Source organism: Kitasatospora sp. NPDC096204 (assembly GCF_044763205.1).
GTDB lineage: Bacteria > Actinomycetota > Actinomycetes > Streptomycetales > Streptomycetaceae > Kitasatospora.
Genome location: NZ_JBIWFT010000021.1, coordinates 1 through 111,111, shown reverse-complemented (window position 1 = coordinate 111,111; position 111,111 = coordinate 1). Strand labels below are relative to the sequence as shown.

The 111,111-nt window shown below is 73.1% G+C and carries 100 protein-coding genes, 4 tRNA genes and 3 pseudogenes (1 of these 107 only partly in view); 56 read left to right on the top strand and 51 right to left on the bottom strand.

Annotated features, from left to right (window positions below):
• From ACIQ87_RS23445 to ACIQ87_RS23435, 3 genes are all read left to right on the top strand, one after another.
• Positions 1–373: the 3' portion of a TerB family tellurite resistance protein gene (locus ACIQ87_RS23445; protein WP_392869837.1), read on the top strand. 293 nt of this gene lie to the left of the window's left edge; only the last 373 of its 666 coding nucleotides appear in the window; its start codon lies beyond the left edge, outside the window; it ends in the stop codon at positions 371–373.
• A gap of 281 nt (positions 374–654) precedes the next feature.
• A complete protein-coding gene (gene recO, locus ACIQ87_RS23440; RefSeq protein ID WP_224279474.1) occupies positions 655–1,401 on the top strand; it encodes a DNA repair protein RecO in 747 nt (248 codons plus the stop codon).
• Between the two features lie 4 nt (positions 1,402–1,405).
• Positions 1,406–2,239 (top strand): isoprenyl transferase, encoded by an 834-nt coding sequence (locus ACIQ87_RS23435; protein ID WP_402409751.1) that lies wholly within the window; start codon positions 1,406–1,408, stop codon positions 2,237–2,239.
• A gap of 149 nt (positions 2,240–2,388) precedes the next feature.
• Here the strand turns inward: ACIQ87_RS23435 and ACIQ87_RS23430 are convergent, their stop codons facing one another.
• The 4 genes from ACIQ87_RS23430 to ACIQ87_RS23415 are packed head-to-tail and all read right to left on the bottom strand — an operon-like array spanning position 2,389 to position 5,624.
• A complete protein-coding gene (locus ACIQ87_RS23430; protein ID WP_188298282.1) occupies positions 2,389–2,799 on the bottom strand; it encodes a Fur family transcriptional regulator in 411 nt (136 codons plus the stop codon).
• 35 nt (positions 2,800–2,834) lie between these two features.
• Complete coding sequence (locus tag ACIQ87_RS23425; RefSeq protein WP_402409821.1) at positions 2,835–3,761, bottom strand: metal ABC transporter permease; 927 nt, start codon at positions 3,759–3,761, stop codon at positions 2,835–2,837.
• Positions 3,761–4,525, bottom strand: a complete 765-nt coding sequence (locus ACIQ87_RS23420; RefSeq protein WP_402409749.1) for a metal ABC transporter ATP-binding protein — start codon at positions 4,523–4,525, stop codon at positions 3,761–3,763. The genes ACIQ87_RS23425 and ACIQ87_RS23420 overlap by 1 nt, the downstream gene beginning before the upstream one ends.
• 13 nt (positions 4,526–4,538) lie before the next feature.
• Positions 4,539–5,624: a metal ABC transporter substrate-binding protein gene (locus ACIQ87_RS23415; protein ID WP_402409747.1), complete on the bottom strand. Its 1,086-nt coding sequence runs from the start codon at positions 5,622–5,624 to the stop codon at positions 4,539–4,541.
• Between the two features lie 191 nt (positions 5,625–5,815).
• Here ACIQ87_RS23415 and ACIQ87_RS23410 point away from each other — a divergent pair, with 191 nt between their 5' ends.
• A complete protein-coding gene (locus ACIQ87_RS23410; protein ID WP_402409745.1) occupies positions 5,816–7,198 on the top strand; it encodes a glycine--tRNA ligase in 1,383 nt (460 codons plus the stop codon).
• A gap of 105 nt (positions 7,199–7,303) precedes the next feature.
• On the opposite strand, the gene ACIQ87_RS23405 is transcribed toward ACIQ87_RS23410, so the two are convergent.
• The 4 genes from ACIQ87_RS23405 to ACIQ87_RS23390 form a co-directional block, all read right to left on the bottom strand.
• Positions 7,304–8,488 (bottom strand): hypothetical protein, encoded by a 1,185-nt coding sequence (locus tag ACIQ87_RS23405; protein ID WP_402409743.1) that lies wholly within the window; start codon positions 8,486–8,488, stop codon positions 7,304–7,306.
• Between the two features lie 363 nt (positions 8,489–8,851).
• Positions 8,852–9,430 (bottom strand): NADAR family protein, encoded by a 579-nt coding sequence (locus tag ACIQ87_RS23400; protein WP_402409741.1) that lies wholly within the window; start codon positions 9,428–9,430, stop codon positions 8,852–8,854.
• A gap of 178 nt (positions 9,431–9,608) precedes the next feature.
• On the bottom strand, positions 9,609–10,715 hold the full coding sequence (locus ACIQ87_RS23395; RefSeq protein WP_402409739.1) for a threonine aldolase family protein: 1,107 nt from the start codon (positions 10,713–10,715) through the stop codon (positions 9,609–9,611).
• Positions 10,716–10,781: 66 nt separating this feature from the next.
• Positions 10,782–11,369 carry a DUF6939 family protein gene (locus ACIQ87_RS23390; RefSeq protein ID WP_402409737.1) on the bottom strand — a complete coding sequence of 196 codons (588 nt, stop codon included), beginning with the start codon at positions 11,367–11,369 and terminating at the stop codon, positions 10,782–10,784.
• A 159-nt stretch (positions 11,370–11,528) separates the two neighbouring features.
• Between ACIQ87_RS23390 and ACIQ87_RS23385 the strand changes: the two genes are divergently transcribed.
• Positions 11,529–11,969: a hypothetical protein gene (locus ACIQ87_RS23385; RefSeq protein WP_402409735.1), complete on the top strand. Its 441-nt coding sequence runs from the start codon at positions 11,529–11,531 to the stop codon at positions 11,967–11,969.
• On the opposite strand, the gene ACIQ87_RS23380 is transcribed toward ACIQ87_RS23385, so the two are convergent.
• Together ACIQ87_RS23380 and ACIQ87_RS23375 are read right to left on the bottom strand one after the other, a co-directional pair.
• A complete protein-coding gene (locus ACIQ87_RS23380) occupies positions 11,966–12,424 on the bottom strand; it encodes a nucleoside deaminase (protein WP_402409733.1) in 459 nt (152 codons plus the stop codon). The two genes, ACIQ87_RS23385 and ACIQ87_RS23380, sit on opposite strands and share 4 nt — an antisense overlap.
• Complete coding sequence (locus tag ACIQ87_RS23375) at positions 12,421–13,230, bottom strand: LLM class flavin-dependent oxidoreductase (protein WP_402409731.1); 810 nt, start codon at positions 13,228–13,230, stop codon at positions 12,421–12,423. Before ACIQ87_RS23375 ends, ACIQ87_RS23380 begins: the two co-directional genes overlap by 4 nt.
• A gap of 93 nt (positions 13,231–13,323) precedes the next feature.
• Here ACIQ87_RS23375 and ACIQ87_RS23370 point away from each other — a divergent pair, with 93 nt between their 5' ends.
• From ACIQ87_RS23370 to ACIQ87_RS23355, 4 genes are all read left to right on the top strand, one after another.
• Entirely contained in the window at positions 13,324–13,770 is a 447-nt protein-coding gene (locus ACIQ87_RS23370; protein ID WP_402409729.1) for an Lrp/AsnC family transcriptional regulator, read from the top strand.
• A 116-nt stretch (positions 13,771–13,886) separates the two neighbouring features.
• Positions 13,887–15,017: a serine hydrolase domain-containing protein gene (locus ACIQ87_RS23365; RefSeq protein ID WP_402409727.1), complete on the top strand. Its 1,131-nt coding sequence runs from the start codon at positions 13,887–13,889 to the stop codon at positions 15,015–15,017.
• Between the two features lie 191 nt (positions 15,018–15,208).
• Positions 15,209–16,750: a sensor histidine kinase gene (locus ACIQ87_RS23360; RefSeq protein WP_402409725.1), complete on the top strand. Its 1,542-nt coding sequence runs from the start codon at positions 15,209–15,211 to the stop codon at positions 16,748–16,750.
• A gap of 61 nt (positions 16,751–16,811) precedes the next feature.
• A complete protein-coding gene (locus ACIQ87_RS23355) occupies positions 16,812–17,516 on the top strand; it encodes a response regulator (RefSeq protein WP_402409723.1) in 705 nt (234 codons plus the stop codon).
• Between the two features lie 186 nt (positions 17,517–17,702).
• On the opposite strand, the pseudogene ACIQ87_RS23350 reads toward ACIQ87_RS23355, so the two are convergent.
• A pseudogene (locus ACIQ87_RS23350) lies at positions 17,703–17,927 on the bottom strand (phosphatase PAP2 family protein); the annotation flags it as partial.
• 34 nt (positions 17,928–17,961) lie between these two features.
• On the opposite strand from ACIQ87_RS23350, the gene ACIQ87_RS23345 reads away from it, so the two are divergent.
• Entirely contained in the window at positions 17,962–18,141 is a 180-nt protein-coding gene (locus tag ACIQ87_RS23345) for a hypothetical protein (RefSeq protein ID WP_402409828.1), read from the top strand.
• A gap of 534 nt (positions 18,142–18,675) precedes the next feature.
• On the opposite strand, the gene ACIQ87_RS23340 is transcribed toward ACIQ87_RS23345, so the two are convergent.
• On the bottom strand, positions 18,676–18,930 hold the full coding sequence (locus tag ACIQ87_RS23340; RefSeq protein ID WP_402409721.1) for a hypothetical protein: 255 nt from the start codon (positions 18,928–18,930) through the stop codon (positions 18,676–18,678).
• Between the two features lie 100 nt (positions 18,931–19,030).
• A complete protein-coding gene (locus ACIQ87_RS23335) occupies positions 19,031–20,260 on the bottom strand; it encodes an MFS transporter (protein WP_402409719.1) in 1,230 nt (409 codons plus the stop codon).
• A gap of 78 nt (positions 20,261–20,338) precedes the next feature.
• Here ACIQ87_RS23335 and ACIQ87_RS23330 point away from each other — a divergent pair, with 78 nt between their 5' ends.
• Both ACIQ87_RS23330 and ACIQ87_RS23325 read left to right on the top strand, forming a co-directional pair.
• Positions 20,339–20,701, top strand: a complete 363-nt coding sequence (locus ACIQ87_RS23330) for a MerR family transcriptional regulator (protein WP_402409717.1) — start codon at positions 20,339–20,341, stop codon at positions 20,699–20,701.
• A gap of 70 nt (positions 20,702–20,771) precedes the next feature.
• Positions 20,772–21,665: an alpha/beta fold hydrolase gene (locus tag ACIQ87_RS23325; RefSeq protein ID WP_402409715.1), complete on the top strand. Its 894-nt coding sequence runs from the start codon at positions 20,772–20,774 to the stop codon at positions 21,663–21,665.
• A 195-nt stretch (positions 21,666–21,860) separates the two neighbouring features.
• Here ACIQ87_RS23325 and ACIQ87_RS23320 read toward each other — a convergent pair whose 3' ends face one another.
• Entirely contained in the window at positions 21,861–23,342 is a 1,482-nt protein-coding gene (locus ACIQ87_RS23320) for an MFS transporter (protein WP_402409713.1), read from the bottom strand.
• A gap of 102 nt (positions 23,343–23,444) precedes the next feature.
• On the opposite strand from ACIQ87_RS23320, the gene ACIQ87_RS23315 reads away from it, so the two are divergent.
• On the top strand, positions 23,445–24,428 hold the full coding sequence (locus ACIQ87_RS23315) for a helix-turn-helix transcriptional regulator (protein ID WP_402409712.1): 984 nt from the start codon (positions 23,445–23,447) through the stop codon (positions 24,426–24,428).
• Here ACIQ87_RS23315 and ACIQ87_RS23310 read toward each other — a convergent pair.
• Positions 24,425–24,811, bottom strand: coding sequence for a hypothetical protein (locus ACIQ87_RS23310; RefSeq protein WP_402409710.1), 387 nt, complete (start codon positions 24,809–24,811; stop codon positions 24,425–24,427). The two genes, ACIQ87_RS23315 and ACIQ87_RS23310, sit on opposite strands and share 4 nt — an antisense overlap.
• Positions 24,808–25,383 (bottom strand): hypothetical protein, encoded by a 576-nt coding sequence (locus ACIQ87_RS23305; RefSeq protein ID WP_402409708.1) that lies wholly within the window; start codon positions 25,381–25,383, stop codon positions 24,808–24,810. Before ACIQ87_RS23305 ends, ACIQ87_RS23310 begins: the two co-directional genes overlap by 4 nt.
• Positions 25,384–25,518: 135 nt before the next feature.
• Between ACIQ87_RS23305 and ACIQ87_RS23300 the strand changes: the two genes are divergently transcribed.
• The 6 genes from ACIQ87_RS23300 (at position 25,519) to ACIQ87_RS23275 (ending at position 33,584) form a co-directional block, all read left to right on the top strand.
• On the top strand, positions 25,519–26,733 hold the full coding sequence (locus ACIQ87_RS23300) for a histidine kinase (protein ID WP_402409706.1): 1,215 nt from the start codon (positions 25,519–25,521) through the stop codon (positions 26,731–26,733).
• Complete coding sequence (locus ACIQ87_RS23295) at positions 26,721–27,365, top strand: response regulator (protein WP_402409704.1); 645 nt, start codon at positions 26,721–26,723, stop codon at positions 27,363–27,365. Before ACIQ87_RS23300 ends, ACIQ87_RS23295 begins: the two co-directional genes overlap by 13 nt.
• A 2-nt stretch (positions 27,366–27,367) precedes the next feature.
• Positions 27,368–28,216: a DUF4097 family beta strand repeat-containing protein gene (locus tag ACIQ87_RS23290; RefSeq protein WP_402409702.1), complete on the top strand. Its 849-nt coding sequence runs from the start codon at positions 27,368–27,370 to the stop codon at positions 28,214–28,216.
• A gap of 88 nt (positions 28,217–28,304) precedes the next feature.
• Positions 28,305–29,474, top strand: a complete 1,170-nt coding sequence (dusB, locus tag ACIQ87_RS23285) for a tRNA dihydrouridine synthase DusB (protein WP_402409700.1) — start codon at positions 28,305–28,307, stop codon at positions 29,472–29,474.
• A 563-nt stretch (positions 29,475–30,037) separates the two neighbouring features.
• The gene (ppdK, locus tag ACIQ87_RS23280; RefSeq protein WP_402409699.1) at positions 30,038–32,746 is read left to right on the top strand and encodes a pyruvate, phosphate dikinase; all 2,709 of its coding nucleotides are present in this window, start codon (positions 30,038–30,040) and stop codon (positions 32,744–32,746) included.
• 301 nt (positions 32,747–33,047) lie between these two features.
• Positions 33,048–33,584, top strand: a complete 537-nt coding sequence (locus tag ACIQ87_RS23275; protein ID WP_402409697.1) for a ribonuclease — start codon at positions 33,048–33,050, stop codon at positions 33,582–33,584.
• A 63-nt stretch (positions 33,585–33,647) separates the two neighbouring features.
• On the opposite strand, the gene ACIQ87_RS23270 is transcribed toward ACIQ87_RS23275, so the two are convergent.
• Positions 33,648–34,643 (bottom strand): hypothetical protein, encoded by a 996-nt coding sequence (locus ACIQ87_RS23270; RefSeq protein WP_402409695.1) that lies wholly within the window; start codon positions 34,641–34,643, stop codon positions 33,648–33,650.
• A 112-nt stretch (positions 34,644–34,755) separates the two neighbouring features.
• On the opposite strand from ACIQ87_RS23270, the gene ACIQ87_RS23265 reads away from it, so the two are divergent.
• Positions 34,756–35,739 (top strand): ADP-ribosylglycohydrolase family protein, encoded by a 984-nt coding sequence (locus ACIQ87_RS23265; RefSeq protein WP_402409693.1) that lies wholly within the window; start codon positions 34,756–34,758, stop codon positions 35,737–35,739.
• Positions 35,740–35,844: 105 nt separating this feature from the next.
• Positions 35,845–36,024, top strand: coding sequence for a hypothetical protein (locus ACIQ87_RS23260; RefSeq protein WP_402409692.1), 180 nt, complete (start codon positions 35,845–35,847; stop codon positions 36,022–36,024).
• Here ACIQ87_RS23260 and ACIQ87_RS23255 read toward each other — a convergent pair.
• The gene (locus ACIQ87_RS23255; RefSeq protein ID WP_402409690.1) at positions 36,014–36,748 is read right to left on the bottom strand and encodes a GNAT family N-acetyltransferase; all 735 of its coding nucleotides are present in this window, start codon (positions 36,746–36,748) and stop codon (positions 36,014–36,016) included. The genes ACIQ87_RS23260 and ACIQ87_RS23255 overlap by 11 nt on opposite strands.
• A 771-nt stretch (positions 36,749–37,519) precedes the next feature.
• Between ACIQ87_RS23255 and ACIQ87_RS23250 the strand changes: the two genes are divergently transcribed.
• The 5 genes from ACIQ87_RS23250 to ACIQ87_RS23230 all read left to right on the top strand — a co-directional run bounded on the left by ACIQ87_RS23250 (position 37,520) and on the right by ACIQ87_RS23230 (position 44,607).
• Entirely contained in the window at positions 37,520–38,464 is a 945-nt protein-coding gene (locus tag ACIQ87_RS23250; protein WP_402409689.1) for a PAC2 family protein, read from the top strand.
• A 222-nt stretch (positions 38,465–38,686) separates the two neighbouring features.
• On the top strand, positions 38,687–39,694 hold the full coding sequence (locus ACIQ87_RS23245; RefSeq protein WP_402409687.1) for an SGNH/GDSL hydrolase family protein: 1,008 nt from the start codon (positions 38,687–38,689) through the stop codon (positions 39,692–39,694).
• A 171-nt stretch (positions 39,695–39,865) separates the two neighbouring features.
• Positions 39,866–41,176, top strand: coding sequence for a deoxyguanosinetriphosphate triphosphohydrolase (locus tag ACIQ87_RS23240; RefSeq protein WP_402409685.1), 1,311 nt, complete (start codon positions 39,866–39,868; stop codon positions 41,174–41,176).
• A 175-nt stretch (positions 41,177–41,351) separates the two neighbouring features.
• The gene (gene dnaG, locus ACIQ87_RS23235; RefSeq protein WP_402409683.1) at positions 41,352–43,259 is read left to right on the top strand and encodes a DNA primase; all 1,908 of its coding nucleotides are present in this window, start codon (positions 41,352–41,354) and stop codon (positions 43,257–43,259) included.
• 142 nt (positions 43,260–43,401) lie between these two features.
• Positions 43,402–44,607, top strand: a complete 1,206-nt coding sequence (locus ACIQ87_RS23230) for an RNA polymerase sigma factor (protein ID WP_402409681.1) — start codon at positions 43,402–43,404, stop codon at positions 44,605–44,607.
• Here the strand turns inward: ACIQ87_RS23230 and ACIQ87_RS23225 are convergent.
• The 4 genes from ACIQ87_RS23225 to ACIQ87_RS23210 all read right to left on the bottom strand — a co-directional run bounded on the left by ACIQ87_RS23225 (position 44,604) and on the right by ACIQ87_RS23210 (position 49,667).
• Complete coding sequence (locus ACIQ87_RS23225) at positions 44,604–45,794, bottom strand: DUF2690 domain-containing protein (protein WP_402409679.1); 1,191 nt, start codon at positions 45,792–45,794, stop codon at positions 44,604–44,606. The two genes, ACIQ87_RS23230 and ACIQ87_RS23225, sit on opposite strands and share 4 nt — an antisense overlap.
• Before the next feature lie 452 nt (positions 45,795–46,246).
• Positions 46,247–47,650 (bottom strand): glutamate decarboxylase, encoded by a 1,404-nt coding sequence (locus ACIQ87_RS23220; protein ID WP_402409677.1) that lies wholly within the window; start codon positions 47,648–47,650, stop codon positions 46,247–46,249.
• 117 nt (positions 47,651–47,767) lie between these two features.
• Positions 47,768–49,201, bottom strand: a complete 1,434-nt coding sequence (locus ACIQ87_RS23215; protein ID WP_402409675.1) for an FGGY family carbohydrate kinase — start codon at positions 49,199–49,201, stop codon at positions 47,768–47,770.
• 169 nt (positions 49,202–49,370) lie between these two features.
• Positions 49,371–49,667, bottom strand: a complete 297-nt coding sequence (locus ACIQ87_RS23210) for a hypothetical protein (protein WP_402409820.1) — start codon at positions 49,665–49,667, stop codon at positions 49,371–49,373.
• Between the two features lie 238 nt (positions 49,668–49,905).
• On the opposite strand from ACIQ87_RS23210, the gene ACIQ87_RS23205 reads away from it, so the two are divergent.
• A tRNA-Asn gene (locus ACIQ87_RS23205) sits at positions 49,906–49,978 on the top strand.
• A 63-nt stretch (positions 49,979–50,041) separates the two neighbouring features.
• Positions 50,042–50,114: transfer RNA gene (locus tag ACIQ87_RS23200), tRNA-Asn, on the top strand.
• Between the two features lie 126 nt (positions 50,115–50,240).
• On the opposite strand, the gene ACIQ87_RS23195 is transcribed toward ACIQ87_RS23200, so the two are convergent.
• On the bottom strand, positions 50,241–50,987 hold the full coding sequence (locus ACIQ87_RS23195) for a trypsin-like serine peptidase (RefSeq protein WP_402409673.1): 747 nt from the start codon (positions 50,985–50,987) through the stop codon (positions 50,241–50,243).
• 118 nt (positions 50,988–51,105) lie between these two features.
• Complete coding sequence (locus ACIQ87_RS23190) at positions 51,106–51,957, bottom strand: trypsin-like serine peptidase (RefSeq protein ID WP_402409672.1); 852 nt, start codon at positions 51,955–51,957, stop codon at positions 51,106–51,108.
• A 189-nt stretch (positions 51,958–52,146) separates the two neighbouring features.
• On the opposite strand from ACIQ87_RS23190, the gene ACIQ87_RS23185 reads away from it, so the two are divergent.
• The 5 genes from ACIQ87_RS23185 to ACIQ87_RS23165 all read left to right on the top strand — a co-directional run bounded on the left by ACIQ87_RS23185 (position 52,147) and on the right by ACIQ87_RS23165 (position 55,453).
• Positions 52,147–52,220 (top strand) — tRNA-Ile (locus ACIQ87_RS23185).
• A gap of 320 nt (positions 52,221–52,540) precedes the next feature.
• Positions 52,541–53,488 (top strand): SPFH domain-containing protein, encoded by a 948-nt coding sequence (locus tag ACIQ87_RS23180; RefSeq protein ID WP_402409670.1) that lies wholly within the window; start codon positions 52,541–52,543, stop codon positions 53,486–53,488.
• A gap of 9 nt (positions 53,489–53,497) precedes the next feature.
• The gene (locus ACIQ87_RS23175) at positions 53,498–53,725 is read left to right on the top strand and encodes a hypothetical protein (protein ID WP_392869752.1); all 228 of its coding nucleotides are present in this window, start codon (positions 53,498–53,500) and stop codon (positions 53,723–53,725) included.
• 37 nt (positions 53,726–53,762) lie between these two features.
• Positions 53,763–54,431, top strand: coding sequence for a GPP34 family phosphoprotein (locus tag ACIQ87_RS23170; RefSeq protein ID WP_402409667.1), 669 nt, complete (start codon positions 53,763–53,765; stop codon positions 54,429–54,431).
• Positions 54,432–54,541: 110 nt separating this feature from the next.
• A complete protein-coding gene (locus ACIQ87_RS23165) occupies positions 54,542–55,453 on the top strand; it encodes a 1-aminocyclopropane-1-carboxylate deaminase/D-cysteine desulfhydrase (protein ID WP_402409665.1) in 912 nt (303 codons plus the stop codon).
• 84 nt (positions 55,454–55,537) lie between these two features.
• Here ACIQ87_RS23165 and ACIQ87_RS23160 read toward each other — a convergent pair whose 3' ends face one another.
• The gene (locus tag ACIQ87_RS23160) at positions 55,538–57,130 is read right to left on the bottom strand and encodes an LCP family protein (RefSeq protein ID WP_402409663.1); all 1,593 of its coding nucleotides are present in this window, start codon (positions 57,128–57,130) and stop codon (positions 55,538–55,540) included.
• A gap of 119 nt (positions 57,131–57,249) precedes the next feature.
• A complete protein-coding gene (locus ACIQ87_RS23155) occupies positions 57,250–57,714 on the bottom strand; it encodes a MarR family winged helix-turn-helix transcriptional regulator (RefSeq protein WP_402409661.1) in 465 nt (154 codons plus the stop codon).
• Between the two features lie 137 nt (positions 57,715–57,851).
• On the opposite strand from ACIQ87_RS23155, the gene ACIQ87_RS23150 reads away from it, so the two are divergent.
• Both ACIQ87_RS23150 and ACIQ87_RS23145 read left to right on the top strand, forming a co-directional pair.
• The gene (locus ACIQ87_RS23150; protein ID WP_402409659.1) at positions 57,852–58,880 is read left to right on the top strand and encodes an NADP-dependent oxidoreductase; all 1,029 of its coding nucleotides are present in this window, start codon (positions 57,852–57,854) and stop codon (positions 58,878–58,880) included.
• A gap of 362 nt (positions 58,881–59,242) precedes the next feature.
• Complete coding sequence (locus ACIQ87_RS23145) at positions 59,243–59,737, top strand: DUF3145 domain-containing protein (RefSeq protein ID WP_402409657.1); 495 nt, start codon at positions 59,243–59,245, stop codon at positions 59,735–59,737.
• Positions 59,738–59,815: 78 nt separating this feature from the next.
• Here ACIQ87_RS23145 and fabF read toward each other — a convergent pair whose 3' ends face one another.
• From fabF to ACIQ87_RS23120, 5 genes are all read right to left on the bottom strand, one after another.
• Positions 59,816–61,081 carry a beta-ketoacyl-ACP synthase II gene (gene fabF, locus ACIQ87_RS23140; RefSeq protein WP_392869738.1) on the bottom strand — a complete coding sequence of 422 codons (1,266 nt, stop codon included), beginning with the start codon at positions 61,079–61,081 and terminating at the stop codon, positions 59,816–59,818.
• A 184-nt stretch (positions 61,082–61,265) separates the two neighbouring features.
• Complete coding sequence (locus ACIQ87_RS23135; RefSeq protein WP_355251392.1) at positions 61,266–61,505, bottom strand: acyl carrier protein; 240 nt, start codon at positions 61,503–61,505, stop codon at positions 61,266–61,268.
• Between the two features lie 75 nt (positions 61,506–61,580).
• Positions 61,581–62,612, bottom strand: a complete 1,032-nt coding sequence (locus ACIQ87_RS23130) for a beta-ketoacyl-ACP synthase III (RefSeq protein ID WP_402409654.1) — start codon at positions 62,610–62,612, stop codon at positions 61,581–61,583.
• Positions 62,609–63,559 (bottom strand): ACP S-malonyltransferase, encoded by a 951-nt coding sequence (locus ACIQ87_RS23125; protein WP_402409652.1) that lies wholly within the window; start codon positions 63,557–63,559, stop codon positions 62,609–62,611. The genes ACIQ87_RS23130 and ACIQ87_RS23125 overlap by 4 nt, the downstream gene beginning before the upstream one ends.
• Before the next feature lie 91 nt (positions 63,560–63,650).
• The gene (locus ACIQ87_RS23120) at positions 63,651–64,847 is read right to left on the bottom strand and encodes a PucR family transcriptional regulator (RefSeq protein WP_402409818.1); all 1,197 of its coding nucleotides are present in this window, start codon (positions 64,845–64,847) and stop codon (positions 63,651–63,653) included.
• A 224-nt stretch (positions 64,848–65,071) separates the two neighbouring features.
• On the opposite strand from ACIQ87_RS23120, the gene ACIQ87_RS23115 reads away from it, so the two are divergent.
• Positions 65,072–65,848, top strand: coding sequence for a pirin family protein (locus ACIQ87_RS23115; RefSeq protein WP_402409650.1), 777 nt, complete (start codon positions 65,072–65,074; stop codon positions 65,846–65,848).
• 14 nt (positions 65,849–65,862) lie between these two features.
• On the opposite strand, the gene ACIQ87_RS23110 is transcribed toward ACIQ87_RS23115, so the two are convergent.
• Positions 65,863–66,699 carry a serine hydrolase domain-containing protein gene (locus ACIQ87_RS23110; RefSeq protein WP_402409648.1) on the bottom strand — a complete coding sequence of 279 codons (837 nt, stop codon included), beginning with the start codon at positions 66,697–66,699 and terminating at the stop codon, positions 65,863–65,865.
• 130 nt (positions 66,700–66,829) lie between these two features.
• Here ACIQ87_RS23110 and ACIQ87_RS23105 point away from each other — a divergent pair, with 130 nt between their 5' ends.
• Positions 66,830–67,333, top strand: a complete 504-nt coding sequence (locus ACIQ87_RS23105; protein ID WP_402409646.1) for a MerR family transcriptional regulator — start codon at positions 66,830–66,832, stop codon at positions 67,331–67,333.
• A complete protein-coding gene (locus tag ACIQ87_RS23100) occupies positions 67,330–68,343 on the top strand; it encodes an aldo/keto reductase (protein WP_402409644.1) in 1,014 nt (337 codons plus the stop codon). Before ACIQ87_RS23105 ends, ACIQ87_RS23100 begins: the two co-directional genes overlap by 4 nt.
• 67 nt (positions 68,344–68,410) lie before the next feature.
• Here ACIQ87_RS23100 and ACIQ87_RS23095 read toward each other — a convergent pair whose 3' ends face one another.
• Positions 68,411–68,989: a TIGR03086 family metal-binding protein gene (locus ACIQ87_RS23095; protein WP_402409642.1), complete on the bottom strand. Its 579-nt coding sequence runs from the start codon at positions 68,987–68,989 to the stop codon at positions 68,411–68,413.
• 101 nt (positions 68,990–69,090) lie between these two features.
• On the opposite strand from ACIQ87_RS23095, the gene ACIQ87_RS23090 reads away from it, so the two are divergent.
• Positions 69,091–70,080, top strand: a complete 990-nt coding sequence (locus ACIQ87_RS23090; RefSeq protein ID WP_402409640.1) for a helix-turn-helix transcriptional regulator — start codon at positions 69,091–69,093, stop codon at positions 70,078–70,080.
• Positions 70,081–70,091: 11 nt separating this feature from the next.
• On the opposite strand, the gene ACIQ87_RS23085 is transcribed toward ACIQ87_RS23090, so the two are convergent.
• From ACIQ87_RS23085 to ACIQ87_RS23055, 7 genes are all read right to left on the bottom strand, one after another.
• Positions 70,092–71,306 carry an alpha/beta hydrolase gene (locus ACIQ87_RS23085; protein ID WP_402409638.1) on the bottom strand — a complete coding sequence of 405 codons (1,215 nt, stop codon included), beginning with the start codon at positions 71,304–71,306 and terminating at the stop codon, positions 70,092–70,094.
• A gap of 220 nt (positions 71,307–71,526) precedes the next feature.
• Positions 71,527–71,862 carry an MmcQ/YjbR family DNA-binding protein gene (locus ACIQ87_RS23080; RefSeq protein WP_402409636.1) on the bottom strand — a complete coding sequence of 112 codons (336 nt, stop codon included), beginning with the start codon at positions 71,860–71,862 and terminating at the stop codon, positions 71,527–71,529.
• Positions 71,863–71,944: 82 nt separating this feature from the next.
• A complete protein-coding gene (locus ACIQ87_RS23075; RefSeq protein WP_402409634.1) occupies positions 71,945–73,189 on the bottom strand; it encodes an acyltransferase in 1,245 nt (414 codons plus the stop codon).
• A gap of 28 nt (positions 73,190–73,217) precedes the next feature.
• Entirely contained in the window at positions 73,218–74,342 is a 1,125-nt protein-coding gene (locus ACIQ87_RS23070; RefSeq protein ID WP_402409632.1) for an alpha/beta hydrolase, read from the bottom strand.
• A gap of 157 nt (positions 74,343–74,499) precedes the next feature.
• Positions 74,500–75,174: a response regulator gene (locus tag ACIQ87_RS23065; protein ID WP_402409630.1), complete on the bottom strand. Its 675-nt coding sequence runs from the start codon at positions 75,172–75,174 to the stop codon at positions 74,500–74,502.
• Entirely contained in the window at positions 75,171–76,502 is a 1,332-nt protein-coding gene (locus ACIQ87_RS23060; protein ID WP_402409628.1) for a sensor histidine kinase, read from the bottom strand. The genes ACIQ87_RS23065 and ACIQ87_RS23060 overlap by 4 nt, the downstream gene beginning before the upstream one ends.
• Positions 76,503–76,649: 147 nt before the next feature.
• Entirely contained in the window at positions 76,650–77,330 is a 681-nt protein-coding gene (locus tag ACIQ87_RS23055) for a TetR family transcriptional regulator (RefSeq protein WP_402409626.1), read from the bottom strand.
• Between the two features lie 217 nt (positions 77,331–77,547).
• Between ACIQ87_RS23055 and ACIQ87_RS23050 the strand changes: the two genes are divergently transcribed.
• Positions 77,548–79,152, top strand: coding sequence for an MFS transporter (locus ACIQ87_RS23050; RefSeq protein ID WP_402409624.1), 1,605 nt, complete (start codon positions 77,548–77,550; stop codon positions 79,150–79,152).
• A 153-nt stretch (positions 79,153–79,305) separates the two neighbouring features.
• Here ACIQ87_RS23050 and aceE read toward each other — a convergent pair whose 3' ends face one another.
• Positions 79,306–82,056, bottom strand: coding sequence for a pyruvate dehydrogenase (acetyl-transferring), homodimeric type (aceE, locus tag ACIQ87_RS23045; protein ID WP_402409622.1), 2,751 nt, complete (start codon positions 82,054–82,056; stop codon positions 79,306–79,308).
• Positions 82,057–82,572: 516 nt separating this feature from the next.
• Here aceE and ACIQ87_RS23040 point away from each other — a divergent pair.
• The 5 genes from ACIQ87_RS23040 to ACIQ87_RS23020 all read left to right on the top strand — a co-directional run bounded on the left by ACIQ87_RS23040 (position 82,573) and on the right by ACIQ87_RS23020 (position 86,591).
• The gene (locus tag ACIQ87_RS23040) at positions 82,573–83,010 is read left to right on the top strand and encodes a DUF3052 domain-containing protein (protein WP_402409620.1); all 438 of its coding nucleotides are present in this window, start codon (positions 82,573–82,575) and stop codon (positions 83,008–83,010) included.
• Between the two features lie 273 nt (positions 83,011–83,283).
• Positions 83,284–83,742, top strand: coding sequence for a peroxiredoxin (locus ACIQ87_RS23035; RefSeq protein WP_402409618.1), 459 nt, complete (start codon positions 83,284–83,286; stop codon positions 83,740–83,742).
• 222 nt (positions 83,743–83,964) lie between these two features.
• Entirely contained in the window at positions 83,965–84,540 is a 576-nt protein-coding gene (locus ACIQ87_RS23030) for a TerD family protein (protein ID WP_392869701.1), read from the top strand.
• 227 nt (positions 84,541–84,767) lie between these two features.
• Positions 84,768–85,346 carry a TerD family protein gene (locus ACIQ87_RS23025; RefSeq protein ID WP_402409616.1) on the top strand — a complete coding sequence of 193 codons (579 nt, stop codon included), beginning with the start codon at positions 84,768–84,770 and terminating at the stop codon, positions 85,344–85,346.
• A gap of 147 nt (positions 85,347–85,493) precedes the next feature.
• Positions 85,494–86,591, top strand: a complete 1,098-nt coding sequence (locus ACIQ87_RS23020) for a DUF475 domain-containing protein (RefSeq protein WP_402409614.1) — start codon at positions 85,494–85,496, stop codon at positions 86,589–86,591.
• A 99-nt stretch (positions 86,592–86,690) separates the two neighbouring features.
• Here the strand turns inward: ACIQ87_RS23020 and ACIQ87_RS23015 are convergent, their stop codons facing one another.
• Positions 86,691–87,857, bottom strand: a complete 1,167-nt coding sequence (locus ACIQ87_RS23015) for a DUF2637 domain-containing protein (RefSeq protein ID WP_402409613.1) — start codon at positions 87,855–87,857, stop codon at positions 86,691–86,693.
• A gap of 340 nt (positions 87,858–88,197) precedes the next feature.
• Here ACIQ87_RS23015 and ACIQ87_RS23010 point away from each other — a divergent pair, with 340 nt between their 5' ends.
• Positions 88,198–88,938, top strand: a complete 741-nt coding sequence (locus ACIQ87_RS23010) for a Tellurium resistance (RefSeq protein WP_402409612.1) — start codon at positions 88,198–88,200, stop codon at positions 88,936–88,938.
• A 176-nt stretch (positions 88,939–89,114) separates the two neighbouring features.
• Here the strand turns inward: ACIQ87_RS23010 and ACIQ87_RS23005 are convergent, their stop codons facing one another.
• A complete protein-coding gene (locus tag ACIQ87_RS23005; protein WP_402409610.1) occupies positions 89,115–90,314 on the bottom strand; it encodes a TerD family protein in 1,200 nt (399 codons plus the stop codon).
• 367 nt (positions 90,315–90,681) lie between these two features.
• Between ACIQ87_RS23005 and ACIQ87_RS23000 the strand changes: the two genes are divergently transcribed.
• The 3 genes from ACIQ87_RS23000 (at position 90,682) to ACIQ87_RS22990 (ending at position 95,657) form a co-directional block, all read left to right on the top strand.
• The gene (locus tag ACIQ87_RS23000; RefSeq protein WP_402409608.1) at positions 90,682–91,890 is read left to right on the top strand and encodes an HpcH/HpaI aldolase/citrate lyase family protein; all 1,209 of its coding nucleotides are present in this window, start codon (positions 90,682–90,684) and stop codon (positions 91,888–91,890) included.
• Between the two features lie 216 nt (positions 91,891–92,106).
• Positions 92,107–94,824: a phosphoribosyltransferase gene (locus ACIQ87_RS22995; protein ID WP_402409606.1), complete on the top strand. Its 2,718-nt coding sequence runs from the start codon at positions 92,107–92,109 to the stop codon at positions 94,822–94,824.
• Positions 94,824–95,657 (top strand): HAD family hydrolase, encoded by an 834-nt coding sequence (locus ACIQ87_RS22990; protein ID WP_402409605.1) that lies wholly within the window; start codon positions 94,824–94,826, stop codon positions 95,655–95,657. The genes ACIQ87_RS22995 and ACIQ87_RS22990 overlap by 1 nt, the downstream gene beginning before the upstream one ends.
• A 21-nt stretch (positions 95,658–95,678) precedes the next feature.
• Here the strand turns inward: ACIQ87_RS22990 and ACIQ87_RS22985 are convergent, their stop codons facing one another.
• Positions 95,679–95,894: a zinc ribbon domain-containing protein gene (locus tag ACIQ87_RS22985; RefSeq protein WP_402409603.1), complete on the bottom strand. Its 216-nt coding sequence runs from the start codon at positions 95,892–95,894 to the stop codon at positions 95,679–95,681.
• Positions 95,895–96,025: 131 nt separating this feature from the next.
• Positions 96,026–97,396 (bottom strand): hypothetical protein, encoded by a 1,371-nt coding sequence (locus tag ACIQ87_RS22980; RefSeq protein WP_402409602.1) that lies wholly within the window; start codon positions 97,394–97,396, stop codon positions 96,026–96,028.
• 197 nt (positions 97,397–97,593) lie between these two features.
• On the opposite strand from ACIQ87_RS22980, the gene ACIQ87_RS22975 reads away from it, so the two are divergent.
• Positions 97,594–97,665, top strand: a tRNA-Val gene (locus ACIQ87_RS22975).
• A 65-nt stretch (positions 97,666–97,730) separates the two neighbouring features.
• Here the strand turns inward: ACIQ87_RS22975 and ACIQ87_RS22970 are convergent.
• Positions 97,731–98,984 carry a restriction endonuclease gene (locus tag ACIQ87_RS22970; protein WP_402409600.1) on the bottom strand — a complete coding sequence of 418 codons (1,254 nt, stop codon included), beginning with the start codon at positions 98,982–98,984 and terminating at the stop codon, positions 97,731–97,733.
• 328 nt (positions 98,985–99,312) lie between these two features.
• Positions 99,313–99,669 carry a transposase gene (locus ACIQ87_RS22965; RefSeq protein WP_402409816.1) on the bottom strand — a complete coding sequence of 119 codons (357 nt, stop codon included), beginning with the start codon at positions 99,667–99,669 and terminating at the stop codon, positions 99,313–99,315.
• 68 nt (positions 99,670–99,737) lie between these two features.
• Between ACIQ87_RS22965 and ACIQ87_RS22960 the strand changes: the two are divergent.
• A pseudogene (locus ACIQ87_RS22960) lies at positions 99,738–101,098 on the top strand (IS30 family transposase).
• Positions 101,099–101,171: 73 nt separating this feature from the next.
• On the opposite strand, the gene ACIQ87_RS22955 reads toward ACIQ87_RS22960, so the two are convergent.
• From ACIQ87_RS22955 to ACIQ87_RS22940, 4 genes are all read right to left on the bottom strand, one after another.
• Positions 101,172–101,549 (bottom strand): IS3 family transposase, encoded by a 378-nt coding sequence (locus ACIQ87_RS22955; RefSeq protein ID WP_402409814.1) that lies wholly within the window; start codon positions 101,547–101,549, stop codon positions 101,172–101,174.
• 134 nt (positions 101,550–101,683) lie between these two features.
• The gene (locus tag ACIQ87_RS22950) at positions 101,684–101,995 is read right to left on the bottom strand and encodes a transposase (protein ID WP_402409598.1); all 312 of its coding nucleotides are present in this window, start codon (positions 101,993–101,995) and stop codon (positions 101,684–101,686) included.
• Between the two features lie 336 nt (positions 101,996–102,331).
• The gene (locus ACIQ87_RS22945) at positions 102,332–102,934 is read right to left on the bottom strand and encodes a hypothetical protein (RefSeq protein ID WP_402409827.1); all 603 of its coding nucleotides are present in this window, start codon (positions 102,932–102,934) and stop codon (positions 102,332–102,334) included.
• Positions 102,844–103,539 carry a DUF6575 domain-containing protein gene (locus ACIQ87_RS22940; protein WP_402409596.1) on the bottom strand — a complete coding sequence of 232 codons (696 nt, stop codon included), beginning with the start codon at positions 103,537–103,539 and terminating at the stop codon, positions 102,844–102,846. Before ACIQ87_RS22940 ends, ACIQ87_RS22945 begins: the two co-directional genes overlap by 91 nt.
• Before the next feature lie 996 nt (positions 103,540–104,535).
• On the opposite strand from ACIQ87_RS22940, the gene ACIQ87_RS22935 reads away from it, so the two are divergent.
• From ACIQ87_RS22935 to ACIQ87_RS22915, 5 genes and pseudogenes are all read left to right on the top strand, one after another.
• Positions 104,536–105,150 carry an HAD family hydrolase gene (locus ACIQ87_RS22935; protein ID WP_402409594.1) on the top strand — a complete coding sequence of 205 codons (615 nt, stop codon included), beginning with the start codon at positions 104,536–104,538 and terminating at the stop codon, positions 105,148–105,150.
• A gap of 197 nt (positions 105,151–105,347) precedes the next feature.
• A pseudogene (locus tag ACIQ87_RS22930) lies at positions 105,348–106,051 on the top strand (VIT1/CCC1 transporter family protein).
• A 148-nt stretch (positions 106,052–106,199) separates the two neighbouring features.
• Entirely contained in the window at positions 106,200–108,740 is a 2,541-nt protein-coding gene (locus tag ACIQ87_RS22925) for an ATP-dependent Clp protease ATP-binding subunit (protein ID WP_402409812.1), read from the top strand.
• Positions 108,741–108,864: 124 nt separating this feature from the next.
• On the top strand, positions 108,865–110,193 hold the full coding sequence (locus ACIQ87_RS22920) for a sensor histidine kinase (protein ID WP_402409592.1): 1,329 nt from the start codon (positions 108,865–108,867) through the stop codon (positions 110,191–110,193).
• Entirely contained in the window at positions 110,190–110,867 is a 678-nt protein-coding gene (locus tag ACIQ87_RS22915) for a response regulator (protein WP_402409590.1), read from the top strand. Before ACIQ87_RS22920 ends, ACIQ87_RS22915 begins: the two co-directional genes overlap by 4 nt.
• The last annotated feature ends 244 nt before the right edge of the window (positions 110,868–111,111 follow it).

Here is a 111,111-nt window from a genome sequence, read left to right as displayed (position 1 = left end):
CACCGCCCACCGGGCGGCCCGCGAGGCGGCCTGCACGGCGGTGCGCGAGGCCGGGTTCGAGGACTGCGGCGAGGCCCAGGTGCTGGCCGCGCTCGCCGCGCTCTCCGGGCTCGGCGGCGAACTCCACGACGCCCGCGGGATGTCCGGCGGCCTGGCCGTCGAACTGCACGCGGTGCTCGAACCGCTCACCCCGCACCTGGCCCACCACGGCCGCGAGCGGCTGCTGCTGCAGGGCGCGGCGATCGCGCTGGCGGACGGGCGCTACCTGCCGCAGGAGCGCGACGCGCTGGCCGCGGTCGGGGGCTGCCTGGACCTGCCCAAGGCCCGGGTCGGGGCGCTGCTGGAGGCGGCGGCCAGGGCGCCGTACAAGTAGCACCGTCCGTCGGGCACACCGCTCGTGCACCGTCCGTCCAGTACCGTCCGTCGATCACACCGTCCGTCCTGTCGCACCGTCCGTCGATCGCCGCGCACCGCGCACCGCGCACCGCGCACCGCGACTCCGGAATCCGCAGACCACCTCCGAATCCCCCACAACGGGCCTTGGACTCCCCACCCCGGGCCCGCCGTGACCCGCACCGCAGGCCTCCCCCACGGCCGCCGGTGCGGGCAACACGGCTGTCCGGCGCAGGGCGGGGGTGGGGGACAATGGTCCCCATGAGTCTTTTCCGGGACGACGGCGTCGTGCTGCGGGCGCAGAAGCTCGGCGAGGCCGATCGGATCATCACCCTGCTGACCCGCCAGCACGGCAAGGTGCGGGCGGTCGCGCGCGGGGTGCGGAAGACCAAGTCCAAGTTCGGCGCCCGCCTGGAGCCGTTCTCGCACGTGGACGTCCAGTTCTTCAGCCGGGGGAGTGAGCTGGTCGGCCGCGGATTGCCGCTCTGCACCCAGGTGGAGACCATCGCCCCGTACGGGGGCTCGATCGTCACCGACTACGGCCGCTACACGGCCGGCACCGCGATGCTGGAGACCGCCGAGCGGTTCGCCGAGAACGAGGGCGAGCCGGCCGTCCAGCAGTACCTGTTGCTGGTCGGCGGGCTGCGCACGCTGGCGGCCGGGCTGCACGAGTCGCACCTGGTGCTGGACGCCTTCCTGCTGCGCTCGCTCGCGGTGAACGGGTACGGCGCGAGCTTCACCGACTGCGCCAAGTGCGGCCTGGAGGGGCCGAACCGTTTCTTCTCCCTTCCCGCGGGCGGGGTGCTCTGCGGCGACTGCCGAGTGCCCGGATGTGCCGTACCCTCCCCTGAGACACTGGTACTGCTCGGGGCGCTGCTGTCAGGGGACTGGCAGACGGCCGACGCCTGCGAGCCGCGGTACTGGCGGGAGGGCAGCGGCCTGGTCGCGGCCTATCTGCAGTGGCACCTGGAGCGGGGCATCCGCTCGATGAGATACGTGGAGAAGTGAGCACATGGCAGCGCGACGGCTCTTCGGCGGCGGCAAGCAGCGGGCGTACGTCCCCCCGACCCCGCACCCCAGCGGCGCACAGCCCCCGAAGCTCCCCGGCGAGCTGATCCCCCAGCACGTCGCGATCGTCATGGACGGCAACGGCCGCTGGGCCAAGGAGCGCGGGCTGCCGCGCACCGAGGGCCACAAGGTCGGCGAGTCCGTGGTGCTGGACGTCCTCAAGGGCGCCATCGAGCTCGGGGTCAAGAACATCTCGCTGTACGCGTTCTCCACCGAGAACTGGAAGCGCTCGCCCGACGAGGTGAAGTTCCTGATGAACTTCAACCGGGACGTCATCGCCCGCCGCCGCGACGAGATGGACGCCATGGGCGTGCGGATCCGCTGGGCGGGCCGGATGCCCAAGCTGTGGAAGAGCGTCGTCCAGGAGCTGCAGGTCGCCGAGGAGCAGACCAAGGGCAATGACGCCGTCACGCTCTACATGTGCGTCAACTACGGCGGCCGGGCCGAACTCGCCGACGCGGCGCAGGCGATCGCCATGGACGTCGCGGCCGGGAAGCTCGACCCGAAGAAGGTCAACGAGAAGACCCTGGCCAAGTACATGTACCACCCGGACATGCCGGACGTGGACCTGTTCCTGCGCCCCAGCGGTGAGCAGCGCACCTCCAACTTCCTGCTCTGGCAGTCGGCTTACGCCGAGTTCGTGTTCCAGGACGTGCTCTGGCCGGACTTCGACCGCCGTGACCTGTGGCGCGCCTGCGAGCAGTACGCGATGCGTGACCGGCGCTTCGGCGGGGCGATCCCCAACGAGGTCGGCGCGCCGGTGCCGTCCCAGCGCTGAGGAGCCCCGCGGCGTTGGGGAGCCCCGCGGCGCCGGGGCCCCTCGGAGCCGGGGAGCCTCTCGCTTCCGCGCCACCCGTACGACGGAGAGGACCCACGGGGATCATCCCGGTGGGTCCTCTCCGTCGTACGGGCCGTCGTGTACGGGGCTCAGATCCGCTTGGCGCACTCCGCGCAGGTCCCGAAGATCTCCAGGGTGTGCGCGATGTCGCTGAAGCCGTGCTCGGCGGCGACCGAGTTGGCCCAGCGCTCCACCGCGGGGCCCTCCACCTCGACGGTCGCGCCGCAGTGCCGGCAGACCAGGTGGTGGTGGTGCCCGCTGCTGCACCGGCGGTAGACCGCCTCGCCGTCGGCGGTGCGCAGCACGTCCACCTCACCGGCGTCCGCGAGCGACTGGAGCGTGCGGTAGACCGTGGTCAGACCGACGGAGTCGCCGCGGTGCTTGAGCAGGTCGTGAAGCTCCTGGGCACTGCGGAAGTCCGCGATCTCGTCCAGGGCCGCCGAGACGGCGGCACGCTGCCGGGTCGATCGGGCGCGCGGCGACGGGCCTGCGGTGGTCACCGTGGGTCCTCCTGGGGTCGTGGGCGTCTCGCACATCATTGTGCCAGCCCCGCCCGTCCCTCAGGGGTGCTCGTGCCGGAGGGCCCGGAGGTGGCCTGTCCCGGCAGCTCGACGTCGCAGACCTTCGGTCCCTGCTCGCCCGCGCCGCGGTGGCGTCGCCGGGCCAGTGGCGCGGCGAGCAGGCTGAACACCGCGAAGACCGCGATGGCGAGCAGCACGATGGCCGGGCCGGAGGGCACGTCGAGGTGGTAGGAGCCGGTGACGCCGGCCAGCGAGACGACCACGCCGAGCGCGATCGAGGCGGCCTGGGTGGCGGCGAAGGAGCGGGTGAGCTGTTGGGCGGCCACCACCGGGACCACCATCAGCGCGCTGACCAGCAGCAGCCCGACCACCCGCATGGCGACCGTGACGGTGACCGCGGCCATCACCGCGAGCAGCAGGTTGAGGGTGCGCACCGGCACCCCGGTGACCCGGGCGAAGTCCTCGTCCTGGCAGATCGCGAAGAGCTGGCGGCGCAGGCCGACGGTGACCGCGATGACCACCGCGCCGAGCACCGCGATGGTGGCCAGGTCGGCGGGGGCGACCGTGAGGATCGAGCCCCACAGGTAGCTCTCCAGCGAGCCGGCCCCGGCCTGGGCGGACATCGAGACCAGCAGCTTGCCGCAGGCCATGCCGCCGTAGAAGAGCATCGCGAGGGCGATGTCGCCGCGCTGGTTGCCGCGCGAGCGGACCAGCTCCATGGTGACGGCGCCGAGCACGCAGACCAGCACGGCCATCCAGACCGGGCTGGTCTGGAAGAGGAAACCGAGGCCGACGCCGGTCATCGCGACGTGGCCCATGCCGTCGCCCATCAGCGCCTGGCGGCGCTGCACCAGGTAGATGCCGACGGCGGGGGCGGTGACCCCGACCAGGACGGCGGCGAGCAGGGCGCGCTGCATGAAGTCGTAGGAGAACATCTCGATCATGCGAGCAGCCTCGGCGGGGTCAGGTCGGCGTGCGGGTGGACGTGGTCGTGGCCGGGCAGCGCGTGCAGGCCGGTGTTGGGCACCGGCGGGCCGTCGTGGGCGACGCAGCCGTCCCGCAGCACCACGGCGCGGTCGATCAGCGGCTCCAGCGGCCCGAGTTCGTGCAGCACGAGGAGGACGGAGGCGCCGCGGCCGACCTCGGCGCGCAGGGTGTCGGCGAGCACCTGCTGGCTGGCGGCGTCCACGCCGGCCATCGGCTCGTCCATGATCAGCAGGTCGGGGGAGCCGACCAGGGCGCGGGCGATCAGCACCCGCTGCTGCTGGCCGCCGGAGAGGTCGGCCACGCCGTCCGAGGCCCGGTCCAGCATGCCGACGGCGGCCAGCGCGCGGTCGACCGCCTCGCGGTCCTTGCGGCGGAAGGGCAGCAGCCGGTGCTGCGGCAGCCGTCCGGTGGAGACCACCTCGCGGACGGTGGCGGGGACGCCGGAGGCGGCGGTGGTGCGCTGCGGGACGTACCCGATCCGGTGCCAGGCGCGGAAGGAGCCGTACGGGGTGCCGAACAGCTCCAGGTTCCCCTGCTCCAGCGGGACGGAGCCGATCACGGCCTTGACGGTGGTGGACTTGCCGGAGCCGTTGGCGCCCAGCAGGGCGACGACCTCGCCGGGGCGGACGGTGAGGTCGACGCCGCGCAGCACCGGCCGGCCGCCGCGCGAGGCGACGGCGTCACGGAGGCGGACGGCCGGGGGTATCGGGTCGGTCATGGTGCTGGTCCCGTCAGCTGGTGGCGGCAGGGGTGGCGGCGTCGGTCGCGGGGGCGGTCGCGGGGTCCGTCGAGGGGGCGGCTCCGGCGGTTCCGGCCGGGGTGGCCGGGGCGCCGAGGGCGGCCTGGAGGTTGGCCAGGTTCTGCTTCATCACCGTCAGGTAGTCGTCCTTGGCGGGGTCCTTGACGCCCTCCAGCGGGTCCAGGACGGCGGTCTTGAGGCCGAGGTCCTTGGCGACGGTGTCGGCGAGCTTGGGGCTGACGAGGGTCTCGAAGAAGACGGTGGTGACGCCGTTGTCCTTGGCGGCCTTCTGCACCGCGGCGAGGCGGGCCGGGGTGGGCTCGGACTCCGGGTCGACGCCGTTGACGGCGACCTGGGTGAGGCCGTAGTGGTCGGCGAGGTAGCCGAAGGCGGCGTGGCTGGTGACGAAGGTCCTGGTCCTGGTGTCCTTCAGCCCGGCCCGGAACTCCTGGTCGAGCGCGGTGAGCTTGGTGACCAGCTCGTCGGTGTTCTTCCGGTAGTCCTCGGCGTGCGCCGGGTCGGCCTTGGCGAACTCGTCGCCGACGCTCTTGGCGATCGCCGCGTAGCGGGTCGGGTCGAGCCAGATGTGCGGGTCGCCGGTCGGGCCCTCGTGCCGGTGGCCGTCGCCCCCCTGGGCCTCGTTCCCGTGGGCCGCGTCCTCGGTGCCCTCGTCGAGGTGGTGGTCGACCAGCGGGCTGGCGGCGGTGGCGTCGATCTTGTGCTTGCTGGACGACTGCGCGACGGCCTGGTCGACGGTGGGCTGCAGGCCCTTGAGGTAGACGATCGCGTCGGCCTTCTGGACCGTGCCGACCTGCTTGGCGGTGAGCTCCAGGTCGTGCGGCTCGACGCCGGCGGCGGTCAGATCGGTGACCGCGACGTGTTCCCTGCCGATCTGCTGGGCCAGGAACTCCATCGGGTAGAAGGACGCGACGACCTTCAGCCGACCGGTGTCACTGTCGGCGCTGCTGCTGCCTCCGCAGGCCGTGAGGGCGAGGGAGGCGGCCAGGGCGGTGGCGCCGAAGGCCATGGAACGACGGGTCCGGCGAGTCAGTCCGAGTCGAGGCAGTCCGATCATCATGACAATCATTCTCATCTCACATGGAAATGATTGTCAAATCACTCGGGCGGGTGAACGGAGGGTGGCCGAGGGCGGGGGCGGCCGGACGATACCGATTTGAATCACGTACCCGTATGGCCGGTAACCTGAGGTATTCGGGTACGCGCAACCAGCCGTGCCCTGACCGTGCCGTACGTACTGAAGAGAGCACTGTGGCCGCCGACAAGATCGACACGATCGTCAGCCTGAGCAAGCGCCGTGGCTTCGTCTACCCCTGCAGCGAGATCTACGGCGGCACGCGTGCCGCCTGGGACTACGGGCCGCTGGGTGTCGAGCTCAAGGAGAACATCAAGCGCCAGTGGTGGCGCACGATGGTCCAGGCCCGTGAGGACGTCGTCGGACTCGACTCGTCGGTGATCCTCGCGCGCGAGGTGTGGGAGGCTTCCGGCCACGTCGCCACCTTCAACGACCCGCTGACCGAGTGCCTCTCCTGCCACAAGCGCCACCGGGCCGACCACCTGGAGGAGAAGTACGAGGCCAAGCACGGCTTCCCGCCGCCGAACGGCCTCAAGGACGTCAACTGCCCCGACTGCGGCACCAAGGGCCAGTTCACCGAGCCCAAGGACTTCTCGGGCATGCTGAAGACCCACCTCGGTGTCACCGAGGAGGCGAGCGGCCTGGCGTTCCTGCGCCCGGAGACCGCCCAGGGCATCTTCACCAACTTCAGCGCCGTCCAGACCACTTCGCGCAAGAAGCCGCCGTTCGGCATCGCCCAGACCGGCAAGAGCTTCCGCAACGAGATCACCCCCGGCAACTTCATCTTCCGGACCCGCGAGTTCGAGCAGATGGAGATGGAGTTCTTCGTCAAGCCCGGCGAGGACGAGCAGTGGCACGAGTACTGGCTCCAGCAGCGCTGGGACTGGTACGTCGACCTCGGCATGCGCACCGAGAACATGCGCTTCTTCGAGCACCCGAAGGAGAAGCTCTCCCACTACGCCAAGCGCACGGTGGACATCGAGTACCGCTTCAACTTCGGCGGCAGCGAGTTCTCCGAGCTTGAGGGCGTCGCCAACCGCACCGACTACGACCTGCGGGTGCACAGCGAGGCCTCCGGCAAGGACCTCCGGTACTTCGACCAGGAGAGCGGCGAGCGGTACTTCCCGTACGTCATCGAGCCGGCGGCCGGCCTCAACCGCGCCATGCTGGCCTTCCTGATCGACGCCTACTTCGAGGACGAGGCGCCGAACGCCAAGGGCGTCATGGAGAAGCGCGTCGGCATGCGGCTCGACCCGCGCCTGGCCCCGGTCAAGGTCGCCGTCCTGCCGCTGTCGCGCAACGCCGAGCTGTCCCCGAAGGCCCGCGGCCTGGCCGCCGACCTGCGCACCGCGTGGAACGTCGAGTTCGACGACGCCGGCGCCATCGGCAAGCGCTACCGCCGCCAGGACGAGATCGGCACGCCGTTCTGCGTCACGGTCGACTTCGACACCCTCGAGGACAACGCGGTGACCGTCCGCGACCGCGACACCATGTCGCAGGAGCGCGTCTCGCTCGACCAGGTCAAGGCGTACCTCGGCGCGCGGCTGATCGGCTGCTAGCGGGGGCCTGATCGGCTCGGGAGCCCTCGTCCGCCCTGGTGGGGCAGGCGGGGGCTCCTTGCTGCCCGGGGCGGGGCGGTCGAGGTGGCCCCGCGGCGGGCCGCCCTAACGCCGTCCCCAGCGGGAGCGAGGGGCCGCGGCCGGGCGGGTCGGCAGGCCGGCGGTGCGCAGGGCGGCGAGGGTGGTGCGGTGGCGGGCCTCGTCGGCGAGCAGCGCGGCCAGCAACTGCGCGTACAGCTCGGAGGTGCCGGCGCCGTTCAGGGCGGTGGCCAGCCGGACCACCTCGACGGGCGGGCGCAGCACGGCCAGTTCGTTCAGCAGCAGGGTGGCCAGCGCGGGCGGCAGCCCGGCCGCGAGGTCGGCGAGGTCGGCGGTGGAGCGGCCGGCGGCCTGGCGCAGCAGGGTCCGGACGTCGGCGGCCCGGCCGTGCTGCTGGAGGCAGGCGGCCAGGGAGGTCAGCTCGGTCATCGGCGCCGACCCCCACTCCCAGAGCAGCGTCGCGCTGTCGGCGGCCAGTCCGGCCCGGTCCAGCGCGGAGAGCAGACCGGGGACGGAGGCGGCCGGGTAACTCCAGAAGGCGTGGAACACCTCCGCCGCCTCCTCGGCCAGGCCCAGTTCGCGCAGCTCGGCGAGCACGGCGACGGAGTGGTCCGGAGCGGACCGGGAGATGCAGCGGGCGAGGTGGAGCGAGCTGCCGTTCGGGCCGTACCGGGTCAGCATGCCGACCAGCAGCGAGGCGTCGGCGGGGGTGAGGCGGGCGGCGGCCGCGTCGATCACCTCGGCGACCTCGGTGAGGGAGCCGGCCCGGTGGAGGGCGATGATCCGCTCGGTGAGGGCACCGAGGTCGGGGCGGGTGGGGGGCGGCGGGGGCTGCTGTTGTGAGGGCTGCTGTGAAGGCTGCTGTCGTTGCTGTTGCTGTTGCTGTTGCTGTTGCTGTTGCTGTTGCTGTTGCTGTTGCGGGAAGTGGGGGTGCTGGGGTTGCTGTGGTGGCGGAGGCTGCTGTCGGTGTCTGATCCGGCTCTCCAACGCCTCCAGCTGGTCGCTGAGTTGGAGGCAGCGGGCGCCCAGCCCCTCACGGAGCGTGCGGGCCTGGGCGAGCTGGCGCAGCAGTTCCCCGGCCGGCCGCTGTCGACCGGGGGTTGCGCGGATCGCCTCGTTGAGGCGCCGTTCCCGCTGGCTCGCGTAGCGGCTCGCACGGAGTAACTCGTCCAGTTCTGCGCGGAGTTCGGCGGCTTGCTGCTCGCCTTCCGGCTGCTGGCCTGCGGGTTGTGCCGTCGGCCGCATGCGCATGATCGCCCCAACCTGTCCATTCGGACCCTGACTGTGTGACATCCTCGCGTCAGTATGTGGCGTAGGAGTTAAGAGCGCACGACCAGTTGTGTCCGAGTGGTGTCAAGGAGCGCGCAGACGGCGGTCGTTGCGAGAAGTGCGCCGGTCGCGCTCCGTAGTAGGGCCGCCTCGTCGTACGAGCCGGGAGCGAGTGCCGCGACGGCGTATCCGACCGCCAGGTCGAGGGCGAGGCGGAGCAGGCTCCGGGTGGGTTCGGCGCCGGGGGCGGGTTCGGGCTTGGCGTCGGGCTTGGGCTCGGCGCAAGGAACAGGGTGGCCGCGGCCGGGGCCACCACCGTCCCGTCCGGCAGTGGGGCGATCGCGCTCACGCACCCAGTCGCGTCCGCGTTTCCATCAGCGCGAAGCCGAGCAGGTTCAACCCGCGCCACTCGGCGGGCTGCTGGGCCCGGATGTCGTCGGCGGCCAGTCCGATGCCCCAGATCCGGTCCAGCGGGCTGGCTTCGACCAGCACCCGGTCGCCCGTGCCCAGCAGGTAGTCGCGCAGCGCCTCGTCCTGCCCGAACTTCGCGACGTTGCCCGCCACCACCAGCTCGAAGCGGCCGGCCGTCCAGGTCTCGTTGTCGAAGTCCCTGACCAGCCGTCCCAGCTTCTTCGCCTCGCCGGGCGTCCGGGCCTCCAGTACCCGCTGCGCGATCTCCTCGTCGCCGAACATCCGGGCCTTGCCGGCCATCATCCAGTGCTCGGCGGAGGCGTAGCCGACCCCGTCGACGGTGAACTCGCCGGGCCACCACTGGCTCAGGCACTCCTGGCGCGTCCCGCCGCCCTTGCGCTCGGTGTGCCCCCAGAACATCACCCACTTCGGCCGCACCCCGTCGGCCATCAGCGCGACCAACTCCTCGCGGCTGCGGACGGCGGCCAGGTCCCCCACGTGCATCTCGCTCATATCGTCAGTCTGACATGAAGGGTGATTCGCCGCGAACCGTTTCCCGGCGAATCACCCCTCGGAGTGGACGTCCGGATTCCGGGAACTCCGCACGGGCGTCGACTGGTGAGGCCGAAGGGATCGGCTTCCGGCTGACCAGGGGTCAGCGCCGGCCCGGCGCCCCGGGAGGCCCCTTCCGTCAGGCCCTGGCGGCCAGCTCCAGGAAGCGCAGCCCGACCTCCCGCACCTCCGCCGCCGTCCATCCCAGCGCCGGCTCGCCGAGGCTGACCTCGGCCATGGCGAGGCCGGGGGCGGCGTCCTCCCAGTGCGAGATGAACCAGAGGCCCTCCTCCTCCGCGAGGGCCAGGTGGGCGGCGTTCAGGGCCTCGGCCGGGCCCGGCAGCCAGAGCTGGAACTCGTGGGTGGGCGGGACCTCCGGGTAGAGCCGGGCGCCCGGCAGCGAGGCCAGGGCCGGTACGAGGGTGGCCGCGTGGCGGGTGTGGTCGGCCGCGCGGGGCAGCACCGTGTCCAGGCCGTGGAGGGCGGCGAGGGCGGCGGGCCACTGCTGGAAGATCTGGCCGCCGTAGCGGTGGCGCCAGGTGCGGGCGTGGGCGGTGAGGGCGGCGTCGCCGGCGAGGGCGGCTCCGCTGAGTCCGCCGAGGTCCTTGTAGTACGACACGTAGACGCTGTCGGCGAGGGCGGCGATCTCGTCGAGCCGCTTGTCGAAGTGGACCGTGGTGTTCCAGAGGCGTGCGCCGTCGAAGTGCACCCGGGCGCCGGCCTCGCGGGCGGCGGCGACCAGGGCGGTCAGCTCGTCCCAGCTGGGGAGGAGGTAACCGGGGTCGCGCAGCGGGAGTTCGACCGTCAGGGTGCCGAACGGCTCGCCCAGCGCGGCGAGTTCCTCGGGCGTCGGCTGGCGTTGCGCGGTGGTGGGCCAGAGGCCGCGCAGGCCGGTGAGCTGGGTGTAGGCGTGCCGCTCGTGCCGCTCGATGTGGCTGAGCGGGTGCAGGACGACGGCCGTGTTGCCGGTGCGCTCGGCGTGGTGGCGGAGGGCGACCTGCTGGGCCATCGTCCCGGTGGGGAAGAAGACCGCGTCCTCCTTGCCGAGCAGTGCGGCGGTCCTCTCCTCCAGCTGTCGCACCGGGCCGTCGTTGCCGTAGAAGTCGGGACAGGTGTCCAGGCCGTCCATGGCGGAGAGCTGGGCGAGACGCTCGCGGATGCTCGGGACGCGGTCGGCGGAGAGGAAGCGCTTGCAGGTCATGCGGGCTGCGCGGCGCCGCTGGAACTCGCTCTGGTCATCGGTCATCCGGCGATTGTCGGACTCATCCTGCGTTCGGACCAACTGCTTTTCCCGGCAAGGGGAGAGGGAGTTTCAGAGCGGGCGACCTGGCGCGGAGCCCGGAGCGTCCGGGTGCTCCTCGGCGGGCCAGCGGCCCTCGACGTACAGCCGGACGAGTGCGGCGTGGGACAGGGGGCTGGAGGGGTCGGCGACGTCGCCGTTGGTGGTGTAGTCGAGGAGCACGACCTCGTCCATCCCCCGGAGCCGCTCGACCAGGTCGGCGGTGCGGTGTTCGAGGACCCACCGGTAGGCGGGCAGGTAGATGCGGCGCCGGGCCGTCTCGTACGGCAGGAGCCGGTCGCCGTGCGGGCCGGTCCGGTGGCCCTCGACGGGGCCGAACCGGCGCACCGTCCGCTTGAGGCCCTTCATCGAGGTGATGCGCAGCTTCGCGGGGTCGACGTCGGCGTCCCGGAAGACCTTGAGAGCCTGCCAGATCCCCTCCACCGACTCGCTGGTCAGGCCGTCGCCGTACGGGACGGGGATGCCGCCGTGCGGGAAGAACGGGCTCAGCCGGACCCACGGGTCCGGCGCCCTGGACGTGACGTCGATGATCTCCGCACCGGGGAACGCGGCGTTCAGCGCGGCCGTCGTGCGGCGGCGGTCGGCGATGTGGATCGGCATCCGTGGGCTGCCCTTCTCGGTGGCGCGGACCACCGAGTGTGCCCGGTGCCACTGACATCGGCGCCGGCGCCGGCGGCAGGGCCGGGAACCGCGGTCGGGCCGGTCGATGTCCACGCCGGTGGATCGTGACACGGGTTCCCGGGACGGGAGGGGAGAAGCATGGCGGCGGTGCCGGCGAGTGCCCGGGGGTTCATCGGGGTGGCGATCGCGGTGATCGCCTTTCCGATGCTGCTCGTCACGGCGAGGTTCGGCCTCCGCCTCTCGATCGCGGCCGTGGTCGCGACGGTCTGCGTCGCCCTCTGCGCCGTGCCGCTCGGCTGCGCCCGTCCGGGCGGCTTCCGGGCCGCCACCGTCGTCGCCGGGTGCGCGGTCGGGCTCGCGGCGGTGGTCGCGGGAGTCCTGCTGCTCCTGGGCGGAGTCGGGTTCGGGCGTCCGGACTGCCTGCTGCTCGGGATCGTGCTGCCGATCGCGGGGATCGCCCCGCCGGTCGCCGCCTTCCAACGGGCCCGGGGCGCCGAGTACGGCCACCGACCGGCCGTACTCGGCGGGTCGGCGGCCGCCCTCTCGGCCGTCGGCTGGCTCCTGGTGGTCTTCGTCTAGCGAGCGGCCTCTGCGGGTCGAGCGGGCCGGTAGTAGGCGGAGATCGGGACCCCGGCCTCGGCGGGCAGGGCCGGGCCGTCCGTCGTCACCGGTGGCCAGGCGCCCGAGTCGGGGTTGAGGGCGACGAGTTGCTCCGTGGAGAGCGCGTGGACGACCCGGCCGATGCCGGAGCGGAGGATGCCCCCTTCGCACATGCCGCAGGGTTGGCAGCTGGTGTACATCGTGGTGCGCGCGGCGGTGTCCGGGTCGAGTTCGCGGGCGGCCCAGCGGGCGAGCTTCAGTTCCGGGTGGGCCGTGATGTCGTCGTCGCGCCGCACGGTGTTGTGGGCCTCGGCGAGGATCTCGCCGTTCGGGCCGGCCAGCAGGGAGCCGTACGGGGCGTCGCCCTGGGCGACGCCCCGTACGGCGATGGCGATGGCGCGGCGCAGGAGGGTCTCGTCGGCTTCGGTGATCACGCGGTCCTCCAGTGGGTGGCGACGGTGGTGAGGGCCTGCCAGGCCCGTTCCGGTCGGCGGGTCTCCTCCGGGTCCCCGTGGTAGGGGTCCAACACCACGGTCCCGGCGCCGAGTTCGCGCAGTCGGCGGAGGTCGTCGAGGATCTGGTCGACGGTGCCGACGCCGGCGGGCCGCTCGGGGCCGTCGACCGGCGCGGTGGTCGGCCGCAGGGCGATGCGGGGTGCGAAGCCCGGCATCGGGTGCTCGGCCAGGACGGACCGCATCCGGTCGACGGGGAGCCGCAGCGGGTGCCAGGCGTCGCCGAACCGGACCGCCCGGCGCAGCGCCGCCTCGCTGTGGCCGCCGACCCAGACCGGCACCTTCCGGTGTCCGGACGTGCCCGCCCAGGTGTCCCGCAGGGTCTCCAGGTACTCGTCGGTCAGCCTGCCGCGCGCGCCGAACGGCACACCGAGGGCGTCGAACTCCCGGCGCGCCCAGCCCACTCCGACGCCCAGGACGAACCGGCCGCCGCTGAGCAGGTCGAGGGTGGTCGCCATCCGTGCCACCAGCAGCGGGTTCCGGTACGGCAGGACGAGCACGGTCGTGCCCAGCCGCAGACCGGGGGCGACCCCGGCGAGCCAGGACAGCGTGGTGAAGGGCTCGTGGAACGGCTCCGGGTACCGCTCGGCCACGTCCGCGGTCACCGCCACGTGGTCCGACACCATGAGGAGGTCGAAGCCGAGGCCCTCCGCGGTCCGGGCCCACTCGCGCAGCACGCCGGGGTCCGTCCCGGGGCCGAAGTTCGGTACGTTGACGCCAAGTTGCATGCTCCGAGGCTATCCCCGCGATCATGGCGGACGGAACGGACTCCTCCCGGTCTCGGCCGTCGTCGGCCGTGGTTCTCCCGGTAGATTGCCGGAATGGCCGTGAATCTTGACGACACCGACTGGGCGATCATCGAGCAGCTGCAGCGGGAGGCCCGCGTCTCCCTCAGCGAGCTGGGGCGCCGGGTGTCCCTCAGCCCGTCGGCGACCACGGAACGGGTGCGGAACCTGGAGTCGCTGGGCGTCATCACCGGCTACCACGCGACGGTGGACCTGTCGAAGGTCGGCTATCCGGTGCTCGCCGTCGTCCGGCTGAAGTACCCCGGCAACCGGCACGAGCCGCTGCGGCGACTGCTCGCCGAACGGCGGGAGATCCTGGAGTGCCTGCGCACCACCGGCGACGACTGTTACACGCTGAAGGTGGCCGCGACCTCCATGGAGCACCTGGAGACCCTGGTGGACGAGCTGGCCGGCTTCGGCAGCACCACCACGAACGTCGTCTACAGCCGGACGCTGCCGCTGCGCGGGCCCGGCCGGCCCTGACGCCGAGGCGGGCGGTGCTCACTCGATCGGGGGAGGCCGGCCGTACGCCGTGCGAGCAGACTGGCGATCGTGCCCCGGGGGTCTTCGACTCCCCACGATTCCACAGGAGTTGACTCATGCGTCGTCCGCGCATCCGCCGCCTGGCAATCGCCCTCACGCTCTCGACCGCCGTTTCCGTCGCGTCCGGGTGGTCCGTGGGGGCAGCCGGTTCGGCCGCGGCCCCGACGGACGTCGTCCAGCGGGGACTGGACGCGCTGGTGCGGACGGACGGGATGCCCGCCGCCCTCGCGACCGTCCGGGACGGGCGTGGCCGAAGCCGCGACCACACCGCGGGGGTGGGGGACCTGGCCACCGGCGCCAAGGTCCCCGTCGACGGGCAGGTGCGGATCGGCAGCACCACCAAGACCTTCACCGCCGTCGTGGTGCTCCAGCTGGTGGGGGAGGGGAGGATCGACCTCGACGCCCCCGTCGACACCTACCTGCCCGGGGTGGCCCGGGGCGAGGGCGCCGACGGGCGCGGCGTCACCGTCCGGCAGCTCCTCCAGCACACCAGCGGCCTGCCCGACTACGAGGGGCTGCTGGACGAAGCCTCCCTCCGCTCCCGGTACTTCGAGCCCCGGGAACTGCTGGACCTCGCCCTCCGGCAGAAGCCCACCTCCGCACCGGGGGAGAAGTTCGGTTACAGCAGCACCAACTACGTGCTGGCGGGCCTGATCGCCCAGCGGGTGACCGGACGGCCGCTGGCCGAGGAGATCGACCGGCGGATCCTCCGGCGCATCGGGCTGCGGCACACCTACTTCCCGGCCGTTGGCGACCGCACCATCCGGGAGCCCCACCCCGAGGGCTACCGCAGGGACTCCGCCGACGGGCCGCTGACCGACTTCACGGAGCTGGACCCGTCGGCGGCCTGGGCGGCCGGGCAGATGGTCTCCACCAACTCGGACCTCAACCGGTTCTTCACCGAGCTGCTCGTTCCGGACCGCCTGCTGCCCGCGGCCCAGCTCGCCCAGATGCGCACCACGGTGCCGATCGGAGGCGGGGTCGGCGCCGGACTGGGCGTCTTCAGCCGGCCGCTCTCCTGCGGCGGGGTCTACTGGGGGCACGGCGGTGACATTCCGGGCTATGAGACCCGCGGTGGCGTCACCGACGAGGGGCGCGCCGTGAACATCGCGGTGACCACCGTCCCGACCGACCACGCCGTCACCCGGCACCTTGAGGACGTCGTCGACGCCGCCCTGTGCCGCTGAGACGGGGCCGGGCCGCGGGGTCAGGAGCGGTTGCGGGTCCCCTCGTCGCCGATCATACCGTTGCCGTGGTGGACGGACAGGCTGGAGTACGTCGCCCGCATGCGCGCGGCGCCCCGCCCCCGCCCGCGCCGCGTAGTGGGCATGACTTTCGACAGATCCGCCGCGACGGTGGTGGCCATAGGGTCGTGGGCATGCGGACGAGTGGGGTGGCGCTGCCCGTGGCGGCGTCGGTGTGTATCGGGCTCGGTGTCACCAGCCTCTGGTGGGCGCTGCCCGCGATCGGGCTCTCCTTCCTGGCGGGGCTGCGGATGGAGCGGGTGCGGCCGGCGGCGGTGGTGTTCGCCGTCCTGGTGGCGGCCGGGGTGCTGGTGGTCGGGTCGGTGCCCTCCTGGATCGCTCGGGGCCTGCTGTTCATCGCGCTCGCCGTGAGCACCGGGATGGGGCCGTGGCTGCTGGGCCGGTTCTGGCGGCAGTCGCAGGAGCTGGTGCGCGCCGGCTGGGAGCGGGCCGAGCGGCTGGAGCGCGAGCAGCGACTCGTCGCCGAGCAGGCCCGACTGCGTGAACGTGCCCGCATCGCCCAGGACATGCACGACGCCCTCGGGCACGACCTCAGCCTGATCGCTCTGCGCGCCGGGGCCCTCAAGCTCGCTCCCGGCCTGGCCCGGCCCCACCGGGAGGCCGTCCAGGAGATCCGGGCGGGTGCGGCCGCCGCCGTCGACCGGCTCGGCGAGGTGATCGGCATCCTGCGCGACGGGGACGAGAACGGCGAGGGGGCCTCCGCGGCCCACGGGCCCGCCGACTCGGACATCCCGCAGCTCGTCGCCGAGGCGGCCGCCGCCGGCCTGGACGTCCGCTCGGAGATCACCGGGGAGCCGGACGGGCTCCCGCGTGCGACCGAGCACGCCGCTTTCCGAGTGGTGCAGGAAGCGCTGACCAACGCCACCAAGCACGCGCCGCGAGCGACCGTCACCGTGGAGGTGGCCTACTCGGAGGACGGTGCCCGCCTCCGGGTGGCCAACGGGCCCGTGCCCGTGCCCGCCGGCGCCACCGGCGGTGCGGCGTCGCCGGCCCCCGGGTCAACCCCTCGCAGCGCAACGCCCACCGCGACGTTCGTCGAGAAGCTCGCCGGTACCTCCACCTCCACCTCCACCGCGACACAGGCCGCGGCGCCCGTCGCGCCGCCCACCGGTGGCCGCGGCCTGGTCGGCCTGACCGAGCGCGTCCGGCTCGCGGGCGGCACCCTCGCCCACCGGGCCCGCCCGGACGGTGGGTTCGAGGTCCTGGCCGACCTGCCGCGCCGTGCCGCGGGGCCCGTCCCGCCGGTGCCCGTGGCCCCGCCGTCGCCGGTGCGCGAACTGCGGCAGGCCCGGCGCCGGGTGGGGCGGACACTCGTCGCCGTGGTGCTCGTCCCGCTGGTGACGGCCGTGCTGCTGACCGTGGCCCTGCGAGTATGGACGCTCTACGTGGTCGGCCTGTCGGTGCTGGACCCGGAGGTCTACGCCTCCCTCCAGGTGGGGCAGGAGCAGGCCTCGGTCGAGCGCCTGCTGCCGGGCCACCGGCTGCCGTACCGCCCGCCGGTCGGCTCGTCGACACCGGCGCCGCCGTCGGGGGAAGGGGTCTCGTGCACCTACTACGCCATCACCGCCCAACTGTTCGTGGACCGGGCCGGCGACGCCTACCGCCTCTGCTTCCGGGACTCCCGACTCGTCTCCCGCGACGTGCTCGTCTCCTGACCTCCCGTCGCACCTCCCTTCCCGTACCGCCTCCGTCCCGAGCGACCGACAGGAGCCGCCGATGACCACCGCACCGATCCGGGTGCTGCTCGCCGACGACGAGCCCATGATCCGCGCCGGACTGCGCGCCGTGCTCGCCACCGACCCGGGCATCGAGATCGTCGCCGAGACCGGGGACGGTCGGGAGGCCGTCGAACTGGTCCGGCGCCACCGGCCGGACGTCGCCGTGCTGGACATCCGGATGCCCGGGACGGACGGCATCACGGCCGCCGCCGAGATCCGCCGCAACGGCCTGGCGACCGGAGTGCTCATGCTGACCACCTTCGGTGAGGACGACTACATCCTGCGCGCGCTCAGCGGCGGCGCGAACGGCTTCCTGATCAAGTCCGGAGAGCCCGAGGAACTGCTCGCCGGGGTGCACGCGGTGGCGGGTGGGGCGGCCTACCTCTCACCCAAGGTGGCCGCCCGGGTGGTCGCCCACCTGGCCGCCACCGGAGCCGGCGACCCCGCCGACCGGCGCGCCGGCGCCCGGGAACGGGTGGCCGCCCTGACCACCCGGGAACGGGACGTACTGACGCTGATCGCCGCCGGGCTGTCCAATGGTCAGATCGCCCGCAGGCTGGGGGTGGTGGAGGGCACCGTGAAGGCCCATGTGAGCTCCATCCTGGCGCGGCTGGGCGTGGCCAACCGGGCGGCCGCCGCCGTTCTCGCGCACGAGGCCGGGCTGACCCTCGGCGCGACCTGCGCGGGCGGCCCGCGGGACTGAGACCGTCGGCCCCGAGCCCGAGTTCGCGCCCGGGGCCGACGGTATCGCCGGCGCCGACAGCAGCCGCCCGAGGACGGGCACCCCGGTCAGCGCCGTCACCGCGGTGGTGGCCGCAGGCCGCAGGGCGAGGACGGCCGCCGCCGTGACCGTGCCGCCGAGCGCGGCACCGGCGAGCACGTCGTGCGGGTAGTGCACCCCGGCCGCCACCCGCAACGCGGCCGTGGCACCGCCGACGGGTACGGCCAGCAGCGCCCAGCGCGGGCGCAGCAGCACCAGCCCCGTCGCCAGCGCGACCGCCAGGGTGGCGTGGTTGCTGGGGAACGACCAGTCACCCGGCGGCGGACACTCGGCCGCCGCCGGGCCCGGGAGCCCGGCCAGAGCCCGGCAGGGCCGCTCCTCGTCGAGGACCACCTTCAGCACCTCGCTCGCCCCGTAGGCCAGCACCGTGCCCAGCCCGACCAGTGCCACCCCCGCGACCGCCCCGGCGGCCCGCCGGGCCCGGGCCGTCCACCAGCAGAACGCCAGCAGCAGCCCCAGCACCAGCAGCCCCACCTCGGTGGCCGGCTCCAGCAGCGAGGCCACCGCACGCGGGGCATCGCCGACGGCCTCCGCCACCCGCCGGTAGCCGGCCGCCGACCACCCGGCCGACACCCGCACCGGCCCCGCCCCACCACCACGCTCCGGCGCCAGCCACGCCACCACCCCGGCCCCCGCACAGAGCAGGGCCGCGGCCAGGACGGGCCTGCCCGCCCCCGCGGTCCGGATCCCTCGGCCGGCCGTGGATTGCCTGGACTTCCTGTCCGTGTACGTCATGGTCCGGACGGTAGAAGCCGAGGAGCCCTTTCCACCCGACCCGAAAGTCAGGCAACGACCATGACGATGGTCAGGGTTGACAGCACTGATCGAGCCGCGCGAAGGGACCGGGCGGGTGGACAGCAGCTGCCGGGACGGGCAGTGCGACCCTGCCCGGGGCCGTCGAAGCGGGTGGGGAAGAGCGGCGGACGCGGCGCGGACGGTCGGGCAGGTCGGCCGACCTGCCCGATGACTCCTGCGGTGCACCGGCCCGGAGCGGCGCCCGTGGCACCCCTCGACCTGGTCCGGCGCGTCCGTCGCTGTTCTCGGGCGCCAGGAGCTTGAGGATCACGGGAGTCGGCGCAGATCAACGGCCCTCCTCCCGCCGGGCGAGCAGGGCCTCGGAGGCCGACCCGAGCCCGGTGCCGCGCCCGGTGCCGCCCCCGGGCTGTGCCCAGTCGGCCAGGCCGCGCGCGGTGGCGGCGTTCTCCGGGCCGAGGGTGCCGTCGCGAACGAGGTCCGCCAGTACCCGCCGCTCGCGGTCGGCCGGCGAGACGGCGGCGGTCAGCCGCCCGTCGTCGGCGATCCCCGTACGTTCGCCGGCCGCGACTCTGTCGATCAACTAGCAAGCAATAGCGTGGAGTTGGCGAACAGAGGCGTTGGCGTTCATGCGGCCGACAGTACGCGGACCGTGCGGCGGTCACGAGGAACGTGCGTCGATCTCACGCGGAAGAGTGCTCACCCCGCGCCGGGAAGGCGTGGCGCCGTCCGCCGAGGGTGACGGCCAGCGTGGCGGCCAGCAGGACGAGGGCGGACCAGGGCAGGGCCGTCGGGCCGACACGGTCGAGGAGGAGGCCGCCGGCCAGGCCGCCGACGGCGATGCCGAGGTTCCAGCAGGTGACGAGCAGCGACTGGGCGATGTCCCCGGCCGGGCCGGCCGCGTCGGCGACGGCGGTCTGGAGGAGGGTGGCGGCGCCGCCGAAGCCCAGGCCCCAGAGCGCGGCGGCCGCGTAGGCGGGCCAGCCGGCCGAGCCGAGCAGAGCGGTGACGAGGAGCAGCGCGGCGGCGGCGAGGAGGACGGAGGCGGCGATGGTCAGCGGGCGCAGGTGCCGGTCGATCAGGGCGCCGGTGCCGAGGATGCTCACCAGTGAGGACAGCCCGATGACGAGCAGGACGGTGTCCGTCCGGCCGTCGAGCCCCAGCGGTGCGAGCAGCGCGGCGACGTACGTGTAGAGGACGTTGTGGGCGAGCACGAAGGTCGCCGTGACGGCCAGCACGGCGGCGACGCCCGGCATCCGCAGCACCCGCCGGACCGGAGTCAGGACCGGGGCGGTCCGGTCGGCCCGGCCGGGCGGTTCCGGCAGCACGAACAGCATCCAGCCGGCCAGCGCCAGGGCGATCGCGCTCATCAGTCCGAAGGTGGCCCGCCAACCCACCAGGCCTGCCAGCACGGTGCCGGCGGGCACGCCCACTGACAGGGCGACCGTCGAGCCGGTCATGGCGACGGCCATCGCCCGTCCACGCTGCTCCGGGGCGACGATGCCCCGGGCGTACCCGGCCAGCAGCGCCCAGAGCAGCCCGGCGACCAGGCCGGCCGCGAACCGGGCGGCCATGGTGAGCGGGTAGCTCGGCGAGACGGCGGTGACGGCGTTGGCCGCGGCGAAGCCGCCGACGGCGACCAGCAGCAGGGGCTTGCGCGGCAGGCGGCCGGTGACGGCGGTCAGCGGGACGGCGGCCGCGATGGAGCCGACCGCGTAGAGCGTGACGGACTGCCCCGCGGCGGACTGGCCGACGCCGAGGTCGGCGCTCATCGCGGGCAGCACTCCGGCGGGCAGGGCCTCGGTCATGATCGTGACGAATCCGCCGGCGCTCATGGCCAGCAGCGCGGGCCAGGGCAGCCTCGGTGTCGCGGCCACCGGCCGTGCGGGGGCATGGAGTTCAGGAGTGGGCATGGGCCCGATCGTTTATCGTTGACATCCATGTCAGGGTCCAGCCGGCAGGGCGCCGGCCCGGGGTGAGGATGGTCACACATGCGCATCGGCGAACTCGCCCGGCGGGCGGATACCACTCCGCGCCTGCTGCGCTACTACGAGCAGCAGGGGCTGATCACGCCGCGCCGCGAGGCGAACGGCTACCGCGCGTACGACGAGTACCTCGTGGACCGGGTGCTGCAGATCCGCGGGTTGTTGGACGCGGGGCTGCCGACCCGGATCATCAAGCAGGTCCTGCCCTGCCTGGACACCCCGCGGACGATCCACTTCGCCGACGCCACACCGGAGATGCTCACCACCCTGGAGACCGAGACGGACCGGATGACCCGCCGGATCCTGTGCCTGACGCGCAACCGGGACGCCATCCGGGAGTACCTGGACGTGGTCAAGAGCCTCTCCTGAACTCTCCCGAACCGGCTGTCGGAACCGCCGTTTGACCTTGCCACCGGTGTCAGCGTTGGACGCTGTCGTCATGACCGACGCGAACGACACGAACGACATGACCGACACGACCAGCACGAACCACGCGGCTGACGCGACCGTCGCGACCGGCACGACCGGCTCCGCGATCCGCCACACCGCCTTCGGCGACGGCACCCCGATCGTCCTGATCCACGGCTACACCGTCGACCACCGCGTCCTGCTCCCGCTCGAACCCGCCTTCGCCGACCGGCCCGGCTGGCGCCGCCTCTACCTCGACCTCCCCGGCCACGGCAACAGCCCCCGGCTGCCGGGCCCGGCCTCGGCGAGCGCCCTGGCCGAGGCCGTCTCCGGGTGGATCGAGGAACAGGTCGGCCGTCGGCCCTTCGCCGTGGTCGGGCAGTCCTTCGGCGGCCAGCTGGCCCGGGCGGTGACCGCGCGGTTCGGCGAGCAGGTGCTGGGCTCGGCGCTGCTGGTGCCGGTGGTGCGCTGGGGCGCCGACCGGGCGCTGCCCGAGGAGTCCGTGGTCGAACGCGACGAGGACCTCCTCGCCCGCGTCCCGGCCGCCGGCCGCGAGCTGTTCCGGTACGTCATGGCCCGCCACACCGAGGCGAGTTGGGGGCTCTTCGAGCGCCACGTCCGGCCCGGTTGGGAGGCGCACGACCGGGCGGCCGCCGCCGAACTCGAAGCCGACTTCCTGCTGCCGCACTGGCCCGAGCACCGGGCCCCGCAGCACACCGGCCACCACCTGCTGGTCACCACCCGGCAGGACGCCCTGGTCGGCTGGCGCGACCAGCTCGCCCTGCTCGACCACTACCCCCGGATGGCCGCCGCCGTCCTCGACGGTGTCGGCCACAACCCCCAGGTCGAGGCCGCCGGGACCGTCCGTACCCTGTTCGGCCACTGGCTCGACCGGCTAGGCCCCCACCGGGACCCGCGCGACTGAGACCCGCGCCGCCGGGAACGCCGCCGGGAGAGCCGAGGGAACGCCGAGAGACCGCCGAGGGAACGCCGACGGCCCCGCGACCGGTCGTCCCGGTCACGAGGCCGATCGCCGAGCCCTCGCCGATGCCGTCCCCGTCAAGGTCCGGAGCCCGGACCCCGGAGCCGGACCTCGGAGCCGGACCCCGGAGGCCCGGGGTCACCCGATGGAGCGGGGAAGCCGGGTGGTCAGGTACAGGATGGTGAAGGAGCCGAGGAGCTGGATGCCCAGGCACAGCGCGAGGGCCCGGTCCATGCCCAGGACGGGGGAGAGCGAGAGGTAGAGGGTGCCGAGGGTGGCGACGCCCAGGGCGAGGCTGGACTGCTGGCCGGTGGCGAGGACGCCGCTGCCGACGCCGGCCCGGGCGGCGGGCACCTTGGCGAGGACCACCCGGAACAGCGGGGTGCCGATCAGGCCCTGCCCGATGCCGGCGAGGGCGACGCCCGGGGCCATCCGGAGCGGGGAGAAGTGCGCCCAGTCGGCCAGGACGGTCAGGGCGAGGGTGCCGAGGCCGGTGGCCTGGACGACGGCGCCCGCGCTGAGCACCCGGCTGCCCCAGCGGCCGATCAGCCGCGGGCCGGCGAGCGAGGCGGAGAAGTAGCCGACCGCCATCGGGACGAGCGCCCAGCCGGCCGCGACCGGGCCCAGCCGGAGGCCCTGCTGGAGGGCGACCGCGATGACGAACATGAAGCCGCCGAAGCCCGCGAAGTAGGGCAGGGCGATGCCGAGGCCGCGCCGCATCTCCGGGATGCGCAGCAGGGACGGCGGCACCAGCGGGGTGTCCCCGCGCCGCTCGGCGCGGCGCTCGACGACGCCGAAGGCGACGGCGAGGACGGGGAACAGCGCCAGCAGCACCCAGGACCACAGCGGCCAGCCGGCGGCCCGGCCCTCCATCAGCGGGATGAGCAGGGAGAGCAGGGAGGCGGTGAGCAGCACGGTGCCGGGGACGTCGACCCGGGCGGCCGTGGCGGCCCTGCTCTCCGGGACGTAGCGGACCGCGAGCACCACGGCGAGCAGCGCGAACGGCACGTTCAGCAGGAACACCGAGCGCCAGCCGGTGCCGAACAGGTCGGCGGCGACCAGCATCCCGCCGAGCACCTGCCCGATCACCACCGAGATCCCGCCGACGGCGCCGTAGACGCTGAGCGCGCGGCCGCGCCGGGCGCCCTCGGTGGCGGCGGTGATGGTGCCGAGCACCTGCGGGATCAGCAGTGCGGCCGAGGCGCCCTGGGCGGCCCGGGCGGCGACCAGGGACCACGCACCCGGGGCGAGGCCGCAGGCCAGCGAGGTGAGGGCGAAGGCGACGGCGCCGACGACGAAGAGCCGGCGGCGGCCGTAGCTGTCGCCGAGGCGCCCGCCGAGGACGAGCAGTACGGCGAAGGCGATGCCGTAGCCGGCGGCGACCAGTTCGAGGACGGCGGGCCCGGCGGCCAGGTCGTGGTCGATGGTGGGCAGGGCGACGTTGACGATGAAGAAGTCGAGCATCGGCAGGAAGGCGCCGAGCAGCACGGTGACCAGCCCCGCGGTGCCGAGGGTGGCGACCGGTCCGGCGGGTCCGGCGGGTCCGGTGGAGCCGGGGGAGGCGGTACGGGCGGCCGCGGTGCGGGCCGATGCGGGGGCGACGGCGAGTTGTTGGGTCACGGGTCATACGATCCGTCGCCCCGTACCCTGGTACCAGAGTGTGGTTATCCAGGTATAAGAAGTACCTGGCAACAGGCTGACGGCTGCCGCATGCTGGGGAGCATGAGTCTCGCCACGCCTCCCGCACAAGCCCGCACCGCTCCGGCCGGCCCCACGCGAGCCCACACCGGTTCGACTGGTCCGACCGGTCCGGGCCCGGCCACCCCCGACGACGCCCGCCGCCACGAGCTGGCCGGGTTCCTGCGCAGCCGCCGCGAGCGCCTGGCACCCGAGCAGGTCGGCCTGCCGATGACCGGCCGCCGCCGGACGCCGGGACTGCGCCGGGAGGAGGTCGCGCAGCTCGCCGCGGTCGGGGTGACCTGGTACACGTGGCTGGAACAGGGGCGGGACATCCAGGTGTCCACCCAGGTGCTGGACTCGGTGGCCCGGGCGCTGCTGCTGGACCCGAGCGAGCGCGCCCACCTGTTCACCCTGGCCGGCGCGGAGGACCCGGCGCCGGTGCGGGACTGCCCCTCGGTGACCCCGGGCGTACGGCTGCTGCTGGAGCAGCTGGCGCCGTTCCCCGCCATGGTGGTCAACTCCCGCTACGACGTGCTGGCGTACAACGCCCAGTACACCGCGATCGTCGGCGACCTCGACGAACTGGCCCCCGCGGACCGGAACCTGATGTGGATGGCGTTCACGCCCTCGCAGTTCCGCGAGGTGCTGGTGGACTACCGCACCGAGCGACTCGGCATCGTGGCCCGGTTCCGCTCGGCGATGGCCGACCACGGCTCGGAGCCGGCCTGGAAGGCGCTGCTGGCCCGGATGCTCAAGGCCTCGCCGGAGTTCGCGGAGCTCTGGCAGCGGCACGACGTGATGCGGCCGGGCAACGGGATCAAGCGCTTCCAGGTGCCGGGCGTCGGCCTGTTGCGCTGTGAGTACACCAACTTCTGGCTCAGCCCGCAGCTGGGGACGCGGATGATCACGTACACCCCGCTGGACGACGAGACCCGCGCGCTGATGGACCTGCTGCCCACCCGCGGCCAGCCGGCTCACCCGCGGCTAGCCGGCTCACCCGCGCCAAGCCGGCCCACCCGTGCCTAGGCCCGCAGCGCCGCGTCCCGCCCGAGCCACAGGCACACCGCGGCCAGCGGCAGTTCGATGCAGGTGGCCATGGCCAGCGCGGCGAGCACCGCGAGGCCCGGCCCGGCGCAGGCGATGTCGGCCAGCGCGTCCCCGGTGAGCAGCAGGGCCACCGCCGCGCCCGCCCAGAGCGCGGCGGGGCTGCGCCGGCGCAGCAGCGCGTCCAGCGAGAGCAGGGCGGCGAACTCGGTGAGGTCGAGCACGACCCACGGGGTCTCGTGGCAGACGGCGAGGATCGCCAGCCAGGGCAGCAGCGCGACGGCCGCCAGGACCGGAAGCCGGGCGAAGCGCGCGGGCAGGACGTACGAGGGGGTGGTGCGGGCGGCGAGGACGGCGGTGGTCACGCGGCACCCCGGCCCTGGCCCAGGCCCCGCACCCGCTCCAGCGGCAGCCGCTCGGCCGTCCCGCCCGCCGGGTGTTCGACCCGTACCGCGTCGAACGGCCCCTCGGCCCAGGCGATCCAGAACCGCCCGGCCACCGTGACCACCTCGGCCGTCGACCGCGCCCGGCGGAACGGCCGCCGCCCGGTGAACTCGACCGCGGGCGCCGCACCGTCGGCGGCCAGCCGGCCCCAGGCCAGCACGTGCCGGCTCCGCCCGGCGGACGGGCAGCGCCGGGCCCCGCGCAGCAGCTGCGGGGTGAGCCGGGCGGCGACCAGGACGTCGGTCAGCTCCCCGTGCTGGTACAGCTCCAGCGCGGCCCGGCCGCGTCCCGACCGGACGCTGCGGACCGACCAGGGCCCGGCCCCGGCCGGCAGCGTGTCATCCGCCGCCGACGCCGAATCCCCGCCCGGCAGCAGAGCCGCCCCCGGCTTCCCCTCAGGCAGCGCCCCGTCCGCCGCCGGCGTTCCGGAAGCACCCCCGGGGCCGGGCCGCCCGTGCGGCGGAGTGGCGGAGTGCGATGCAGTGCTCGTCATGCCCTCAAGCCTTCCGCCGGGACCCCCGTCCTGTCGGTGGTGCCCCACACCGAATCGGGGGTGTACCTAGCTACACCTCCACCCGGAACCCCCCTTCATGGCAGCCCGTGATCACGGAGCCCTACGCTGTCCGGCATGCCCTCCACCACGTTGCGCCGAGCGCTCGTCAGGAGCCTCCGGCGCCCACCGTGGTCGCCCGAGGCCTGGCGGGACGTCCGCTTCACCGCCGCCGGAATACCCATGGCGCTGCCGGTCTGGCTGGCCGTCACCGAGTCGAGCCTGCTCTTCCCGCTGCTCGCCGCCGTCCTGCTCTGCGCCCGCCCGCTGACCGCCCTCCAGCGCGGGCGGCTGCGCGCCCTGCGGGGGGTGGAGGTGCCGCCGCTGCGCCCGCCGACGGGGCGTCAGATCTGGCTGCTGGGGATGACCTGGCGCCAGGCCCTGCACCACCTGGTGGCCGGGCCGCTGCTCGCGGCGGGCGCGCTGGCGGTGCTGTACGCCTGGGCGGCCGCCGTGGTGCTGGCCACCGTGTACGGCTGGATCTGGCTGCTGCCCGCCGGCACCGCGCTGCGCTCCGGCCTGGCCGGGGAGGACGTCCTGCTCACCCTCGGCGGGGTGGTGCTGCTGGCGGTGCTGCCCCCGGTGGGGACGCGACTGGCCTGGCTGGAGGTGTGGGTGGCCCGGCGGCTGCTCGGACCGGACCGGGCGGAGGCGCTGGAGCGGCGGGTCGAGGAGATCGCCGAGAGCCGGGCCGGGCTGGTCGACGCGGTGGACGCCGAGCGCCGCCGGATCGAGCGCGACCTGCACGACGGCGCCCAGCAGCGGCTCACCTCCCTCGCGATGAACCTGGGCCTGGCCCGGCGCACCCTCAAGGACGTGCCGCCCGAGGTGATGCAGGTGATCGTCGAGGCGCACGAGGAGGCCCAGGCGGCCATCGACGAGCTGCGCGACCTGGTCCGCGGCCTGCACCCCGCCGTCCTGGAGGACCGCGGCCTGGACGCGGCGCTGTCCGGCGTCGCCGCCCGTGCCCCGCTGCCGGTGCGCCTGGACGTCGACCTCTCCGAGCAGGTCGCCCCCACTGTCGAGGCGGTCGCCTACTTCACCGTCTCCGAGGCGCTCACCAACGTGGCCAAGCACGCCAGGGCGAACCGCGTCGACCTCTCGGTGCGGACGGCCGACGGCCGGCTGCGCCTGGTCATCAGCGACGACGGCGTGGGCGGCGCGGACCCCTCGCGCGGCACCGGGCTCACCGGTCTGCGCAAGCGCGCCGCCTCGGTCGACGGCACGCTGTCCGTTCTCAGCCCCCTCGGGGGCCCCACCACCATCACCGTGGAGTTGCCGTGCGCGCTGTGATCGCCGAGGACTCGGTCCTGCTGAGGGTCGGCCTGGTCAAGGTCCTGGAGGCGGTGGGCTTCGAGGTCGTGGCCGCCGTCGGGGACGCCGTGGAACTGCTGGCCGCCGTCGAGGAGCACCGCCCGAAGGTGGTGGTGGCCGACGTCCGGATGCCCCCGGATTTCAGCGACGAGGGGGTGAAGGCGGCGATGGTGATCCGCCGGCAGTGGCCGGACACCGCCGTCCTGCTGCTCTCCCAGTACGTGGAGGAGCGCTACGCCGCGGACCTGCTGGCGACCAACACCAGCGGCGTCGGCTACCTGCTCAAGCAGCGGGTGGCCAATGTGGACGACTTCGTGGACGCGCTCCAGCGCGTCGCCGAGGGCGGCACCGCGCTGGACCCGGAGGTGGTCGCCCAGCTGCTGGTGCGCCGCCACCGGGACCCGCTGGAGAAGCTGACCCCGCGCGAGCGCGACGTGCTCGCCCTGATGGCGGAGGGCCGTTCCAACGCCGCGATCGCGGGCGCGCTGGTGGTCAGCGACAGCGCGGTGGCCAAGCACATCAACTCGATCTTCACCAAGCTCGACCTGCCGCCGGCCGAGGACAGCCACCGCCGGGTGATGGCGGTGCTGCGCTTCCTGGAGGTCGGGTAGCAGTGAAGGGGGCGAGGGCCTGGCGGGCCGCCGGGACGGTCGTGATCGTCCTGGTCATGATCGGTGCCGGACTGCAGACCTGGTCGATGGCGGTGCAGCAGCGCACCAGCACCAGCCGGCCGTACGACCGGGCGATCCACCGGCTCCAGCTGGAGACCGGCAACGCCTCGGTCCTGGTACGGGCGGGGCGGGAGGGCCACGTGGTGGTCCGGCAGAGCCTGGACTGGCTGGTGCGCAAGCCGGTGGTGTCCACCGTCTTCGATGGCGACGTGCTCACGGTCGGGCTGCACTGCCGACTGGTGCTGCCGCTCTCGGACCTCGGCTGCGGCGCCGAGATCGAGCTGGAGGTGCCGGCCGCGACGGAGGTGTCCGGCTCGGTGGGCTCCGGGTCGGTCCGGGTGGAGGGATTGAGCGGGGACGTGCGGATGGAGCTCACCTCCGGCCAGCTGTTGCTGTCCGACACCTCCGGGAACGTGTCCGTGCACGGCACCTCCGGGATGGTGCAGGGCACCAACCTGAGCATGTCGCGGGTGGCGGCGCAGTTCACCTCGGGCACCGTGCAGCTGGGCTTCGCGAGGACCCCGCGCGAGGTGGACGCCACGGCCACCTCCGGCTCGGTGGAACTGACCCTGCCGAAGGACAGCCGGTACGCCGTCTCCAGCGAGATCGGCAGCGGCAACGGCCGGATCGACCCGGTGCTGGCGGACTCCGCCAGCCCGAACCGGCTGCACGCCGCGGTCACCTCGGGGACGATCACCGTCGTTCCGTCGACGTCCTCGCAGCCGGAGCAGCCGGAGCAGCCGGAGCCGTCGTTCGCGCCGGAGCTCGCGGCGCCTCCGTCGGCCCCGTAGCGGGGCGGCGTCCGGCGCGGGCGGAGGCCGCTCACCCGGGTGGGGGACAATGGAGAGTCCCGTCCCCATCACCCGAGGTCAGCCGCGCATGACAGCCACGCCCGCACCCACCGCGCCCGACACCGAGTTCGCGCCGCTCGACATCGGCCCGATCCGGGTGTGGCCGCCCGTCGTGCTGGCGCCGATGGCCGGCATCACCAACGCGCCGTTCCGCACCCTGTGCCGGGAGCAGAGCGGCGGCCGGGGCCTGTACGTCTCGGAGATGATCACCACCCGGGCGCTGGTCGAGCGCAACGCCAAGACCATGCAGCTGATCAAGTTCGACCCGAGTGAGAAGCCCCGCTCGATCCAGCTGTACGGGGTGGACCCGGTGACCGTCGGCAAGGCCGCCCGGATGATCTCCGAGGAGGGCCTGGCCGACCACATCGACCTCAACTTCGGCTGCCCCGTCCCCAAGGTCACCCGCAAGGGCGGCGGCTCGGCACTGCCGTACAAGCGCAACCTGCTGCGCGAGCTCCTGCGCGAGGCCGTCGCCAACGCGGGCGACCTGCCGGTGACCATGAAGATGCGCAAGGGCATCGACGACGACCACCTCACCTACCTGGACGCCGGCCGGATCGGCGCCGAGGAGGGCGTGGCCGCGATCGCCCTGCACGGGCGCACCGCCGCCCAGCACTACGGCGGGACGGCCGACTGGTCGGCGATCGCCCGGCTGCGCGAGTCCGTCCCGGCACACATCCCGGTGCTGGGCAACGGGGACATCTGGTCGGCCGACGACGCCGTGCGGATGATGCGTGAGACGGGCTGCGACGGTGTGGTGGTGGGCCGTGGCTGCCTGGGGCGGCCGTGGCTGTTCAAGGACCTGGTCGCGATCTTCGAGGGCGACGTGGACTACGCCCGCCCCGACTTCGGCTACGTGGCCGCGGCGATGGTGCGGCACGCGCAGCTGCTCGGCGAGTGGCTGGGCGACGAGGCGCGCGGCGTGATCGACTTCCGCAAGCACGTCGCCTGGTACACCAAGGGCTTCTCGGTCGGCTCCGAGCTGCGGGTGCGGCTCGCCGGCTCCTCCTCGCTGGCCGAACTGGCCGAAACCCTCTCCCAGGTGGAGCAGTCCCAGGGCTGGCCGGAGGGTGCGGACGGCCCGCGCGGGCGGACCAGCGGCAACAACCGGGTGGTCCTGCCCGAGGGCTGGTTGGACGATCCGTATGACTGCGCCCGACCGGGTGCTGACGCCGAATCGGACACATCTGGCGGATGATCTATACGGACCGGCGAAATCGACCCCTCGGGGCCGATGGCCATCAGGTCCCAGCCCTCTTGTCCATCCTGGACAAGAGGGCTCCTTTTCGGCGTCCGAACATCACGGAGAGAGCACGTTTCTGGACGCAGTGCGACGATCGGCGCAGGCGTTCTACGTTCGACCCGTGAGATGCGCTGGTGACGCTTGCCACATACGGTGGGGGCTGACGGCCGGTCAGTGGACGAAGTGGACAGGTCGGCCGTGAATCGCTTCCCGAAGTCGGTCGGCCGGTGATCCGCCGATCCGGGTGCAGGAAATCAAGCCGGGGCAACGCGATGGCTCCGCGGTCGCTACGGTGCGTCCGGATCGTGTGATCTCAGAGCCCGCTTGTCTTCAAGAATTGAACACTGGCTCGCGTCAGGCGGACGATTTCACCAACAGAGTGAACGCCTTTATGTGCATTCGATCTAGCGGGTTACCACTCGGTACCAGCCTCGGGTGGCCTATTCAGGGCAGAGAAGTGCCTTCGAAATGGGTATGTTCTCCGGCGTCAGGGCAACCGCGTACGAGGAGACCGACCCGTGCCGTCCCAGCAGAAGTTTGTTTACTCCTTCACCGAAGGAAACAAGGACCTCAAGGATCTTCTTGGCGGCAAGGGCGCGAACCTGGCCGAGATGACCAACCTGGGCCTCCCCGTCCCTCCGGGGTTCACCATCACCACCGAGGCCTGCAAGGTCTTCCTGGAGACCGGCAGTGAGCCCTCCTCGCTGCACGAGGAGATCAGCGCCCACCTGGACGCCCTCGAGCAGGAGATGGGCAAGAAGCTCGGCCAGGCCGACAACCCCCTCCTGGTCTCGGTGCGCTCCGGCGCGAAGTTCTCCATGCCCGGCATGATGGACACCGTCCTCAACATCGGCCTCTCCGACGTCTCGGTGGCCGGCCTCGTCGCCCAGTCCGGCAACGAGCGCTTCGCCTGGGACTCCTACCGCCGCCTGGTCCAGATGTTCGGCAAGACCGTGCTGGGCGTCGACGGCGAGCTCTTCGAGGAGGCCCTGGACGAGGCCAAGCACGCCAAGGGCACCGTCAACGACCTCGACCTGGACGCCGCCGACCTCAAGGCGCTCGTCGAGGTGTTCAAGGGCATCGTCGAGCGCGAGACCGGCCGGGCCTTCCCGCAGGACCCGCGCGAGCAGATGGACCTCGCGATCCACGCCGTCTTCCACTCCTGGAACGGCGACCGCGCCCGGCTGTACCGCCGCCAGGAGCGCATCCCGAACGACCTGGGCACCGCGGTCAACGTCTGCACCATGGTCTTCGGCAACCTCGGCGAGGACTCCGGCACCGGCGTCGCCTTCACCCGCGACCCCTCCACCGGAACCCAGGGCGTCTACGGCGACTACCTGTCCAACGCCCAGGGCGAGGACGTCGTCGCCGGCATCCGCAACACCCTGCCGCTGGCCGAGCTGGAGAAGCTCGACAAGAAGTCGTACGACGAGCTGATGGCGATCATGCAGAAGCTCGAGAACCACTACCGCGACCTCTGCGACATCGAGTTCACCATCGAGCGCGGCAAGCTCTGGATGCTCCAGACCCGCGTCGGCAAGCGCACCGCCGCGGCCGCCTTCCGGATCGCCGTCCAGCTGGTCGACCAGGGCCTGATCGACCTGGACGAGGCCCTGATGCGGGTGACCGGCGGCCAGCTCTCGCAGCTGATGTTCCCCCGCTTCGCCCCCAACACCGAGTCGCAGCAGATCGCCTGGGGCCTGGCCGCCTCGCCGGGCGCCGCGATCGGCAGGGTCGTCTTCGACTCGTACACCGCCGTCAAGTGGTCCCGCTCCGGCGAGAAGGTCATCCTGGTCCGCCGTGAGACCAACCCGGACGACCTGGACGGCATGATCGCCGCCGAGGGCATCCTGACCTCGCGCGGCGGCAAGACCTCGCACGCGGCCGTGGTCGCCCGCGGCATGGGCAAGACCTGCGTCTGCGGCGCCGAGGAGCTGGAGGTCGACACCAAGGCCCGCCGCTTCACCACCGCCGACGGCCAGGTGATCCACGAGGGCGACGTCGTCTCGATCGACGGCGCCTCCGGCAAGGTCTACCTCGGTGAGGTGCCCGTCCTGCCGTCCCCCGTGGTCGAGTACTTCGAGGGCACCCTGCACGCCGGCGCCGACGTCCAGGGCGGACTGGTCCAGGCCGTGCACCGGCTGATGTCGCACGCCGACGGCCGCCGCCGGCTGGCCGTGCGCGCCAACGCCGACAACGCCGAGGACGGCTCGCGCGCCCGCCGCTACGGCGCCCAGGGCATCGGCCTGTGCCGCACCGAGCACATGTTCCTCGGCGAGGAGCGCCGCAAGGAGGTCGAGCGCCTGATCCTGGCGGACAACGACAGGGACCGCGAGCTCGCGCTCTCCACCCTGCTGCCGCTGCAGAAGGGCGACTTCCTGGAGCTCTTCCAGGCGATGGACGGCCTGCCGGTCACCGTCCGCCTGCTCGACCCGCCGCTGCACGAGTTCCTGCCGGACATCACCGAGCTGTCGGTGCGCGTCGCCCTCGCCGAGGCCCGCAAGGACCCGAACGAGAACGACCTGCGCCTGCTCCAGGCGGTGCACAAGCTGCACGAGCAGAACCCGATGCTCGGCCTGCGCGGCGTCCGCCTAGGCCTGGTCATCCCCGGCCTGTTCGGCATGCAGGTCCGGGCCATCGCCGAGGCCGCCGCCGAGCGCAAGCTGGCCGGTGGAGACCCGCGCCCCGAGGTGATGATCCCGCTGGTCGGCACCGTCCAGGAGCTGGAGCTGGTCCGCGACGAGTGCGAGCGGGTGCTCGCCGAGGTCGCCCGGACCACCGGCATCCAGCTGGACATCAAGCTCGGCACCATGATCGAGCTGCCGCGCGCCGCGGTGACCGCCGGGCAGATCGCCGAGGCCGCCGAGTTCTTCTCCTTCGGCACCAACGACCTGACCCAGACGGTCTGGGGCTTCTCCCGGGACGACGTGGAGGCCTCGTTCTTCACCGCCTACCTGGAGAAGGGCATCTTCGGGGTCTCCCCGTTCGAGACCATCGACCGCGACGGCGTCGGCTCGCTGGTCAAGCACGCCGTCGAGGCCGGCCGGGCCACCCGCCCCGACCTCAAGCTCGGCGTCTGCGGCGAGCACGGCGGCGACCCGGACTCGGTCCACTTCTTCCACGAGGTGGGGCTGGACTACGTCTCCTGCTCCCCCTTCCGGATCCCGGTGGCGCGCCTGGAGGCCGGCCGCGCCGCCATCGAGTCGGCGGGCAGCGACTCGCGCTGAGGAGGGTAGGCATCCCCTCCGCACGCGCGGGTACGACTGACCGCTCCCCCTCCCGTCGGGAGGGCGTACACCGGAGCTCGGCGCAGGAGAACCGGCGTACGTGACACGGCCGGGCGGGAACGGACAACGGCGTCCGTTCCCGCCCGGCCGTACGTCTGTCCCGCCCGGCCGTGCGTCCGCGCACGGGCCGCGGGGCGCGGACCGGCCCCCGGCACGGCACGGCCGACGCACCGGCCGGTGTGGCGGCGGCCACGTGTGTAGCTGTCCCGGGGCGGCCCGGCCGCCTGCCAAGCTGGAACGCATGACCAACCGCAGAAACCCGCTCGTCGTCGTGGCCGTGCTGATCCTCGCGGTCCTGGCCGGGGTCGGGTACCTCCTCACCGACAAGGGGAGCAGTCACCCCAAGGCCGCCGCGAGCTCCACCGCGGCCGCCACCGCCGGTCCTTCGACGTCCGGGTCCTCGGCGCCCAAGCCCTCGGCCCCCAAGCCGACCCCGCCCGCCGGGGGCGCCACGGCCCCCGCCCCGGCCGGCACCTGGGTGCCCACCGACGCGGCCCTGGCCGACGTCTGCCGCAGCAAGCTCCCCAGTCAGGCCGTGGACACCCTCACCCTGATCGCCAAGGGCGGGCCCTACCCGTACAACCGCGACGGCATCGTCTTCGAGAACCGGGAGAGCCGCCTCCCCAAGAAGACCGACGGCTACTACCACGAGTACACCGTGGTCACCCCGGGCTCCAACGACCGCGGTACCCGCCGCGTGGTGACCGGCGACTCCGGCGAGCAGTACTGGTCCGCCGACCACTACGCCACCTTCCTGGAGATCGACTCCCGCTGCTGAGCACGGCCGCACAGGGCCCCCACCGCGCCCGCCGCCGCTCACCGCGCCCCCGCCGCTCGCCGCTCATCGCGCCCGCCGCCAGGTGATCCGGGGGTGCGGCGGGTGCGGGCCGGTGGTGACCAGGGCGGTCAGCTCGTGGAGCACCGGGGCCGGGTCGCGGCGGAGCTGGGGCGGGGTGGTGCGGACCACCGGGAGACCGGCCGCGGCGAGGCGGTTGGCGCGGGCCAGGCCCCGTTCGTGCTCGGCCGGGCGCAGGTGCCAGGCGCGGGAGTCGATCTCCAGGGCCACGCAGGCGTGCGGCCAGTAGGCGTCCGGGACGGCGAGGAAGCGGCCGTCCAGGAACAGCACCGGGTTCCACAGCGGCTCCGGGAGCCCCGCGTGCGCCAGTACCTCGCGGGCCTCGCCCTCCACCACCGACCGCACCCCGACCGTCAGGTCCTCCACCACCTGGGCCACCTGGGGCAGCCCGAGCGCACCCGGGCGGGACAGCAACTGGTCGAGCAGTTCGCCGAGTTCGCAGTGCCGGCGCTGGACGGCCTCCGCGCACAGCGCCCGGAACCGGCGCTGCCCCGTCTCCTTCGGCGCGAGGTCGGCCAGCGCCCGGGCGACCGTGGTGCTCCACAGCCCGTCGTCCCGCTCGAAGCCGCCGGGCATGGCCCCGGAGGACCGGTGGATCCGGACGAACTCCCTGTCCCCGACCCGTCGTTGAGCCGGGATCAGGATGTCGACGGAGTTCAGGTCGGCCGGGTGCCCGGCGCTCGGCAGCCCGGCCTCGGCCAGCACCGCGAAGCCGGTCAGCAGCACCTCACCGGTCCGCGGCTCGCGCCCCTTCGGTGTCGCGTACGCCAGGGCCGCGCGCATCTTCTGATGGAACGTCAGCCGCCCGCTCTGGAGGCAGATCACCCGGGGCAGCACCTGTTGCCAGGGCCCGCCCGGCCGCAGCCGGTGGGCGATGGTGCCGGAGGGCACCCCGAGCCGGCGCAGCTGTGACCGGGTGGCGATGTGCTGCTGGTCGGCGCCCAGCAGGGCGACCGGGTCGAGGGGGTGTGCGCGGGTCATGCCCCGGTGCCTGCCCGTCCGGATCGGAGGTATGCGGAACGTCCCCCGTCGGTGGGGGCGGCGGTCACGGGTGTTGACGGACCGGCAGCTCAGCCGCTGAGCTGGAGTCCATATGACCATTCCATCCACGCACGCCGGCCCCGCGCTGGACTCGCTCCTCGGCCTCGCCGTCGGCGACGCCCTCGGCGCCCAGTTCTTCGTCCCGGAGACCGCCCGGGCCCACCTCGCCGACCGCACCGAACCCCCCGGCCCCTGGCCCTGGACCGACGACACCGAGATGGCCTGCTCGGTCCACGCCGCCCACACCGAGCGCGGCGCGATCGACACCTTCGACCTCACCCACGCCTTCGCCCTGCGCCACGACTTCGACCGCGGCTACGGCCCGGCCGCCAACCGCCTGCTGCGGCTGATCCGCGAGGGCGGCGACGCCGAGCGGCTGGCCGCCGGGCTCTTCGACGGGCAGGGCTCCTACGGCAACGGCGCCGCGATGCGGGTCGCCCCGCTCGGCGCCGCGTACGCCGAGGACCCGAAGGCCGTGGTGGGCCCCGCCGCCCGCACCGCCCTGATCACCCACACCCACCCGCAGGCCGTGGACGGCGCGATCGCGGTCGCGGTGGCGGCCGCGTACGCCGCGCGGACCCGCACCCGACCGATGACGCCGGACCGCTTCCTGGAGGCGGTGGCCGCGCTCACCCCGAACGGCGCCGTCAAGGACGGCCTCCGGGAGGCCCGCGGACTGCTCGCCGGGGCGGACTTCAGGCTCGCCGCGCGGGTGCTCGGCAACGGCAGCCGCACGTCCGCGGCCGACACGGTCCCGTACGCGCTGTGGTGCGCGGCCCGGAACCCGGCCGACTACCGCGCCGCCGTCCGGGACGCGATCGCGGCCGGCGGCGACATGGACACCGTCGCCGCGATCACCGGCGGGGTGGTCGCCGCGCACACCGGCACCGCGGGCATCCCGCGCGGTTGGCTGGACGCCTGCGAACCGCTGCCGGACTGGGCGTTCCCCGAGCCCGGCAGTGTCCGGGCGGCCGGTGAACCGCACCTGACGCCGATCAGCCTGCCCCGCCCGCACCCGGTGCCCGACCTGCTCTAGTCGGACGCCGACTGGGAGCGGATCAGGCGCGGCCTGCGGGCCCGGGACGCGGACGAGCGCTGGGTCGCCCTCACCTCCGAGGGCCTCCTGCACCTGCACCGCAGCGTGGGCGGCGCGGAGATCTACCGGGTCCGGGTGGCCCGGGTGCGGGGCGGCTGGCGGCCGACCGAGGTGCTGGTGGAGGCCGACCCCGGCCGCCACCGCGGCTGGGACGACCACAGCGTCCTGCCGGTCGTCCTGGACCTGGCGCGGTCCGGCTACGGGCTGCCCGGCCTCAGGCCGTGATCATCAGCTGCCCGGTGCCGCTGCCGCCCTGTCTAAGGCACTCCTGGTTGATCGACGGATCCGGGGCGCTCGGCGAGGTGGCGGCGGCGATCCGCAGCTCGATGATGTCCCGCACGGCCGGCCACTCGTCGTCGAGGATCGAGTAGAACGCGGTGGAGCGCACCACGCCGTCCAGCCCGCGCGAGTGCGCCCGGCGGACGCCCTCGGAGGTCGCGCCGAGCCGCTCGATGGCGGTGCGCGAGCGCAGGTTGCGGGCGTCCGCGCGAAGCGAGATCCGCTGCACGCCCCAGGTCTCGAAGGCGTGGCGCAGCATCAGCAGCTTGGCCTCGGTGTTGATGCCGGTGCCCTGGGCGCGCGGCGAGAGCCAGGTGTTGCCGATCTCGGCCGCGTCCGGGACGGCCGTGTCCGGGTCGCCGAACGGGACACCGGGCGTGGGCGGCCACACCAGCGGACCACGCCAGTAGTCGAGTTCCAGGAACCTGGTGGAGCCGACGACCCGGCCGTCGGCGACGCTCACCGTCGCGAACGGCAGCGACCGGCCCGCGGCCTGGTCGGCGAGCGCCCGCGCGACGTAGTCGCGGGCGGCTTCCAGACCGTGCGGGACGGGGGTGAAGGCGTAGGTCGTACGGTCCTCGGCGCCGGCCTCGGCGATGGCCTCGGCATGGTGCGCGGCAAGGGGCTCCAGCCGCACGGTGCGGCCGGTGAGGATGACAGGTACGGGCACGGAACCTTGGTCCTTCATCGGTCGGAGGGTGCCTCCCGTGCCGGGTGCGGCGCGGGGGTACGCCTGGGCCCGGGTCCGCCGGCCGGGTGCCCGCGCACGCCGGAGGTCCGGTCGGACGGGGTGGGGGCGGCGGCCCGGAACGGGCGGCGCGGGTGCCGGAACGGGCACGGGTCCTCGGACCGGTCCGGCGGGAAGAGCGAGGGGACAGTGTGCGTCCGCGAAATGGCCGAGGAGGGTACGAGAGCGCGAAGGGAAGCAGGCGGCCAGGTGAAGGCAAGATGCGTCGTGGGTGGCTGGCCGAGCACCGGACCGGGACGTGGCCGACGGCGTTACGGACGACGTGACGACGACGCGACGATGCGAGGCAGCGAGAGGACGATACCCGCCAGAAGGCGGTGCGTCACTTCGCGGCACGCGAATGGCCGCGCGGGCCGTTCGCGGACCCCGTGGACGGGCCCGTTCCGGGGGCGTGACCAGGGGCTCTTCGTCCGGGTGCGATCATGGTCCGGGACGGTCGGCGGAGGCCGTCGGACGAGCCCTCCGAAGGGCCGTCGGACGGGCTCCGGAGCGGTCCCGCGGCCGGATCGTCCACCGGACCCGGCCAGGAGCCGGGCCGGGTCCCGGGCAGGGTCCAGGACCGGGCGGAAACAGGACGGAACAGGAGCGGAACCGGTCCGGTGGCCGGGGACGGGAATTCCGGCGGCGCCCGGCACGCTGAAACGACGAGAAGCCGGTCGACCGGGACGAGCAGAGAACGGGGTTGGGTGCGCGGTGCGGGACTTCCAGGCGCTGTACGAGCTGGATCAGCAGGGCGCGGCCGCCGTCGCCGCGGCCAACGAGCAGTTGCGCGACACCGGTGCCGGTCTCGTGCTGCTCCAGCACTTCGAGGGCTTCATGGACGCCGGGGACGCCGGCGGCCAGGTGGTGGCCCACCTGCTGGAGACGGGCTCGCCGCTGGTGGTGGCCCGCTTCGACCACGACCGTCTGGTGGACTACCGGGCCCGCCGCCCCGCGATGGTCTTCGACCAGGACAGCTGGACGTCCTACGACCCGCCGGAGATCCTGCTCCAGCTCGTCCACGACGCCGCCGGCGCGCCGTTCCTGCTGCTCACCGGCCCCGAGCCGGACGTCGAGTGGGAGCGTTTCGCGCGCGCCGTCCGCGAGCTGGTGGAGCGGTTCGAGGTCCGGCTCTCGATCGACTTCCACGGCATCCCGATGGGCGTGCCGCACACCCGCCCGGTCGGCATGACGCCGCACGGCAACCGGCTGGACCTCGCCCCGGGCTACCCGCAGTGGTTCGAGCAGGCGCAGGTCCCGGGCAGCGCCCAGGCGCTGGTGGAGTACCGGCTGGCCGAGGCCGGGCACGACGTCCTCGGCTTCGCCGTGCACGTCCCGCACTACGTGGCCCGCTCCGCCTACCCGGCGGCGGCCGTGCAGATCCTGGAGGCGGCGCAGTCCGCCACCGGTCTGGTGCTGCCGGGCACCCAGCTGCGCGAGCGGGTCGCCGAGGTCTACGCCGACATCGAGGAGCAGCTGTCCCAGGGCGACGGCGAGCTGCGCTCGGCGATCCGCGGCATGGAGGGCCAGTACGACGCGGTGGCGGGCGCGGAGGGCCGGGAGAGCCTGCTGGCCGAGCCGGTGGACCTGCCCTCGGCGGACGAACTGGGGCGGCGCTTCGAGCAGTTCCTGGCCGAGCACGAGCGCGGCGCGGAGTAGCGCGGCAGCCGTACCGACGGCCGCGCGGCCACCCGGCCACGACCGCGCAGGGGTCGGATCCGGACGGGCCCGGGGGTCGGATTCCGGCCGGTTCGGGCCCGCCGGGAGACGATTCGCCCGGGGCGGGAGTCATCGCCCTGCATCGTTCGTTGGCCCCTGGTGTGCCCGGGGGACGGGCCGCCGTGAGGAGCCGACCGTGACCCGCATCCCCGGGGGGAGACCATGCCGAGGACCGCACGCCCGACCATCGCCCTGACCGTCGGACTGGCCGCAGCGCTGCTGGCCGGCTGCACCGACGACACCGGCTCGGACAGCCGGAACAACAGCGCCGCGGGCGCGACGCCCGCCCGCGCGCAGGCCGGCGCGGCCTCGTCGCCGACCGCCGCCCCGCCGCCCACCGGCCCGTACGTCGCGCTCGGCGACTCGTACACCGCCGGGATGAAGATCCCGCCGCAGGTCGGCGAGCCGGGCGGCTGCTCCCGCTCCGGGGCCAACTACCCGTCCCTGGTGGCGAAGGCGCTCTCGCTCGGCGCCGGGCAGTTCAAGGACGTCAGCTGCAGCGGCGCCCGCACCGGGGACCTGACCGGCCCGCAGAAGGTCGCCGACGGCACCAACCCGGCCCAGCTGGACGCGCTGACCGCGGACACCCGGCTGGTCACCCTGGGGATCGGCGGCAACGACGCGGGCTTCATGGAGGTCGTGACGGAGTGCGCCAAGAGCAACCTGGTGGACATCGTCAAGGGCGTGATCACCGACAGCGCGGAGCGGATCAGCAAGTCGCCCTGCCGGGACCACTACGCGGGCGGCAACGGCACCGACGAGGTCCAGCGCAAGGTGGACGCGGCCGGCGACCGGCTCGGCCAGGTGCTCCAGGACGTCAGGAAGCGCTCACCGAACGCCAAGGTCTACGTGATCGGGTACCCGGGGCTGCTCCCGGCCGACCCGGCGAGCTGCCTGCCGGTGCTCGGCAACGCCGTGCCCGCCTCCGATCTCGGCTTCCTGGTGGAGAAGCAGCAGCAGCTCAACGGCATGCTCAGGAAGCGCGCCGAGGCGGGCGGCGCGGTCTTCGTGGACCTCGCCGGGCCCTCGTCCGGGCACGACATGTGCGCGGGCGAGGACCAGCGCTGGGTGGAGCCGCCGCTCCCCGCCCGGGGGCTGGCGCCGATCCACCCCAACGCCAAGGGCCAGGAGGCGGTGTCCGGGGTCGTCCTGAAGGCGATCAGGGGCTGAGGACGCCGACGGCCGCCGCGGCCCCGGCACGGCCGCCGCGGCCGCCGGGGTCGCGGCTGGGGCCCGTGGTGCCCGTAACGGGTGCGTGGGCGAGGATTCACACTCCCGTCCGCGCTCCTTCGTGCGCGGCACACCCGGCGTGTCGGGGGCCGGGCGTACCGTGAGAGCCATATGGACGACACCATGCACCGCCTCGCCGACCCGATCCCGTACGACCACTCCGCCGAGGCCCGCTGGGTCCCCGAACCCGACAAGCGCCCGGGCCGCACGGCCTTCCAGCGCGACCGAGCCCGGGTGCTGCACTCGGCCGCACTGCGCCGGCTGGCCGGCACCACCCAGGTGGTCGCCCCGATGCAGAGCGACTTCCCGCGCACCCGGCTCACCCACTCCCTCGAATGCGCCCAGGTCGGGCGGGAGTTGGGTGCCGCCCTGGGCTGCGACCCGGACCTCGTGGAGACGGCCTGCCTGGCCCACGACATCGGCCACCCGCCGTTCGGCCACACCGGCGAGGAGGCCCTCGACCAGGCCGCCGAGGCCTGCGGCGGGTTCGAGGGCAACGCCCAGTCGCTGCGCATCCTGACCAGGCTCGAACCCAAGCGCTTCGCGCCCCGGGAGGAGCAGCCCGCTGCCCGGCTCGCCCCCCGGCCGGGCCGCAGCGTCGGCCTCAACCTGAGCCGGGCCGCCCTCGACGCCGCCACCAAGTACCCGTGGACCAAGGGCGCCCACCCCACCGACCCGGCCTCGCCCAAGTACGGCGTCTACGCCGACGACCTGCCGGTCTTCCGCTGGCTGCGGGCCGGCTCCCCGGCCGGCCGCAAGTGCTTCGAGGCCACCGTCATGGACTGGTCCGACGACGTGGCCTACTCCACCCACGACGTCGAGGACGGCCTCCAGGCCGGCCACATCGACCCGGCCGCCCTGCGCGCCCCGAGCGAGCGCGCCGAACTCTTCAAGGTCGCCGAGCGCTACGCCGGGGACGCCGAGCCGGAGGAGCTGACCGCCGCCCTGGACCGGCTGCTCGCCCAGGAGTGGTGGCCCAGCTCCTACGACGGCACCGCCCGCGCCCGGGCCGGGCTCAAGGACCTGACCAGCCAGCTGATCGGCCGCTTCTGCCTGGCCGCCGAGCAGGCCACCCGCGCCCGCTACGGCCCCGGCCGGCTCACCCGCCACGGCGCCGAGCTGGTGGTGCCGAGGGACGTCCGGCTGGAGTGCGCGGTGCTCAAGGCGGTGGCCGTCCGCTACGTGATGCAGCGCGACGAGCAGGCCCAGCTGCGGGCCCGCCAGCGGATCGTGATCGCCGAGCTGGCGTACGTCCTCACCCAGCGCGCCCCCGAGGGGCTGGACCCGGTGTTCGCCGCCATGTACCGCGAGGCCGAGGACGACCGTGCCGCCCTGCGCACGGTCATCGACCAGATCGCCACCCTGACCGACGCCTCGGCCCTGGCCCTGCACGCCAGGCTCGTCGGCGCCGCCTGGGCGTAGTCGCCCGGCCCCACCGGGCCGTGCCCCGGCCGGCGCAGCCGGAAAGCCCGGCCGCCCCGGTGGACCCGCTCGCCCTCTCGCCTCCCGCCCCCCGCCGGGAGGCGCCCCCGGCCCCACCGGGCCGTGCCCCGGCCGGCGCAGCCGGAAAGCCCGGCCGCCCCAGTAGACTTCCGGGGTGGCCGGGCGGATCAGGGACGAAGACGTACAGGCGGTGCGCAGCGCACTGCCGATCGACGCGGTGGTCGGCGACTACGTACAGCTGACCAACGGTGGCGGCGGCGAGTACAAGGGCGTCTGCCCCTTCCACGACGAGAAGTCCGCCTCCTTCTACGTGAACCCCGCCAAGGGCGTCTTCCACTGCTTCGGCTGCCAGGAGAACGGCGACACCATCGCCTTCCTGATGAAGATCGAGCACTTCACCTTCGCCGAGGCCGTCGAGCGGATGGCCGCCCAGGCCGGCATCACCCTGCGCTACGAGGAGGGCGGCTACAGCCCGCGCCACCAGCAGGGCGAGCGGACCCGGCTGGTCGAGGCGCACAAGGTGGCCGCCGCCTACTACCGGGAGCAGCTGGCCTCGCCGGAGGCGGAGATCGGCCGCCGCTTCCTGGCCGAGCGGGGCTTCGACGAGGACGCCGCGGCGGCCTTCGGCGTCGGTTACGCCCCCGTGGGGTGGGAGCACCTGGTCCGCTACCTGCGCGGCAAGGGCTTCACCGACAAGGAGATCCTGCTGGGCGGCCTCGCCTCGCAGGGCCAGCGCGGCGGTCTGATCGACCGCTTCCGGGGCCGGCTGGTCTGGCCGATCCGGGACATCGCGGGCGAGGTGGTCGGCTTCGGCGCCCGCCGCCTGCGCGAGGACGACAACGGTCCCAAGTACCTCAACACCCCCGAGACGCCGATCTACAAGAAGTCCCACGTGCTGTACGGCATCGACCTGGCGAAGAAGGAGATCGCCAAGTCGGGCCGCGCGGTGGTGGTCGAGGGCTACACCGACGTGATGGCCTGCCACCTGGCCGGGGTCACCTCGGCGGTGGCCACCTGTGGCACCGCCTTCGCCGAGGACCACATCAAGATCATCCGCCGGCTGCTGATGGACACCTCGCAGTACCGGGGCGAGACCGTCTTCACCTTCGACGGCGACGCGGCCGGGCAGAAGGCCGCCCTGCGCGCCTTCGAGGACGACCAGAAGTTCGCCGCCAAGACCTCCATCGCGGTCAGCCCGGGCGGCATGGACCCGTGCGAGCTGCGCCTGGCCCAGGGCGACGAGGCGGTCAAGCACCTGATCGACAACCCGGTCCCGCTGTTCGAGTTCGCACTGACCTCGGTGGTGGCCCGGCACCGGGTGGACACCGCGGAGGGGCGTTCGGCGGCGCTGGAGGAGGCGGCCCCGATCGTCGCCAAGATCAAGGACCGCTCGATCCAGCACGAGTACGCCGTCCGGCTGGCCGGCATGCTCGGCATCCTGGACGAGCAGTTCGTCGTCCGCCGGATCTCCCAGCTGGCCCGCTGGGACCGCGAGCGCCAGCAGAACCCGCGCGGCGCGGCCGCCCAGCGCCGCCCCGAGCCGGTCCAGCCGCAGCGCCCCGCGCAGCCCGCCTTCCGGCTCAACCCGCGCGACCCGGCCCAGTTCGTCGAGCGGGAGCTGCTCAAGCTGGCGCTCCAGCACCCGGACCTGGTCAGCCCGGCCTTCGACCACTACGGCGACGACGAGTTCCCGACCCCGCCGTACACCGCCGTCCGGCAGGCCATCGCCAAGGCCGGCGGCGCCGCGTACGGGGCGACCCTGCCCGACTTCACCAGCGCGGTGCGCGAGGCGTCCCCGGACGACCGGGTGCGCTCGCTGGTCACCGAGCTGACCGTCGAACCGGTGCGCTCGCGCCGCAAGGCGGACGCGATCTACGCGGGGGAGTTCCTGGTCAAGCTGCGCCGGTTCGCCGTGGACCGGCGAATCGAGGAGGTCCGGGTCTACCTTCAACGGCTCGGCCCGCGACCCGACCCTGAGCAGCAGATCGCGGTACAAACTGAGCTTTTCCAGCTCCAGCAGTACAGCGATCTACTGAAGACCCGGGGTGCGGCGGCGCTGTAGCGCCTCCCGCGGACCACCACGGGAACCGCGCGCAGAAAGTCGGCGCACGAGTCTCGGCCACGGAGTGTGGCGTACCGCACACTGGAGGGCGTCCCACCTCCGTACAGCGCGGGTCCGCCAGAGTCGCGCCCGCCCCGAGGGGATGCCCGTGGAGCAAGGCGTCGTCGCAGCGACCACCACCAGTACGAGAGCGAACCCGGCCGGGCGGCAGGGGGCCGGGGAGCAGGAGACCCACCACGGCCGGGCCGGGGCGGCGCCCCCGGACGGTGCCCGGGTCCCTGCCCAGGGACTGCCGGAAGGCCACCCGGACGGCCCGGACGGCCCGGACCCAGGGCCGGGGTCCGAACCCGGGTCCGGACCCGGGGCCGAGCCGGGCTTCGACGCGCGGGCCGGGGCCGAGGACCCGGACGAGCGCCGCGGGCCCGTCGACGACACCGGGCCGGCCGCCGACCTGCTGCGCCAGTACCTGCGCGAGATCGGCCGGATCCGGCTGCTCACCGCCGAGGAGGAGGTCGAGCTGGCCCGCCGGGTGGAGGCCGGCGTCTTCGCCGAGGAGCGGCTGGACGGCGTCCCGCCGCCGTCCGACCCGCTGGCCGGCGAGCTGGACGCCCTGGTGGTGCGGGGCCGGATCGCCAAGCGCCGGCTGATCGAGGCGAACCTGCGGCTGGTGGTCTCCGTGGCCAAGCGTTACGTCGGCCGCGGGCTGACCCTGCTGGACCTCGTCCAGGAGGGCAACCTGGGCCTGATCCGGGCGGTGGAGAAGTTCGACTACACCCGCGGTTTCAAGTTCTCCACGTACGCGACCTGGTGGATCCGGCAGGCGATGAGCCGGGCGCTGGCCGACCAGGCCCGGACGATCCGGGTGCCGGTGCACGTGGTCGAGCTGATCAACCGCGTGGTCAGGGCGAAGCGAGCCCTGCTCCAGGAACGCGGCCTGGAACCGACGGCGGCCGAGATCGCCGCCACCCTGGAGCTGACCGAGGAGCGGGTGCGCGAGCTGCTCCGGCTGGCCCAGGAGCCGATCTCGCTGCACACCCCGGTCGGCGAGGAGGACGACGTCGCGTTCGGGGACCTGATCGAGGACGCCGACGCCGCCTCGCCCGCCGAGTCCGCGACCTTCCTGCTGCTGCGCCAGCACCTGGAGGCCGTCCTGGCCACCCTGGGGGAGCGTGAGCGCCAGGTCGTCCAGCTCCGCTACGGGCTGGACGACGGCCGCCCGCGCACGCTGGAGGAGATCGGCGCGGTGTTCGGCGTGACGCGGGAGCGGATCCGCCAGATCGAGTCGAAGACCCTGGTCAAGCTCCGCGACCACGCCTACGCCGAGCAGCTGCGCGGCTACCTCGACTAGGAGGCCGGCTGGGACGGGCCCGCCGACTCGGTGGGGCCCGCCGCCTGGGACGGGCCCGCCGGCTCTGCGGGAGTCACCGGCTCGGAGGGAGCCGCCGGTTCGGTGGGAGCCGCCGGTTCGGTGGGCGCCGGGGCGGCCGGCGTGGCCGGGGCCGGGGTCGTGGGGGCGCCCGCGCCGGCACCCGGCGGGGGAGAGGCCGCTCCGATCGGGATCGGGGTGGAGGCCACCACCGCGGCCAGGTCGGCGACCACCGCGGTGCAGTCGTGCCCGGCCGGCTGGTACCCGCAGACCTGGAAGGTGACGGCCGGGTCCGCCGCGTTCAGCATCGGCGAGTAGTTGTCGTAGCCCCAGTGGATGAGCGCCGTCTCGCTGTCGCCGTTGCTGTCGGTGATCGTCGCGTAGTCCTTGGGCTGGCCCTCGGTGATGGCCGCCCAGGCGGCCCGGCAGGTCTGGCTGTACCGGAGGTAGACGACCACCTTGCCGATCACCTGGGTCTGCAGGGTCCGGGCGTCCTTGCCGCACCCGGTGGTCTTCGGGTCCTTGTGGGCGCAGCCGACGCCCTGGCAGGCCGGATCGCTCTTGGCGGTGGCGGCGGCGGAGGGTGACACGGCCGGTTCGGCGGCCGCCGAGGCCTGCCCGTCGTGCCGGTTGAACCGCAGGCCCACCAGGACCAGCAGCAGCGCCAGCACGGCCGCGCCGGCGAGCAGCGCCGCGGGGCGCCGCCACCAGGCGACCGGGGCGGGTCCCGGCTCCGGCCCGGACACCGCTGCCTCGTCGGCGGGTTCCTCTGCGGGGGCTTCCCCGGGAGCCGCCGGGTGCTCCTCGGCGACGGCCGGCCGCTCCGGGCCTCCGCCCTCGCTCTCGCTCTCGCCTTCGCCCTCGGCCCCGCCCGGGCCCGGGGCCACTGCCGGGGCCACCGTCGTCGGCTCCGCCACCGCCCGGCGCCACAGCGCCCGCAGCGTGGCCCCGTCGCAGTCGACCGCCCCGACCAGCGCCTCCAGCGCCTGCTCGGTGACGATCCGCTTGCCGTTGAGCCAGCGCTCCCAGGAGGCCCGGCTGTAGTGCGTCCGGGCGGCCAGCTCGGACAGCGAAAGCCCGGCGGCGTCCTTGATCGTCCGGAGCTCCTCCGCCAGGCGTCGGGCGGGCTCGGTCAGCTCCTCGGGCAGCTGCTTCCAGGCGGAACCCACTGCGGCGCTCCAAACTCGAGAAACGGGGGGCGGGGGACGGGTGGGCGACGGGTCCGGGCCCGGGCCGTCCGGCGTCCGCGCTTCTCAAACCTGACCGGCCTGCCGTCCCAAACCCCAGGTCACGGCGCTGAGACGGACGGAAGTGTCTCACAACCCCCGGAGGCGCTCGAACATTCACGTGATCGTCGTGCAGAGTTCTCTGGCCGATGCGGTTCGCCCGTCGGCGAACGGTTCGGACACCGATCGACGATCCGTCGTCGGTCCGCATCCGGTCCCGGTCCCCCACCGGGCCGGGGCAGCCTCGCGGGGGGAGGCTGCCCCGGCCCGACCGGGACGCTCCGGCGGGGAGGGCGCTTCACTGCCCCTCCCCGCCGTGACCTCTCCCCGGGCGCGCGGACGGGGTGTGCGGACGGGTCCTGCGGACGGGGTGCGCGGGCGGGGAGGGCGAGCGGTCAGTGGTGGAAGCCCGACCGGGGCGCTACTCCGAGCTCCTGGAGCGGGACGGGCTGGCGCCGCAGCTCCGGCAGCAGCCGGTCGAGGTCGGTCAGCAGCAGCTCGGCGAGGTCCCGGGAGAAGCCGTTGCGGCAGACCACCCGGAGCACCGACAGGTCCTCCCGGTTCGCCGGGAAGGTGTACGCGGGCACCTGCCAGCCGCGCTCGCGCAGCCGCCGGGAGACGTCGAACACGTCGAACGGGAGGCCCTCCTCGGTGGTGAAGGCGAACACCGGCAGCTGGTCGCCCCGGGTCAGCAGCCGGAAGCCGTCCAGCTTCTCGATCCGCCCGGCCATGTAGGTGGCGACCTCGCGGCAGGCGCCCTGGACGGCCTGGAAGCCCTCCCGGCCGAGCCGCAGGAAGATGTAGTACTGGGCGACCACCTCGGCGCCGGGGCGGGAGAAGTTGAGGGCGAAGGTCGGCATCTCGCCGCCCAGGTAGTTGACCCGGAAGACCAGTTCCTCCGGCAGCGCCGCCTTGTCGCGCCAGAGCGCCCAGCCCACGCCCGGGTACACCAGGCCGTACTTGTGGCCGGAGGTGTTGATCGAGGCCACCCGGGGCAGCCGGAAGTCCCAGACCAGCTCCGGGTCGAGGAAGGGCGCCACCATGCCGCCGGAGGCGCCGTCCACGTGCACCGGGACGTCGATGCCGGTGCGCTCCTGGAAGGCGTCCAGGCCCGCGCAGATCTCCGCGACCGGCTCGTACGAGCCGTCGAAGGTGGATCCGAGCACGCCGACCACACCGATGGTGTTCTCGTCGCACAGTGCGACCGCCTGCTCGGCGTCCAGGTGGAAGCGGGTGCCCTCCATCGGCGCCAGGCGCGCCTCGACCTCCCAGAAGTTGCAGAACTTCTCCCAGCAGACCTGTACGTTGGCGCCCATCACCAGGTTGGGCCGGGCCCCGGCGGCGTAGCGGTCGGCGTTGCGGTGCATCCACCGGCGCTTGAGCGCCATGCCGGCCAGCATGCAGGCCTCGCTGGAGCCGGTGGTGGAGCAGCCGATCGCGGCGTCCGGGTCGGGGGCGTGCCAGAGGTCGGCGAGGATCGACACGCAGCGCCGCTCGAGCTCGGCGGTCTGCGGGTACTCGTCCTTGTCGATCATGTTCTTGTCGAGGCACTCGGTCATCAGGCGTGCGGCCTGGGCCTCCATCGAGGTGGTGACGAAGGTCGCCAGGTTGAGCCTGGCGTTGCCGTCCAGCATCAGCTCGTCGTGGACCAGCTGGTACGCGGTGTCGGCCGTGACCGGGCCCTCGCCGAGCCGGTGCAGCGGCGGGGCCAGCTTCATCGCGCCCAGCGGGTCCGCGATCGTCGGGTACGGGCCCATGCTCAGCCGGCGGTCGCCGCCGGCCCCCTTGTGCAGCGCCATGGCGTCCTGTCGTCCTTCGCGTCGGTGGCCGTGTCCCGTCCCACGCTGCCACCGGCCACCGGGTGACGCATCTTCACGGGCTGGTTCGAGCCAGGGGCGGGCCGGCCCCGTCCGGGGTCAGGCCGCGGCCTCCGGGTGGATCTGGTCGCGGGCGGCCCGGTACTGCTGACGCACCGCCGAGCCGATCGCCAGGTCCTGCTCCCCGTCGGGCTCGACGGTCTCCGCGTCCGGCAGCTCCCAGGCCGGCGGCTCCGGGGTGCCCGCCAGCGCCCAGGCGGCCTGCCGGGCGGCCCCGCGGGCGGCGTGGGCGCCCGGCGGCGGCACCACGACCGGGACGCCGAACAGCATCGGGGCGATGTGCCGGACGGCGGGCAGCCGCCCGGCGGTGCCGAGCAGGAACACCCGCTTCACCGCGACGCCCCGGGCGCGCAGTACGTCGAGGGCGTCGGCGATGTTGCACAGCATGCCCTCGACGGCGGCCCGGGCCAGGTGCTGAGGGGTCATCGCCTCCGCCCGAAGGCCGGTCAGGGTGCCTGCCGCGTGCGGCAGCGCGGGGGTGCGCTCGCCGTCCAGGTACGGCAGCAGCACCAGACCGTAGGCACCGGGGGAGGAGTGCAGGGCGAGGTCGCTGAGGCCCTCCAGGTCCCGGCCGAGCAGGGCGGCGGTGGAGCGCAGCACCTGGGCGGCGTTGAGGGTGGCGACCATCGGCAGGTGCCGGCCGCTGGCGTCGGCGAAGGAGGAGACCAGACCGGAGGCGTCCACCACGGCCTCCTCGTGCACCGCGAAGATCGTCCCGGCGCTGCCGAGCGAGACCACCGCGTCGCCCGGGCCGAGGCCCAGGCCCAGCGCGGCGGCCATGTTGTCCCCGGTGCCGGCCGAGATCAGCAGACCCTCGGGGGTGTGCCCGGCGGGCTCCGCCGGGGGCAGGACGTCGGGCAGCCGGAGCTCGTGGCCGAGCGCCAGCTCCACCAGGTCCTGCCGGTACTCGCCGGTGATCGGCGACCAGTAGCCGGTGCCGGAGGCGTCGCCGCGGTCGGTGGTGCGGCGCCTGGGGTGGCCGAGCAGTTGCCAGACCAGCCAGTCGTGCGGCAGCAGCACCTCGGCGACCCGGCGGGCGTTGGCAGGCTCGAACTCGGCCAGCCAGCGCAGCTTGGCGATGGTGTACGTGGGGGCGGGCACGGCGCCGATCGCGGCGGTCCAGGCGGCCGCGCCACCGAAGGCGTCCAGCAGCTTGGCGGCGGCGCCGCTGGAGCGCGGGTCGTTCCACAGGATCGCGGGCCGGACCTGCACCCCGCCGGCGTCCAGGCCGATCATCCCGTGCTGCTGGGCGCTGACCCCGATCGCCCGGACACCCTCCAGCAGGCCGCCGGTCGCGGCGTCGCCGAGCGAGTGCAGCCAGACCTGGGGGTCGGCCTCGCCGGGGCGCAGGTCCTGGTCCTCGGGGACGGGATGGGGCGCCTTGCCGGAGCGCAGGACGGCACCGGTGTCGGCGTCGCACGCCACGATCCGGGTGCGGTTGGTCGAGCTGTCTATCCCCGCGACGATGGCCATGCCGAGATCATGCCTCAGCCGGGCCCGGGACGCGTCCGGGCCGGGCGGGCCGTTGCCGCTTCGCGACCCCGGGTGGGGTTTCGCTTCGCCCTGTGGTCACCGTCCCGTCACGGACGGGAGGTAGGACGCCGGGGACGTGTGTCACGTGACACACGTCCCCGGCCCGCCGTCACGGGCGGAACGTGCCCCAGCCGTCGTCCTCCGTCCGGGACCGGTTGAAGTACGGCACCCGGTCGGTGACGGCGTTCGGCAGCCGGTCGCCGACCCGGTCCGCGACCGCGCCGGCCGCCTTCCCGGCCACCGCTCCGGCCTGCTGCCGGGCCCGGTCGGTCGCGCCCTGGACCGCGGGGTTCCGGGCGATCTGCCGGGTGACCTTGGCGATCTGTTCGTAGCGCTGGCGCCCGGCCCGCGAGCCCAGGACGTAGCCGGCCGCGAAACCCGCGGCCAACGACAGCTTCCACATGATCGGATCCACCCTCTCCTGGCGGCTTCTGCCGCATTGCCCTACCCGTCAGTCGGGACGGCGAACCGTCCGCGCCCCAGCATCCCCGCCCCCGCCGGCGGGCGCGCGCGGGGCGCGCCGGGCGGCAGCTGGGCGGCAAGCCGGGAAAGCGATTGGCGGACCACCCCCCCGAGTGCGCTAATGTATGTCCCGCAGCGAGCGCCGAGGAGCCCGGGAGACCGGGAGCCGGAGCGGAAGCCGATCCCCCATAGCTCAATTGGCAGAGCAGCCGACTGTTAATCGGCAGGTTATTGGTTCGAGTCCAATTGGGGGAGCTCGGGAGAAGGTCCCCTCGGGATCCTGCTTCCCGTCCGTGGTACGGAAGTTCAGTGCCGCGATCCCGCATAGCTCAATTGGCAGAGCAGCCGGCTGTTAACCGGCAGGTTATTGGTTCGAGTCCAATTGCGGGAGCTGCACCGGGTCCGCCCGGTGACTGCTCAGAGCGAAGGCCCCTCGGTCGACCGGGGGGCCTTCGTGTTTCCGTCCTCCGGTTTCGCGGAGTGACGTACGCGACACCGCCCCCGGCGGGCTGCCGGGTCAGGTGGTCGCCTTCCGGTAGAGGTCGGCGACCCGCTGGTCGAAGGCGACGCTGTACGAGGTGCCGGGGGTGTCCCCGCCCTCCTGGTAGCCGCCGATCACGCCGACCACCGCGCCGTTCCCGGTGACCCACGGGCTGCCGCTGGTGCCGTCGGTGTAGCCGCCGCAGTCGAAGCGCTCCTGGGTGGGGCTCTGCGAGCTGGTCCGGACCGCGCAGGTGATCGGCTCGTCGCTCTCGTTCGGGTAGCCGGTGACCGAGACGGACAGCCCGAAGCCCTGGCCGGTGCCGAGCGGGTTGCCGCCGACCGCGTCCTCGATCTGCCGGCCCTCGAGCGCGCCCACCGTGACGAAGGCCACGTCGTACTCGGGGTCGCCCTCGGCCGCCCAGCGCGGGTCCACCGTGATCGCCTTCACCGGCCAAGTCCCGTACGGGGTGAACCCGTTGCGGTAGCCGGGGGTGAACACCAGGCCGTCCAGCAGGCCGATCCGCCGGCTCTGCACGCAGTGCGCCGCGGTGACCAGCAGGTTGCCCCGGGGGCTGTGCACCACGCTCGCGGTGCAGGCCCGCGGGCCCTGCGCGGTGCGGATGGAGAGGGTGCCCACCCGGTCCCCGGCCGGGCTCTGCCGCGCCACCTCGGCGGTGGGCGCCCCGTCCTGCCCTCCGCACGCGGTGCCGGCGGCCAGCAGCAGGGCGGCCAGCGCGGCCGTTCGAGCCGTGCGCGCGGGCCGGGCCGGGCGGGAGGCCATCGGGGCTCCGTCTCGTTCCTCGGGGCGGGCACCGGGGCCGTGCGTTCCGCCGTTCGTGAGGAAGATCTACCAGGCCGCGCCCGGCGGCGCCACTGCCGCGTGTCGGGCCCGCCGCCGGTCAACCGGTGGCGCGGTCGTACAGGGCCTGGACGCGGTCGCCGAAGTAGCTGCTGTACGAGGTGTCCGGGCTGTTGCCGCCCTCCTGGTAGCCGCCGATCACGCCGACCACGGTGCCGGTCCTGGTGGCCGGGTCGAAGTCGGTGACCCAGGGGCTGCCGCTGGTGCCGCCGGTGTAGTCGGGGCAGTCGATCCGCAGCTGGGTGGGGCTCTGCTGGGTGGTGGTGTTGGAGCAGGTGATCGGGACACCGCTGCTGCTCGGGTAGCCGGTGACCTTCACCGGGAGCCGGTAGCCCCGGTTGACGCCGAGCCGGTTGGCGCCGAGCACCTGTTGGACCTGCAGCCCGTTCTGCGCCTGGACGATCGCGAAGGCGACGTCCACGTCCGGGTCGGCGTGGTCGCTCCAGCCGTCGTCCACGGTGACGGCCAGCAGCGGCCAGACGCCGCTGGGGGTGTCGCCGTCGCGGTAGCCGGGGACGAAGACCAGGTCGCTGCGCCGGCCGAGCCGGGGGTCCCAGACGCAGTGGGCGGCCGTGACGACGAGGTTGAGCCCGGCGCTGTCGACCACGCTGGCGGTGCAGAAGTGGTCGCCGTCGGCGTTGCGCGTGAACACCGCGCCGACCAGGCCGTTGAGCACGGTGGGCTTGGCGGTGCGGGTGACGCCGGTGTGCCGGTCGGCCGCGCTCCTGAGCCGCTGCCGGTTCCAGCCGTGGCTGTCGGTGGAGGCGGCGGTGGGCGGTGCCGAGGTGACGGTCGGTGTGCTCCCGCCCGGCCCCGCCGCGGTGGTGCAGCCCGCCGCGGCCAGCACCAGCGCGAGCGCCGCGGCCGCCGCTCCCCTCCCACGTGTCGTCATCCGCCCAGGCTGCCCCGGAAGGACGCCCCGCCGCCACCCGGGCTGCGCCGACCGGGAGTCGAGCGCCGTCGCGCACCCAGCTGCGCCCCCGGCGCGCACCACGGGTGATCGACCGGCTATGCTGCCCGGGACGGCCTCGCTGGGGCCGTCTGCTGCTGCCGTGCCGACGACCGGCGCGTGCGGCGAACCGGGGCGGTAGCTCAGCCGGTTAGAGCAGGGGACTCATAATCCCTTGGTCGTGGGTTCGAGTCCCACCCGCCCCACCTTCTCGATGTACGACGAGCGTCGTACGGGTCTTTCGCGGGCGGGCCGCCGAGCCGGAGCTCCGCCGCCCTTCCACCGCCTGCGACGTCGCAGAGTCTAGGCCGCGACCACTCCCTTTCCCGGGTGGCGCGCCGGAATTCACCCGCCCGTGGGCATCGGCCCCGGCCCTCCCTGACGCCTGTCCGCCGCCTCCCCGCGGCGCCCGTCACCCCTTCCCCGTCGCCGGACGCTGGCGCCGTGCGCGCAAAAAGTGATATCACTTTGACAGCTGAAGCGGGCACCCGCGCAGCGGACATCACCATTGGGGGGAGTCGGTCCCATGACCACACCGCGTTCCACCGTCGAGGACGGCCCTGTCCTGGACCTCCCGGTCCCCAAGTTCACCGAACGGGCCATCACCGGGGCGGCCGGCCTGCCGGTGCTCGGCGGCACCCTGCTCGGCCTGCTCGCCGGAATCGGCTCGTTCGTCGTCGGCGCGGCCCAACTGACCGTGAAGACCAACGGGTTGGGCATCGCCCTGGTGGTCGTCGGACCGCTGCTGGTGCTCGGCTCGGTGCTGCTGATGTGCGGGCTGACGGTGGTCTCGCCCGGCCAGGCCCGGGTGGTCCAGCTGCTCGGGCGCTACCGCGGCACCGTCCGCGCCGAGGGCCTGACCTGGCTGAACCCGTTCACCAGCCGGCGGCGGATCTCCACCCGGATCCGCAACCACGAGACCGAGACCACCAAGGTCAACGACGCGGACGGCAACCCGATCGAGATGGCCGCCGTGGTGGTCTGGCAGGTCGAGGACACCGCGATGGCGATGTTCGAGGTGGACGACTACGCCGACTTCGTCGCCATCCAGACCGAGACGGCCGTACGGCACATCGCCACCAGCTACCCCTACGACGCCCACCACGAGGGCCAGTTGTCGCTGCGCGACGGCGCGGACGAGATCGCCCGCAAGCTCTCCGCCGAGATCTCCGCCCGGGTCGCCTCGGCCGGGGTGCGGGTCATCGAGTCCCGGATCACCAGGCTCGCGTACGCTCCGGAGGTCGCCCAGGTGATGCTCCAGCGCCAGCAGGCCGGGGCCGTGGTCGCGGCGCGCAGGCTGATCGTCGAGGGCGCCGTCGGTATGGTCGAGGAGGCGCTGGACCGCCTCGCCGAACGCGATGTCGTGGAGCTGGACGAGGAGCGCAAGGCCGCCATGGTGAGCAACCTCCTGGTGGTGCTCTGCGGCGACCGCGGCACCCAGCCCGTCGTGAACACGGGCTCCCTCTACCAGTAAGGCGAGGCCTTGGCGACGGAACGGAAGAAGATCCTGTTGCGACTGGACCCTTCAGTTCACGACGCGCTGGCCAGATGGGCCGGGGACGAACTGCGCAGCACCAACGCACAGATCGAGTTCCTGCTCCGCCGCGCCCTCACCGACGCGGGCCGGATGCCCAGCGGCGCGGCCCGGCTTCCCCGGCGCGGCCGCCCCCCCAAGGAGAGCCCGGAGAGCGGCGAGTCCGGCGAGGACTGACCGCGGTCCGGTGCTCGGAGAACCTTCGGAGACCGAGATGGACCTGCCCGAGAACCTGCCCGAGAAGCTGTACCTGCTCGCCTACGACCCGCGGCGCGAGCGCACCACCCGGAACTCCTCGCTCAACCTGCTGCTCCAGGCGGCGGCGCTGACCGAGCTGCTGCGCCGGGGCCTGCTGTACGAGGAGGGCCGCAAGGCCGTCGCCCGGGCCCGCGGCGGCGCGGCCGAGAAGGGCCTCGACCCGTACAGCGCCCGTCTGTTGGGCCAGATCAGGGAGAGCCGACCGCACAGCTGGAACTCCTGGGTCGGCCGCGCCAGGAGCACCGGCCGCGACCAGCCGGTCCGCCGGGTCCGGGACGGCCTGGCGGACTCCGGCCGGCTCACCCTCCGGTCGCACCGGGCGGCCGGGCTGTTCCCGGTGACCCTGGTCACCCTGGCGGACCCGGGGGTCCGTGAGGCGCTGGAGGCCTCCGTCACCGGGGCGCTGACCGGGCCGCTCAGCCGGGTCGACCCGGCCGACGCGGCGATGACCGCCCTGGTCGCGGCGGGCCGGCTCGGCTCGGTCCTGAACGGCAGGCAGCGCCGGGAGCACCGCGGCCGGATCGTGAAGCTGAACCCGGCGGCCGGCCCGGTCCCGCGCGCGCTCGGCACGGCGCTGGCCTGGCGGATGGCGGGCCACGCGGCGGAGAGCGCGGCCCTCGGCTGACGGGCCCTCCACGGGGGAGACGGCCCGCGAGGGGGCCGCGGAGCCCGGTCACCGATCCGGTGGCCGGGCTCCCGGCCGTCCGGCCCCGTACCGGCCCGTAAGCTGGCCGGATGCTCGAACCCGCCCTGCTGCCGACCCCGCTGGTGGACTGCACCGACGAGGCCCACGCCCGGGCCGGGGTGGAGTTGCGGCTGAAGCGGGACGACCTGCTGCACCCGACCGTCCCCGGCAACAAGTGGCGCAAGCTGGCGCCCAACCTGGCCGCCGCGGTGGAGCAGGGCCACACCCGGCTGCTGACCTTCGGCGGCGCCTACTCGACCCACCTGCGGGCCGTCGCGGCCGCCGCCGGGGCGCTCGGACTGGAGAGCGTCGGGCTGGTCCGCGGCGAGGAGCTGGCCGACCGGCCGCGCAACTGGTCGCTGCGGGCCGCCGAGGCGGCCGGGATGCGGCTGGAGTTCCTGACCCGGGCCGAGTACCGGGAGGCCACCGGCCGGGCCGAGGGGGAGCACGGCACGGACGCCCTGCTCCGCCGCTGGGGCCCCTGCCTGGTGCTCCCGGAGGGCGGCTCCAACGCCCTGGCCGCCGTCGGCGCGGCCGCGATCCCGGCCGAACTGCCCGGTCTCGGCGAGCGGGACGTGGTCTGCTGCCCGGTCGGCACCGGCGGCACCCTGGCCGGCATCGCGGCCGGCCTGCCGGCGGGCGCCCGGGCGCTCGGGATCGCCGTGCTGCGCGGCGGGGAGGGCTACCTGGAGGCGGAGGTCACCCGGCTGCACCGGGCCGCCTACGGGCGGGGGTTCGACAACTGGCGGATCGACCACGCGCACCACGGCGGCGGCTACGGCAGGGTCCCGGCCGAACTGGCCGCCTTCGCCGAGCGGTTCGAGCGCCGCCACGGCATCCCGCTGGAGCGCCGCTACGTCGCCAAGCTGCTCGCCGCGCTGGCCGACCTGACGGCGGCGGGCGCCTTCCCGCGCGGCACCCGCCTCACCGCCGTCGTCACCGGGCTGCCGGACCCGCGGTAGGGCTGCCCCGGCTCCGACGCGGACGGCCCGCGCTCCCGTCGTTGGCGGGGAGGGCGGGCCGTCCGTTCGGCGGGGAGGGCGCGATCAGCCGAAGGTCAGGTTCGCGCACGGGTCGGTGTCGGCGTTGCGGGTGTTCTCCGCTATGCCGGTGGGGATGCCGCCCGGCAGGCCCGGGGCGGTGCCCGGGGCGGTGCCGGGGGTGACGCCCGGGGTGGTGCCCGGCGTGGTGCTGCCGGGGGCGGCGCCCGGGGTGGCGGCGGTCGGGACGCCGGGCTCCGGGCTCGGGGCGGCCGCCGAGTCGATCCGGGTGCCCGCCGCGCGGTAGTCGGCGCCGAGGGTGACGGTGATCCCCTCCGTACCGGGCTCCTCGACCGTGGTGGCGCCGGGGAAGAGCGCCGCGACCTGGTCCGCGGTGGCCTTCAGCGCGGGGTCGTAGGCGACCCGGGTGGTCTGCCGCCCGGCGGAGGTGTGGCCCAGCGTGACGTTGCGGAAGCCACGCGCCTTGAGGGTGTCGGCGCCGGAGCCGGCCAGGCCGGGCGTGCCGACCCCGTTGACCACCGTGACCGGCGCCGCGGCCTGCTCCGCGGTGAGCGGGGTGCCGGGGGCCGTCGCGGCGGCGCCCGGGTCGGCGGCGGGGGAGGAGGCCGCCTGGCCCGTCCCCGAGGTGCTCTGCCCGTCCAGGGTGCGGTCCTCGCGCAGCAGCTTCCAGAGGGTGTCGGCGTCCGGCTGGACCAGCCGCACCCGGTCGCCGGCGAAGCGCCAGGGGGCGGTGACGAAGGAGACGTCGGAGAGCTTGATGTCCTGGATCGAGTGGGCGAAGTCCACCAGCTTCATCGCGGTGCCCAGCCCCTCGTCCACGGTGAGCGACTTGGTGGCCGCGTCGGCCAGCGGCAGCAGGGTGGGCAGCGAGAAGCCCTGGCCCTGCACCTTCTTGATCATCGAGGAGAGGAAGGCCTGCTGACGCTTCATCCGGCCTATGTCGGAGTTGTCGCCGATGCCGTGGCGGGCCCGCAGGTAGTCCACCGCGGACTGCCCGGAGAGCTTCTGGAGGCCCTTCTTGAGGTGTATGCCGTACTCGTTGACGTCGTTGGGGACGCAGGCGTCCACGCCGCCCACGGCGTCGGACATCGCGGCCGCGCCCTTGAAGTCGACCACGACGGTGTGGTCGACCCGCAGTCCGGTGAGCTTCTCCACGGTGTTCTGGGTGCAGGCCGGGTTGCCCTTCTCGGCCAGGCCCACGGTGAAGGCGGAGTTGAACATCTGGTCGGTCTTCGGCGCCGTCCAGGTGCCGTTCGGCAGCTTGCAGGACGGGACGGTGACCAGGGTGTCGCGGGGGATCGAGACGCCGACGGCGTGCTTGTGGTCGGCGTAGATGTGCACCAGGATCGCGGTGTCCGAGTGGCCGACGCCCTCGTCGCCGCCGCCCAGCGAGTCGTTGCCCTCGTCGCGGGTGTCCGAGCCGAGCAGCAGCACGTTGACCGGCACGGAGGCACCCGGGCTGGCCGGGACGGGGGCCGGCGGGCGCTCGGTGGCGACGCCGCCCGGGTCGAAGGTGGTGATGTTGTTGTCCAGCCGGTGGTAGAACCAGGCTCCGGCACCCACCACGGACAGCACCAGTACGGCGGCCAGGCCGATGGCGGTCCGCAGGTAGCGGCGCCGGCGCGTGCTGCTGCTCATCCTCCGTGCCCCCCGTCTTCAGGTCTCTCGCGTTCGATGTTCGAACGTTAGACGTTCCGGGAGGCGGTTCGGTTACCCCCCCGGGGCCTACGAGCAGCCCCGGGGTCCTGTGATGCTGGTCACGCGCCGGGGCCGGAGGCGCCCGCGAGCATCCTGCGGAGCAGGTCGCGCAGCGCCGTCCGCTCGTCCGGGCCGAGCGCGGCCAGCGGCTCGCGGGCGAAGTTCAGCGACTCGCGGAGCTCCTCGGAGGCGGCCGTGCCGGTGTCGGTGGCGGCGACCAGCTTGACCCGGCGGTCGTGCCGGTCGGCCTCGCGGGTGACGAAGCCGCGGGATTCGAGCCGGTCGACGATGCCGGTGATGTTGGAAGGCTCGCAGCTGAGCGTCTGGGCGATCTGGCGCATCGGCATCGGCCCGCGCCGCAGCAGGGCGAGCACCTTGGCCTGGGCGCCGGTGAGCGAGCGGGCGGCGGCGGCGTCCTCGTACTCGCGGTGGAACAGCGCGACCAGGTTGGCCATCAGGTCGACGACCTCGCGGGTGATCTCGTCGGGCTGCGGCGCGGCGTCCTCGATCGACTGGGTGTCCATGGTCGAGAGTCTACCTGAAAAGTTGACAACATGAACCTTTCATGTCCATCGTTACTTCAGTTGCTCAACCTTTCAGGCGTTCGAACCTCACTCGAACCCACGTTCCGACCCGCACCCGAACCGCAAGGAGCACACCCATGGCAGAGCAGGCCGCCGCCCCCGCGACCGCCCGTGAATGGCACCTCGCCGCCCGCCCGCAGGGCTGGCCGGTGCCGGCCGACTTCGCCCTGGTCGAGGCCCCGGTCCGCACCCCGGGCCCGGGCGAGATCCTGGTCCGCAACGACTACCTCTCGGTGGACCCGTACATGCGTGGCCGGATGAACGACGTGAAGTCGTACGTCCCGCCGTTCCAGCTGGGCCAGGCCATGGACGGCGGCGCGGTCGGTCACGTCGTCGCCTCCGGGGCCGAGGGCTTCGCTCCGGGCGACGCGGTGCTGCACGGGCTCGGCTGGCGCGAGTACGCGACGCTGGACGCCCGGCACGCGGTCAAGGTCGACCCGGCCGCCGCCCCGCTCTCCGCCTACCTCGGCGTGCTCGGCATGCCCGGCCTGACCGCCTACTCCGGCCTGCTGGCCGTCGGCGGCCTCAAGGAGGGGGACAAGGTCTTCGTCTCCGGCGCGGCCGGCGCGGTCGGTTCGCTGGTCGGCCAGATCGCCAGGCTCAAGGGCGCCTCGCTGGTGGTCGGTTCGGCCGGCTCGGCGGAGAAGGTGGCCAAGCTGGTGGACGAGTACGGCTTCGACGCGGCCTTCAACTACAAGGACGCCCCGGTCGCCGAGCAGCTCGCCCAGGCCGCCCCGGACGGCATCGACCTCTACTTCGACAACGTCGGCGGCGATCACCTGGAGGCCGCGATCGGCGCGCTGAACGTGCACGGCCGCGCGGTGCTCTGCGGCGCGATCGCCCAGTACAACGACACCGCCGCACCCGCCGCCCCGCGCAACCTCGCGCTCGCCATCGGCAAGCGGCTGCGCCTGGAGGGCATGCTGGTGCGCGACCACGCCGGGCTCCAGGAGCAGTTCGTCGCGGAGGTGGCCTGCTGGTTGAAGTCCGGTGAACTGCGCACCGAGGAGACCGTGGTGGACGGTTTCGAGAACGCCGTCGAGGCCTTCCTCGACCTGCTGCGCGGCGTCAACACCGGCAAGATGGTCGTCCGCCTGGGTGACTGACGAGCCGTCACGCATCCCGAACGCCCCGCCGCCCCGACCGGGCGGCGGGGCGTTCGTCATGGGCGGCCCCCGGTCGGGCGCGGGTCCGGGGGTCGCACTACCGCATACCGGCCGGATCCGAAAGTGCGTCATCCATCCTGCGCTGCCGCGCGGTACGGTGGTTCGGCCGGTGATGGGGCCGTTCGGGGGAGAGATCCGGCCGAGGGGTAGACCTCGTTGAGGATTCGACTAGCATTGAGCGAAAGCCTGTCCGTTTTGCTCAATTTAGTAGCTTAATGTCAGCTAACGTGAGTAACTGCGGATCAACTGCAGGCACGAGGCAGCTGGGGAAGGCGACCCTCGTCCACAGCCTGGAGGTCCCGGTGACGACACGTGGAGTCCTGTACGTCCACTCCGCGCCCCGCGCGCTGTGCCCGCACGTCGAGTGGGCCGTCGCGGGGGTGCTCGGTGTGAGGGTGAGCCTGGACTGGATCCGCCAGCCGGCCGCACCCGGGCACTGGCGTGCCGAGCTGTCCTGGCAGGGGGAGCCCGGTACGGCCTCGAAGCTCGCCTCCGCTCTGCGCGGCTGGCAGTTGATGCGGTACGAGGTCACCAGCGAGCCCTGCGCCACGGCGGAGGGGGAGCGGTACAGCAGCACGCCCTCGCTGGGCATCTTCCATGCCGTCACCGGCATCCACGGCGACATCCTGATCCCCGAGGACCGGTTGCGCGCCGTCCTGGTGCGCGCCCGCAGCGAGGGGTCCGACCTGGAGGCCGAGGTCGCCCGGCTGCTCGGCAAGCCCTGGGACGACGAGCTGGAGCCGTTCCGGTACGCGGGCGAGGGCGCGCCGGTGCGCTGGCTGCACCAGGTGGTCTGAGGCCGGCCCCGGGGCCGTACCGGGGACGTGCGAAGGGGCCGGCGCTCGTGAAGAGCGCCGGCCCCTTCGTCGTGGGCGTCAGCGGGTGCGGAAGGCCAGCACCACGTTGTGGCCGCCGAAGCCGAACGAGTTGTTCAGCGCGGCGATCCGGCCCTCGGGCAGCTTGCGGGCCTCGCCGCGGACGATGTCGGCGTCCACGTCGTCGTCCAGCTCGTCCACGTTGATGGTCGGCGGGGCGACCCGGTGGTGCAGGGCCAGCACGGTGGCGACGGTCTCGACGCCGCCGGCGCCGCCCAGCAGGTGACCGGTCATCGACTTGGTGGCCGAGACGGCGATGTGGTCGAGGTCGTCGCCCAGCTCCTTGCGCAGCGCCTTCAGCTCGGCGGTGTCGCCCTGCGGGGTCGAGGTGGCGTGCGCGTTGACGTGCACGATCTCGGCCTTGTCCAGTTCGTTGCGCTCGAACAGGTCGGCCAGCGCGCGGGCCACGCCGGCACCGGTCGGCTCGGGCTGGGCGATGTGGTGGGCGTCCGAGGACAGGCCCTGGCCCACGGCCTCGCAGTAGATCCGGGCGCCGCGCGCCTCGGCGTGCTCGACCGACTCCAGTACGACCACGCCGGCGCCCTCGCCCAGCACGAAGCCGTCGCGGGCCTTGTCGTACGGGCGGGAGGCGCGCTGGGGGTCGTCGTTCTTCTTGGACATCGCCATCATGTTGGCGAACGCGGCGATCGGCAGCGGGTGGATCGCCGCCTCGGTGCCGCCGGCCACCACGACGTCGGCGCGGCCGGTGCGGATCATCTCGATCGCGTAGCCGATCGCCTCGGCGCCGGAGGCGCAGGCGGAGACGGGGGTGTGCACGCCCGCGCGGGCGCCGACCTCCAGGCCGACGTTGGCCGCCGGGGAGTTGGGCATCAGCATCGGGACGGTGTGCGGGGAGACCTTGCGGGCGCCCTTCTCCTTCAGCACGTCGTACTGGTCGAGGAGGGTGGTCACGCCGCCGATGCCGGAGGCGATGACGGTGCCCAGGCGCTCGGGGGCGAGCTTGGAGGACTCGTCGGTGGCGGGGGTCTCGAAGCCGGCGTCGGCCCAGGCCTCGCGGGCGGCGATCAGCGCGAACTGGGCCGAGCGGTCCAGCTTGCGGGCCAGCGGGCGGGGAAGGATGTCGCCCGGCTCGACGGCGGTCCGTGCCGCGATCTTCACCGGCAGGTCCTCGGCCCACTCCTCGGTCAGGGCCGCCACGCCGGACGTGCCCGCGACCAGGTTCTCCCAGGTGCTGGCGGCGTCGGCGCCCAGCGGCGTGAAGGCGCCGATACCCGTGACGACCACGGTGCGATTTTCAGCGGTCACTGGTTTCTTCTTCTCTCACGTGTGCGGGGGGTCGGCGGCGTGCCGAGGATGGGCCCGGCCGGGCGCCCGGTGAGGGCGTCCCGGCCGGAAGGGTCGACCAGGCTCGACGAGCCCGGCCGACCGGTCAGCCCGGGCCGGCGTACGGGACGCCGGACGGGCTGGCCGAGTCGAACGAGTCGGTCGCTCAGGCGTTGAGGATGTAGTCCACCGCGTCGCCGACGGTCTTCAGGTTCTTGACCTCGTCGTCCGGGATCTTGACGTCGAAGCGCTCCTCGGCGGCCACGACGACCTCGACCATGGACAGCGAGTCGACGTCCAGGTCATCGGTGAAGGACTTGTCGAGCTGGACGTCCTCGGTCGGGATACCGGCGATCTCGTTGACGATCTCGGCGAGACCTTCCAGGACCTCGTCCTTGGTAGCCATACTGGCTGCTCCTCTTCGGTGTTGAACGTGTCCGGCCGGCGGCCGGACACAGGCTTGTGGATGGCGCGAACGCGCCTAGGGGAGAGTAACGACTGCGGCGGCGTAGACGAGACCCGCCCCGAACCCGATGATCAGGGCCAGGTCCCCGCTGTGGGCCTCACCGCTTTCCAGCATGCGCTCCATCGCCAGCGGGATGGAGGCGGCGGAGGTGTTGCCGGTCTCGGCGATGTCGCGGGCGACGGGCACCGACTCCGGCAGCTTGAGCGCCTTGATCATGGCATCCGTGATCCGCATGTTGGCCTGGTGGGGGATGAACGCGCCGAGCTGGTCGGCGGTGATCCCGGCGGCGTCCAGCGCCTGCTGGGCCACCTTGGCCATCTCCCACACGGCCCAGCGGAAGACCGGCTGGCCGTCCATCTTCAGGGCCGGCCACTTCGTCTCCTCGCCCGCGCCGTTGATGGCGTCGGACTTGGCGAAGGCGGTGTCCCAGGCCTGGGTCTGGGTGATCAGCTCGGACTGCGAGCCGTCCGACCCCCAGATCAGCTTGCCGATGCCGGGCGTGTCGGACGGGCCGACGATCGCGGCGCCGGCGCCGTCGCCGAAGATGAAGGCGGTGGAGCGGTCCGACTTGTCGGTCAGGTCGCTGAGCCGTTCGACGCCGATGACCAGCACGTACTCGGCGTTGCCGCCGCGGATCATGCCGTCGGCCAGGCCCAGGCCGTAGCCGAAGCCGGCGCAGGCGGCCGAGATGTCGAAGGCCGGGGCGGTGCCGCAGCCGAGCCGCTCGGCGATCTCGGTGGCGATCGCGGGGGTCTGCTTGAAGTGCGAGACGGTCGAGACGATCACGCCGCCGATCCGGTCGGCGGTGATCCCGGCCTGGGCGATGGCCTTGCCGGCCGCCTGGACCGACATCTCGGCGACGGACTCGTCCGGGCCGGCCCAGCGGCGCTCGGCGATCCCGCTGCGGGTGCGGATCCACTCGTCCGAGGAGTCGATCCACTCCAGGACCTCGGAGTTGGGGACGACCCGGACCGGACGGTAGCCGCCGACGCCGTGGATGCGCGCGTACCGGGCGCCGTTCACCGGGCGGATCTGGGGCTTGGTCATGCCTGGGTCTCCTGCTCCTGACCGCCGTGCTCCGCGACGAGCGCGCGGGCCTTGTCGAGATCGGCGGGGGTCTTGAGGGCGAGCGTGGCCACGCCCTTGAGGTTGCGCTTGAGCAGCCCGGTGAGGGTGCCCGCGGGGGACAGCTCGATCACGGCCGTCGCGCCCAGCTGCCCGAGGGTCTCCATGCAGAGGTCCCAGCGGACGGGGTTGGAGACCTGCGACACCAGGCGCGAGAGCACCTCGGTGCCCGACTCCACGACCGCGCCGTCCTTGTTGGAGACGTAGCGGACCAGCGGGTCGGCCGCGGTCAGGGTGGGGGCCAGCTTGGCCAGCCGCTCGACACCCGGGGCCATGTGCTCGGTGTGGAAGGCACCGGCCACCTTGAGGGCGATCAGCTTGGCGCGCTCCGGCGGGTCCGCCTTCAGCGCCTCCAGCTGGGCCAGTGTGCCGGCGGCGACGATCTGGCCGCCGCCGTTGTTGTTGGCCGCGGTCAGGCCGTGCTCGGCGAGCTTCGCCGCGACCTCCTCCGGCTCGCCGCCGAGCACGGCGAGCATGCCGGTCTCGGTGACGGTGGCGGCCTCGGCCATGGCCCGGCCGCGCTCGCGCACGAAGGCCAGCGCGTCGTGGGCGGTGAGCACTCCGGCGCCCGCGGCGGCGGTGATCTCACCGACACTGTGGCCGGCCACGGCGCCGACCAGCTTGCGGGCGGCGTCCTCGTCCGGGAACAGCTCCCGGGCGGTCACCAGACCGGCGGCGACCAGCAGCGGCTGGGCGACGGCGGTGTCCTTGATCTCCTCGGCGGACGCCTCGGTGCCGGCGTGCACCAGGTCGAGCCCGGCGACCTCCGACCAGCCGCGCAGGCGGTCGGCGACGCCGTCGAGCTCCAGCCAGGGGCTGAGGAAACCGGGGGACTGGGCACCCTGTCCAGGGGCGACGATTACGAGCACGGTTCAACCCTCTCTCGCCAGGCGCCCAGGGGCGGGTAGGCGACGGTAACGAAGAAAACCATCCGGGATTGTATGGTCCCTACACTCCGGCTCAGCCGGGATCTCCGACGGCGCCCAGCCGGCCGAGGGCCAGCGCGATCCGCAGCGTGAACGCCGAACGTACGTCGGAGGGGGCGTACCCCGTGACGTCAGTCACACGTCGCAGCCGGTAGCGCACCGTGTTGGGGTGCACAAAGAGCATCCGGGCCGCGCCCTCCAGCGAGGAGGCCTGCTCCAGGTAGACGCTCAGCGTCTCCAACAGGGCGGAGCCGGCCTCGTCCAGCGGTGTGTAGATCTCCTCCACCAGCTGACGGCGCGCGGCCTGGTCGCCGGCCAGCGCCCGTTCGGGCAGCAGGTCGTCGGCCAGTACCGGGCGGGGGGCGTCCGGCCAGGCGGCGCAGGCGCGCAGGCCGGCCGCGGCGGCGTGGGCCGAGCGGGTCGCGGAGAGCAGGTCGGGCACGGTCGGGCCGACCACCACCGGGCCCGGCGCGAACTGGCCGATCAGCGCCCTGGCCGCGTGCACCGGTTCCTTGTCGCCGCCGACCACGACCACCAGGCGCTTGCCCAGCACCCCGGTCAGCACGTTCAGCTTGGCGTACCGGGCGGCCCGGCGGATCGCCTCGACCACCAGCTCGCTGTCGCCGTCCGGCGCGCTGCCCATCACCACCCGGACCTGGCTGGGCTGGCCCCAGCCGAGCGCCGCGGCGCGCGAGAGCACGCCCTCGTCGGCGTCGCCGGACAGCAGCGAGTTGACCACCAGCGCCTCCAGGCGGGCGTCCCAGGCGCCGCGCGCCTCGGCGGCCTGGGCGTACACCTGGGCGGTCGCGAAGGCGATCTCCCGGGCGTAGACCAGCACCGACTCGCGCATGTCGGCCTCGTCGCCGGGCGCGGCCACCTCCTCGATGGCCTCCTCCATCACCTCGATCGTGGTGCGGATCAGCTCGACGGTCTGGCGCAGGGTGATCGCCCTGGTCAGCTCGCGCGGGGCGGTGCCGAAGACGTCGGTGGAGATCGCCTGGGCGGCGTCGGGGTGGCGGTACCACTCGGTGAACGCGGCGATGCCGGCCTGGGCGACCAGGCCGATCCAGGACCGGTGCTCCGGCGGCATCCGCCGGTACCAGCCGAGCTGGTCGTCCATCCGGGAGATCGCGGCGGTGGCCAGCTTGCCGGAGGACTTCTCCAGCCGCTTGAGCGTCGCCGCCCGGCGCTCGGCGCGCTCGGCGGCGTTTCTGCGCTCCTGCGCGGTCAGGCGGGGCGCCGCGCGGCCGGGGCGGTCTCGGCCCGACCGGGCGGTCGGGCTCTTCCCGGTGGGGTCGGGTGCGGGGCTGGGGCTGGGGTCGCTGGTGGAGTTCGTGGAGGCGGCTGGCACAAGGACAAGACTGCCTCACGTGAGTGACTGCTCGTGCACAATCCCCGGCGGAGCGGCACGGTGGCAAGAGTCACACTCCGACGCCCACCCACTACGGTGGGGGCGTGACCGAAGCCGCCGCCCGCCCCCGTGCCGACCTGCGCCGCACCGCCGAGCGCTACCGCTCCGCCCCGGCCGAGGGCGTCGAGACCAGGCACGCGTTCTCCTTCTCCGGCCACTACGACCCGAAGAACACCCACTTCGGCGCGCTGCTCGCGTGCAACGAGGAACTCCTCGCCCCCGGGGCCGGCTTCGAGGAGCACAAGCACCGGGACACCGAGATCCTCACCTGGGTACTGGAGGGCGCGCTGGCCCACCGGGACTCGCGCGGCCACAGCGGGGTGGTCCGTCCCGGGATGGTCCAGCACCTGAGCGCCGGCTCCGGCGTCACCCACACCGAGCGCAACGTCGGCGGCGCCACCGGCCCGGTCCGCTTCGTCCAGATGTGGCTCCAACCGGACGAGTTCGACGCGCCCCCCGCGTACGGCCTGCGCAAGGTGGAACCCGCGGACGGCGGGTTGACGCTGCTGGCCTCCGGGCTGGAGCGCGACGCCGGGACGGACACCCTGCGGCTGCGCCGCGGCGACGCCGCGCTCTGGCTGGCCACCGCCGGGCCGTGGCAGCCGCTGCCGCCGCTGCCCGAGGCGCCGTGGCGGTACGCGCACCTGACGGCCGGCTCGCTGGGCTACCGGACCGTTCCCGGGCCCAAGGGCGCCGGCCGCTCGATGGTGCCGGGCGACAGCGTGCGGATCACCGGCGAGGCCTTCGCCGATCCGGCGGCGGGCGAGACCGGCGCCGAACTCCTGCTCTGGGAGATGCACTCGCCGGTCTCGTACGGCTAGCCGTACGGCCCGGCTCAGCCCTTCGCGAGCTCCTTGAGGACCGCGTCCGAGAAGGCGGGCCAGGCCTCGACCGCCCACGGGCCGAAGTCCCGGTCGGTGAGCACGACGCAGGCCGCGCCGGCCCGCGGGTCCACCCACAGGAAGGTGCCGGACTGGCCGAAGTGCCCGAAGGTCCCGGGGGAGTTGGCGGAGCCGGTCCAGTGCGGGCTCTTGCCGTCGCGGATCTCGAAGCCGAGGCCCCAGTCGTTCGGGCGCTGGTGGCCGTAGCCGGGCAGTACGCCGCTGGTGCCGGGGAAGGCGACCTCGCGGGTGGCCCGCAGGACGGTGGACGGGTCCAGCAGCTTGGGCGCCTGCAGCTCGGCGGCGAACCGGGCGAGATCGGCGACGGTGGACAGGCCGCCGGCGCCGGCCGGGGACTTGTGCGCGGTGTGGAGCAGGGTGTCCGTCATGCCCAGCGGCTCGAACACCGCCTCGGCGACGTAGCGGGAGAACTCGATCCCGGCGGCCTCGGACAGTGCCCGGGCCAGCGCGTTGAAGCCCGCGTTGGAGTAGAGCCGGCGCTTGCCGGGCTCGCCGAACACCCGGTCCTCGTCGAAGCCCAGGCCGGAGGTGTGCGCGAGCAGGTGGCGGACGGTCGCCCCGGGCGGCCCGGCCGGGTCGTCCAGCTCGAACACGCCCTCCTCGACGGCGACCAGCGCCGCGTACGCGGTGAGCAGCTTGGTGACCGAGGCGAGCGGGAACAGGTGCTGCTGCGGCCCGTGCGCGCCCAGCACCGCGCCGTCCGCCCCCCGGACCACGGCCGCCGCGGCATGGGGCACCGGCCAGTTCTCGATCATCCGCAAGCTCTCCATGGGCCCGACTCTAGTCGCCGGGAAATCCGCCGGAGAAGGTGGTGGAGCAGCCACCCGGGTAGCGGCTTGCTTGGAGTGCACTCGAACTCGGTAGCGTCGTTCACGTCGCACAGGACAGGGGGAACGAGCGATGGCCACACCCGAACGCGTCGAGATCGACCTGCGCAGCTGCTCCGAGGTGTTCAGCAGCCCGGCCGGCGACCCGGACCGCTCGCCGCGGCACACCATCAGCGAGGTCGCCGCGGCCAGCGGACTGACCGCCCACACCCTGCGCTGGTACGAGCGGATCGGCCTGCTGGACCCGGTCGGCCGGGCCGCGGGAGGCCGGCGCCGCTACTGTGACGCCGACCTGCACCGGCTGGCCTTCCTGGGCCGGCTGCGGCTGACCGGCATGTCCGTGGCGGACATGCTCAAGTACGTGGACATGGCCCGCCAGGGCGAGCGGACCTACGAGGACCGGCGGCTGCTCCTGGAGGCCCAGCGCGAGGAGGTCCGGCAGCGGATCGTGGACCTCCAGGCCACCCTCGCCGTCCTGGACTACAAGATCGATCTCTATGCCGGGAAGGTCGCCGACCGCACCGGTGCCCCGGTCCAATGCCAGAACATCCGTGTAGAGGAAGAGCAGAGCGCATGACTCAGACCGTCCTTCCCACCGTCGAACTCGGCACCGGAGGCCCGCTGGTGGGCGTCCAGGGCCTCGGCTGCATGGGCATGAGCGAGTTCTACGGCCACACCGACACCGGTGAGGCGCTCGCCACCCTGGACGCCGCCCTGGAGGCCGGCGTCACCCTCTTCGACACCGCCGACATGTACGGCTCCGGCCGCAACGAGGAGCTGATCGGCCCCTTCGTCCGGGCCAACCGGGACCGGGTGGTGCTCGCCACCAAGTTCTCCATCGTGCGTTCGGAGGAGGACGCCTCCGTCCGCGGCATCCGCAACGACCCGGAGTACATCCGGACCGCGGTCGACGCCTCGCTGCGCCGCCTCGGCGTCGACGTGATCGACCTGTACTACATGCACCGCCGCGACCCGGCCGTCCCGCTGGCCGACTCGGTCGGCGCCATGGCCGAGCTGGTGCGGGCCGGCAAGGTGCGCCACCTCGGCCTGTCCGAGGTGACCGGGGCGGAGCTGCGCGAGGCGCACGCGATCCACCCGATCGCCGCGCTGCAGTCCGAGTGGTCGGTGTTCGCCCGCGACGTCGAGCGCACGGCGGTGCCGGCCGCCGCGGAGCTGGGCGTCGCCTTCGTGCCGTACTCGCCGCTCGGGCGCGGGTTCCTGACCGGCGCGTTCCAGAACGCCGAGGAACTCCCGGCGGACGACTTCCGGCGGAACTTCCCGCGCTTCACCGGCGACAACGCCGCCGCCAACGGCGAACTGCTCGCCCCGTTGCGGGAGATCGCGACGGCCCACAGTGTGACGCTCGCCCAGGTCGCGCTGGCCTGGGTGCACCAGCGGGCCGAGGTGCACGGGCTGGCCGTGGTGCCGATCCCGGGCACCCGCAAGCGCAGCCGGCTCGCCGAGAACACCGCGGCGGCGACGCTGCGGCTGACCGCCGGGGAGCTGGCGCTGCTGGAGCCGGTGGCCGGCCGGGTGGCGGGCAACCGCTATGCGGACATGAGCTCGACCTCGGCCGCGCGCGAGTAGCCGGACGCCGAGGGCCCGGCGGGGCCGGGGAGTCCGTTCGGCGCTCCCCGGCCCCGCCGGGTCGGGTTCAGACCGTACGGCCGGTCCAGGCGGCCAGCCGGGTGTGCGCGTCGGCGTCCTCGGCGACCGGCCGGACGTCGGCGAACGGGACGCCCGGGACCCGCCGTTCGGCCGGCAGCACGGACTCGGCGATGCCCAGCGCGGTCCGCGCCAGGTCGTCGTCCAGGGCGAAGCCGTTGTCCAGGGCGACGGCGATGTCCCAGGAGTGGGTCACTAGCTCCATCAGGTAGCCGCCCACCGCCGCCGCGCCGGGCACCTCGCCCCAGGGAGCGACGGTCGGACGGTCGAGCTTGGCGTCGTCCGCCCAGGCGGCGGTCACCCGGGCCCGGGCCCGGCCCAGCGCGGCCGGCCAGCCCTCGTCCGAGGGGTCCTCGATGGCGGCCACGGTGTCCCGGGCGTGGCCGCCCTCGCCCATGTAGGCGAACCGGTGGACGCCGCCGACCACGTGGTTCAGCAGCTCGCGCAGGGTGAACTCGCTGCAGGGCGTGGGCCGTTCGAGGTCGGCCGGGGTGATCGTGGCGAGCAGCTTCTCCAGCTGGTCGAGGGCGCCGCGGTACTGCGGGCGGGCATCCTGGACGGCGGTCATCCGCGCTCAACTCCCTGGTGTCGGGTGGTTTTTCGGGCTCGGAACGCAATCTCCCAGTAAAACCTGACAACTGCCGTCAGGATTACTGGGATTCTTGACGCATGAAGGCCGACCGCCTGCTCTCGATCCTCCTGCTGCTCCAGACCCGCGGCCAGGTGTCCGCCACCGAACTCGCCGAGCGGCTGGAGGTGTCCGTCCGCACCATCTACCGCGACGTCGAGTCGCTCTCCGCCGCCGGGGTGCCGGTGTTCACCGAGCGCGGCCGGCACGGCGGCATCGGTCTGCTGCCCGGCTACCGCACCGACGTCACCGGCCTGACCGCGGACGAGGCCAGGGCGCTGTTCGTGCTCTCCGCCCAGGGCGCGCACAGCGACCTCGGGCTGGACGGCGCGCTCGGCTCGGCGCTGCGCAAGGTGATGGCGGCGCTGCCGGCCCCGCACCGGCCCGGCGCCGAGCGGATCAGCGAGCGGATCCTGGTCGACCCGGCCCGCTGGATGCAGACCCCCGGCGCGGCCGGCCCCGCCGGGCCGGACCTCGGCGAGCTGCAGTACGCCGTCTTCGCCGACCGGCGGCTGCGGCTGCGCTACCGGCACGGCGGCACGCCCGCGCCGGTGGAGTACACCGTCGACCCGTACGGGCTGGTGAGCAAGGCCGCGGTCTGGTACCTGGTGGCCGACCTGCACGGCGAGCCGCGGCTGTTCCGGGCCGACCGGGTGCTGGCCGCCGAGACCACCGAGGAGGCGGTGCGGCGCCGGGCCGGGGTCGGTCTCGGCGACGTCTGGGCGGTGCTGCGGGAGCAGGTGGAGCGGCTGCCGAAGGACGTGCCGGTGCGGGTGCGGGTCCGGCGCGGACGGCTGGACATGTTCCTGCGCATCCACGGTGGCCGGGTCACCGCCCCGCTGCCGGAGCCGGGCCCGGGGCCGGCCGAGGAGTGGGTCGAGGTGGCGATGGCCTTCCCGGCCCCGGCGGCCGTCCGCTCGCTGCTGGCCTTCGGGGCGGAGGTCGAGGTGCTGGCCCCGCCGGCCGCCCGGCGGGAGCTGGCCCGGGCGGCGGCGGACGCCCTGCGGCTGTACCAGGAGCAGGGCCTCTAGGCGCCGGGCCCCTACTGGTTGGGGTTCGGCCGGAGCACGTCCTGGTAGTGCCCGAGGGAGATTGCCGCGAAGTTGTGCAGGCTGTCGGTGCCCTCGCTGAAGTAGCCGTTGTGGCCGACCGCGCGGGCCGAGGAGATCTGCTCGGAGCCGAAGCCGCTCGCCGTCGGGTCGGCGCCGTGGCCGAGCCCGCCGACCTCCAGGAACGGCACGTTGCCGATCCAGTCGCTGGGGTTGCGGGTGGCCCAGACGTGCACCCCGGCGCCCAGCTCGGTGGTGCTCTGCACGCCCATGCCCGGGCTGCCGAAGACCATCAGGTCGGTAATGCCGGAGGTGTCGGACGGCGAGGCGGCCGCGCGCGGGATGTCCGGGGCGGCGGTGCCGCAGACCACCGAGCCGTACGAGTGGCAGAGCAGCGACGGCGGCGCGTCCGGCCGGGTGGTCTCCTTGAGCCCGGCGAGCAGCCGCTCCAGCCGGGGGGCGGCGACGTCGGCGAGCCGGGAGGTGGCCGCGTCCGGGCCGAGGCCGGAGGGGGTGACGTAGCCGGTCCAGGAGATCACGGCGGTCCGGGTGCCCGGCGCCTGGTGCCGCTCCTCGGCGTACAGGGCGCGGGCCATCCCGGCCGGGGAGCGCAGCGGATCGGCGGCCTGGTCGTGGTGGCCGAGGTCGGCGTCCGAGCCGGGGACGAGTACGGAGACCCGTTCGGCGTCGGCGAGGTCGCCCCACACCTCGCTGACCAGGCCGCGGCCGCGCGGGTCGAAGGCCAGGATCTGCCGGTCCGGGGCGAGCAGGTGCTCGACGTCGTTGGCGCGGGAGACGGCCAGGGCGCGGGTGTCGGAGTCCAGCTTGCGGTCGGCGGCGCGGGTCCGGGCCTGGTCGCGCTCGGCGGCCAGGGCGATCCGGTTGGCGCGGTAGCGCAGGTCCAGCGGGGCGCCGTCGTAGTTGCCGACGACCAGCGGGTAGTCCTGGATCAGCCGGTCCAGCTCGGTGGGCGCGAGCGAGGCGAAGAACGCCGCGGCGGCGGCCGGCGTGGTGGTGGCCGGGTCGGGCAGGGAGCGGCCGAAGGAGTGGTCCTGGATCCAGGCGGCGCTGCCGGCCGGAGGCGTGGAGATCGCCAGCTGTTCGGAGGAGACCGCGGCCGCGGCGGCGGAGGCTCCGGCGTCGGCGAGCACCGCGCAGCCGGCGAACGCCCCGATCAGTACCCGCTTCCAGCGTCGACGGTTGCGCACCGCACCAACTCCCTTGGGGCCCGTCACCGTTTCGCGGGCGGTGCCCGGAGGGTGCGATGGTTCTGCTGACTTCCCTGCGCAAGCCTAGGGGGCCCGAAGGGGCGGCGGGAACGCCTAAACTGTGGGATGGATCACATGAACCGGGGGTGTCCCCACGGCGTCTCCCAGTGGTTCGGGCGGTGCCTACGGCCGGGTGCGACAGGGGCCGGCGGGGCGGCGCTCAGGCGTCGAACTCGCGCACCAGGCGCTTCGGCGCCGTCCGCCGCCAAGCCTCGGTGACCAGGTCGTGCAGTTCGTCCCGGTCCACCAGGTCCAGCCGGACGCTCACCCAGCCGTGCCGCCCGACGTACGGGGCGGAGGAGAACACCTCGGGCTCGGCGGCGAGCAGTTCGGCCTGGTCCTCGGGGGAGGCCTTCACGCTGACGCGGTCCCCGTCGGGTGCGCCCATCGCGAAGATCCGGCCGCGGACCCGCAGCGTCTCGATGTCCCAGGTCGGCTCCTGGACGGCCTCGGGCAGGGCCAGACCCATCGCGCGGAACTCGTCGAACGTCACCATGGCGGCAGGGTAGGGCAGGGCACCGACAGCGCGCCCCCGGCGCGCGGCACAGCGCACCGGGGCGGCTCGTGCCGGCGCGCCGTCACACCACGCCCAGCGCGTACGCGGCGAACAGCGCCGCCGCTGCCCCGGCCACCGCCTTGCCGCCCTTGGAGAAGGCCGTCCACGGGCCGTCGAACCGGCGGGTGAACCAGCCGACCGCCACCAGTACCGCGCCGAACAGCGGCAGCAGCGCCAGCCGGGCGGCCACCCAGCCGAGCGAGTCCGGCGCGGTGGTCAGGCCCGGGACGGCGCCCAGGGCGGCCGCGCCCGGCACCGCGACCGCGAGCATCGCGCTCTGGTGCCAGCAGAAGACCGTCATCGCCGACAGGTTGACCACCACGACCGGCAGCCACAGCAGCGGGCGGCGGGTCAGCAGCCGGCCCAGCCGCTCCCGCAGCAGCACCGCGGCGCCGCACTGGAACGCGGCCAGGGCGAGCACCAGCAGGGACGGCGGGTGCGAGTTGGTCCGCGCGGCCCCGGGCACGCCGACCATGCTGGCCGGGTAGTGGAAGACCAGCAGCAGCGCGGCGAACAGCGCGCCGCCGCCGAACAGCAGCACCCGGGCCGCCGGGCGGCCGAGCCGGCCCTGCGCCCAGAGCACGCCCAGCTGGTAGCCGAACAGCCAGCCCGGCAGGATGTTCAGCAGCGCCACCCAGGACGGCACCGCCCCGGCCCACGGCCCGTACCGCAGCAGGTCGACGGCGGCGACCACGACCACCGGCAGGCCCGCCGACCAGCCGCCGAGCCGGCGCCCGGCGGCCACGCAGAGCGGGGTGAGCGCGGTCAGCCCCAGGTAGACGGCGATGTACCAGAGCGGCTGCACCACCAGGGTGGCGCCGGTGCGCAGGGTGTCCGCGGGGACGCCGAGCGCGGGCAGCAGCGGGACCAGCGCCGCCCAGACGGCCGCCACCCCGAGCACCGGGCGCAGCAGCCGGACGGTACGGGCCCGCAGCCAGTCGCGGGTCCCCAGGCCCTTGGCCCGGGCGCGCTCCAGTGAGCGGACCGAGGAGTGGCCGCCGACCAGGAAGAACACCCCGAGCATCTGGAGCACCCAGCTGAGCGGGGCGAAGAAGCCGAGGGTGGAGAGCGGGCTGGCGTTGTGCAGGGCGCCGTCGGGGGTGCGGGTGAGGCCGCCGAGCATCCAGTGTCCGACGGGTACGGCGAGCAGGGCGAGGGCGCGCAGCCCGTCCAGGGCGCGGTCGCGGTCGGCCGGGGTCTTCGCGTCGACGCGGGCGGCGGCGCGGCGCAGGGCGGTGAGCGGGCTGGGGGTGGTGGTGCCTGCCATGGCGTGGTGTTCCTTCCGGTGCGGGCGGTCAGGCGCGGCCGAGCGCGACGGCGGCGTAGGCGGCGAGGGAGGCGGTGCCGGGGGCGAAGTAGCCGGTGTGGCCGTGGGATCCGGTGGCGGGCAGCGGGCGGGCCCCGAAGCCGGGGGCGGTCGGGTCGGCGCCGTGGCCGAGGCCGAACAGCCGGACGTTGGGCACCTCGCCGATCCAGTCGGAGCCGTTGCGGGCGGTGGCCCAGAGCGGGACGCCCGGGTCGAGGTCGGCGGCCGAGTCGACGCCCATGCCGGGCGAGCCGAGCACCACCACGCCGGAGGACTGCGCGGGCGTGGGGCGGGCCAGGCCGCAGACCACCGAGCCGTAGCTGTGGCAGAACACGGTGGGTGGGGCCTGCGGGCGGGTGGTGACGGCGAGTCCGTCGAGCAGCCGGGTGAGGCGCGGGGCGCCGGCCCGGGCCAGGTCCTCGGTGGCGGCGTCCGGGCCGAGGCCGAGCGGGGTGGTGTAGCCGGCCCAGGCGATCACGGCGGTCTGCCGGTCGGTGGCGTCCAGCAGGGCGCGGGCCATGCCCGCGGGGGTGCCGTACGGGTCGGAGGCGCGGTCGAAGCGGAGCAGGTCGATGTCCGAGCCGGGGACGATCACGGCGGTGCGGGGGGCGGTGGCGAGGTCGCCGTACACCTCGGCGACCTGGCCGCGGCCGCGCGGGTCGAAGGCGAGGACCTGGCGGCCGCCGTCCAGCAGGGCGCGGTAGCGCTCGGCCCGGGTGCGGGCGGCCGCGTGGTCCTGCGGGGTGAGTGCCGGGTCGGTGGCCCGGGCGAGTTCGCGGGTGCGTTCGGCGGCCAGGGCGAGGGCGTTGGCCCGGTACCGGAGGGCGACCGGGGCGCCGTCCAGGTTGCCGACCACCAGCGGGTGCCGGGCGGCCAGGGCGTCCTGTCGGGCCGGGTCCAGCCCGGCGAAGAACGCGGCGACAAGGGCCGGGGTGGCGGTGGCCGGGTCGGGCGGCCGCACGCCGAGCGAGGTGTCGGCGGTCCAGGCGGCGCTGCCGGGCGGCGGGCCGGTGACGGGGGTCTGGGTGTCGGCGGCCCAGCCGCCCGTGCCGAGTGCCACCGCCAGTGCCAGCGCGGTGGCGGCGATCGCCCGCCTGGTCCGGAACCTGCGCATGTCCGTGCTCCCCCTCGTCGGCGCGGCCGCCGAGTCGGTTCGGCGTCCGGTGGAGAGGAAGGTAGGAACGCGACGGCCCCGCGGACGTCACACCGCGGGGCCAACTCCCGGGTGCTACCCGGGTATCAGGGGGTTCGCCCGAGTGGGCGGGCGACGACTACTGACCGGGTGTCACCAGGCCCGACTCGTAGGCCAGGACGACCGCCTGGGCGCGGTCGCGCAGGCCGAGCTTGGCGAGGATCCGCCCGATGTGCGTCTTGACGGTCTGTTCGGCGAGCACCAGCCCGGCGGCTATCTCCTGGTTGGACAGGCCGCGGGCGATCAGCTCCAGCACCTCGGTCTCGCGCGGGGTCAGGCCGTTGAGCCGGACCTTGGGGTCGCGGCGCTTCGCCGGGCGGGTGCGGGCGAAGTCCTCGATCAGCCGGCGGGTCACCGAGGGGGCGAGCAGCGCCTCGCCGGCGGCGACCACCCGGACCGCGGCGATCAGGTCGGCCGGCGGGGCGTCCTTGAGCAGGAAGCCGCTGGCCCCGGCGCGCAGCGCCTCGTACACGTAGTCGTCCACGTCGAAGGTGGTCAGCATCAGCACCTTGGGCCGGTGGGCGCCGGGCACCTCGGGGTCGAGCAGCCGCCGGGCCGCCTCCAGGCCGTCCATGACGGGCATCCGGACGTCCATCAGCACCACGTCCGGGTGGGTGCGGCCGTTGACCTCCAGGGCTTGGGCGCCGTCCGCCGCGTCCCCCACCACGTCGATGTCGCTCTGGGCGTTGAGCAGGGCCGCGAAGCCCGCGCGCACCATGGCCTGGTCGTCGACGATGATCACGCGGATGGTCATGCGGTGGTCTCCCGGGGGGTGTCGGGGCTGTCGGGGCGGTCGAGGGGCAGGACGGCGGCCACCTTGAAGCCGCCGTCCGGCAGCGGACCGGTGTCCAGCCTGCCATCGACCAGCCGGACGCGTTCGCGCATTCCGACCAGCCCCTGCCCGGTGCCCTCCGCCGAGGCCTCCAGCGACTCGGTGCGTTCCGGCGGGGGCGCGTTGACCACCGTCACCAGCAACGCCGGGCCGTCCGTGGTCAGCGAGACCCAGGTCCGCGCGCCGGGGGCGTGCCGCACCACGTTGGCCAGCGCCTCCTGCACGATCCGGTACGCGGACAGCCCGACGGCCTGCGGCACCCGGCCCGCCAGGGCCGCCGCGTCCGGCTCCAGGGTCAGTTCGGCCGGCACCCCGGCCCGGCCCACCGTCTCGACCAGCTGGGCGAGTTGGCCGACCCCGGGCTGGGGCGCCCTGTCCCCGCCGGACTCCTCGCTGCGCAGCACGCCGAGCAGCCGGCGCATCTCGGCCAGCGACTCGCGGGCGGTGCCGGCTATCGCGGTGAACTCCTCGGCGGCCTCGTCCGGTACGCCGCCGATCCGGTACGGCGCGCTGGCCGCCTGCACCGCGATGACCGACATGTGGTGGGCCACCACGTCGTGCAACTCCCTGGCGATCCGGGCGCGTTCCTCCAGCAGTGTGCGGCGTTCGCGCTCGACCTCGCTGATCTGCTCCTGCTCGGTGAGCAGCCGGCGGGCCACGGCGCGGTCCCGGACGGCCCAGCCGAGCAGCAGCGCGGCGCCGCTGAGCGCGATCAGCAGCACGGTGGTGCCGTCGCCGGGCCGGGGCAGGCCGAGGGTGGTGGTGACCACGGTGAGCAGGACGGTGGCGACCCAGACCGAGACCAGGGTGGCCCGGCTCTCCCGCAGCGCGAGGGCGAGCAGCAGGAAGACGTACGCGATGATCATCGGAGCCGTCCACGGCCAGCTGCCCATCGCCTGGGGGTGGCGGGCGGTGACGGCGGCGGTGGCGACCAGGGTGGCGGCGCTGATCCACCAGGCGGCCAGCGGCCGGGTGACGGCGAGGAACAGCGGCGTGGTCTGGGCGACGGTCAGCGCGCCGGCCACCGGCAGCGCCAGGTCGTAGAAGCCGGCCAGGTTGACGATCCCGGTGGGGATCAGCGAGGCCTGCAGGATGATCACGACGAGGTACGGGAGCCGGCGCACCCAGCGCCGGCGGGAGTCTCCGAGCAGCGGGGTGTGGTCCTCGCTCGGGGTGGTCAGGTGGTGCCGCAGATTGCGCAGTTGGCGCAGCGCGAACCCGCGGCCGTCGGCTCTGGTGGGCGTCTTCATCGGGGGCCACCCTAGGCGGCCGGCCCGTGTCGGGCGTCGGACTGGAGCGCGAACCTCCGGGTGCTACCGGGGTATCGGGTGATACCCCGGTATGACGGGCGGGGCCCGGGCGGTACTCCGGGAGGGCGGTACCGCGGGCGGGTGGTGCTACGGGCGCCAGTGGCCGGCCAGGGCGGGGCCGAGCTGGTCGAAGTAGCGCTCGATCACCGCGACCATGCCCTCGGGGCCGGCCGGCTCGCGTTCGGCGCTCCAGGCCAGGTGGGCCGAGCGCAGCAGGCTGGCGAAGACGGCGGCGAGCACGGCCGGGCGCAGGTCCTCGGCCGGGTCCAGGCCCTCGCGTTCGGCGAGCACCTGGATCACCACCTGCTCCTGCTCGGTGACCCGGCGCAGGTGGGCGGCGAGCAGCGGGGGCGTCTCCTCGATCATCCGCATGAGTTCGAGCGCGCTGTGGATCGCGTCGGGGCCGGAGCCCTCCGCGCTGCCGAGGTCGAGCCAGGCCTTGACGATCGCGGCGCGCAGGGCCTGGAGCGGGGTCTCCTCGGCCGGGCGGCGGCGCAGGCACGCGATGAAGTAGTCCTCGGCCACGGCCATCACGGCGAGCGCGACCTCGTCCTTGTTGGCGAAGTAGCGGAAGAAGGTGCGCTGGGAGACGTCGACGGCGGAGGCGATCTCGTCGACGGTCGTGTGGGCGAAGCCCTGCCGGAGGAAGAGCATGTGGGCGGCCTGGATCAGGGCGTCCCGGGTCTGCTGCTTCTTGCGCTCGCGCAGGCCCGGTGTGCGGGCGGGGCCCTCCGGGGCGTCGGTGGTGCGGGGGGCGTGAGCGGCCATGGCGGGGGCCTTCCGGAGTGCTGGGTGTGGCGGGTGGGAGCACAACCTTAGCGTTCTGACAAATGTCAGTGCTGGTCAGAAGTCACTGTTTGCCGTATGTCAGGTGCTGACATAATCTGCCGGGGTGGCGCCCGTCGGGCCGGGGCACCTGTGGGGACGGGTGGGCCGGGGCGCCACGACCACGTCCTGCACCCAGCCACGCCCCCGGAGGGCCCAGATGAGCCAGTCCGTCGTGAAGAACTCCGAGGCGGGCGCACCGTCGCCGCCGAACCCACCGTCGGGGGGAGGCCTCAAGGGGCACCCCTGGCTGACCCTGCTGACCGTCGCGGTCGGCGTCATGATGGTCGCGCTGGACGGCACGATCGTCGCCATCGCCAACCCGGTGATCCAGGAGAAGCTGCACGCGGCGCCCTCCGAGATCCAGTGGGTCACCAGCGGTTACCTGCTGGCCCTGGCGGTCTTCCTGATCACCGCCGGCAAGATCGGTGACCGCTTCGGCCACAAGACCACCTTCCTGGTCGGCGCGGTGGGCTTCGCCGCCACCTCGGCCGCGATCGGCTTCGCCGGCAACATCCAGACCGTGATCGCCTTCCGGGTGCTCCAGGGCCTGTTCGGCGCGCTGCTCCAGCCGGCCGCGCTCGGCCTGCTGCGCGGGGCCTTCCCGGCCGAGAAGCTCAACATGGCGATCGGCATCTGGGGCGGCGTGATCGGCGCCTCCACCGCGGCCGGCCCGATCGTCGGCGGCCTGCTGGTCGAGCACGTCAGCTGGGAGTCGGTGTTCTTCATCAACATCCCGGTCGGCCTGATCGCGCTGGCGCTGGGCCTGTGGATCCTCAGGGACGTCCGGGCCGAGAACGCCGCCAGGTCCTTCGACCTGCCCGGCATCGCGCTGCTCTCGGTGGGGATGTTCGCGCTGGTCTTCGGCATCATCAAGGCCCCCGAGTGGGGCTGGGGCGACACCAGGACGCTGCTGTTCCTGGGCGGCGCGGTGGTCCTGATGGTGCTGTTCGCGCTCTGGCAGGGCCGGGCGAAGGAGCCGCTGATCCCGCTCGGCCTGTTCCGCTCGGTGCCGCTGTCGGCGGGCGTGCTGCTGATGGTGCTGATGGCCTTCGCGTTCTTCGGCGCGATCTTCTTCGTGACCTTCTACCTCCAGAACGTGCACGGGATGAAGCCGGTCGAGGCCGGCGTCCACCTGCTGCCGATGACCGGCATGATGATCGTCGGCTCGCCGGTGGCCGGCATCGCGATCGGCAAGCTGGGCCCGCGCATCCCGATCGTGGCCGGCATGCTGATCACCACCACCGCGATGTTCGGCATGTCCACCCTGGACACCGGCTCCGGCAACGGCGTGATGTCGCTCTGGTTCGTCCTGATGGGCCTCGGCATCAGCCCGGTCATGGTCGGCGCCACCGAGGTGATCGTCGGCAACGCCCCGCTGGAGCTCTCCGGCGTGGCCGGCGGCCTCCAGCAGGCCGCGATGCAGGTCGGCGGCAGCCTCGGCACCGCGGTGCTGGGCGCGCTGATGGCCGCGAAGGTCGGCGACGTGCTGCCGGGCAACTGGGCCAAGGCCGGCCTGCCGCCGGTCGAGGGCGCGGCGGGCGAGGGCCTCAAGCAGGCCGCCCAGCTCGGCATCGCCCCGCCGGCCCCGGCCGGCACCCCGCAGCAGGCGGTGGACGCCATGGCCGGCGCCGTCCACGAGTCCTTCGTGAGCGGCATGTCGCTCGCCTTCGCGGTGGCCGCCGTGGTGGCCTTCGGCGCCGCCGTGCTCGGCCTGCTCACCCGCCGCGGCACCACCGACGCGGGCCCGGCCGTGCACATCTGACGGGCCCTCCCGACGCCGCAACACCACGGCCCCGGACTCCTCGGAGTCCGGGGCCGTCGTGGTGCTCCCGCCGTCAGGCGCGCGAGTGCGCCGCGCACGCCGAAGGGCCGGACCCCCGTACGGGAGTCCGGCCCCTCAGTGCCTACGGGCTGATCAGGCTTCGCCGCCGGCGGCACCCGGGTCGGCCGCGGCCACGTCCAGCAGCTGGTAGCGGTCGATCGCGTCCTTCAGCGCCGAGCGGTCGATCTTGCCCTGCTTGGCGAGCTCGGTGAGCACCGCCAGGACGACCGACTGGGCGTCGATGTGGAAGAAGCGACGGGCCGCGCCACGGGTGTCGGCGAAGCCGAAGCCGTCGGCGCCCAGCGACTGGTACTGGCCCGGCACCCAGCGGGCGATCTGGTCCGGCACCGCGCGCATCCAGTCGGACACCGCGACGACCGGGCCCTCGGAGCCCTGGAGCTTCCGGGTGACGTACGGCACCCGCTGCTGCTCCTCGGGGTGCAGCAGGTTGAACTCCTCGGCCTCCACCGCGTCGCGGCGCAGCTCGTTCCAGGAGGTCGCGGACCAGACGTCGGCCTTGACGTTCCACTCCTCGGCGAGGATGCGCTGGGCCTCCAGGGCCCACGGCACGGCCACGCCGGAGGCGAGGATCTGGGCCGGGATCTGGCCGGCGGTGCCCGGCGCGTACTTGTGCAGACCCTTGAGGATGCCCTCGACGTCCACGTTCTCGGGCTCGGCCGGCATCTTGATCGGCTCGTTGTAGACGGTGAGGTAGTAGAACACGTCCTCGCCGTGCGGGTGTTCGGCGCTGGAGCCGTACATCCGGCGCAGACCGTCCTGGACGATGTGCGCGATCTCGAAGCCGTACGCCGGGTCGTAGGCCACGACGCCCGGGTTGGTCGAGGCCAGCAGGTGCGAGTGGCCGTCGGCGTGCTGCAGGCCCTCACCGGTCAGCGTGGTGCGGCCGGCGGTGGCGCCCAGCACGAAGCCGCGGGCCAGCTGGTCGGCCATCTGCCAGAACTGGTCGCCGGTGCGCTGGAACCCGAACATCGAGTAGAAGACGTACACCGGGATCAGCGGCTCGCCGTGGGTGGCGTAGGACGAGCCGGCGGCGATCAGCGAGGCGGTGCAGCCCGCCTCGGAGATGCCGTCGTGCAGCATCTGGCCGGTCGGCGACTCCTTGTAGGCGAGGAGGAGGTCCCGGTCGACCGACTCGTAGGTCTGGCCGAGCGGGTTGTAGATCTTCGCCGACGGGAAGAGCGAGTCCATGCCGAAGGTGCGGTACTCGTCCGGCGCGATCGGCACGAAGCGGTTGCCGATGCCCTTGTCCCGCATGAGGTCCTTGAGCAGCCGGACGAACGCCATGGTGGTGGCGATGGTCTGGTTGCCGGAACCCTTCTTGACGGCCTTGTAGGCGTCGTCGCCGGGCAGCTCCAGCTTCCGCGGGCGGACCTTGCGGGTCGGCACGTAGCCGCCGAGCTCCTCCCGGCGGTCGTGCATGTACTGGATCTCCTCCGAGTCGCGGCCCGGGTGGTAGTACGGCGGGAGGCCGTCCTCGAGCTGCTTGTCGGTGATCGGCAGGTGCAGCCGGTCGCGGAAGCGCTTCAGGTCCTCGACCGTCAGCTTCTTCATCTGGTGGGTGGCGTTGCGGCCCTCGAAGTTGGGGCCCAGCGTCCAGCCCTTGACCGTCTGGGCGAGGATGACCGTCGGCTGGCCCTTGTGCTCGCGGGCCGCCTTGAACGCCGCGTAGATCTTCTTGTGGTCGTGGCCGCCGCGACCAAGGTGCTGGATCTGCTGGTCGGACATGTTCTCGACCATGGCGCGCAGGCGCAGGTCGCCGCCGAAGAAGTGCTCGCGGATGTACTCGCCGGACTCGGTGGCGTAGGTCTGGAACTGGCCGTCCACCGTGGTGTTCAGCTTGTTCACCAGGACGCCGTCGCGGTCCTGCGCGAGCAGCGGGTCCCAGCTGCGGTCCCAGATGAGCTTGATCACGTTCCAGCCGGCACCCCGGAACTGGGACTCCAGCTCCTGGATGATCTTGCCGTTGCCGCGGACCGGGCCGTCCAGGCGCTGCAGGTTGCAGTTGACCACGAAGGTCAGGTTGTCCAGGCCCTCGCGGGCGGCCAGGGACAGCTGGCCGAGCGACTCGGGCTCGTCCATCTCGCCGTCGCCGAGGAAGGCGTAGACCTGCGAGTCGGAGGTGTCCTTGATGCCGCGGTGCTCCAGGTAGCGGTTCATCCGGGCCTGGTAGATCGCGCCGAGCGGGCCGAGGCCCATCGAGACGGTCGGGAACTCCCAGAAGTCCGGCATCAGCCGCGGGTGCGGGTAGCTGGAGAGGCCGTACGGCGCCTTCGACTTCTCCTGGCGGAACGCGTCGAGCTGCTGCTCGGACAGTCGGTCCAGCAGGAAGGCGCGGGCGTAGATGCCGGGGGAGGCGTGGCCCTGGAAGAAGACCTGGTCGCCGGACTCGCCCTCGGCGTCCTTGCCACGGAAGAAGTAGTTGAAGCCGACGTCGTAGAGCGACGCGGAGGAGGCGAAGGTGGCGATGTGGCCACCGACGCCGATGCCCGGGCGCTGGGCCCGGGAGACCATGACGGCCGCGTTCCACCGGGTCGCGTTGAGGATCTTGCGCTCGATCTCCTCGTTGCCGGGGAAGAACGGCTCGTCCTTGGTCGCGATGGTGTTGACGTAGTCCGTGCTGCGCATCTCGGGCACGGCGACACGCTTCTCGCGGGCGCGCTCGATCAGCCGCAGCATCAGGTAACGGGCACGCTCACGCCCCCGCTCGTCGATGGCCGCATCGAGCGACTCCAGCCATTCCGCGGTCTCCTCGGGATCGAAGTCCGGGACCTGACTCGGAAGGCCGCCAATGATGATCGGGTTGCGATCGGATCCGGAAGCCACGCTGTTCCTTCACTGTCGGTCGAAACTGAGGTGTGTCGCGCCGCCTCCATCGTGCTACCGCGCTCGGAGATCCGTCATCTCTACCGACCGGTAACCGTTCCGCCTGGTGGGCGGTCCGGTCTGGTGGCGCGCGGCGCGGGCGTCTTCGTCCGCTCCGCACACCCCCGGGTGTTACGAAAAGAGGTGGTCCGACCTGGTGTCCCGTCCACCCGATGGCGGGCGGCCGGGGTGAGGGCCAACAGGAGACTTTACGCCCGCGCACGCGCGGACCCGAATGCCGTTCGCATCTCGGTCGTGCGTACGGCCTGTGGGCCGGGACCACCCGAAGCATCCTCGGCCCATGCAGAAAAGGGCAAATCGGTGTGATTCCCACCACGCCGCGCGGCGTGTCCCGCTGCGACACGTCAACCTTTGGGGGGGATCGGGGGTCGGGTACTTGCGCGAACCGCCGCGCCCGTGTGGACTACGGCCACAGCCTCGGCATGGATGCCGAGCCGAATACTGGAGGTTATTCCCGTGAGCGCGACCGCGGACCCCGCGGACAAGTCCAACCCGGCGACCCGTCTCGGCTTCGAAGAAGGCCAGATCATCCAGGAGCTGGGGTACGACGAAGACACTGACCAGGACCTCCGCGAGGGCATCGAGGAGCTCACCGGTACGGATCTCGTCGACGAGGACTACGACGACGTCGCCGACGCCGTCCTGCTGTGGCACCGCGACGACGACGGGGACCTCACCGACGCCCTCGTCGACGCGCTGGAGTACCTCGCTGAGGGCGGCCTGATCTGGCTGATGACGCCCAAGACCGGGCGGGACGGCCACATCGAGGCCTCCGAGATCAACGACGCGGCCAAGACCGCGGGCCTCTCCCAGACCAGCTCGATCAACATCGTCAAGGACTGGGCGGCCACGCGGCTCGCCACCAAGTCCACGGCGAAGGGCGGCAAGCGCTGAGCGGGCTCTGAAGCCCCGCGCCGGGCCCCGCCGGAGGAACCCCTCCGGCGGGGCCCGCCGCATTCCCCGGCGTCGCACCTCCCGGCGCGGCGTTCCCCGGCGCCGTATTCCCCGCCACACCCGGACGGGCCCGCCGCCCCGTTCGCGCACGGCGAACGGACCGGGGCCGCGACCGTCCGCCTCATCCGTTCGGTCGAACCTCCGTAAACGGATGCGAGGATGTGGCCTGCCGCGCCCGCCGCGCGGCGCGGTCGCGTCAGAAAGGTCCCGTCCATGGCCATCGAGGTCGACATCCCGGCTCCGGACTTCGAGCTCAACAACCAGCACGGGGAGACCGTCCGGCTCTCCGACTTCCGCGGCCGCAAGAACGTCGTCCTGGTCTTCTATCCGTTCGCCTTCACCGGCGTCTGCACCGGCGAGCTGGGCGCGATCCAGCGGGAGCTGGCGGGCCTGCAGAACGACACCGTGCAGGTGCTCGGCGTCTCCTGCGACTCGCAGTTCTCCCAGCGGGTCTTCGCCGACCGGGAGGGGCTGGAGTTCCCGCTGCTGGCCGACTTCTGGCCGCACGGCGAGGTCACCCGCGCGTACGGCGTCCTCGACGAGGAGCGGGGCTGCCCGCTGCGCGGCACCTTCGTGATCGACACCGAGGGCACGGTGCGCTGGAGCGTCGTCAACGGCCTCCCGGACGCCCGGGACGAGCAGGAGTACCTGAAGGTCATCGCGGCGCTCTGAGGCCCCCGCCCAGCGCCCCGACGGCGCCGTACGCACTCCCGCGACACCCGCCGGCCGGGTGCCGTCGGGCCGTGTCCGGCCTGATCAGGGGTGCGGACGGGAACCCCGTACTACGCTCGGGCCGTTGGCGGGGTGGGGTGCGGGAGCCGATGGGCCTCCCGACGCCCCGGAACGCACCACCGGGGGCACCACTGGACGTGCCTCCCGATTCTTGGAGGACTAGTGGGAGTCAGCCTCAGCAAGGGCGGCAACGTCTCGCTCACCAAGGAGGCACCCGGCCTCACGGCCGTGGTCGTCGGCCTGGGCTGGGACGTCCGGACCACCACCGGTGCGGACTTCGACCTGGACGCCAGCGCCCTGCTGTGCAACGCCCAGGGCAAGGTCGCCTCGGACGGCAACTTCGTGTTCTTCAACAACCTGAAGAGCCCGGACGGCTCGGTCGAGCACACCGGTGACAACCTGACCGGCGAGGGCGAGGGCGACGACGAGGCGATCAAGGTCAACCTGGCCGGCGTGCCGGTGGACGTGGAGAAGATCGTCTTCCCGGTCTCGATCTACGACGCCGAGACCCGAGGCCAGAACTTCGGCCAGGTGCGCAACGCGTTCATCCGCGTGGTGAACCAGGCCGACAACTCGGAGCTGGCCCGCTACGACCTCTCCGAGGACGCCTCCACCGAGACCGCGATGGTCTTCGGCGAGCTGTACCGCAACGGCAGCGAGTGGAAGTTCCGCGCCATCGGCCAGGGCTACGCCTCCGGCCTGCGCGGCATCGCGCAGGACTTCGGCGTCAACGTCTGAGCCTTCGGGCACACCCTGCGGCGCGGGTCCCGCGCCGTTCCGCCGGGGCGGCCCCGGACCTCCGTGGTCCGGGGCCGCCCCGGTTCCGTCCGACCCGGTGCCGCGGTGGTCCGTCGCGCTGCGAGGATGTGAGTTCAGGAAGTTCAGCCGACCGGAGCCGGTCGGCCGGGGTCGCGGGGGATTACACCTGGATGGCGCCCCGGGAGAAACAAGGGAGGAAGAACGTCATGGTGGTCACGCTCGCCAAGGGTGGCAACGTCTCGCTCACCAAGGCCGCGCCGAACCTGACGCAGGTCCAGATCGGCCTCGGCTGGTCCGCCCGTTCGACCACGGGCGCCCCGTTCGACCTCGACGCGAGCGCCCTGATCTGCGGTGGAGGGCGGGTGCTCGGCGACGAGTACTTCGTCTTCTACAACAACCTCAAGAGCCCCGAGGGCTCGGTGGAGCACCAGGGCGACAACCTCACCGGCGGCGACGAAACGGGTGACGACGAGGTGGTCCTGGTCAACCTGGACCTCGTCCCGGCCCAGGCCGAAAAGGTGATCTTCGCGGTCTCGATCTACGAGGCCGAGGCGCGGCTCCAGAACTTCGGTCAGGTCCGCAACGCCTACATCCGGGTCGTCAACTCGGTCGACGGCCAGGAGATCGCCCGCTACGACCTGTCCGAGGACGCGTCCAGCGAGACTGCGATGATCTTCGGCGAGCTGTACCGCTACGCGGGCGAGTGGAAGTTCCGCGCGGTGGGCCAGGGGTACGCCTCCGGCCTGCGCGGCATCGCGCTCGACTTCGGCGTGAACGTACAGTAAGGGCGGAAATCGGACTTATCGTACCCGACCCGATCATGAGAACAGAGGGCAGTGCGGGGGTGACCTGACCGGGCCGGGCCCGGTCGGGACGTCTCGGGGACGAGGCCGCCCCCGGCACGGCCAGAACCCGAAAGGTAGCCAACTCCCGTGTTCCTCCGCACATTCGGCTGGTCGTTCGCGATCACCGCCATCGGCCTGGTCGCGGCCGGACTGCTCTGGGGAGCCCAAGGCTTCGGCATCGTGCTGATGCTCTCCATCCTGGAGATCTCCCTGTCGTTCGACAACGCGGTGGTCAACGCCACGGTGTTGAAGCGGATGAACCCGTACTGGCAGAAGATCTTCCTGACCGTCGGTGTCCTCATCGCGGTCTTCGGCATGCGCCTGGTCTTCCCGTTGCTGGTCGTCGGCCTCACCGCGAAGCTCAACCCCGCGACGGTCATCGACCTCGCGCTGCACTCCGACAAGACCCACGAGGGCCTCACCTACGCCCAGTACCTGGAGGCGGCCAACCCTGCCATCGCGGCCTTCGGCGGCGTCTTCCTGCTGATGATCTTCCTCGACTTCATCTTCGAGGAGAAGGAGTACAACTGGCTGGCCTGGATCGAGCGGCCGCTGGAGAAGGTCGGCAAGCTGGAGGCCTTCTCCAGCGTCGTCGCCCTGGTCGCCCTGCTGCTGGCCTCCAACTTCTTCGCCGAGGAGCACGCGGAGACCGTCCTGCTCGCCGGCGTCCTCGGCCTGGTCACCTACCTCGCCGTCAACGGCCTCTCCTCGATCTTCGAGTCGGGCCTGGAGGCCGAGGAGGAGCGCGAGGAGGCGGCGGAGAAGGCCGGCAAGTCGATCGTCCAGGTCGGCGGCAAGGCGGCGTTCTTCCTCTTCCTCTACCTGGAGGTCCTGGACGCCTCGTTCTCCTTCGACGGCGTGGTCGGCGCGTTCGCCATCTCCAGCGACATCTTCCAGATCACCCTGGGCCTCGGTATCGGCGCGATGTACATCCGCTCGCTGACCGTCTTCCTGGTCCGCAAGGGCACCCTGGACGACTACGTCTACCTGGAGCACGGCGCGCACTACGCGATCGGCGCGCTGGCGGCGATCCTGCTCGTCGGGATCAAGTACCACATCCCGGAGATCGTCACCGGCCTGATCGGCGTCGCCTTCATCGGGCTGGCGCTCGGCTCGTCGATCCTGCGCAACCGGCGCGAGGGCGCGGACGAGGAACCGGAACTGGTCGGCAGCGGCAACAAGTAACCGCCGTCCGACGACCGGCACGCGAAACGGCCGCCTCCGGGGTTTCCCGGGGGCGGCCGTTCGTCGTGTGTCCCTGGTCGTTCCTGTGGGGTGCGGGCCCTATCCCAGCTGCTGCTCGATCGCGCGCAGCTTGCGCTCCAGCGAGTCCAGCTTCGGCATCGACAGGGTGTCGTCGTCGGCCGTCAGGTCGACGGTCGAGCCGCTGCGGGACGACCCGGTGCCGGAGACCGAGGAGGACCCGTAGGAGGAGGACGAGTACGAGGAGGACGTGTACGGGGAGCCGACGGCGGCGCGCGGCCGGCGGCCGGAGTCCAGGGCGGCCGGCTCGAGCGGGTCGGCGGACTGCTTCGAGGCCGCGTACGAGGAGGCGGAGGTCGAGGTGGTGGCGTCGGTTTCCGTGGCTAGGGCAGGCTCCGTAGCGCTCGGGCCGTCTCCGGCAGCCGTGAGGGCGGGAACCTGGCGGCCGCCGCGGGCCCGGGCGAGCATGCCGGTCTGGCGGGAGATGGCCTTCAGCTCGGCCCGCTCACGGCGGTCGGCGGTACGGGCGCGGGCCTTGGCGTCCAGCTTCGCCTGGCGCTCCTCGCGCACCTCGTCGACCGCCTCGTCCAGGCTGCGGACGTTCTCCAGCAGCATCAGCGACCAGGCCGCGTAGGTCTCGCGCGGGGCGCGCAGCCAGCGGACGATGCGGATCTGCGGCAGCGGGCGCGGCACCAGGCCCTGCTCGCGCAGTGCGGCCTTGCGGGTCTGCTTCAGCGCCCGGTCGAAGAGGATCGCCGCCGAGATCGACATGCCGGAGAAGAACTGCGGGGCACCGTCGTGCGACACGCCGCGCGGGGCGTGCACCCAGTTGAACCAGGCCGAGGCGATCGCGAACACCCAGACCAGCAGGCGGGAGCCGAGCGCGGCGTCACCGTGGCTGGCCTCGCGGACGGCGAGCACCGAACAGAACATCGCGGCGCCGTCCAGACCGAACGGGACGAGGTACTCCCAGCCGCCCGACAGACCCAGGTTCTCCTTGCCGAAGCCGACCAGGCCGTGGAAGGACAGCGCGGCGGCGACACCGGCACAGCAGAAGAGCAGCGTGTACGAGGAGATGCCGTAGATCATCTCCTTGCGGCGGCGGCGCTCCTCGCTGCGCTCCCAGGAGTCGCCGGACTCGTCCTTCTTCGAGCTCTTGAAGCGCAGCGTCGCCATCAGGACGGCGACGAACAGCAGGGCTGCGCCGCCGACGACGGTCCAGACCAGCTGTATGGAGGTCAGGTTCATTGCGGGTCGGGCCTCGGGTTTCCGCAGGGGACAGGATCACAGTGCGACACAGACGGTCAGGACCCGCCGTGCGGGCACTGCCTGACGGTTCGTTCGTCGCCGCACGGCATGCCCGCCGCATCCGCGCAGGGGCGGACGGGACACCTGTGCGGCTAGACGATATCGCGTCCGAAGGGGCGGCATGTTACGGGAGGGCGGCTTCTCGGGGCCAATCGACCCGCCGGTCGGGCCCGGTTGGGTAGGGGAGGGGGTGAACGGGGTATCCGATGGCCGGGCCGATGCCCGATCATTGGTCGGCGGGCCGTCAGAACGCCTGACGGGAGCAGGGGGAGAGGACTGCATGGTCTCGATCTGGGAGTACCTGCGCGGGGACAAGAGCTACACCTTCGACAACCCCGGCGGTCAGCACAAGGTCATACTCACCAAGTCGGCCCCGCAGCACGCGATCACCGGGGCGGCCGCCACCACCGGCTACCTCTACGTCAACCTGCACTGGACGATGAGTGCCGGGGGCACCTCCCGGCCGAGTTCGCGGGAGTCCGTCAGGCGGTTCTTCAGCCCGCGGATCCTGCGGCCGCAGGATCCGGACTCGCCGCAGAACGCCGAGCCGACCAACGTCGACCTCGACCTGGCCTGCATGTACGAGCTCTCCGACGGGAGCACGGGTGTGGTGCAGCCGCTCGGCGGGCTCTTCGGCGACCTCCAGAACGCGCCGTACATCAAGCTCAGCGGCGACGACCAGTACGGGGCGCCGTCCGGCGAGACGATGTACGTCAACCTGGAGAAGAAGGACAAGTTCAAGCGGCTGCTGATCTTTGTCTACATCTACGACGGCACGCCGGCCTTCGAGCAGTCGAACGCGGTGGTCACGATCGTGCCGCAGACCGGGCCGCGGATCGAGATCAAGCTGGACGAGCGGGCCCGGGCGGCGCGTTCCTGTGCGGTGGTGCTGATCGAGAACGCGGGGGACAACCAGCTGAGGGTGCGGCGCGAGGTGCGGTACGTCAACGGGTTCCAGGCGGACATCGACCGGCTGTACGGGTTCGGGATGCAGTGGCAGCGCGGGTACAAGAGCGACTGAGGCAGTTGCGCGGTCGGGCGGCCGAGGACAGCTGAGAGCGGCCGAGCGCAACTGGGCGACCGGCGGCGGTCGGTGGTCCTGTGGCGGGCGGTGGTCCTGTGGCGGGCGGTCCGGGGGCGTCGGCGGGGCCGAGTTCGGCGGGCGGGGCCGGGTTCGTCGGGCGGCCCCGCCGGGCGTCAGCGGGGCTGGAACTGCGGGCCCTGCGGGGGCAGCGCGAACTCCTCGCCGGTGGGTGCCGGGGGCTGGGCCGTCGGCGGCTGCGGCGGGACGGGCGGTTGCTGGCCGGTGCCGGGCTGCGGGTAGCCGTAGCCGGCGGGGCTCTGCTGCTGCGGGACGGGCTGGTGCTGGGGGGCGGGCTGGTTCGGCTGGACGGGCTGGACGGGCTGGACGGGCTGGTTCGGCTGGGGATAGCCGTAACCGCCGGGCTGGGGGTAGCCGTAGCCGCCGGCGGGCTGTTGCTGGTGGGGGTAGCCGTAGCCCGTGCCGGGCTGGGGGTAGCCGTAACCGTTGCCGGGCTGACCGGGCTGGTGGGCCGGGGGTGCGGTGGGCGGCGGGGGCATGGTCGGCGGGGCCGCGGGCGGCGGCGGGGTCGCCGGTGCGGGCGCGGTGCCCGCGGCGCCGGTGGCGGCCGGTACGGCGGCCGGAGGTTGGGTCGGCGGCTGGGCGGGCGGTGCCGGTGGGACGGCCGGGGCCAGGGTGAAGGTGCCCGGCTCGGGGGTGGTCGAGCGCGGGTCCGGCATCGGGGTGCTGCGCGGGTCGAGCGTGCCGGCCGCGGTGGCGGTGGACCCGGGCGCCTGAGCCAGGGCCTGCGCCTGCTCGGCCTCCGCCTCGTCCTCCACGGTGATGCCGAAGTCGGTGGCGAGGCCGATCAGCCCGGAGGTGTAGCCCTGGCCGATCGCCCGGAACTTCCAGGCGCCGGAGCGGCGGTACAGCTCGCCCGCGACCAGGGCGGTGACGTTCTCGGCGTCGTCGATCGCGAACTCGGCGAGCGCGGGCGCGCCCTCGCCGGCCGCGGCGTCGAAGAGCAGCAGACGCAGGCCCGGCACCGAGCGGAACGGCCCGCCCTCGGAGGAGCCGGCCAGCACCACGCGGTCCACCTCGGCGGGCAGCTTGCCCAGTTCGACCTCGACCGTGTCGATGATCTCGGCGCCGCCGGAGGTCTGCTGCTTGGGCAGGTGGCGGACCAGGCCGGAGGGGTGGCGGGGCTGGTTGTAGAAGACGAAGTCGGCGTCCGAGCGGACCTTGCCGGTGGCGCCGAGCAGCAGCGCGGACGCGTCCACGTCCGGCGCACCGGGCGTGGCGCTCCAGCGCAGCACGGCGCGGACCGCCGCCGCCGGCAGTGCGATGTTGGCGCCCTTGGCCATCACGTGCGTCATAGCCGACCATCCTGCCTGTTCGCCACCCCTTCGGACAACGTGACCGGAGCGGTCCGTGCCGCGTCGGACTTTGCCAAGACTTGCGCTTTCCGAGGTTTGCCGCCGTCGATTCCGAGGTTCACGGCCGTCGCAACCGTGATCATCCATGATCGTCCAAGTGGACCGGGATGTTCCGGGAGTTCAGTGCCGGGGAACCGGGACCGGCCGGATCCCGTCCGTACGATGGGCGGGCGAAAGGTCCCCGGGGGGTCGGCACAGGGGCGTCCGGCGGAGGCGTGCCCGGGAACCATGGCACCCGGTCGGCCGGTTGACCAGGGTGTCGTCGGCAACGGACCGCAGGTCGGTCCACTTCCTGGAGGAGAGCACCTTGCGCCATTTCGGCCACCTCGCCGAGGACGTACGCGGCCGGCTCTTCCTGGAACAGCCGCGCCCGTTCAGCGCGCGGAGCGGGCCGGCGGTGCTCGCCACCGCCCTCGGCGGCACCCTCTACAGCCCGGCGACCAGGCCCGCGCTGGCCGCGGACATCCGCAAACTCGCTGGTCGGGGCGTGGTGTCGATGGTGCTCTGCCTGGAGGACGCGATCGCCGACCACGAGGTGGACGCGGGTGAGCGCAATCTGGTCGAGCAGCTGAATGACCTGGTCAAGGATTTCACCGACTGTACACAGAGCCACCCCCTGCTCTTCATCAGGGTCCGTGCCGCCGCCCAGATCCTCGACCTGGCCGAACGCCTCGGACCGGCCGTCGAACTGCTCAGCGGCTTCGTGCTGCCGAAGTTCACCCCCGCGAACGGCGGTGAGTACCTGGCCGCGCTGGCCGCCGCCGAGGCCGCGACCGGGCGGCGGCTGTTCGCCATGCCCGTCCTGGAGTCACCCGAACTCGCCCACCTGGAGACCAGGCGGGAGCAGCTCTTCGGCATCGCCGAGCTGCTCGCCCGCCACCGCGACCGGGTGCTCGCCGTCCGGCTCGGCGTCACCGACCTGTGCTCCGCCTACGGCCTGCGGCGCTCGCCCGACCTCACCGCGTACGACGTGGCACTGGTCGCGGCGGTGATCGGGGACGTGGTCAACGTGCTCGGCCGGGCGGACGGCACCGGGTACACCGTCACCGGGCCGGTCTGGGAGTACTTCCCGGTGCAGGAGCGGATGTTCAAGCCGCAGCTGCGCCGGACCCCGTTCGCCGGGGCCTCGCTCTCCGCCGCCCCCGGGGCACTCCGGGCCTCCGGCGAGGAGGTCCGCCGGCGGATCATCGAACACGACCTGGACGGGCTGATCCGGGAGGTCGAACTCGACCGGGCCAACGGCCTGCTCGGCAAGACCTGCATCCACCCCAGCCACGTTCCGGCCGTGCACGCCCTCTCCGTGGTCACGCACGAGGAGTACTGCGACGCCCGCGACATCCTCCGGCAGGAGCAGGACGGCGGCGGGGTACTGCGCTCGGCGTACACCAACAAGATGAACGAGGCCCGGCCGCACCGGGCCTGGGCGGAGCGGGTGCTGCTGCGGGCGGAGGTGTTCGGGGTGGCCCGGGAGGACGTGAGCTTCGCGGAACTGCTGTCGGCCTGCCTGTGCGGCTGACCGTGCTGGCGGTACAGGGGCGGCTGATTTCCCTACGGCTGATTTCCGTACGGCGGATTCCGGTCGGCCGGTTCCGGGATGGCCGTACCCGGGTGGCCGACTGTTTCCGTGGCCGAGCCCGAGCCGTTCCCCCCGGTTCCCCCGGCGCGGATATGACGGATCCGTGAGCGCGGATATGACCAACGCACCATCGCACCACCGAAGGCAGGACCAGTAGTGACAGCAACACCGCAGACGTGGACCGGCCGTTGGGTCGCCGACCGGGCCGGGATCACGCTGACCGGCTCCGAGCGCCTCCCCGAACTCGTCGGCCTGGCCCTCCGCTCGGGGAACCCCAAGCGCTCCCACCTGCTGGTCTCCACCGTGCTCGGCAAGCACGTGCCGCAGCGGCCCTCGGTGGTCCACGGCACCGGACTCGAACTCGGCCGCCGGGTCCGCGAACTGCTGGGCGCGCGGGCGGCCGAGCGGGCCGTCGTGCTCGGCTACGCGGAGACCGCCACCGGCCTCGGCCACAGCGTCGCCGACGGCCTGGACGCCCCCTACCTGCACTCCACCCGTCGCCCGGTGCCCGGCGTGGCCCCGGTCGGCGGCTTCGAGGAGGAGCACTCGCACGCCACCTCGCACCTGCTGCTCCCGGCCGACCCAGGGCTCCTCGCAGGGGACGGGCCGCTGGTGCTGGTGGACGACGAGTTCTCGACCGGGCAGACGGTGCTCAACACCATCCGCGACCTCCACGCCCGCCACCCGCGCGGGCACTACGTGGTGGTCGCCCTGGTGGACCTGCGTTCCGCGGCCGACCGGCGGCGGCTCGACCTGACCGCGGCCGAACTCGGCGTCCGGCTGGACCTCGTGGCCACCGCGAGCGGCGGCGTCGAGCTGCCCGAGGACCTGCCGAGCCGGGCCGAGCGGCTGATCGCCGAGGCGGCGGGGGAGGCGGCGGGGGAGGCGGGGGTTGCGAGTCCGGGGGCCGGACGCGCGGCGGCCGGGTGTCTGGAGGCGGAGGCGGCGGGCGTCGCGCCGCTGGCCCGGGTCGAGCTGGACTGGCCCGCCGGCCTCCCGGACGGCGGCCGGCACGGCTTCACCGCCCCCGACCGTGCCCGGCTGGACGCCGAACTCCCCCGACTGGCCGGCCGGTTGGCCGAGGCCGTGCCCGCCGGGGCACGGCGGGTACTGGTGCTCGGCTTCGAGGAGCTGATGTACGCGCCGCTGCGTCTGGCCGACGCCCTCGCCGAGCGGCTCGGCGGCGACCGCGTCCGGTTCTCCACCACCACCCGCTCGCCCGTCCTGGCGGTGGACGACCCCGGCTACGCCATCCGCACCCGGCTCGCCTTCCCCGCCCACGACGACCCGCAGGACGGCGGCTCGCCCGAGCGCTACGCGTACAACGTCGCCCCCGGCAGCGACCCGGCGCGGCGCTTCGACGCCGTGGTCCTGGTGGTCGACGACGTGGCCGACACCCCGGCGCTGCACGAGGGCGAGCGGGCGCTGCTCGGGCAGCTGCGGCGGGTGACCGACCAGGTGGTGCTCGCCGTGTTGCCCTCGCACCGGCCGGTGCCCGCGCCCGGTTCGCCGCCCGTGCCCGGTTCGCCGTCCGCGGTCGCCTTGCTGTCCGTGCCTGCCTCGCCGTCCGTACCTGCCTCGCCGTCCGCGGTCGAGGTGCTGCCCGCGCCCCTGTACGGGCCGGCGTTCTCCTCGTACCCGGCCGAGGAGGTGGCCTGGCTGCTCAAGGACCTCTCCGGGGTCGCGCTCGAGGCGCCCACCGAGGAGCGCGAGGAGGCCGTCCAGAACGGCGGCGCGCACTACGCCGAGTCGCTGCCGGTCGAGTACCAGCCCAGCCCCGAGTACCAGGAGCTGTTCCACCAGGCGCTGCGCGACTCCGCCGGCCGGATCGCGCTCGCTGTCGGCACCGTCGCCGAGACGCTGCTGCGCGAGCGCGGCCCGGGGCTGGTGCTCGCCTCCCTGGCCCGGGCCGGCACGCCCGTCGGCATCCTGGTCCGCCGCTGGCTGGCCTTCGCGCACGGCCTGTCCGTACCGCACTACGCGGTCTCGATCGTGCGCGGCCGCGGCATGGACCCGGTCGCGCTGCGCTACCTGGCCGCCCACCACCGCGCGGGGGACGTGGTGTTCGTGGACGGCTGGACCGGCAAGGGCGCGATCACCCGTGAACTCGCCGGCACACTGGCCGGCAGCGGCTTCGACCCGGACCTCGCGGTGCTCGCCGACCCGGGCCGCTGCGTGCGGACGTACGGCACCCGGGACGACTTCCTGATCCCGTCCGCCTGCCTCAACTCCACCGTCTCCGGGCTGGTCTCGCGCACGGTGCTGAGGGCCGGGCTGATCGGGCCGGACGACTTCCACGGCGCCAAGCACTACGCCGAACTGGCCGGGAGCGACGTCTCGGCGGCCTTCCTGGACGCGGTGGCCGCCCGCTTCGGCGAGGTCCGCGCCGCGGCCGTCGCGGGCGCAGACCGGCTCGCCGACGACCCGCACCGGGCGCCCGACTGGGCCGGCTGGGCCGCCGTCGAGCGGATCAGCGCCGAGTACGGCATCGACAACGTCAACCTGGTCAAGCCCGGCGTCGGCGAGACCACCCGGGTCCTGCTGCGCCGCGTCCCCTGGCGGATCCTCGCCCGGCGCGGCGCAGGTGCGGACCTCGACCACGTCCGGCTGCTCGCCGCCCAGCGCGGCGTGGAGGTCGAGGAGGTGGACGGCCTGCCGTACACCTGTGTCGGCCTGATCCACCCCCGCTACAGCCGCGGGGCGACCGGGGGCGACGGGCACGCCGTGGCATCGGCTCCGGGGGCGGTTCCCGGCGCCGTTCCCGGTGCCGTTCCCGGTGTCGTTTTGGGCGCGGGTTCGGGCGCGGGTTCGGGCTCGCCTTCGGATCCGGTTTCGGATCCGGTTTCGATTTCGGTCCCGGGGAGGGATTCCTGATGGGTGTTCTGGTGGCCAGCGACCTCGACCGGACGCTGATCTACTCCGAGCGGGCCATGGCCTTGGCGGCGCCCGACCGGTCGGCGCCGCGGCTGCTCTGCGTCGAGGTGTACCAGGGGCGGCCGCTGTCCTTCATGACCGAGCGCGCCGCCGGACTGCTCGCCGAACTCGCCCGCGAGGTCTGTTTCGTCCCGGCCACCACCCGGACGCCGGAGCAGTACGGGCGGGTCAACCTGCCGGGGCCGACGGCGGACTGGGTCCCCGCGTACGCGATCTGCGCCAACGGCGGGCAACTGCTGGTGGACGGCGTCCCGGACGGCGACTGGCGGGCCGAGATCACCGCGCGGATCGCCGCCGGCTCGGCCCCGCTGGAGGAGGTCGTCCGGCGGCTCGCCCTGCGCGCCGACCCGGAGTGGACGCACAAGCGGCAGGTCGCCGACGAGCTGTTCGCCTACCTGGTGGTCGAGCGCGCCGCGCTGCCGGAGGGCTGGCTGGCGGAGCTGACCGGCTGGTGCGCCGAGCGCGGCTGGACGGTCTCCCTGCAGGGCCGCAAGGTGTACGCGGTGCCCGCGCCGCTCACCAAGAGCGCCGCGCTGGCCGAGGTCGTCCGGCGCACCGGCGCGGACACCGTGCTGGCGGCCGGGGACTCGCTGCTCGACGCGGACCTGCTGCTCGCGGCGGACGCCGGCTGGCGCCCCGGGCACGGCGAACTCGCGGACAGCGGCTGGACGGCCCCCGGCGTCACCGCCCTGACGGAGGTGGGGGTGACGGCGGGGGAGGAGATCGTCCGGCGGTTCCTGGCGGCGGCGTCGGCGCTGCCCGTCGGGGTCTGACCGGTTCGGAACGGTTCCGGGTCAGCCGCAGCAGCCGCCGCCGCAGCAACCCCCGCCGCCCCCGGCGGCGGGGGCCGGCTGGGCGCCGGCCGCGCCGGTGACGGCGACGGTGGACAGCAGCTTCACGGTGTCCCCGTGCCCCTTGGGGCAGACGGCGGGGTCGTTGGCCTGGGCCATCGGACGGCGGAGCTCGAAGGTGGCGCCGCAGGAGCGGCAGCGGAAGTCGTAGCGAGGCATACCGGCAGCGTACCCAGCGGGGTGCCCGCCGGTCGCGGTGTCAGCGGTGTTGGTCGGGGCCGGGCGTCGCGTACTACCGGTGGTTGACCTCGGCGGCCGCGCGCTACCGGTGGCACGCGGCCGGTCGCGTACTACCGGTGGCCGCCGAGGTCCCCGCGGATCAGCTCGATCACCCGGGCCGCCGTGTCCCGCACCGCCGCGAGCTCGGTCAGGAAGTGCCAGTAGTCGGGGTGCCGGCCGGCCGCCTCCAGCGCGGCCACCGCGCGGTCCAGCCGGGCCACCGCCTCGTCCAGTGGGGCGGCGTGCCGCGGGTCCGGCGCGCTGCGCCCGGCCATCGCCAGCCGCTGGGCGTCCCGGATCGCGAAGCGGGCGCGCTCGATCTCCCGGTTGGGGTCGTGCTGCACCTCGTTCAGCTGCCGCAGCCGGTCGTTCACCGCGGACACCGAGCCGTCGGCGGTCTCCAGCAGCGCGCGCACCGTCCCGATCGCGGCGGTGGCGTCCGCCCAGCGCTGCTCGTCCCGGGCCCGGGCGGCCTCGGCGAGCTTGCGCTCGGCGGCGCGCCCGGTCTCCGCGACCTGCTCCGAGACCCGCTGGAGGTCCTGCCAGCAGGCGGTGCTGAACCGGCGGCGCAGCTCGCTCAGGGCGGGCTCGACCGTCTCTGCCTTGGTCTCCAGCGCCTGGATGCGGGTGCGCAGGCTCGCCACCCGCCGGTCGATCTCCCGCGCCCGCTCCGGCAGCTGCCCGGCGTCGGCGGCGATCTCCTCGGCGCGCTGCTTCACGTCGTCCGCGCGCCGCAGGGTGTCCGCGACCCCGTGCCGGGCCGGGCCCTCGTTCAGCCGGCCGAGCTCGGGCGCCAGCTCGGCCAGCCGGGCCGCCAGGTCGTCCGCCCGCAGGCCGGCGCCGCGCGCCTCGTCCAGCGCGGTGGTGGCCGCGAGCAGCGCGCGCTTGGCCTGCTCGACCGCCGGGGTGACCCGCATCAGCTGCTGCTCGGCGTGCTGGATGGTCGGCTGCAGGCGGCGCAGGAAGTCGTTCAGCTCCGCCCGGGCCGAGCCGAGCTGGCCCTTCACGTCCTCCAGGAGGCGCTTGGCCTGCGCGGCCGTGCCCGCGTCCAGGGTCTCGCTGTCCAGGTTGTGGGCGTCGAGCGCGGCGAGGTAGTTCACGGTGACCTGCTCGACCCGGCCGGAGATCGCCGCCAGATCGGCCAGCGCGCGCTGGGCCGTCGGGCCCTCCTCGGCCGCGCGGACCGTCTCCACCGCGAGCTGCACCTCGCGCTGGGTCTCCTCCAGCTCGTAGAAGGCCTCCTGGGCCGCCGCCCGGGCCTCCCGGGCCTGCGCCCGTCCGCCCTCACCGCCGCCGCGCCGGCCCCACCAACCGGTGCTCCCGGCCGAGGCCAGCCCGACCGCCCCCAGCGCACCCGCCAGCACCACCGGCAACACCAGTGCGTCGGCCAGCGCACTCCCCGCCCGACGCCGCCCCCGCCCGCTCCCGCCGGCCACCGTCACTGCGCGCTCCCTGCTCCGAACCGCTGATCCCGCCCCATTCTCCCCGATCCCCCCACCGGCCCGTCACCCCCTCCCACCTCGCCCACCCCACCGCGCCCCGCCCCCTCACCCGCTGCCCCACCCGACACCCGTCCCCCACCACCCCCCGGGACCAGGTACCCTAGGCACTCGTCGTGCGCCCGCCGGGCCACGACGGGGGGCGCGTAGCTCAGTGGTAGAGCGCTGCTCTTACAAAGCAGATGTCGGCGGTTCGAAACCGTCCGCGCCCACCGACCCGAAGGGCCAGTTCGGAGGCTTGATCCTCCCGAACTGGCCCTTGATCGTTTCCGGGCTCCTACTCGTCCCGTGCCACCCGCGTGCCAGATACCGGCGCAGGGAAGCGCTGAGCCAGCCAGGACTCGACAGCCGCCTTGGACGTGTAGCCGTGCTGCCGAAGCAGGTCGACGATGTCACGGCCACAGATCAGAATCACCGGGTGCTGATCGTCACGGATCTCCTCCTGCATCTGCCGGTTGAAGAACGACGTCGTGACGAGGACCCCGAAGTTCCGGTGCCGGAGCCGGGAGATCAATCGACTCCCCTCCTTGACCCCGACGGACTTATCCGGCGACTTGCACTTGGCTTCAAGCGCGAAGTCGATCGCGATCCGGTCCGCGGGAGGGCCCAGGTGGTACTGGCCGACCGCATCCCGGCCCCCATCGCGGCTCCGGCGGGTCACCTCGACCTGCCCGGTCGCCGGCGCGAGCAGGCGCCACAGCTCCACAGCGCACGGCTCGAAGTCGTGTTCCCTGCCGCGGAAGTGCTCCCGGACGGCAGCCAAGATCTCCTGGGACTCCAGGTCGGACGGCAGCTGCTCTGCCTGGCTGCGGATGACGGTTGTGGCGGGAGCTGCGAGTGCCATGTAGGAACGGGTCTCGACCCATGTACGCCAAGCCTCTGGGCAGCCGCCTTCCAGGGCGTCACCGCCGTCCAGCACATGCTCAATCCAGGTGCGCGGGATCACAGCCTGGTCTAGCACGGTGAAACGCGCCCGGTAGTTCTGGAACCGTCGGCCGTTGGTGGTGCGCCAGATTGCGGCCAGCTCATCGTCCGAGGTCAGGGCAGGGACACCGGGTGCGAGCAGGCCGCGGAACCGGACGCCGCGGCCGGTAGGACCAGCCTTCTCGAAGAGCAGGAACGGAGGTATCCGGCGGCGGGCGTCAGGCCCCTCGTGCGAGGCAGCGAAGACATCGCGCAGCAGGAGGTTCCCGCGGCGGGGAGTCTTGTGCATCTCGTGGCCGGGGGTCCGGTTGTCGCCGAAGTAGGTGAAGCCGCCAGTCTGCGGGTCGAGAGCATCCGGCCAGTCGGGCTGCCGCCCGGTCGTGTAGAGGACCGCCAGGCGTACGGACTGTTCCTGCGGCGACCCGGCGGGCCTGAAGCCGCCTTGGTTGCCGACCCCTGGGACAAGCCTGTTTATCGGGTCATCTGAGCTGTTGCCCCTCGTGCCGCCGGGGTAGAACGCATCAAGATGGAGGTCGACCCCGGACAGGTCCGCGAAGGCAGCGGCAGGTTGCTCGGCCCGGGGCGAGGGTATGGCGGAGGCGGGCACGTGATCAGGCTCCGTTCTGCTGAACTTGCAGTACGTATGTGCGAATCGAAGTGTCTCGCGAGCGTGATCACACGGGGCCACCGGGGTCGCTACCGGTCGCGGTAAGCAGCAGGGCAGCCGGTCCGGAAGGGCGTCGGACCGGCTGCACGAGCTGTTGAAGTTATTGATCGGGATTCGTGGCCGTGTTGTCGCGTTGGAGCGCCTGATGGACGGCTTCACCCATCCGGTCAGCGACGGCCCGGTCCCGGTCGCTGGTCATGTGCTGGTAGATCAGCGCGGCGCGGGTGCTGCTGTGGTGAGCTTCCCCCCGGTGTTCGGGAGGTGCTGATTAGCTGGTCAGGGCGGGTGTGGGTGGTGCGATGACCACCGATTCGGCCGTCGCCTGGTCGGTGTAGCACTTCGCCTCGTACTCGTCCGGGCTGAGCCAGCCGAGACGCTTCTGGATGTGCCGGGTGTTGTACCAGCCGTCGATGTAGGCGAACAGCGCCAGGTCGGCGCCGGTGCGGGTCGCGAAGGTCGTGCGGCGCACGCACTCGGTCTTCAGGGCGCTCCAGAAACTCTCCGCCAAGGCGTTGTCGAACGAGTCCCCGACCGTGCCCATACTTGCCTCAATTCCGGCCTTCAAAAGGCGGGTTGTGAGCTTGATGGACGTATATTGGGTGGATTCAACCGGTCGTTGCAACACGTCGATCGTGGAGGTGTCGGGTGGGGCGGCCTGTGGGGTGGACGACGAAGGTGACGGGGCGTCCGGCGATGCGTTCGCCGGGTCGGCCACCGGTGCGTCGGGACGTGGAACGCCCGTTCTGGTTGAAGATCGCCGAGGGGCTCACGAGTGAGGATGCCGCGCTGGCATGCGGGGTGTCCGGGTCCGTCGGTTCGCGGTGGTTCCGCGATCGTGGCGGGATGCCTTCGATACAGCTCAGCCCGTTGTCAGGCCGGTATCTGTCGTTCGTCGAGCGTGAGGAGATCGCCCTGTTGAGGGCCCAGGACACCGGAGTGAGGGAGATCGCCCGCAGGCTGGGGCGGTCGCCGTCCACGATCTCCCGTGAGCTGCGACGCAACGTGGCCACTCGGTGCGGGCAATTCGACTACCGGGCCTCGATCGCGCAGTGGAAGGCCGAGCTGGCCGCTCGTCGGCCAAAGACGGCCAAGCTCGCGACCGACGAGCGGCTGCGTGAGTACGTCCAGGACCGGCTGGCCGGCGCGATCCAGGCGCCGGACGGCGAGACGGTGTCCGGTCCCACGACCGAGCAGTGGAAGGGACGGAACAAGCCCCGTCGTCAGGACCGGCGTTGGGCGACGGCGTGGAGTCCGGAACAGATAGCCAAGCGGCTGCCGGTCGACCACCGCGATGACGAGTCCATGCGGATCTCGCACGAGGCGATCTACCAGGCCCTCTATGTCCAGGGCCGCAGCGCGCTCGACCGTGAGCTGGTCACGTGCCTGCGGACTGGGCGTGCTCTGCGGGTTCCTCGCTCGCGCGCCCGCCGCGAGGCGGCCGGTCACGTCACGCCCGACGTGATGATCAGCAAGCGTCCCGCCGAGGTTGAGACCCGGGCCGTTGCGGGCCACTGGGAGGGCGATCTGATCATCGAGGCGAACCGGTCCGGCATCGGCACGCTCGTGGAGCGCACGACCAGGTTCACGACCCTGGTCCACCTGCCGAGGATGGAAGGCTACGGCGTCGAGCCACGGGTGAAGAACGGCCCCGCTCTGGCCGGCTACGGTGCCGAGGCGATGCGCAAGGCCCTCACGGCCCAAATGGCCGACATCCCAAAGCAGTTGCGGCGATCACTGACCTGGGACCGGGGGAAGGAGCTCGCCCAGCACGCCCGGCGGAAGGCCGACACCGGCATCGCCGTCTACTTCGCCGACCCGCACAGCCCCTGGCAGCGCGGCACGAACGAGAACACGAACGGGCTGCTGCGGCAATACTTCCCGAAGGCACAGACCTTGCTCGCTGGACCGCCCGTGACCTCGCAGCAAGCGCTGGGGCACTCACCACCCGGCCGCGGAAAACACTCGGCTGGAGAACTCCCGCGGAGGCACTCGACGATCAGTTACTCTCGCTCCAAGCCAGCGGTGCTGCAAACGACCCCTTGAACCCGGTTTGACAGCCTTGGTCGCTGTGATGGATCAGCTTGCCCGGCTCCACCGGGCGGCTGTGAAGGGCGTACTCCAGTGCCGTCAGGACCAGATCGGCGTCCGCTCGTTCGGAGGTGTGCCACCCACGATCCGGCGGGAGAATGCGGCGCGGATCGTAGCCAGCCACCACAGTCCCTCACCGGTCGGGACCAGTGAGATGTCGGCGACCCACAGCCGGTTCGGCGCGGCGGCGGTGAAGTCGCGCCGGACCAGGTCCGCGGCGAGGTCGGCGGCCGGGTCGCGGCGGGTGAAGGAGCGTGGTCGGCGCGGGCTCACGCCCTGGAGGCCGGCCTCACGCATCAGGCGCTCGACCCGTTTGCGGCCGACGTGCATACCCTCGCGCCGCAGGACGGCGTGGACGTGCGGGGAGCCGTAGGTGGCGTCCGAGTCCGCATGGACGCGGCGGATCTGCTCGGTCAGTTCAGTGTCCTGGCGTTTGCGCTCGCACGGTGCGTGGACGTTCCGGTGCCAGCGGTAGTAGGTGGAGGCGGGGATGTGCAGTTCCCGGAGGACGGGCTCGGCCCCGAAGCGGCCCTGGTGCTCGTCGATGAGACTCAGTACCGTCGCCGGGTCGGGTCGAGCTCCTGGGCGAAAAAAGCAGAAGCGGCCTTGAGGATCTCGCAGGACCGGCGGAGCTCGGCGTTCTCCTTGCGCAGAGCGGCCAGCTCCTCCTTCTCGGCGGTGGTCAGCCGGTCGTCGCGCTCGCCCCGGTCGGCCTCGTCCTGGCGGATCCAGTTCCGCAGGGCCTCGTGGTGCACACCCAGGTCGCGGGCCATCTGCCGGATCACCGGCTTCGGGTCGGCGGCCTGGTGCATCTCCACCGTGCGGCGCCGCAACTCGGGCGGGTACTTCATCGGTGCAGCCATGGCAAGGGCTCCCTTCTCACGGCCAATCAGGCCATGTCCGGCAACCTTCCGCACGCCGAGGGAACCTCACTTCCACCGCAGCGGAGGAGGGTGCGCAAGGTACATCTCAGAACCAGCCCCGCCGGGGCCGGGGCGGGCGGCTCCACGGTTCTACCCACCTCCCCGGCTCGGGACCCGAGTCGAGCAAGAACGGGGGGCCACTCGGCCAAATTGCGGTCAGGCCCAAAGAGCCCTGACCGAATCGCAACAGCTTGCGGCCCCCCGATCATGCTCGACCCCAAACCAGGCAGGACACCGGCCAAAACCGCGCCACCACCCGCGTGCCCAGAGGGGCTCCTAGCGCACTTCCCCGCTTATGTGGGAGATCTGCATCAGCCGATACTTTGTTCTGCGCTCGCCAACTGTCTCATCAATTACTGTCGTGCCGACGAGGAGTACGTCATAGTGCTCTTGCACGGTCGTGTGTGAGGCTTGAGGCCAAGCGAGATCGTCAATCTTTTCTTCATAGTCATCCGCAGGGTTCGATGACTCGTCCCGGAATCCGAAAGTCCTACTTTCGGTGTCGATCTTGTAGAGCACCATTCGACGGCGGATCTCAATTGATTGGTCTTCAGGGATGAGCCGGTTGAGTGTTTTGGCGAACTCATGCAACTTCTCTGAAGGGAGCTCCCTTTTTGAGTAAGGAATGTGCGTGCCAGCTGCGGCGACTGTGACATCGCCACCTGTTTCTACAAAGTTCTCGACCAGGAGCCTGAAGCTCTTTGCGGCGCGAGGCTTAATCTCTGCAAGCTTGCCTGCAAGTTCCGAGTACTCCAGGTTCATGTCCAGGAGTTCGATTACCTTTTCCGTTACTTGGACGAATAGGGACTCTCCGAGGAGATTATCGAGTTCATTGGACGCCATCTCAAGCATGAAGCTGGCTGCAGAGGCTCCGACCATGGAGATGGCAGTTTGGCCTGTGACATCAGCGGGGATGTTCCCTCGCTGAGATGGGGTGATCTCGCGCAGGGCGTAGCCGAGGTTGTCGTATACGGCCTGGGTCTGTAGGAGAAGTGTCCCAATGGCGCGGGCGGGAGCCTCGCTGCGGGAGAACTTGGGCGGCTTGACCGGAGCCTTAGCCTGGTTCGGCTTTCTTGGCGGGCCTTCGTCTCTATAACGCTCTCAGGGTCGGCCAGGGGTAGGGTGTGGGTGGCGAGATCCAGGCAGTACCCACCCTCTGGGAGCCACTCTTCCGGGATCTCTGAAGGGGGAATTGGATCCACCAAGTCTTGGCTTCCCGGATGGTGGGGGAGGAATGCTCGAAATGTGAATCCCTCTGGCCGTTTGACGGCAGTCCTTAGGGCGATGACGCCAGATCTGACCATTTCTAGCCGGGATTTAGAGATGGGGAGATAGAGCCAATCATCGCCGTCAGCTCCCTCGGCGGCCCATGGCCCGAGATAGATTTGATCGGTCAGGGAGATGCAGCTGAAGACGCGAGGGCCATCATGAAAGACGTAAGTCTCTAGGATTTTGAGATCGCCAAGAATTGTCTTCTCTGGCATCCAATTCATGGTGCTACCTCGAATCCTTCCCATGACGCATCATTCAGAGTGCGCCATCATGTGTGGTGAGTGGCACTTCGGATGTCGCGGCGTGTGCTTTAGCCTTCCCGACCCGGTGATGTCTCCACCTGCGATCTTCTTCTTCCTGAGTGGCCCTACGGCTGCCCGGGTGCTCGCCGCGTCTGCAGCATCAGCGAAGACGCTCAGTCCGGCTGCTGCACAGTCGTCCGTCCAGAAGCGAGACCGTACGCGGGCGGCTGTGAGCATCTCATGATGATTGAGGAAGTCCTCCCCGGCTGGCGGATCTTCATCCATCAGCCGATAGAACTGCCCCGTTGCCGGGACAGCGTCTATCGGGGGGCAGGCTTCAGGGAAGCTTCCGGGCCAAATCTCCAAGAAGAACCCCCTACAGCTGACACGGGCAAGTGTTGCCGGCCGCACTGACAACGCGGTCTGGTCTGATCTTGGGCCAGGATGCGGGAGGCAGGAAGCTGTCCGATCCAAACGTTCCTTAATGGTGACCAGGGGGCATATGTTCGATTGCTCGGTGCGATCGGGGCGGTCGACGGGTGATCGGAAGATAGTCTGAGTTGGCGGCGATTGGCCTCTAGGAGGGAAGATGTCACCTAATGTGGTGATTTCTTTATGGCGTAGAGCCTTGTCGCGTTGCCGCATGGCGGGCAGCCGACGGGCAGTGCCGGTCTAGGGATGACTGACACCGTGCCACAGGCGTGCCAGATCGGGCGGTACGTGGCGGTGAGTCGCGGGCGCCGGTGGTGCGGTGGCCGGGGAACCGGCAGGGTGGGAGCACCCCAGGTCACGCAGGGTGGCGCACGCCGAGCCTTACAAAGTAGATGTCGGCGGTTCGAAACCGTCCGCGCCCACCGGCCCTCGGCCGTCTCCGGTGTCCTGCCGATCCGTTGCACCTGCTGGTCCCCGCCGGTCGTACCCGGGGCCGGCTGCGGGCCGGGGACGGGCCGGTGGTAGGGAGGGGGGATGCTGACCAGGGCGTTCGATGCGGTGCTGTGCGATGTGGACGGGGTGATCCGGTTCTTCGACGGGGACCGGGTGGCGGCGTTGGAGCGGGCGGCGGGGCTGGGGGAGGGGAGTACGGCGGCGGTCGGGTTCGCGCCGGAGAACGATCTGCCGTTGCTGCTCGGGCGGATCGGGAAGGCGGAGTGGGTGGACTCGATCGCGCGGGGGCTGGCCGGCCGGGTGACGCGGGCGCGGGCGCGCGGGCTGGCGGAGGCCTTCGCGGACTCGCCGTTCCGGGCGGACGAGGTGGTGGTGGGCCTGCTGCGGCGGGTACGGGAGCACTGCCGGGTGGTGCTGGTGACCAATGCGACGGTGTGGCTGGACGAGGACCTGGCGCTGCTGGGGCTGACGGACCTGGCGGACGAGGTGGTGAACAGCTCCCGGGTGGGCAGTGCCAAACCGGACCGGCGGATCTACGAGATCGCCGTCGAGCGGGCGGGCGTGGGGCCGGAGCGGTGTCTGTTCGTGGACGACCGGCAGGAGAACGTGGACGCGGCGGTGGCGATGGGTATGACCGGGGTGCGCTACCGAGGGCCGGAGGACCTGCGGCGGGCGCTGGCGCCGTTGCTGGACTGACGCGTGGTGGGGGAGCCGCCGTCGAGGTGGAGGGTCTGTCCGGTGATGTGACGGGTGCCGGGGAGTCGGGGGAGTGGGCGGCGCGCGAGATCCTGGCGGGCCTGTCGGACGAACCGCTGGACGGCGTGCGGGTGCGGGGGACGGGGTGGGGGGTGAGGAGCGGGGGGATCGGGCGGACCCCTGGGAATGGTGGGCGGATGGCTGAGCAGGTCGGGGAGTCGCGGGCGCAGCTGTCCTCGCGCCTGAACTGGCTGCGGGCGGCCGTGCTGGGGGCCAATGACGGCGTGGTGTCGACGGCCGGTCTGGTGGCGGGTGTGGCGGGGGCGGCGGGTTCGCGGACGGCGCTGCTCGCGGTGGGGTGGCCGGGCTGTTGGCGGGGGCGATGTCGATGGCGGCCGGCGAGTACGTGTCGGTCAGCACCCAACGGGACACCGAGCGGGCCGCGTTGGCGCAGGAGCGGCGGGAGCTTGTGGAGGATCCGGAGGGGGAGCTCGACGAGCTGACCGACTACCACCGGGGGAGCGGGCTGGAGGGCGGGCTGGCCCGGGAGGTGGCGATGGCGCTGACCGAGCGGGACGCGCCGGCCGCCCACGCGCAGGCCGAACTCGGCATCGACCCGGACGTGTTGACCAACCTCTGGGAGGCGGCGCTGGCCAGTGCGGCGGCGTTCACGCTGGGCGCGCTGGTGCCGCTGCTGGCGGTGCTGCTGCCGCCGGAGTCGTGGCGGCTGCAGGTGACGGTGGTGGCGGTGGTGGCCGCGCTGACCCTGTCGGGCTGGGCGAGCGCCCGGCTGGGGGGTGCCGGCCCAGGGCGGGCGGTCCTGCGCAACGTCGTGGGCGGGTTGTCGGCGATGGCGGTGACGTACAGCGGCGGTGTGCTGCTGGAACAGGTCACCCGGTGACCGGTGACCGTGTGCCTTGGCCTGCCGACCGGGCGCAGGCGTGGCCCGGGCACGCCGGGTGACGGCGCCGGGCGGCTCGACAGGCGAGCGGGTGCGGCCTGTGTTTGTGTGGCTGCAAACCGCTTGGGAGAGGTGAATCGCCGTGACCATGCCCCAGTTCGGATCGAACGATCCGTTCTCCGACCTGCTCAGCCGGTTCTTCGGGATGAGCCCGCTGGCCTCCCCGCCCGCCGTGCAACGGGTGCCGATCGGGCGGATGCTCAGCGAGTCCTCGCAGGAACTGCTGGCGCTGGCCGCGCGGCGGGCCGCCGAGGACGGCTCCAGCGACCTCGACACCGTGCACCTGGCCTGGGCGGCCACCAGGGTGGAGCCCTCGCGCCGGATGCTGGAGCGGGCCGGTATCGACCCGGACCGGCTCTCCGGCGACCTGGAGCACGCCCTGCCGTCCGGAAGCCCCGACGTGGTGGACGGCCGGCCGGCGCTCACCCCCTCGGCCAAGCGCGCGCTGCTCGCCGCGCACGCCCGCTCGCAGGAGGTCGGCGCCTCGTACATCGGTCCCGAGCACATCCTCGGCGCGCTGCTCGACCAGGAGCGCTCGGGCGCCGGTGTGGCGCTGCGCAACGCCGCGCCCTCGCAGGAGGCGCTGAAGTCGGTGCTGGAGGGGCGTGGCACCGGCGGTGAGCGCAGCAGCACGGGAGCCCGCCCGAGCGAGACGCCGACGCTGGACGAGTACGGGCGCGACCTCACCGAGGAGGCGCGCTCGGGCCGGCTGGACCCGGTGGTGGGGCGGGCCGAGGAGATCGAGCAGACCGTCGAGATCCTCTCCCGGCGGACCAAGAACAACCCGGTGCTGATCGGCGAGCCGGGTGTCGGCAAGACCGCGATCGTCGAGGGCCTGGCCCAGCGGATCGTCTCCGGGGACGTGCCCCAGAGCCTCCGGGAGAAGCGGGTGGTCACCCTCGACCTGACCGCGCTGGTGGCCGGCTCCAAGTACCGGGGCGAGTTCGAGGAGCGGCTGAAGAACGTGATCGACGAGGTCACCGCGGCCGAGAAGAGCGTCATCCTGTTCCTGGACGAGCTGCACACCGTGGTCGGCGCGGGCAGCGGTGGCGAGGGCTCGATGGACGCCGGCAACATCCTCAAACCGGCGCTCGCGCGCGGGGAGTTGAGCGTGGTCGGCGCGACCACGCTGGACGAGTACCGCAAGCACGTGGAGAAGGACGCCGCACTGGAGCGCCGCTTCCAGCCGGTGCTGGTGCCCGAGCCGAGTGTCGAGGAGACGATCGAGATCCTCCAGGGGCTGCGCGACGCGTACGAGGCGCACCACCAGGTGCGGTTCACCGACGAGGCGCTGGACGCCGCCGCGACGCTCTCCGACCGGTACGTCAGTGACCGCTTCCTGCCCGACAAGGCGATCGACCTGCTGGACCAGGCCGGTGCGCGGGTCCGGCTGCGCAGTCTGAGCGGGTCCACCGAGGCGACCGGGGTGCAGGACCGGATCACCAAGCTGAAGCGGGAGTTGGACGAGGCCGTCGCGGACGAGGAGTTCGTCCGGGCCGCCAACCTGAAGACCGAGCTGCGGCAGACCGAGGACGAGCTGGCGGCGATCACCGAGTCCCACGAGGGGGTCGTCGACGTGACGGCCGACGACATCGCGCAGGTGCTGTCCTCCCGGACCGGCATCCCGGTCGCGGAGCTGAACGCGACGGAGAAGGAGCGGCTGCTCAAGCTGGTGGAGCACCTGCACGAGAAGGTGATCGGCCAGGACGAGGCGGTCACCGCTGTCGCCCAGGCGGTGCGCCGCGGCCGGGCCGGGATGGGCGACCCGGAGCGGCCGACCGGCTCCTTCCTCTTCCTCGGCCCGACCGGCGTCGGCAAGACCGAGCTGGCGAAGGCGCTGGCGGCGCTGCTGTTCGGCGACCCGGACCGGATGATCCGCTTCGACATGAGCGAGTTCCAGGAGAAGCACACCGTCTCCCGGCTGGTCGGCTCCCCGCCCGGGTACGTCGGCTACGAGGAGGCCGGCCAGCTGACCGAGGCGGTGCGCCGCAAGCCGTACAGCGTGCTGCTCTTCGACGAGGTGGAGAAGGCGCACCCGGACGTCTTCAACCTGCTGCTCCAGGTGTTGGATGACGGGCGGCTGACCGACTCCCAGGGGCGTACGGTCGACTTCCGCAACACCGTGGTGATCATGACCAGCAACATCGGTTCGCAGCGGATCCTCGACCACGCCGGGAACGTGGATGAGATCCGGGACGACCTGATGCGCGACCTGCGGCAGCAGTTCCGTCCCGAGTTCCTCAACAGGATCGACGAGGTGATCGTCTTCCACACGCTCACCCGGAAGGATCTGCTGTCGGTGGTGGACCTGCTGCTGGAGCGCAGCCGGCGGCGGCTGCGCGCCCAGGACGTCCGCTTGGAGGTCACCGAGGCGGCCAAGGAGTACCTGGTCAACCGGGGCTACCAGCCGGAGTTCGGGGCCAGGCCGCTGCGCCGGACGATCCAGTCGGAGCTGGACAACCGGATCTCCAACCTGCTGCTGGACGGTTCGGTGCGGGAAGGGGACACCCTGATCGCGGACGTGAGCGACGGGGAACTGGTGGTCACCCTGGCGCGGCCGGAGGCGTCGGCGACCTTCGAGGAGGCGGAGGCGAAGGCCGGGGCCCGGGCGGCCGCCGCGGAGGGCTGAGGACGACCGGCCGAGGGCGCACTCCCCAAGGGTGTGCTCCCCAAGGGCGTACTCCAGTGGGAGTACGCCCGAACGCCACTGGTGGAGGACGCGCGGGGACGGGGCGCACGTCTAGCTTGTGGGCATGATGCCGCCCACGTCCCCGCCGACCGAGCCGCCCCGGGCGCAGCGGCCGGCGGAACAGCCACCGGGGCAGCCGCCCGGGAAGCCGCCCGGGAAGCCACCGGAGCGGCCACCCGAAGAACCGCCCGAGGAGCCGCCCGAGGAGCCGTCCGAGCCGTGGCGCCCGCCGTGGGCGCGTGCGGCCGGGGCGGGGTACCCGCTCGGGGTCGCGGCGGCCGTCGCGGTGCTCCAGGTGGTCGGATCGACCTTCGCTGCGCACGAACAGCACGGGCGGGCCCCGCTGGACGCCTTCGGCTACCTGTTGTTGCTGGTCGGGCCGGCCCTGCTGGTGCTGCGCCACCGCCGGCCGGTCGCGGTGGTGGCCGGCACCTCGGTGGTCACCGCCGGGTACCTGGCCGCCGGGTACCCGTACGGGCCGGTCTTCGTGAGCTGGCTGATCGCCTGCTGCGTGGCGATCGGCTCCGGGCACCGCCGGGCGGCCTGGGCCGGCGCCGGCGGCGTCTACCTGGTGCACCTGCTCGGCTCCCTCGCGCTGCCGGAGAGCTGGCAGCGCGCCGCCCCGCCGTCCGGCAGCGTCTGGCTGCAGGAGCTCGGGCTGCCGGCCTGGCTGCTGCTGGTGATGGCGGGCGGCGAGCTGGTCCGGTTCCGGCGCGAGCGGATCGCCGCCCACCGGGCCTACCGGCAGCAGCTGGAGGAGCGCCGGGCCGACGACGAACGGCTCAAGATGGCCCGGGAGTTGCACGACATCCTGGCGCACAGCCTGTCGCTGATCAACATCCAGGCCGGGGTTGCGCTCGCGCTGCTCGACCGGCGGCCGGAGGAGGCCCGCAGCGCGCTGGTGACCATCAAGTCGACCAGCAAGGAGGCGCTCGGCGAGGTCCGCCAGGTGCTCGCCACGCTGCGTGGGCCCGGGGCGGCGCCGCGCGGGCCGGCCCCGGGGCTGGACCGGCTGGACGAACTCACCGAGCAGGCGGACCGGGTGGGCCTGGAGGCGGAGGTGCAGGAGCGCGGCGAGCGGCGCGCGCTCTCCGCCACCGTCGACCTCACCGCCTTCCGGATCGTCCAGGAGGCGCTCACCAACGTGATCCGGCACTCGGCGGCCCGGCAGGCGGTCGTGGTGCTGGACTGGACGGATCCGGCCGTGCTGGTGGTCCGGGTGGAGGACCCGGGGCCGGCGGTGCTCGGTGACGCGGGCGGATCCGGCAGCGGGCTGGTCGGGATGCGGGAACGCGCGGCGGCGTTCGGTGGCACCATCGGCGCGGGGCCGCTGCCCGACGGGGGCTTCCGGGTCCGGGCCGAGCTGCCGACACCGAAGGCGGAGAGCGATTGATTCGGGTACTGCTGGCGGATGACCAACTGCTGGTCAGGGCGGGCTTCCGGGCCCTGCTGGACCTCCAGGACGACGTCACGGTGGTCGGCGAGGCGGACGACGGGGAGGCCGCGCTGCGGCTCGCCCGCGAACTCGTGCCGGACGTCGTGCTGATGGACATCCGGATGCCGCGGATGGACGGGCTGGAGGCGACCAGGAGGATCGCCGAGGACCCTGCGCTGTCCTCCGTGCGGGTGGTCGTGCTGACCACCTTCGAGCTGGACGAGTACGTCTTCGAGGCGCTGCGCTCCGGGGCGGCGGGCTTCCTGGTCAAGGACACCGAGCCGGCCGACCTGCTGCGGGCGATCCGGGTCGCCGTCGCGGGGGACGCGCTGCTCTCGCCGGGGGTCACCAGGCGGCTGATCGGCGAGTTCGCCGCCCGGTCGAAGGCGCCCGAGGCCGGGCCGCAGGGGCTGCCGGACATCTCGATGCTGACCGAGCGGGAGCGCGAGGTGCTGGCGCTGGTCGGCATGGGGCCGTCCAACGAGGAGATCGCCCGGCGGCTGGTGGTCAGCCCGCTGACGGCGAAGACGCACGTCAGCCGGGCGATGGTGAAGGTCGGCGCGCGGGACCGGGCACAACTGGTGGTGCTGGCCTACGAGTCGGGGCTGGTGCGGCCGGGGTGGCTGGGCTGAGCCGGTCGTGCTCCGTGAGCGGGTCGTGCTCCGTGAGCGGGTCTGCTTCCGGCCCGGCGTGTCGCGGACGGCGCCTACTCTCCCGGGAGTATCCCAACTGCCGCCGCTGGTGGGACGCGTGATGAGGCCTCTCGGAGGGACGCTCTAGATGTTCTGACCCGTGAGGTTGGGGACGCGGCTGGCGGGTGGCTTGCCTGCGAGTGCGGTGTGTCCGCGGTGGTGATTGTAGGTGTGGAGCCAGGCG

What these genes read in the sequence shown, in the direction of transcription:
- recO (WP_224279474.1), top strand. Translation starts at nt 655, where the DNA reads ATGAGTCTTTTCCGGGACGACGGCGTCGTGCTGCGGGCGCAGAAGCTC.
- ACIQ87_RS23435 (WP_402409751.1), top strand. Translation starts at nt 1,406, where the DNA reads ATGGCAGCGCGACGGCTCTTCGGCGGCGGCAAGCAGCGGGCGTACGTC.
- ACIQ87_RS23420 (WP_402409749.1), bottom strand. Translation starts at nt 4,525, where the DNA reads ATGACCGACCCGATACCCCCGGCCGTCCGCCTCCGTGACGCCGTCGCC.
- ACIQ87_RS23415 (WP_402409747.1), bottom strand. Translation starts at nt 5,624, where the DNA reads ATGATGATCGGACTGCCTCGACTCGGACTGACTCGCCGGACCCGTCGT.
- ACIQ87_RS23405 (WP_402409743.1), bottom strand. Translation starts at nt 8,488, where the DNA reads ATGCGCATGCGGCCGACGGCACAACCCGCAGGCCAGCAGCCGGAAGGC.
- ACIQ87_RS23400 (WP_402409741.1), bottom strand. Translation starts at nt 9,430, where the DNA reads ATGAGCGAGATGCACGTGGGGGACCTGGCCGCCGTCCGCAGCCGCGAG.
- ACIQ87_RS23395 (WP_402409739.1), bottom strand. Translation starts at nt 10,715, where the DNA reads ATGACCGATGACCAGAGCGAGTTCCAGCGGCGCCGCGCAGCCCGCATG.
- ACIQ87_RS23390 (WP_402409737.1), bottom strand. Translation starts at nt 11,369, where the DNA reads ATGCCGATCCACATCGCCGACCGCCGCCGCACGACGGCCGCGCTGAAC.
- ACIQ87_RS23385 (WP_402409735.1), top strand. Translation starts at nt 11,529, where the DNA reads ATGGCGGCGGTGCCGGCGAGTGCCCGGGGGTTCATCGGGGTGGCGATC.
- ACIQ87_RS23375 (WP_402409731.1), bottom strand. Translation starts at nt 13,230, where the DNA reads ATGCAACTTGGCGTCAACGTACCGAACTTCGGCCCCGGGACGGACCCC.
- ACIQ87_RS23370 (WP_402409729.1), top strand. Translation starts at nt 13,324, where the DNA reads ATGGCCGTGAATCTTGACGACACCGACTGGGCGATCATCGAGCAGCTG.
- ACIQ87_RS23365 (WP_402409727.1), top strand. Translation starts at nt 13,887, where the DNA reads ATGCGTCGTCCGCGCATCCGCCGCCTGGCAATCGCCCTCACGCTCTCG.
- ACIQ87_RS23360 (WP_402409725.1), top strand. Translation starts at nt 15,209, where the DNA reads ATGCGGACGAGTGGGGTGGCGCTGCCCGTGGCGGCGTCGGTGTGTATC.
- ACIQ87_RS23355 (WP_402409723.1), top strand. Translation starts at nt 16,812, where the DNA reads ATGACCACCGCACCGATCCGGGTGCTGCTCGCCGACGACGAGCCCATG.
- ACIQ87_RS23335 (WP_402409719.1), bottom strand. Translation starts at nt 20,260, where the DNA reads ATGCCCACTCCTGAACTCCATGCCCCCGCACGGCCGGTGGCCGCGACA.
- ACIQ87_RS23330 (WP_402409717.1), top strand. Translation starts at nt 20,339, where the DNA reads ATGCGCATCGGCGAACTCGCCCGGCGGGCGGATACCACTCCGCGCCTG.
- ACIQ87_RS23325 (WP_402409715.1), top strand. Translation starts at nt 20,772, where the DNA reads ATGACCGACGCGAACGACACGAACGACATGACCGACACGACCAGCACG.
- ACIQ87_RS23315 (WP_402409712.1), top strand. Translation starts at nt 23,445, where the DNA reads ATGAGTCTCGCCACGCCTCCCGCACAAGCCCGCACCGCTCCGGCCGGC.
- ACIQ87_RS23305 (WP_402409708.1), bottom strand. Translation starts at nt 25,383, where the DNA reads ATGACGAGCACTGCATCGCACTCCGCCACTCCGCCGCACGGGCGGCCC.
- ACIQ87_RS23300 (WP_402409706.1), top strand. Translation starts at nt 25,519, where the DNA reads ATGCCCTCCACCACGTTGCGCCGAGCGCTCGTCAGGAGCCTCCGGCGC.
- dusB (WP_402409700.1), top strand. Translation starts at nt 28,305, where the DNA reads ATGACAGCCACGCCCGCACCCACCGCGCCCGACACCGAGTTCGCGCCG.
- ACIQ87_RS23275 (WP_402409697.1), top strand. Translation starts at nt 33,048, where the DNA reads ATGACCAACCGCAGAAACCCGCTCGTCGTCGTGGCCGTGCTGATCCTC.
- ACIQ87_RS23270 (WP_402409695.1), bottom strand. Translation starts at nt 34,643, where the DNA reads ATGACCCGCGCACACCCCCTCGACCCGGTCGCCCTGCTGGGCGCCGAC.
- ACIQ87_RS23265 (WP_402409693.1), top strand. Translation starts at nt 34,756, where the DNA reads ATGACCATTCCATCCACGCACGCCGGCCCCGCGCTGGACTCGCTCCTC.
- ACIQ87_RS23245 (WP_402409687.1), top strand. Translation starts at nt 38,687, where the DNA reads ATGCCGAGGACCGCACGCCCGACCATCGCCCTGACCGTCGGACTGGCC.
- ACIQ87_RS23240 (WP_402409685.1), top strand. Translation starts at nt 39,866, where the DNA reads ATGGACGACACCATGCACCGCCTCGCCGACCCGATCCCGTACGACCAC.
- ACIQ87_RS23230 (WP_402409681.1), top strand. Translation starts at nt 43,402, where the DNA reads ATGCCCGTGGAGCAAGGCGTCGTCGCAGCGACCACCACCAGTACGAGA.
- ACIQ87_RS23220 (WP_402409677.1), bottom strand. Translation starts at nt 47,650, where the DNA reads ATGGCGCTGCACAAGGGGGCCGGCGGCGACCGCCGGCTGAGCATGGGC.
- ACIQ87_RS23215 (WP_402409675.1), bottom strand. Translation starts at nt 49,201, where the DNA reads ATGGCCATCGTCGCGGGGATAGACAGCTCGACCAACCGCACCCGGATC.
- ACIQ87_RS23195 (WP_402409673.1), bottom strand. Translation starts at nt 50,987, where the DNA reads ATGGCCTCCCGCCCGGCCCGGCCCGCGCGCACGGCTCGAACGGCCGCG.
- ACIQ87_RS23190 (WP_402409672.1), bottom strand. Translation starts at nt 51,957, where the DNA reads ATGACGACACGTGGGAGGGGAGCGGCGGCCGCGGCGCTCGCGCTGGTG.
- ACIQ87_RS23180 (WP_402409670.1), top strand. Translation starts at nt 52,541, where the DNA reads ATGACCACACCGCGTTCCACCGTCGAGGACGGCCCTGTCCTGGACCTC.
- ACIQ87_RS23170 (WP_402409667.1), top strand. Translation starts at nt 53,763, where the DNA reads ATGGACCTGCCCGAGAACCTGCCCGAGAAGCTGTACCTGCTCGCCTAC.
- ACIQ87_RS23165 (WP_402409665.1), top strand. Translation starts at nt 54,542, where the DNA reads ATGCTCGAACCCGCCCTGCTGCCGACCCCGCTGGTGGACTGCACCGAC.
- ACIQ87_RS23160 (WP_402409663.1), bottom strand. Translation starts at nt 57,130, where the DNA reads ATGAGCAGCAGCACGCGCCGGCGCCGCTACCTGCGGACCGCCATCGGC.
- ACIQ87_RS23155 (WP_402409661.1), bottom strand. Translation starts at nt 57,714, where the DNA reads ATGGACACCCAGTCGATCGAGGACGCCGCGCCGCAGCCCGACGAGATC.
- ACIQ87_RS23150 (WP_402409659.1), top strand. Translation starts at nt 57,852, where the DNA reads ATGGCAGAGCAGGCCGCCGCCCCCGCGACCGCCCGTGAATGGCACCTC.
- ACIQ87_RS23135 (WP_355251392.1), bottom strand. Translation starts at nt 61,505, where the DNA reads ATGGCTACCAAGGACGAGGTCCTGGAAGGTCTCGCCGAGATCGTCAAC.
- ACIQ87_RS23130 (WP_402409654.1), bottom strand. Translation starts at nt 62,612, where the DNA reads ATGACCAAGCCCCAGATCCGCCCGGTGAACGGCGCCCGGTACGCGCGC.
- ACIQ87_RS23110 (WP_402409648.1), bottom strand. Translation starts at nt 66,699, where the DNA reads ATGGAGAGCTTGCGGATGATCGAGAACTGGCCGGTGCCCCATGCCGCG.
- ACIQ87_RS23105 (WP_402409646.1), top strand. Translation starts at nt 66,830, where the DNA reads ATGGCCACACCCGAACGCGTCGAGATCGACCTGCGCAGCTGCTCCGAG.
- ACIQ87_RS23100 (WP_402409644.1), top strand. Translation starts at nt 67,330, where the DNA reads ATGACTCAGACCGTCCTTCCCACCGTCGAACTCGGCACCGGAGGCCCG.
- ACIQ87_RS23095 (WP_402409642.1), bottom strand. Translation starts at nt 68,989, where the DNA reads ATGACCGCCGTCCAGGATGCCCGCCCGCAGTACCGCGGCGCCCTCGAC.
- ACIQ87_RS23090 (WP_402409640.1), top strand. Translation starts at nt 69,091, where the DNA reads ATGAAGGCCGACCGCCTGCTCTCGATCCTCCTGCTGCTCCAGACCCGC.
- ACIQ87_RS23080 (WP_402409636.1), bottom strand. Translation starts at nt 71,862, where the DNA reads ATGGTGACGTTCGACGAGTTCCGCGCGATGGGTCTGGCCCTGCCCGAG.
- ACIQ87_RS23075 (WP_402409634.1), bottom strand. Translation starts at nt 73,189, where the DNA reads ATGGCAGGCACCACCACCCCCAGCCCGCTCACCGCCCTGCGCCGCGCC.
- ACIQ87_RS23070 (WP_402409632.1), bottom strand. Translation starts at nt 74,342, where the DNA reads ATGCGCAGGTTCCGGACCAGGCGGGCGATCGCCGCCACCGCGCTGGCA.
- ACIQ87_RS23065 (WP_402409630.1), bottom strand. Translation starts at nt 75,174, where the DNA reads ATGACCATCCGCGTGATCATCGTCGACGACCAGGCCATGGTGCGCGCG.
- ACIQ87_RS23060 (WP_402409628.1), bottom strand. Translation starts at nt 76,502, where the DNA reads ATGAAGACGCCCACCAGAGCCGACGGCCGCGGGTTCGCGCTGCGCCAA.
- ACIQ87_RS23055 (WP_402409626.1), bottom strand. Translation starts at nt 77,330, where the DNA reads ATGGCCGCTCACGCCCCCCGCACCACCGACGCCCCGGAGGGCCCCGCC.
- ACIQ87_RS23050 (WP_402409624.1), top strand. Translation starts at nt 77,548, where the DNA reads ATGAGCCAGTCCGTCGTGAAGAACTCCGAGGCGGGCGCACCGTCGCCG.
- ACIQ87_RS23035 (WP_402409618.1), top strand. Translation starts at nt 83,284, where the DNA reads ATGGCCATCGAGGTCGACATCCCGGCTCCGGACTTCGAGCTCAACAAC.
- ACIQ87_RS23025 (WP_402409616.1), top strand. Translation starts at nt 84,768, where the DNA reads ATGGTGGTCACGCTCGCCAAGGGTGGCAACGTCTCGCTCACCAAGGCC.
- ACIQ87_RS23015 (WP_402409613.1), bottom strand. Translation starts at nt 87,857, where the DNA reads ATGAACCTGACCTCCATACAGCTGGTCTGGACCGTCGTCGGCGGCGCA.
- ACIQ87_RS23010 (WP_402409612.1), top strand. Translation starts at nt 88,198, where the DNA reads ATGGTCTCGATCTGGGAGTACCTGCGCGGGGACAAGAGCTACACCTTC.
- ACIQ87_RS23005 (WP_402409610.1), bottom strand. Translation starts at nt 90,314, where the DNA reads ATGACGCACGTGATGGCCAAGGGCGCCAACATCGCACTGCCGGCGGCG.
- ACIQ87_RS22990 (WP_402409605.1), top strand. Translation starts at nt 94,824, where the DNA reads ATGGGTGTTCTGGTGGCCAGCGACCTCGACCGGACGCTGATCTACTCC.
- ACIQ87_RS22985 (WP_402409603.1), bottom strand. Translation starts at nt 95,894, where the DNA reads ATGCCTCGCTACGACTTCCGCTGCCGCTCCTGCGGCGCCACCTTCGAG.
- ACIQ87_RS22950 (WP_402409598.1), bottom strand. Translation starts at nt 101,995, where the DNA reads ATGGCTGCACCGATGAAGTACCCGCCCGAGTTGCGGCGCCGCACGGTG.
- ACIQ87_RS22945 (WP_402409827.1), bottom strand. Translation starts at nt 102,934, where the DNA reads ATGGTCGGAGCCTCTGCAGCCAGCTTCATGCTTGAGATGGCGTCCAAT.
- ACIQ87_RS22940 (WP_402409596.1), bottom strand. Translation starts at nt 103,539, where the DNA reads ATGCCAGAGAAGACAATTCTTGGCGATCTCAAAATCCTAGAGACTTAC.
- ACIQ87_RS22935 (WP_402409594.1), top strand. Translation starts at nt 104,536, where the DNA reads ATGCTGACCAGGGCGTTCGATGCGGTGCTGTGCGATGTGGACGGGGTG.
- ACIQ87_RS22925 (WP_402409812.1), top strand. Translation starts at nt 106,200, where the DNA reads ATGCCCCAGTTCGGATCGAACGATCCGTTCTCCGACCTGCTCAGCCGG.
- ACIQ87_RS22920 (WP_402409592.1), top strand. Translation starts at nt 108,865, where the DNA reads ATGATGCCGCCCACGTCCCCGCCGACCGAGCCGCCCCGGGCGCAGCGG.